The organism is Bacillus sp. F9_6S_D1_P_5 (assembly GCF_054823925.1).
This window is the reverse complement of record NZ_JBTREW010000001.1, coordinates 288,357-403,699: the sequence shown is the minus strand read 5'-3', so window position 1 is coordinate 403,699 and position 115,343 is coordinate 288,357. Positions and strand designations below refer to the sequence as shown.

The following is a 115,343-nucleotide window of genomic DNA, read 5'->3' as shown; positions in this document are numbered from 1 at the left end:
TGAAAGCATTAAAGAAATAAACCACTTCATCTTACTCATGTTGTCTCTCACCTTTCATATTAAAAATTAGGAGCAAATAATTGCTCCTAATTTTTGTTAAGCTGCTTTACGTCTCCATAATACATATGCAGAAGCGATACATAATACACCCATACCTACTTCTGTAGCTGCACTATGAGAAGATGCTCCTGTTTTCGGTAGTGTGCTACCGTTTCCGGATTTTTTGCTTTTAACCGGTTCGTTATCGACAACAACTTTTAAATTGTCATCTTTCGTTTCTTGTTGTACTTGTTTTTGTTCTTCTGGTTGTTCAGTAACTTCTTTTTCTACTACAACATTTTCTGAATCCACATTTGGTTTTTTATCGATTTCAGGAACAGATACATTTGACAAGTCATAAATCGATTTTCCAAGATCTTTAAACTGAAGTAAAGCTAAAAACGCTTGTTCTGTAGCCATTCCGCTACCGTTTTGATCACTTGGTAACCATTTAAATTCACCATTTGGAAGTTGATATGACAGTAGATTTTGCACTGCCTTATGTAGAAGGTTTTGATCTACATCTTTCACAAGTGATAATCCAATAATTGCTTGCGCAACACTATTAGAATTTTCTTGTCCATCAGCAGAAAAACCACCATTGTCTAGCTGTTCTTTATATAAATAAGCAACAGCTTTCTCTACAGCTGGCTTCACATCTGGTCGATCTTGATAAGGAGCTAATGCTGATAAAACCATACCTGTTACATCAACGCTACTAGCACTGTCCTTACTGCTTGCGCTATCGTACGTCCAGCCGCCATCTGTATGCTGTGCGTTTAATAGCGCATCTACTAAAGCAACTCGATTCCATTTTGAATTCACTGGCACTTCATATTTCTTCGTATCAAATGCAAGTAAAGCAAATGTATAACCTGTAACAGAATTTACTTTATCTGATTCGTACAATTTTTGAACTAAATTATGTTCGCCAACCTTTGTAGGGTCTGCTTGCATTGCATTCATCATAATAACCGTTCTAGCTAAATCTGTCGCTGAAAAACGGTTAATGCGCTTTTCTACTTTTTCAGTTACTGACTTAACGTAGTTTAATTTCGCCTCAATTGGTATGTTCTTTCCAGAACGAGAAAGGCCTAAAGCTACCCAATCACTTTCAATTCCATCTTGTAACATCTTTTCAGATGTCTTAGAGATTGCGTCATTTACTTGCGCTGCTGGAACTTGAATGTTCTCTTGCTTTGGTTGCTCTACCTTTTCATCATTTGTTTTTGGTTCTTCTGGTTTTTCTTGTTTTAGGTCATCTGTCTTTGGTTCTTCTGGTTTTTCTTGTTTTGGATCATCCGTTTTTGGTTCTTCTGGTTTTTCCGGTTTTGGATCATCCGTTTTTGGTTCTTCTGGTTTTTCTTGTTTTGGGTCATCTGTCTTTGGTTCTTCTACAGTTTTACAAGTACCAAATTTATCTAATGTTTGCTGTAATGTTTCCTGGCTCATATTGCTCCAGTCTGAAACAAAGCGGAAAACAACAACATCACCAGACTCTAATTTATAACTATCTGCCCCAACTTGTGCAGATGTATCATTTACATCGTACGTCCAGCCACTTGTAGCCCCGGCCATTAAACCATCGATACCTTTTACATATGTTCCAAACGACATCGTTTCAGATTCTACTTTGTCCCCCATGACCTTTTGCAGCAAACTTAAAGCTGTTTCCCCATCTTTAATTTGCTCTTCTTTCGGACATAACATAATGCCCTTTTGTGATTCCCCAATAATTGCAAGTTTTGCTGTATTTCCTTCAGCAAACGTAATATGTACTGTATTCGCAAAAGAAACAAATACGAGTGTAACTGCCATTAACGACGTAAGCAGCCATTTTTTCCACATTGCCATCCCAAAATTTCCTCCCTTACTACTATTTACACAAAAAAAGGCCCTTCAAGGGCGTGCAATTGACACTCTTTTTTTGTAAGTGTCGTACAAACTGTGCAACACCTCCGACCCGCATCATTCGCGGCTATATTTGTATAGGAAAAATAATTTTGTTTATGAACGTATCATTGTGATAACATTCACTTTTCTAGGCAAAACTGACTTTCATTCAATTTATCGTAAAACGATAAACCTATACATTCTGTTAATTTTAAATTTCTGTATTATTTTACTATTGACAAAGAATTTTGTCCATGCTTTATCGGATTTATTTTCTAAGAATAGTAACTTACTAGCCTTTAACGATGCAAACTCTTTTCACTAATAATGACGCCATCTTCATCCGCATATACATATTCATTTGGGTTCCATTCTACTTGACCAAATTGCAATGAAATATTCTTCTCGCCTTTCCCTTCTTTTACACTTCTATTTGGCATCGTTCCTAACGCTAAAATACCAATATTAATCTTCTTTAGTTCACTAGAATCACGAACATATCCATTCACAATAATCCCTGCTAGCTTTCTTTCCTCCGCAATAGCTGCCAAATTATCACCAAGTAACGCACAATTCGTAGACGCTCCACCATCAACAACTAATACCGTTCCTTCAGGTAGTGTTTGCAATCCTTCTTTCACTAGTACATTATCATCCTTCACTTTCACCGTTGCAATTTTCCCGTAAAATTGTTCTTTCTTCCCAAAAGATCGAAAAGACTGGCGACATATTTGTAATTCCTTTTCAAACTCATCACATAAATCCGTAGTTTTCCACATCTTTTTCCCTCTTTTCCTTATTCGTTCTATATAACATATTCTTGGATTCTTTTCGTTTCCCTGTCTAATGTTGCAACAATTTGTATTGCGGGAAAAGGATAGAAAAACTATTGCCTTAGGAAGCTGCCTTTATTATAATCTATTTCACAGATAAATTTCAGAATATTAAAAATTAACTAAGTGAAAAAGGAGGTTTTTTATGCAATTACATACCGAGGTAAAAAAGCAGCCAAGTAAACGAAAGTTTAAAATGCCTGACGCGTACGTACTATTATTTTTTATTGCCTTACTTTGTGCCATTGCTACCTACTTCGTTCCTGCTGGAGAATTTAAAAGAGTTACAAACGGTACTGTTACAACGACAATACCAGGAAGTTATCATTCTGTTCCACAATCGCCGGTAGGGTTTGTTTCTTTTTTTACCGCTATTGAAAAAGGAATGACACTTGCTGCTCCTATCATCTTCTTAATTTTATTTACAGGTGGAGCCATTGCCATTCTTGAAAAAACAGGCGCTCTTGACGGTTTAATCTATCATGTTATTAACAAATTTCGTAATCAGCAATTACTTTTCATTTGTATTGTCGCCGCACTCTTTTCTATTCTCGGAACAACTGGCATTATCGTTAACTCAGTTATCGGCTTTATCCCCATCGGCATCATCGTTGCACGCACATTAAAATGGGACGCTATCGTCGGCGTAGCAATTATTTATTTAGGCACTTATGCTGGTTTTAATGCTACTATATTATCTCCCTCACCTTTAGGCATTTCACAAAAAATCGCCGAACTTCCGATGTTTTCAGGAATTGGTTTACGCACAGCAATCTATATTTCTTTTTTAATTGCCACCATTCTTTATATTAATTGGTATATACAACGCTTAAAAAAATCGAATAAAGGAAGCATACTCGGAGATAACTGGTTTCCAAGTAATGCTCTTTCAAGCGGAAAAGAGGCGCAGAAAACAGAAGTTCCTTGGACAATGCGTCATAAATTAATTTTACTCGTTTCAGCTTTATCATTAATTGTATTTTTAATTGGCGCTTTTCGTCTACATTGGACAGATGCAGAAATGACTGCTACTTTTATTTTCATAGCCATTACAGCGGGAGTAATAGGTGGTATGAAAGCAAACGCTATCGCTTCTACTTTTCTAGCAGGCTGCCAAAATCTCATATACGGTGCTTTGATTGTTGGAATGGCTCGCTGTATTTCAGTCATTTTAGAACAAGGCAAATTACTTGATACAATTGTTAATCAGCTAGTACAGTCTCTTGAAGGACATAGCCCTGTATTTGGCGTTCTCGGTATGTATGTAAGTAGTGCGGCATTACATTTCCTCATTTCATCCGGGACAGGTGAATCTGTTATTTTCATTCCGATATTAGCCCCATTAGCTGATTTCATGCATATTACACGCCAAGTTACTGTACAAGCTGTTATGCTTGGAGAAGGTGTAGTGAACTGCCTCAATCCAACTTCCGGTGTTTTAATGGGCGTTCTCGCAGCGAGCGGCATTTCTTACGGAAAATGGATCCGATTTATGGCACCACTTGCATTCATTTGGTTTATCATCGGACTTATTTTTCTTATTGTAGGTGTGAATATTGAGTGGGGACCGTATTAAAAGACTCATATTATACTTAACTTGATCAAATATATATTCTATTCTCCAATCCAACCCTATAAACATCATTTATTCTAGTATAGATATAAACAGGGATTGACCATAGTGATCAATCCCTTCTCTCAAAGTAAAATACCTTTAAGTTTTTTAGTTCCAAATTTTATTTATCCATTCCGGATGATCAATAAAAGGATTACGATTATGTTGATATTTCGTAAAAATCACTTCATTACGCTTTCGCTCTAAATCATCTACCGGATCTTGTTCATTCCATTTTAGTAAAACGGATAGTTTTCCCATGTATGGATCTTTATTGTTATTCACCTTTTCATTTAATTCTAAGTCTATTTCGCCGTTGTCTCCTTCATAACGAACAGCCATGTAAAATAGCATTCTAGCGATATCTCCTTTTACACTATCACGAGGTTCCCAAGAATCACTATCGTATTTACATTCTGTCGCTTCCGAATGATTCACACCACCATTATCAAAATCCAGATTTCCACGTGAACTATTTACAGATACATCCGTCGCTCTTAAATGATGCAAATCTGTTCCAGCTCCTGCAGTCGTTCCAAAATCACCGTGAGATTTTGCCCAAACATGCTCTCGGTTCCAATTATCAACTCCTGAACCATTCGTAAGTTTCCCTTGCGAACGCCCAGTATATAAGAGTATCACATTGTTTTTATTATTTGGATCTTCATCCGTATCTCTTAGTGCTTCCCAAACCGCACTGTATGATAACTTTGTATGATCATCAATAATATTATGAAGTTCCTTCTTTAATTCTAAACCCGTTTTTCCTATTGCATTATTATAATATGTATCGTCATAGCTTTTTGCAGTAACCTCTTGTGGTGATGCAGAAGCTACTTCACCGTGTATGATATCTGTGAATGATAGAGATGCAGTACCTAAAATAAAAAATGAAGATAGTGTAACCATAGCAAGCTTTGTATTTCGAAACTTCATATACCCATTTCCCCTTTAAAATATAATTTGAAGCTATTAACTAATAAGTGCTTTCTAATCCCCAAAAAATTTTAGAAAGCCATACCCACCCTTTTCTTTTTATTTAATACAAAACTCTATTGAGTCTGTATCATTTCCACACTTTTGGTTTATCTACTTCTCAAGGAATATCCTTCTCTAGTAAAGATTATTAAAATATTCTTTACAATTTAAAGGTAGTTTAATGTTAACTTAGAAATTTCAATTTTTTTATGCAATTATGCATATTTGATTAATTGTTCAGAAAACATTTTGAATAAAAATTAAGATGATAGCTCGACTTTTCCTTTTTCTATAATTGTCTTTATTTTTTTGTGTAAAACCCATCTTCCTCTGAAGAATAAGTACAAAAATAGATTGGATACCATGTAAGGCACCAATCTATTTTAATGAAAGAAACTTTAGTAATTCTGAGTTCACAACACATTGCGCAGTAATGATAACATTTTTATATTGGGACAAAACTACTACTATTTATTTGGTATCGAATCTATATACTTTTTAACTACTTCATATACATATTCTTGATTTGCTGCCGCTGTATTTGGGTTGTATTTTCCGCCGTTTGTTTTATTGTTAGATAATACTCGGATCCCTAAAAATGGTACGTCATAAGCTTTTGCGATTTGCGCTGCTGCAGCACCTTCCATTTCTTCTACAGATGTACCGTATTTTGTATGGAACCACTTAATTCTATCCACTTCATTATTCCAAAGATCTGCTGAACCTATAGTCCCTTCCACCACTTTACCTTTTGTATATTTATCTTTCACCGCATTAGCTGCTGCAAGTAAATCCTTATCTCCCTCGTAGTATCGGATTTTCTCAGCATTTGGATCTTCTCCTGCACTTCCTTCCGAAGCCATTAAGTCCATTGAAATCCATTTTGTCGGTTCAATCCCTTGATTCTCATCCATATTTGTTGTTTTTAATGAACCTATATTCGCGACTTTTTTTCCTAAAACAATATCAAATACATTTAAATTAGGATCATGTCCACCTGATGTTCCTTGGTTAATAATCGCTATAGGCTTATATTTTTCAATAGCCACTGCTGTAGCGGCTGCTGTATTTTCCATTCCTTTACCTGTTTTCGCAACAATTACAGGATAATTGTCGACAGTTCCTTTATAAAATACGAAAGTTCCAGACTTTTCTTCTTTCACATTTTTCAACCTTTTTGCAAACTTTTCAGCTTCTATCGGCATTGGCCCTTGAATTAAGATTGGTTTTTGATTGTTTTTTGCCTCAACTTGTTTCGGACTCGCATTACATCCCGCAAGTATCGAGAATGACAATGCAACAGTAGTTACTAGGGCAGCACATTTTTTCAACGTATTCTTCTTCATAAATAATCTCCTCTTTCTCTTGTTGTTTTCTATACTCGATACTTTTGGTCCAAACAAAAAAGTTCTAGAAATTGTAGAAGAATCTCTACTTTCTAGAACTACGATAGTCAAAGTTAATTAAGCATAAGGTAAAACAAATGCAAAATTATAGATCGATAGCGCTCATTGAACATCACGGCCGAACACTTTAACCCGTAGTCCAGTTCTTTCATTGGGAACTAGGTAGAAACGCTCGGACCATATTACCGAGTATATACGAGTGATGATGTGTAAAATTATTATATTGGTAATATATCAAACTTTTAGTGTGCACGCAATCTAAATGTGAACATTTTAATTAAAAAAATTTTTAATGTTCGTTTTTTAAATGGTAAATTAATTTTTTTATCCATTTTTAAGTAAAAAATACCGTTAAAAACTTATATCCTGAATACTGAACTAAATCCACCTACAACAACCGAGCTTTTACAAACAATTAAGCTTTCTTACTTCCGCCTTATATCGATCTGGAAGTCTTTTTCCCCTCGTATTGCGAGATACAATGCGCCTCTATCCACTTCACAATTATTTCTTCCAGCGAGCTGAATCTTTTACGCGCCTTGCTAATACTCGTTGCGATTTTACTAATCTGTCTAACATCTGACGATAAAAGCAAGGATAATTGGCTTTCTCATCTTCGCTACTCACGTACAATTCAGCCATTGCGAAGTCTAACCCAACAGCATTTTTATCCTTCAAATAGTCTCTTTCATTCTAATTTCTGCATTTCTTTCAGCCGTTCTATATCCTTTTCTGAAGCTTTTTCTATTTTATACAATTCATAGCTACCCTTTATCTCATTTATCACTACAAATTCGATTTCATTCCGAACATAACTTTTCGTTTTTCCTTTTTTATAACCAATAACATTATCTAATATAGTTTCCCCACTATCTTTTTTATATAAATTATAGCTAACAGGTGGACGACCAATTACATACTTATTATCAGAAAATCCGACTATATCATCCCTCCCTAATCCTGTCGAAACACTCCAGACAAACATAATCTGAAATATAGAATAAACAACAATACCGCATAAGAAAAAAAATAGAATTGATTTAAAAAATAACTTTACAGGTCTACTTCCCAAAAGACATTCCCTCCCATTTCACCTCAGGATAACAAGAACAGTACGTGAATTTTGTATGCTAAGACACCGAAGTTTTCATAATGTTCCAAAACTAGTTCAAATAGAGCATCCTTATCTCCAAAACTATCGTACAGAGTAGATTAGCTTATACCCTTCTTTTCATTAAGATCTAATATATATGTAGCATCATGACCTTTCTCCCAAAATAAATACATAGCTTTATTTAAAGCTTGCTCTTTATTAAAACTAATCTTTCTACCCATTAACCACACCCCCGTATTATATATTTTAGTATAAATATTTTGGAACGATAAGCCCGCAAAATATTTTGAAATTAAATCTTCCGTTAGAGGGCGCTTTAAAGGTTTATATAAATGTATTAATAATAATTAAAAACACTTGAAGTTGACGTTGGGTCATTTTATATACTGTTAAGTAGCTACTATTTCGCAATTTCATAAAAGAAATTAGAAAAATAGGAGGTTTTTAGATGAAACAAGGCGATATTATTATTTATGGATGTGTCATTATAGGTGCAGGGATCGGACTGACATTGGATCATGCATTTCCTGGTGTATTAATTGGATTAGGATTAGGTTACTTACTTAAAAATCTTTTTAGTAAAGAAGAATAGATGTGGTATGAAGAAAATAATCGTTAACGATAAAATCTTAACGTTCAGAAAGGTAGGTTTATTAGTTGATACACATTAATAAAGTTGGCGAACTGACAGGCGTTACAGTAAGGACACTGCGTTATTACGATAAAATCGGATTATTAAAACCAGCATCAAAAACAGAAGGTGGCCATCGTTTATATACAAATGAAGAAATAAAAAAACTACAGCAAGTTCAATTTTAAAAAAAAGTGGGATTTCCGTTACAAGAGATTAAAAATATGCTCGACTTTAATGAGTGGGATTGGTCGGATAGTTTACAAAGTCAATTATCTTACGTAATAAAAGAGCAGGAAAATTTAAAGAAAATAGAATTATCCTTACGGGAATTGATAAATGGAATTGCGATAGAAGGAGAAGAAAGCTGGATTGCGATTCAGAAGATTATGCAATTATCCAGCAAAAATGAAGATATACAACAGTATTATCGCGAATCAGTATTTAAAGAAAAAGAAATAAAACTATTGGAAAAGGTTCCTAAAATGGCAAGTGACTGTTCTGATTCACTTGAATGGATTGCTCTCATCGGCCAGTTAAAGCGTTATATGAAGGATGGCCCAAAAGCAACGAAAGTTCAAAATATCATTAGAAGAATGGATGAAAAACGCTTAGAAGAATTTGAAGGTGAGGAGGAATTTTTAGATAAGCTTTGGGAGATAAGAATGTCTCCAAAACAATCAGAGAAACTCAGTTTATATCCAATCGACCAAGATGTGCTTCAGTTTATGAACGAGGCATATGTCATTTTTATGACTGAAAAAAATAATTTTGAGCCGAAATAAGGGGGAATGAGCGATGGATACAGAACAACTTCTCCTAATAGGCGGATTGGCTATATTGGACACGCTAAGCCCTACTACAATAGGAGTAACAATATATCTACTTTTAACAGATAATGAGAGTCTTACGAAACGTTTATTCGTTTATTTATTGACGGTAGCTGGATGTTATTTTGCTGTTGGAGTTTCGCTCATGTTAGGATTTGATTTTTTGTTTGAGATTATTTCTGGCGTATTTCAAAACCAAATCGTAAGCTGGACGTTATTTATTATTGGAGCCCTATTATTCATCGCAAGCTTTTATATTCCACCAAAGAAAAATTCAAAGCTCCCTTCACCAAAATCAAATAGCATTCTTTCAATGATTGCGCTCGGATTCACTACTACGTTAATTGAAGCGGGAACTGCATTTCCTTATTTTGCAGCAATTGGTATACTGACTACTTCTAACCTATCATGGGTAGAATGGTCTTCCATTTTAGCTGGATACAACTTTATTATGGTATTGCCCTCTCTCGTGCTGTTTCTCTTCTATCTCCTGTTTGGTCGGTGGATGCAAAAACCTCTCGAGAGGCTCCGAATGAAAATCGCTAATCATTCGGGATCGGCTCTTTCATGGATTATGTGTATAGTTGGCCTCCTCCTAATAATAAATAGCCTAGATTATTTATAGGGTGTTGTATAATTGTTCTAACTTTATTGTAAGCCTACACCTATATTAATTTAGATAAGAGTTTTGAAGCGGAATATGAATCTATACTTCGAATTTTATACAAACACCCCTCTACAGAATTTAGTACCATATCGGATTGAATAAGAGGATTCGCTATAGCAATCTAATGATAAAAGTTTATTATCTTACTACAGAATGTACAATCAGGGAGATATGCTTGAAACTACTAAAGAACTTATACCTATTATTAATCTAAACCAATCCTTCTTTTACAGACAGTTACTCTCTTTCCCATCTCCCTCATATTCACTTAATGTTGATGAAGGGATCTTATGCGAGATAAAGTTCGAACTTATCCAATTCACAATTATTTCTTCCAGCATCGGGTGGAGTGGCTTTCCCGCTCCTTCTTTATAGTTCTTTTGAAGCTCTAATACTTTAAATTCCCCTTCAAAATTTTTTAAACTATGATCCATATTTTTGATTACATGTACTTCTGAATCACCTTTCACATACTGATCAATTCGTTTCGCCTTTTCTGGATCAGCCTGAATGTCTTTATCACCAGCAACTGCTAGTACTGGACATGTTACTTGCTGTAAATCTTTATAAATATTATGCTGAAAATGCTCTCTAAACCATTTTGCGTTCATCGGTTTAAAACCAACTTTAATCGTATCTTTTTCTGTGTTCATCATTTTCTCTTTTATTTTTTCCATCTGCTTCTCTCCACGTTTCTCCACATTAAGAAGACGCATTAGTTTTCCCTTTATTCCCTTTTGTTCTTTTAATTCTTTATAAGCAATTTCTCTTTGTCTTTTCGTAGCTTCTTCTAATGATTCCGCAGCTCCTGTAAGAAGTATGAGTCCATTAACTGGTGTTCTTGCGTTTACTACTGTCGCTAACATACACCCTTCACTATGGCCAGCTAAAATGATATTTTCCGGATCAACAAATGGTTGTTCTTTTAAATACGTAATCGTAGCCTCTATGTCACTAACTAAATCCCACATTCCAGTCTTCAGAAATTCCCCTTCACTCTTTCCTACTCCGCGCTTATCAAAGCGGAGCGTCACTACTCCAAGTCTCGCCATTACATGCGCTAAACCTTTATAAATATTCGATTCAAGTTTTAACGGTACAATCATTCCATCACGATCAATTTCTCCAGATCCAGCAATAATGACAACCGCAGCATACTTCCCGTCAGCTTTCGGTTTAGTAATCGTACCTTGCAAAGTAAATTCACTATTTATCGCTACTTCATATTCATCAAAGGCCATCATTTTTTCCCCCTCTATTCTTTTATATCCAATTTAAATTTCAAACTCGCTATTATATTTTTGTACTCTCTTACATCTTTCATCGGATCGAAAACTGAATTCTCTGCAATACTTTGTAACATGCTTCGCTTTATAATTTCTTCATTTCTAACCGTTTTAGCACCGAGCGGAAATTCTGCAAACCATTCATCAATCGCATCAAAATAGGAATCGCCGTGTAAATGCAGACTATTTACTGTGAAACTAGCTGCACAAACTGTTGCGTATTTCTGCAACATTTCTAATGCTCTTTCAAAATTTCCTTGCATACAATATACTTGTGCAGCAGCATAGTAAACTTTTAAAGTCATATTAGGATGTAGTTTTTCTATTTCATATATATCAATTAACATGAAAGCTCTATTTAAGATTATCTCTACCTTTTCAGAGTTTGAAGCATTTACTACTACATAATTCGGTATTGTCGCAACGAGTTGTATTAAATGTTGGTACATACTAATTTGCATCATTTCATTCGCCTTCTCAGCATTTCCAAGCATTTGATACGCTTGTGCGATTAAACCCTCTTCCGGAACGTTAGGACGTATCGTTCCACCAAGCAATTGAAGCACCTCATTTGGTCTATTGAGTATAAGATAGCAAGTTGCTTGAAACGATACCGCCTCTTTCACAAGAGCAACATCATCACTTTCTTCCTGCACCCTGCTAAAGAGAGACATTGCCTCTTCTAAAATTTCAATTCTTTTATCCGTATCCTCTGTTAGCATGTGGTGATTAATAAAAAGTAGTCCCATTTGAAGTAATAATGGAAAACAAGAATAATATTTTTTAATTATTTCTCTGCACTCCTTCATTACTTCATGAAACGGTTCTTCACTAAAAGCTTCTGCTAGTCTATGATATAAATATCCAATATCTCCCTGTTTCATTTGTGGTGTATAACAGATTAGTTCATCTATACTTATATTAAAGTACGATGCTAACAGTGGTAAAAATGTAATATCCGGATAACTCTGCCCTGTCTCCCATTTGGAAACAGATGCCTTCGTAATACCGATATACGCCGCTAACTCTTCCTGTGTAATTCCCTTTTCTTTTCTTTTATCCGCAATGATTTTATGAATATGAATCTCTCTCACTGTATCACCTCATACTTTTATTATATGTACTATATTCTATACAAAATATGGATTTAAAGTCGACTTTCATTAACAAAATCAACTGTTAGGAAACCTCTCTCTAAAATTAAAGGCAGGAACATATTTGATATGTTCCTGCCTTTTTATTGTCAGGTACCGATACATAGCCATCTAGCTAAGATTTTGTATCATCACAGTTTTCTATGAGAATCCAGTGAACAGCTTATTTACATAATTATCGATTAGGGGTACCGCCAACGTACTAACATAAAACCCACGCTAAGGAAAATAAAACCTCTTATATCAAGGTTTATAGCGTAACGAAATTGGCTAAATACAGGTTAACGCTTCTTGAAATCAATGTTGTAACAAAAACGCTCAATTTAGTTACAATCCTTAGCTTACAAAATCAAGTCTTTCACTTTAAAAACAATATCTTAACGTGGGTTTTATGTCATTTTGTTGGCAAGACCCCATGCCCATCAACTTAAGAAAACAAATTAGCCCCAAAACGAAAAAATGGGCTTTTTTATTACAAATTAGCATAAAATCTCGTTCTGGGGGTACTATAAAATTTTAGCTTGATAGCGATGTGACAGGCCAAAAAAATACTAAAAACTAATACCATTCTTTTTAATAAGTTTATAAAAAAAATAAATCGTAATGATTATTATTTATTGTGAATTTCAAAAAGATGTATTATACTAGGTTCGCAAACTAAAACGTAATTATTCCGTTTTGTATCGGAACGATATTTTCTTCATAGAATTGGAGGAAATAAACTTGTAAAAAAGAAAAGAGGAGAATTTCATGCCAAAAAAATTAACTATGTTTTCATTCCTACTTATTTTCACCTTAATTTTAGCTGGATGTTCTAATAAAAAAGAAAGTGCAGTAAAAAAAGAGGAGAAACTTTCTGTTTATACAACTATTTTCCCTCTTGCTGATTTTGCAAAAAAAATTGGTGGAAACTATGTAAATGTCGAAGCAATTTACCCTCCTGGTGCAGATTCTCATACATTTGAACCAAGCCAAAAACAAACAGTGAAAGTTGCAAAAGCTGATTTATTCATTTATAACGGTGCAGAATTAGAACCGTTTGCTGAAAAAATGGAAAAAACCTTACAAAAAGAAAATATTAAAATTGTAAATGCATCAAAAGGAATCGAACTGCGTGCCGCAACCGAAGATGAACATCATGATCATGGAGATGGACATAAACATAAAGAAGATGAACATCATCACGATAAAGACCCACACGTGTGGTTAAATCCTATACTAGCGATGAAACAAGCTGAAAAAATCAAAAATGCTCTTGTAGAATTACAGCCTGATCATAAACAAGAATTCGAAAAGAATTTTGCAGCACTTCAAACTAAATTTACAGATTTAGACGATCGATTTAAAGCTGCTGTAGCAAATGCAAAAACGAAAGAAATTTTAGTTTCCCATGCAGCCTATGGCTACTGGGAACAACGCTATGGTTTAAAACAAATTCCTATTGCTGGGATTTCAGCTTCTGATGAACCATCTCAAAAAAAGCTTGCTGAAATTACAAAAACAGTTAAAGAATATGGTCTAAAATACATTTTATTTGAAACGTTTTCTACTCCAAAAGTAGCATCAGTTATTCAGAAAGAAACTGGTACAAAAATTTTACGCTTAAATCATCTTGCTACTATTTCTGAAGACGATGCGAAGAATAATAAAGATTACTTCACTTTAATGGAAGAAAACGTGAATACTTTAAAAGAAGCAACACAATTCGCATCAGTTGCAGAAAAGCCTTCTGAAAAGCAAGAGCAAACAACTGAAAGTCATACACATGAAAATGAACACGATCACAGTCATAATCATAGTCATGCTCATGACAAAGCAACAGAAAGAATTTATGAAGGATATTTTGAAGACAACCAAGTGAAGGATCGACCACTCTCCGATTGGACAGGAGACTGGCAATCAGTATATCCATATTTACAAGATGGAACACTTGATGAGGTATTTGCATACAAAGCGAAACATAAAGGTAAAATGTCAGCCAAAGAATATAAGGAGTATTATAATGAAGGATATCAAACAGATGTGAACCGTATCGTGATTCAAGGAGATACTGTAACATTCTACAAAAACAAAGAAGAATATTCTGGTAAGTATATCTATGATGGATACAAAATTTTGACATATGATGCAGGGAATAGAGGTGTAAGATACATATTTAAACTAGCAGAAAAAACAGAAGGAGTTCCTCAGTATATTCAATTTAGTGATCATGGTATTTATCCGAATAAAGCTGATCACTACCACTTGTATTGGGGTGACAATCGTGAAGCTTTATTGGATGAAGTCATACACTGGCCTACCTACTACCCATCGAATAAGAATGGACATGATATTGCGCACGAGATGATGGTACATTAAATTAGAAGTCACGATAATTATTTGTTTAAACAATATATAAAATTCAAAGGTTATCAATCTAGAATTATATTGTTTAATACTTAATAAGTTTATTATAAATAATATTTTTTATAGTAACAAATGATTTAATGAGATTAGGAATACAAAATAACTAAATATTTAACGATAGTAAGAGCGTGTTTTAATAAAAATTTTTAAAACACGCTTTTTTTATTTACTCTGTTATTAAGTTTATTCCAGACGTATCATTTACGCTTGAAATGCTGCAAATTCTTTTTTTATATTCAATCACTTTAGCAATTGTAGAGTAATTTGAATCTAACTAATAGCATCTATTATAAATGATATAACAGAACATTTGTTTATTTCGAATTCCTATAGAAAGTAACTTTTTGTTTTTTAACAAAAATCACCTATTAAGAGAGTGATTTTTCACGAGGTAATTTTTATCAAATTTTATTACACAGCTATAGGGTCCCGCCCCACATCCATCAACTTAAAAATCCAGAATTACCCCAAAACGAAAAAATGAACTTTTTGTTACAAGTTAACACAAAATTTCGTTCTGGAGGTACTATAAAATTTTAGCTGGATAGTGATGGGATCCTGACAGAAAACTAAGCCGAGTTGTCCTCATGCTAAGCTAAGGACGGCTCGGCTTTAATTTTTGGATTTAAAATTATATATTGCTTTATGTAGTCTGGTCACACCTTCTTTAATTTCTTCATTTTTTAGATGCCCATAACCTAAAATAATGCGATTATGATGTTTTCCTTTTTCTATAGTATGATCTTCTACAGGATATACTTTAACTCCAAACCGTTCGATCCATTCGAGTAATTCTTTTGAAAAATGGGATTCATTTAATTCAACAATTAGGTGTAAGCCTGTTGAATAACCGAAAACATTAACCCTATTCGAAAATGTTGTTTTTAAGCAATGAATAAGGAAGTTTCTTCGTTTTTTGTACATTTTCTTCATCTTCATAATATGTCGTTCCAAATAGCCTTCATCAATAAAACGGGCAAGGATAAGCTGTTCTAAAGAAGGGGTATGTAAATCCGAAAACCATTTTAGCTTGCGACATTTTTCAATAAGTTGTGAAGGAAGAATTAAATATCCCATTCTAAGGGCTGGTGATAAGATTTTACTAAACGAACCAATATATAATACACGATCTGAATCCAATCCCTGTAATGAACTTACAGGTGGTCCTTCATATCTAAATTCACTGTCATAATCATCCTCAACAAGATAACAATTTGTTCTTCTAGAATAGTTAATCAATTGAATCCTTCGTTGAATTGGTAACGTTCCTCCTAACGGAAACTGGTGGGACGGAGTAACAAAGATAAACTTTGGATAATTATTTAATGGCAGCAACGATGTCTTCATTCCATATTCATCAACAGGTATAGGGTAAAGAAGAGCACCTGAAGTTTTAAATATAGTTTGAATATCTTTGGTGATTGGATCTTCCATTATCACTGTATCATCGTGCGATAAAAGTAATTTAGAAACAAGTGTCATAGCTTGGGTTGCACCAGATGTAATCACAATTTGTTCTGGATGACAATCAACACCTCTTGTTTTCAGTAAATAGCGTGATAAAACCTGTCGTAATTCCGGACGTCCTTCGGGAATATCGTATCCAAAAGTAGAAGGTGCAATGTCATTCCATATGGTATGAGACAATTTTGCCCATGTCTTACGCGGAAATAAATCCAGTGCTGGTATACCTGAACGAAAGTTGATGATGTTATCATCTTTATTTTTATCTTCACTCCAATTCACAGAATGAAATGAAGGTGTTTTATTCTGTTGTTCTAAAAAAGTTCCTTCAGCAACAAATGTTCCAGCACCCCTTTTTGCAACTAAAAATCCTTCAGCCAATAATTGATCATACGCTTCCAAAATCACATTCCTGGATACATTCAACTCAGAAGATAGTTCACGTGTCGACGGTAGTTTTTCTCCTGATTGTAAGTCCCCGTTTAAAATTTGTTCTCGTATTTGCTGATAAATTTGTCTAATTAATGGTATATCTAACGACCGGTCAATGGGTATCCAAAGCATATTGAAATTTACTCCTTATCTAAAATTGGTACTTTGAAAATTCATTATAAATGGTACTAATATAAACCATTTTACCATGATAAAGTTTATGTAAATATGAAAAAGGAGATGTAAGTTATGACTAATCCAAAGGTTCAAGTCACCCAAGCACTTAAATCGGTTGCACGAAATGAACATATTAAATCTTATATTCAGCAGTCCAATGAAATCTATCCTTTATTATTGCAAGCCGCCAAACGGTTTGTAACCGGAGAGCATAGGCAAGATGGGCTTGCAACAGCAAAAGAACTGATTTCAAGAGGTTATTCTATTTCATTGGAATACATTGGTGAAAATACAACAGATTTAGAAGAATGCCGAAACGCCAAAAACGAGTTTTTGAATCTTATTGAAGAAATGGGTTTGTTCTCCATGAAGTCGACTGTGTCGTTTGATTTATCACATATTGGATTATCTGTGGATCCAGAAACAGCTTATATTCATTTACTTGAGTTAGCCAAGAAAGCAAATCTGTACGGCGTTACACTTATGATAAGTATGGAAGAAACATCAAAAACTGACGATATTCTTGATATTTATAAAAAAACAACTACGCAATATCCTAATGTAGGGATCACTATACAGGCACATTTATATAGGTCCAACAATGATGTTCAGGAATTAGTTCATTATCCTGGGAAAATACGAGTTGTCAAAGGGGCTTATCAAGAAACAGCTGATGTTGCTATGTCTAGATCAAAGGAATTAAATAATCGTTATCTTAAACTTGTAGAACAAATAATAGAATCTAACCACCCAGTATCCATAGCCACACATGATGAAATGCTTATTCAAGAAATGGAAAACCGTCAATACCTTAATCGACCCAACGTAGAAATGGAAATGCTCTACGGAATCCGTCCGGATTTGTTAATGGATTTAAAAAGTAAGGGGTACAACTGTAAAGTATATTTAACTTACGGAAAAGAGTGGTACTTGTATTTATGTCATCGAATAGCTGAATATCCGGAAAATCTATATCGTGCAGTAACGGATATGATCAATCCATCTTTAACAGACAGAAGTAGATTATATTGAGCGAACATTAAATTCCAAATATGGGGTAGCACCAGATCGCTATCAAGCTAACAAAAATAAACTTCCTCAAAATGCAAAGATACGCTATTCTTTTTTGTAGAAACATACAGAAAGGATGGCGTTTTTAGTATGGATTTATGGATTTCTGATGAATTAGAATTGTTTACTGAAGAATTACAGCGACATATGTCGCCACATGCTTTGGAACAGTTAGCTAGAAAGATAGGGTTTGTGAGTAAATATCGTGCACAAGACTTAGTGGCTCTTTGTGTTTGGTTAAGCAAACACATAGCTCATACTTCATTAACACAATTATGTAGTCAATTAGAAGCTAACACCTGTATTTTACAATTGCACCATGTCTGATAATCAAGCGGCTTAAATTAAAAAAATGAAACCCTTTAGGGTTTATTTCGTATGCAACTCTTTAATTTCCCTTACATGTAGCCATTAGAAAAAAATAACGTCAACTATAATTGACGTTGTATGAGCTTAACTTGATAGCGATGTGGCAAGACCCCTTATTTGAGATTATTATTTGCTTTTCATTTTTAGACAAAATCCAGTCTGCAACCAATCGCTGCTGCTTTTTTCACCCCATATTGTCCCATCTTCATATCAGTCTATGAACGGGGCGGGTGCCATAAAGAATGGACGGAAGCCGCGTTTTCCGCGCAGCTTCCGTCCCGATCTTCCGGACAACTAACTCAAATACCGATTTCGGATGACCCCCATGTGATGAATCTCGTGTCCTGCAATGCCGTACGCGAGGGCGCGCGGCGTAATACTTGCTTTGTTGGCTGTGCCTTTGCGGGACCATGCCTCCGCCGGTAACCCGCGCAGCAGTGTAATCGTCGATTGCCGTACGGCCCGGTAGTCTTCGGCCAATTGTGCGGTTGTCCAGTTTCCGAAAGGAGGCATGAACAATTCCTGGTCGAAACCGGACAGAGGCGTCTGGTCCCCTCTTGCGAACCGGAGCAGGCGGTAGGCCATGACGCGTTCTCCGTCTGCAATGTGGCCCACGACTTCTTTCAACGTCCATTTTCCTTCGGCATACCGATACGCGCCATCGCTTTCGGTCAACGATGCCAGCAGCTCGGTCATTTGCTTTTCCTGAGCGAGCAGAATGTCGATGATGTTGCCTTCCGGCACCAACCTGATATACTCTCCCAAGTTGCTGGCATATTCTTCTTCAGACGGTCTTTGATTCATGCGTAATCACCTCTCTATGGAGTTATAGAAAATTAAAATGCTCTTTCCAATGCTCTACCGCGATTTTTTTGCGAATTTCGTAATTTCGGCATGTATAATGAATTCGCGAAAGGATAAAACTTTCCTTTCAATAATTGAGAGTAAGCAACCACTTTGTTGGTTGGTGGTCACGATAAATTACCCTTTAACATAATAATACAATTTTATTATATAGCGTTCCTTATTTTGAAAATAGTTTGTTCCACCAACTTTTCTTCTCTTTTGATACCTTCTATAGTAAAACCTAATCTTTCAGGAATAGCTATACTCTTATGAGTATTAACAGCACATTGAATCTCCACTCTATTGATATTCATGGTTCCTTGTGCAAATTTGAATGGATAGGATATTCATATAAAGTTAACATAACGTATCATTATCAATAGCAAGGAAAAAGAAGAACCCTGCACTCACAAAGGAACCTTCTTTTTTAGTTCTATGAATCTATACATCCTTTACACATTCTATCCTGACGCGGTTTTATTGTTATTGTTATTATTGTTGTTTGTTACTGAATTAGCCAAAAAATTGTATAAAAAAGGATAATCAGCCCCCATAATGGACTAATTATCCTATAAACCTAGAACTTCTTTTCCTATGTATCATTATTTCGTTACCTCACCAAACTGCGCTCTCGTCACTTTCGCTAAGTCATCCACTTTCAGCTCAATTTGTATACCAATCTTCCCGCCGCTCACTATGATCGTTTCAAGCGATTGCGCACTCTCATCAATGCATGTTGAAAATAGCTTTTTCATCCCAACTGGTGAACAACCACCGCGAATATATCCTGACACTTTCGTAATATCTTTTACAGGAATCATTTCAATCTTCTTTTCACTAACCGCTTTTGCGGCAGCTTTCAAGTTCAGTTCCTCATCTACTGGAATGATAAACACATGATAATTTTTACTATTCCCTTGAGCGATTAACGTTTTATATACTTCTCTCACTTCTCGTCCAATTTTCTCAGCTACTGATACGCCATCAATTTTTCCATCGTCTGGGTCATATGACATCATCGAATATTCGATCTTTTCTTTATCTAATATTCGCATCGCATTTGTTTTATCTTTTTTCATAACGGTCTCCTTAAAAGGTTATTTCATATTATTAAGTTTTATTATACACCCTTTTCCATTTCACCTGCATAACTTCACATTTTTGTAGATATATTTATGCATCATCATACAAAGATTTCATTTCCCATTACATTCAAAATTACATAAAGAAGATCGGCATTGAGCCTTAAAATGGAAGGCTCAATGCCGATTTTACATTTAACGTCCAAATTCTTTATTAAATATTTTATCCCTGCCTGTAATGACTTCTGGACCTACTGCATTAATAGCAGTTACTAAAATATGTTCTCCTCCAATAGGTCCACCGACCCTTGTTTCAAATCCAAAAGTCCCACCAGCATGTCCCCAATACGATTGCCCGTCTGGTGTTTTCTCTTCATAAACTCCCAGTCCAACCTTACCTATAGGTGAATCTACCGTTGTTAACATCTGATTCATTAGTTCTTGATTTAAGAGCTTCCCACCTAACAGTGCACTGAAGAATGTAGTCAAATCTTCCACTGTTGAAACCATATCTCCAGCTGCATTTGCCCATGACTGATTAATTTCTGTCAAATCATATAAACGACCTGATCTATCCATGTTATAACCATTAGCATGCTTACCCGGTATGTGCGAACTTGCTTCCATTACGAATGTTTCTTTTAACCCGAGCGGTTCAATAAATCTTTTTCTAATTTGCTCCGCATACGTATCTCCTGTTACCTTCCGAATAATTTCCCCGGCTATAACAGTATTTGTGTTCGAATAGTCCCAGCCCTCCCCTGGTGCAAATACAGGCGGCTTTGCAAGTGCTAAACTTATGAGCTCATCGGTACTATAATAACGAAATGGGTTTTGAGGCAATGTAATATCTCGCATATCTAAATCAGTATATGCTGCAATCCCACTTGTATGGTTTAATAACTGACGAATTGTAATTTTACTCCCATCATATCCGTTACCCTGCACAACTCCCGGCAACCATTTTTCAACTGTATCATCAAGGTTTAATTGTTTCTCTTCAGCCAATTGCAGTACAACAGAAGCAGTGAATGTCTTCGTTATGCTTCCGATACGGAACGAAAAATTCGGTTCTACAGGGCTTGGCATCTCGTAACTAGCTGTTCCGGTAGCATACGACCAACGCTTTCCATCCTTTAATCCGCCAGCTATAACACTAGGAATTTTTTTATTCGTTACTACTTGATCCATTACATTTTGTACTTCTTCTCGATGTTTGCTTTTCTTTTCCTTATTAGTGGGTTCCTTTTTTGATTTTGCCGCAAATTCCGAAGCTAAAATATTATTAATCTGTTTCTCTGCGCCTAATACATTAATATTTATCGAGATAACATGTTGACCATCTTTCGTTCCACCAGCAAAGTTAGTAAAACCAGGGATACCACCACCATGTCCCCATACTTCAGTACCATCTGGTAATTTTGTTGCGTGAATACCAAGTCCATACTTTCCTAATGGGGTATCTACTGTGTGAGTCACCATCTCCTTCTGCATTTCCGGTGTAAGTAATTTACCACCTAATAAGGCACGGAAGAACGTTGTCATATCTTCTCCTGTCGAAATCATTTCACCACTAGCATTAGCAAACGATGGATTAAACAAAGTAATATCTACTAATTTATCTCCCGTATTTAAATAGCCACGGGCATTTTTTTTCGGAATATCCATTGAGCTTCCAGGAAGAACTGTTTCTTTTAAACTAAGAGGATTAATAATTCGTTTTTGTATCTGCTCAGCATATGATTCCCCTGTTACTTTCTGAATAATTAATCCAATAATAACCATATTCGTATTCGAGTATGACCATCCTTTTACTGGTTCCAATTGTAAAGCACGAGAAATTAATTGTTCCGCTGTATAATTCTCACTTGGATTCTCTATTAATTTCTCTTTAAGATCTGGAGTCAAGTAATCAGCAATTCCACTTGTATGATTTAATAGTTGGCGAATCGTAATTTTGCTGCCATCATAGCCTTTCCCTTTAATAAGTCCTGGCAACCATTTCTCTACCGTATCATCAAGACTTAACTTCTTTTCACCCGCAAGCTGCAATACTACTGTAGCTACAAAGGTCTTTGTTGTGCTCCCAATTCTAAAAGCAGAATCAGCGTCTACTTTATGATTTCTCTCAATATTACCTTCACCAGAAGCATATGCCCAACTTGTCTCTCCATTTTTCACAGTAACAATAACTCCTGGAATATTCTTTGCATCGGCAGCTTTATCAATAACTTGTTCAATTGATGTCCTTTTGTTTACCGCATGTACGTTTTCAAAAGAAGGTATCGCTAACGCTCCAACCAATATTGCTCCTGTTAAAGTAAGGGCTGTTCCTTTTTTTAAGATAAATGACTTCATTATGCATCGCTCCTATTATTTTAAATTTTTCTGTTGCCTCACTCCCTCACCTTACCTTCAATATTGTTAAATCACATAGTGACAAAACGTTTTAATTTATTTATGACGCTTTATGCAACTATGTCATATAAAACATGTGACAAACTGTCAACTGCTTCATATGACATAGTTTGTTGACTGTTTTTCTATTGACGATTTCAAAGATATGTTACATGATGAATCTGAATCATTAATGATTAATCTTAAAATACAAGTAGGTGCTTAATTTATGTTCTCATTCACAAAAGAATGGATTTGGTATGACTGGATATTTGTGCTCATACGAACATTTTGGCTAATTGTTATTATCAGCGCTAATTTTATGTTCCCAACATCCATTCATACATCAAGTATGATTGTACTTTCTCTCACTTTTGTCGTTTACCTTGTACCATTAATTATTCGATATAAGAAGCCAGAATGGTACCCTGCATTCGATATTATCACTGCGGGTTGTTTTTATCTTTACTTAGCATCCGTAGCTCCAAATTTACTTTGGTCTTTCATTTTAGTCGTAATCATTATTGGACTATGTAGTAATCGAAATAATTATATATGGAGCGGTATTTTTTGTGGATTTGCATTTCCACTATTGAATGCTTGGATTGCCAACCGACCGCCATATGAACTAATCGTTAGTTGTAGTCTCGGTTTTGCCATTGGTATTTCTTTTAATATATTAATTCAGTATCATAAGCAATCTCGAATTATTGAAGAGCAAAAATTACTATTAGAGCAACATATTAATAGGATTGAAGAGCTTACTTTAATAGAAGAACGTAATCGACTGTCACATGAACTACATGACACAATTGGTCATACACTTACTTCTCTCATCGCTGGCGTCACATCACTAAGATCATCAGTACCGGATTCACAGTTTGAACGAATTGATTCCCTTATCAGTATTGCTCAGCATAGTCTAAATGATATTCGAAAGCATCTACATGAGCTATCTCATAATCCACTTAGTAATTCATTAAGTGAATTCTTGCAACAATTAACAGATGAATTTATGAAATCTACAGGTACAGCCGTTACATTTCGTATGATCGGAAACGAAACCCTTGTAATGCAAAAAGTGAATTTTTGCCTATACCGTTGTCTTCAAGAGTCGTTAACAAATGCTGTTCGACACGGTAAAGCGAGCAACATATCCGTTCAACTACATTTCGACGACCAACAACTTCGATTGCAAATTGAAGATAACGGGATTGGAATGAAAGAAATTCAATGTGGCTTTGGACTCAGTGGAATGAAAGAGCGACTTGAACAAGTTCAGGGGACATTATCGGTTCAGTCTAATGTTGAACAGGGAACATTAATTATTTGTAATATTCCATTACAAACAAAACCTGTACATGACATCATTCGCTTATTGGTCGTTGATGATCAGGCACTTATTACAAATAGTTTAGAGCAAATTTTAGAGAACCAAACTGATTTTATTGTTGCTGGGAAGGCATACGATGGATCTGAGGCATTAATATTATGTGAACAATTACAACCTGACATTGTACTGATGGACATTCAGATGCCAGAAATGAATGGTATTGAGGCTTTACTAGAAATGAAGCGACGTTGGCCTAATATGAAGATTGTACTTATGACAACATTTGAAGATTCCTTACAAGCAGCAACTGCACTCGAGCATGGAGCTGAAGGTTACATGTTGAAATCTATTCATCCACAAGAAATGAAGGAGGCCTTGAAACTTATTTATAACGGTGGAACTTGGATTGACCAATCAGTTGCTACACGTATTTTTGAGGAAATGAAACTTCAACGTGAGCAATTAGCGAAAATCAAATCAACTAAACAAACTTTTCCATACGGACTTACAAAACGGGAAATGGAAATTTTAGAACATCTATCCAACGGATTACGCTATAAATCTATTGCTGCTAAGCTATTTTTATCTGAAGGAACAATCCGTAATTACTGCTCAAATCTCTATTCAAAGCTAGGTGTTAGCAATCGGGAAGAAGCGATAAAAATGGCACGAACAGAAAATATCTTGTAGGCAATGTGAAATGAATACATTTCGCTTCACAACTAAAAATATTGATAATTCAAAAATCATCTGATATAATTTTGAAAAACTTACGTTAAGGAGAGATTCGTAATGCGAAATGTTAATACTTCTTTCCAACTTCATCATCATACGTAACGCCGTGTATCCGAAGAAAAATTTTTCTTCGTGGGTACAGGGCTTTTCCTGTTGACCCACGAAGCGTTCATAAAGCTATGTGGGTATTTTTATACCTGCATAGCTTTTTTTAATTTAAAAAGGAGTGATTATAATGGAAATGAAAAATGTAAAAGGAACGAAAGACTATTTACCAGAGGAACAAGTGTTACGAAATAAAATTAAAAGAGCTTGTGAAGATACATTTGAACGATACGGATGTAAACCGTTAGAAACACCAACGTTAAATATGTATGAGCTTATGTCTTACAAGTACGGTGGTGGTGATGAAATTTTAAAAGAAATATATACGCTTCAGGATCAAGGAAAACGTGACCTTGCCTTACGCTATGATTTAACAATTCCATTCGCAAAAGTCGTTGCAATGAATCCGAACATCCGCCTTCCTTTTAAACGGTATGAAATTGGAAAAGTCTTTCGAGATGGACCAATTAAACAAGGAAGATTTCGTGAGTTCATTCAATGTGACGTTGATATAGTTGGTGTAGAATCAGTCATGGCAGAAGCGGAACTTATGAGTATGGCGTTTGAACTGTTCCGAACGTTAAACTTAGAAGTAACGATCCAATATAATAACAGAAAATTGTTAAACGGTATTCTGGAGTCCATAAACATTCCTACTGAACGAACGAGTGACGTCATTTTATCATTAGATAAAATCGAAAAGATTGGGATTGATGGTGTACGAAAAGATGTACTTGAGCGCGGAATTTCTGAAGAAATGGCTGATACGATATGTAATACCGTTTTATCTTGTCTAAAGCTTTCAATTGCTGACTTTAAAGAAGCTTTCAATAATCCACTCGTTGCCGATGGAGTAAACGAATTACAACAATTACAGCAATATTTAATCGCTCTCGGAATAAATGAAAATGCTATATTCAATCCATTTTTAGCACGAGGACTCACAATGTACACAGGTACCGTATATGAAATCTTTCTAAAAGATGGCTCGATTACATCCAGCATCGGTAGCGGTGGTCGATACGATAATATTATTGGGGCATTCCGTGGCGATAATATGAGCTATCCAACAGTCGGTATTTCATTCGGTTTAGACGTTATTTACACAGCACTGTCGCAGAAAGAAACGATATCATCTACAGCGGATGTATTTATCATCCCACTCGGGACAGAATTACACTGTTTACAAATTGCCCAGCAATTACGTGCTACCACTTCCTTAAAAATTGAACTTGAACTAGCAGGACGCAAATTAAAACGTGCCCTTAATTATGCCAATAAAGAAAACATCCCTTATGTGCTTATTATTGGGGAAGAAGAACTTAGTACAGACACCGTTATGCTGCGGAATATGAAGGAAGGTAGTGAGGTGAAAGTCTCCCTTTCTTCTTTAAGTAGTTATTTATAATACGAACCACCCTCGTTTGGGTGGTTTTTCTATTTTAAAGATAACGAAACCATTAGTTAACATAAAATAATTATATTCCACTAAAAACCATAAGTATTTAATATCCAATCACCTATTAATTTTGGTAATATATAGATATGAATGATTTTAGGAGGATTTACTTTGAAAACCTACATACAAGCACTAAAGTGGACTACAGGGATCTATCACCTTTTATTACTTCCTTGTTATTATGTATTTCCAAGTCTTGTTAACCTAAATGGGATACCTTTGCTACTATTAATTGCTTTACATATCACTACTATTTTATTAGCTAAAAAAGCAGGCATGAATGCGTACCCTCATTATATCGGTATTATCGTTACCCTAGTTGCCTTCTTTCCTTATATAGAAATGGTTCTACATTTTATAGCAGCCTTTTTCCTTTTATTAGATGCTGCTTCTACGAATGCAAAAGAAGTGTATGATTCATAGCTGGATAAAATGAAACTTTAATCAGTAGAGTTTTGAAGTCGGTTAGCAAATTGCAAAATTTACACAATAACTTTATTGTTAACACCCAAAAAGGATTTACTTTTTAAGTAAATCCTTTTTTAATTTCAAATTACTTTCCCTACTCCAGACTAATAAAAGAATATTCTGTTTTATTTTTATAAAATTCTAAACATTTACAATACAACTTAATTATCATACATTTTAGTTATGTAAAAAATCTAAGTTTAAAGGAGATGAATTCATGCTTAAAAAGTTAGTAGTAGGTGCATTATTAACTGTTTCATCGTTAACTGGAGGACTAGGATCAGTATCAGCTAGTACCGAAAAAGATTATACGATTTCCTCTTTCGAATATGTAACTGTAGATGAAAAGACTGTTGATTCGTTTAACAAATTGAGTGCTCCATCAAAGGAAGACGTAAAAATAACGCTAGTTCTACCGAAACAAAATCAAAATGGAGACTGGTTATCTTATGGATTTTCGAGCAAAGAAAGTTTAGAGGCTTTTATTGAAAAAGATAAACAAAGGTTGAATAATACAATCACTCCCCTTGGTGTTGAAGGAAGCGGACCTGGTAGTACAGACTTCTATAAACGTACAAATCAAGGTAGCGAGTATTTTTCTCTAAGTAGCGGTTATAAAAACTTGTCTCCTAGTTGGCAAAATCAAATTTCTTCTGTAAGTACAGCATCCCCTACTGCTAGCTATTCAACAACGCTATGGGAACGTACTTCAACTGAAGGATATGGAAAAGGTGTTGTTTTTAAACATGCTGATTGGTATGGTAAAACTGCAAACTTGGCTGCCATTCCAACTTCAGCAGTTGAAGTTAAAAAGTAAAAATACAGAAATAAAAGGTGTCTTCACGTATGGAAAACACCTTTTATTTCTACAACTCTTAACTATTATTTTTCGTATTTCTACTCTCCAAAACTTTCTCCATATTATGAGTTGCCCATTCCATCATTAATAGAATTACTGGACGAAGTGATTCACCAAGCTCGGTTAACGAATATTCTACTTTCGGAGGCACTTCTCGGTATACTTCACGATGTATAATGCCATCTGCTTCGAGTTCTCTCAGCTGCAGTGTTAACATTCTTTGCGTGATATTTGGTTTTAATCTTTTTAATTCATTAAACCGCTTTGTACCATCTAATAAATGATACAAAATAACCCCTTTCCATTTCCCTCCAATGACCTCAACCATCGCTTCAACTGGACAAGAATATTTATTTAAAAATGGGTAATTTATATTATTTTCGTTTGAACAATCCATCATAAGTCCCTTCCCTTACCAATAGTATATTTTTTGATACTATACCACATAAATGTGCGTACTTGTATCTATGTTACTTTAAAAATATAATTTACTTACAAAATACATTAATGAAAAGAGGAACTTTTATGACAAATACAAAAGAAATTACAAAAGAGAAAATTATGGAGGCATTTCATTTCAGACATGCATGTAAAGAGTTCGATCCTATGCACAAAATTTCAGAAGAGGATTTTCATTTCATTTTAGAAACAGGAAGATTATCTCCTTCTTCTTTTGGATATGAACCTTGGAAATTTATTGTCGTACAAAATAAAGAATTAAGAGAAAAACTACAACCGCATTCATGGGGCGCTGGTGGGCAACTTGCAACAGCTAGTCACTTTGTCATTGTTCTTTCAAGAAACATTAAAGATATGCATTATGATGCAGAGTATATTAAACATATGATGAACGATATTATTGGATTACCTGAAGATACTCAAAAAATTAGATATGAATTCTTCAAAAAGTTCCAGGAAACAGATTTTAACTTATTACAATCCGATCGTGCTGTATTTGATTGGGCATCAAAACAAACCTATATTGCTTTAGGTAATATGATGACGAGCGCAGCTCAAATCGGTATTGATTCTTGTCCAATAGAAGGATTTGATAAAGAGAAAGTAGATTCTTTACTTCGACAAGAAGGCATAATCAATGGCGATAACTTTGAAGTATCTGTTATGGTTGCCTTTGGTTACCGTAAAGAAGAGCCAAAACGTGATAAAACAAGACAGACTATGGATACAATTGTTGAATGGATTTAGTAAGATAACACGCGCTCCTTATAGCTGTATACGCATACTAAAGAAGTAGAATTTGATTTTTCCTATGTATGAAATTGATTTTTCATGGAAAACTATATTAGTATGTATGCAGTTTAAACACTCTATTTATTAGAGTTGGACAGGAGGAGAATGAATATGTCTGATATTGAAGTTGGCGAAGTGTTTACTCTTAGTGATGAGAATAACGAAGAGCAAGAAGTAGAAGTACTTGGAGCGATGGATGTCGAAGGCGCAGAATATATTGCCGTTGCCTTTGTGGAGGATATCCAAACAGAAACTGAGGAAGACATTGATATTTTCTTTTTAAAAGTAGAAGAAGATAGTGAATTCTCATACATTGAGAATGATGAAGAGTTCGAAAAAGTATCTGCTGCGTTTGAAAAGATTTTGGATGAGCAAGAGCAAGAAGAATAGGAATGAAACACAAGAGGACGGATGCATATCCGCCCTCTTTTTATTTATCCCGCTATTCGCTGGGCAGTAAGACTCCCACCTCAAAATTCGGCGAATGCAGAGGAGTTAGGTGGGAGGTCAACCGCCCGTAAAAGCCCGATTGGTGAGGACTGATAATCAGTGGGGGATGGACACCCCCCACTGATTAAAGTTTCACTTTATCACGCATCCAAAGACTTATGTAGCAATTTCAGTACATCTTTCATCACAAAAGGACCGTCTTTTTTCACATGTTCTGCAAATTCAGAAACAAGACGTAATGTTTTTACACTTTCAATTGGATGCTCGCCTGACGCACTTTCAGCAGAAAGCATAACAGCGTTCGTTCCGTCCAGTACAGCTTGGAACACATCAGTTACCTCAGCCCTTGTTGGAATAGAATGATCTACCATAGATTGAAGCATTTGTGTCGCTGTAATAACATATGTATTCGTTCGATTACATTCTTGAATCATCATTTTCTGCAAGAGCGGAATAAATTGATACGGCAACTCTACTCCTAAATCGCCCCTTGCAATCATAATTCCGTCTGCTTCTTTACATATATCTTGAAAATTCTCGATTGCTTCCATCGTTTCTATTTTAGCGATTAAATTTGGCGAAGTTTCTTTATGCTGCTGAATAAAATCTCGTATTTCTTTTATATGACTAGGTTTTCGTACGAAAGAACATGCGATAAAATCAACATTTTCTTCTAAAAGAAATTGAATATCTTTTTTATCTTTCTCTGTAATAGCTGGCAAACTAACGATTGCCCCCGGTAAGTTCACCCCTTTATGAGATGAAATATTACCACCTGTTTTCACCTTTGTTTCTATTTTGTCCATACTTATCTTCTCAACGATTAACTCAACTTCGCCATCATTAATTAAAATTCTACTGCCAACTTTCACATCATTCGCGATTCCTTCATAATCAACACTTGCTTCTCTATCGCTCCCTGTAACTGGTTGTGTATGTAAAAGAAATGAATCTCCCGCCTGAAGTGTAATTTGTTCTCCTTTTATTTCACCTAACCTTATTTTAGGACCTTGTACATCGCCTAAAATTTTAATAGAATCATCTAGCGATTTGACTAGACGAATAATATCTTTATGACTTTCATGCGTGCCATGTGATAAATTCAACCGCACTATTTTCATACCATTTCTTATTAATTGCGCTAACGTTTCTTTATTATTACTTGCTGGGCCAATTGTACAAACTCGATCAATTGTCATATTTATTACCCTCCTTTTTCGTTAGAATTCCCATAAACTTTCATTACACTCTCAACATAAAAAAGCCTACTCACAAGTAGGCTTTTAAAACTACGAAAGTTTCGTTAATAACTGAGTTAAATCTTTTTTCGTTTTCATCGTTAATGACTTCATTTTAGCAATATCTATCTTTTCTTTCTCCGCTCCTACAATTAACGGGTACATACTTTGCCCAATTGTTTTATATTCAGCTGGGTGTGATGCTTCTAGCTCTTTCTCAATCACATCCCACTTTTCATTAATTTGTTTTCCAAGTTTATTTACTGTTTCTAATTTCGGATTGGCAGCTAATTGCTTGTCTAAGCTATCAACTAATGCAGCAACTTCTTTGACACTTGTTTTCACAGCTACACTTTTCTTCGGATCTTTCGTTGTTTTTCCGTCTGAGTTTGTACTTGTACTTTGATCTGTCGTTTTTCCGCTAGTCGTTTGATCATTCGTTTTTCCTGTCGTTTCTTTTTCTTTTGTTTTCACATTCTCATTTTGAGTTGACGTTTTACCGTTACTTTCTGTTCCTGATGATTCTTTCGTATTTTTTGCATCTTTATCTGTTTTTTCATTTGAAGTAGTATTTGTTTCTTTTTCAGTATCTTTCGTTGTTTTTGACGCTTCATCTGCACTTGTCGTTTTTGCTTCTCCTTCATTTTGCGCTGTTACTTGCTCTTTCTTTTCTGTCTCTTTATCTGCTGAAGGACTACAAGCTGCCATAGTAAGCATTGTACCAATTGTTATCGATGCGATAGCGACCTTTTTCATTTTCATATAAATCCCCCTATGTTTACTTTATTTATCCTCCCCTTTACGATTCGATTTCCCCTTAAAAAATCCCTTTTCATACGAATTACCATCTTTCCGACAGTAATCTTCATAATAATACGTACAAAAACCGATAAACCAATTTGAATATTCGAGTTTCTTCTACTGCATTTTTCTTCTCTTTGGCAAAAGAAAAAGAGTATATTGTCACATGAAGAATTACGATCTTCATATGACGATATACTCTCCTATCAATTTTTTATCTTTCTTGACATTTTATTTAAACAAAAAAATATTATTTTCTTTCATTTTTTTGTTTTTCAACATTTGTTAACATAATATATTTATGAGTAACCACCATTCGAATGAATAACCTGCCCCGTAATCCATTTTGCTTCTTCACTTACTAAAAAAGAAATTAAGCGTGCTGCGTCCGCCGGTTCCCCTACTTTACTTTGCGGAAACTTCCATACTAAATGATGCTTCAGCTCCTCTGTAATCCATCCCGTATTCGTCGGTCCAGGGTCAACAGCATTCACTGTAATCCCCTTCTCCATCGCAACTGGTGCTACTGATTTTGTAAATGCTTCAATTGCTCCTTTCGTCGCTACATATGCTAGTTCATCAGGCATTGGCCCTAGCGACTGCCCTGAAGTAAGATTAATAATACTTCCACTCGCCTTGCTTGCATAATGTTTTATAAATAATGAACTTAATAACATAGTAGCGCGAACATTCACTGTATAATGTTTATCTAACTGTTCTACGTTTAATTCCTCAATTCTCGTATGAGTAGAATACGCTGCATTATTAATTAAAATAGATGGATCACCTAAACGTTCTGAGACCATATAAAACAAACGATTTGGCGAATACGACTGCGATAAATTGATTTCTGCCATTTCACATCGAACACCGTAACTTTCAATCTCCTCTTTCAACAAAAAGGGCTCTTTGTCATGCATTCCCCACGGCATCGCTTTATCATACTGAGACCAGTACGTGAAAAAAATGTCTATCCCTTTTTGAGCAAGCACCTTGCATACAGCTGCACCAATTCCATTCAAACGAGTTGCCCCTGTTACAATTGCTATTTTCTTCACCTTTTCTCCTCCATCTATGGATAAATCCTCTGCACGCGAATACAGAGGATCTATCTATTTATTCAATATTTGACAATATACGTTCTGCACCTAATTTTAAAATTTTAATGAAAATATAATTTACAATCGTAAACATTACAAATAAAACGATAAACATAACCCACAGTCCTACTTGAAGGAAGAAGTATAATAAACTTACTCCCGCTACAATAACTAAAGCTATAAAGATATTAGCTAAAAAATTCCACAATGTTGTATAGCGGCTCTTAAATAATTTCTGTTCTGTATCCCAATGTATATCTGCAGTTTGTGCATCCCAGCGTGTACCGATTAAATTAATTAACAATAACCCGTTCGCACTTAGTAAAAACCACAGTAACATGAATACAGGAGAAATCCCAGCTACAACCGCCATCGTAATGCCGAATACTGCTAAAATGATCACATTAATTAACCAAGCCGTGATTGCTTTCGCAAAAAAGATATCCGAAGCTTTTACAGGTAAATAACGATTCACAAACCAAGAGCTTCCATCACGTGAAAATGATGTTGTCGCGATAACGTTACTTCCCATTAAAAATAGCGATGCACAAAGACCAACACCAATTGCAAGGCCTGCCGATTTTGGGTTATCAATATACCCTGTAATCCACTTTAAATTCCCGTCTTGCACGAATAAAACAAAGAATAACATAATCGGCATAACGAAAGTTTGTACGATACAATTTAAGAAAAATTGTGGTGTACGGAATAACGTTTTAAATTCTTTTTTCACATATGCTTTCAAATGTGAACTTTGTACCGTTGATTTCTGTAAGCCTTCTGCTGAAATGACCTCTTTTTTTGCTGTACTCGTTGAAAGCCCAATAACCCCTTTTAAATATGTACGCTCTGCAATGTAATAAAACAACACAAAGAATACAAATGAAATAAGTGCAAAGATGATTACGTATAAAGGACCCTTCCAATTTGCATTTTCTACTAATGCCACTGCTCCGAAATATGTAGTTGGAAAATAGTTTGTCATTTGTACTAGAAGAGAAGATTCGTTGTTCGCTAGGTAATTCGTAATTGCATCTTCAGAAAACGAACTTTTATTTTTCCACTGTAAAAACACATTAATTCCTACAATAAATAGTATACTTACGATTCCAATAAATATATTTCCTCGGTCTTTATTTTTCGCTATATTTGTATACCTCATAATAACTGTCATCAGTAACGACGCTAATATTAACGGCACAATCGGGAAGAGTAAGTAAATAAAAATCATGTATATGTAATATGTAATAAATGCGCCACTTTTTAACCCGTACGTAATAAAGATTGGTAATAAAATGAATGAACTCATTACGTATTGTGTAATTAATACTGTTAAAAATTTCGCCGAAATAATTTGTGCTGGTTTTAATGGTAATGGCAACAACATTTCAATGTCATTACTATAGTAAAATACAGTTAAAATGTTCGTAATACTCATTAAAAATACCCAAATACTCGCAATCGCAAGTCCCATTGCGATAATCATTCCCGGATTTTGCCCTAAATGTATCATTCCCTCATACATTGCGTGTGTGATAGAACCAAACAGTAAAAAGCCGACAAATAAAATAGCTGCAAATGAAAATAAATACGCCCATCGCTTCTTCTTATCTGTTATAAAATCCGCATAATTTAATTTTAATAATACTTTCGTTAACGTCCAAATTTTACTCATTGCCCGTCATCTCCAAGAACATTTTTTCAAGTGATTCATTGGATTTAAAATGATCTCTCATTTCATCTAAATTTCCTTTAAACTGCAAATTTCCCCTATTAATAATCGCAACGCGGTCACATATTTTTTCAGCTACTTCTAATACGTGAGTAGAGAAAAATACAATCTTCCCTTTATCCGCATGTTCTCTCATCATTTCTTTTAAAATATATGCAGATTTAGGATCAAGCCCCGTTAACGGTTCGTCTAAAATCCATACATCTGGCTCATGCACGAGCACACCAATAATAACGATTTTTTGTCTCATACCATGTGAATAACTTTGAATTTGATCCGATAAAGCATTGTAAAGATCAAACTTCTTCGCTAAAGACTCGATTCGTTCTTGGCGTACTTCTTTCGGCACTTCATACATATCTGCCATAAAGTTTAAATATTCAATTCCCTTTAATCGTAAAAACATATCTGGGCTATCTGGGACATAACCAAACGTCTTTTTCGCTTCCATTGGATTTTTCATAATATCTATACCGTTAATCGTAATCGTCCCTTTGTCCACCCCATGAATGCCAGTAATCATCTTAATTGTCGTTGATTTACCCGCACCGTTCGGTCCTAAAAATCCAAAAATTTCTCCGCTAGGCACAGATAAACTTAAATCTTTTACTGCATAGGTAGACCCATTATAACTTTTTGACACATTCGTAATTTCAATCATTCCATCCAATCCTTTCCTTAATTACCAAATAACTATATTAACATTATAGCATACTTATATTTTTAGATTTTTGTATTTTTCAGTTTTTAACCTTTAAAATAAATATACAGACCTAACCCAACGATTAAAACAACAGCTAGTATAATATAAATCATCGTAAGCCTTCTAATATTCCCCTTTGTCGCTTTACTATAATTTGCATCACCATTCCGCCCAATTAACACCGTTGCCACTACAGTAATCACTACAAGTAATACAACGACCATAATCCAAGTTAGCATGCCTTCCTCCCCCTCCTTACAACCATTTTACAATATTATCCTCTTTATTTCGCAGTATATTTCCTCTTTTTACTATTATTATGAAAAGAATTGGAAAACTATTATTACTATACATTTTTACATGTGATATATTTATAACATAACATGATTTATTTCTAACATCGAAAGGAGAATCTATCGTGAAAACAACTTGGATAAAATATTTAGGATTTCTTGGTTTCTTCGGTTTTCTTGGCTTTTTTTATGAAAAAGGATTGTTTACTATGTTTTGTTTCTTCTCCTTTTTCACAACGTATAGAACGGTTCAACACGATGAACTATTGGAACAAATCGTCAATAAATCGTGCCGCAATGCCTTTATCGTTACATTACTAACTACCGCTATCATTCTGTTTATTGAAATGTTATTTCCAAATCCGGCGCTACAAGAGATTGATATCGCTCTTATTTTCGGCACACTCATTCTTACGTTCGGCTTCTCTATGTTCTTTTACGATAAACCAGTTGATGAAATGGAAGATGCGCCATGGCGTTCGTAACGAAAATAAAAGAATACCGCGCCAAATTGAATATGACACAAGAAGATTTAGCGAAAACTGTTGGCGTGCGCCGTGAAACAATTAGCCACCTCGAAAAAGGAAAATATAACCCTTCCTTACAACTCGCACATGATATAGCGAAGGCACTTCATAGTACGATTGATGAGATTTTTATTTTTGAGGATAAATAAAAAATACCGGCATTCTTTTCACAAAGAATACCGGTATTTTTCATTTATCACCCATACAAAACCGCATGAAATACGCCTAACAGTAAGTATTGATCCTGTATATAATTTTCATCATATACATTCATCTCAATGTAATACATGTCTTCCTCAAGACGAATATTCCAATCTGCAATTACATAGCCTTTTCGTAATAACTTTCCCATCCCAAAAGTAGTTTTATGAACAACATATTCTTCTCTCTTATATGTAAAGGTAAATAAGAAATTTGCATCCAATAACTTTCCGTCACATACAAGTATTTCATGCTCTGCATCATTATGATTGATGTACGTTACTAAAATCCTTCTTTGGCGCTGCCTACTTACATCCTTTGCGATGACGCGAATATTGTCCTTACTATCCTTTATTTCATAAATGATATTACTACCGACTTTCGGAATAAAGTCTAGCACTTTCATCAACGTATTTTTATAATAACCCCGTACTGCGCCTACTCTTTCACTTTCATTGTAAACCTCTATCGACGTCGTATCCGCTTTACTATCACACAGTCTTTTGTAAGAAAGCTGCATCATTCGCTCTCCTCTTAAGTACTGATCAAATGTCACGGGATATTCTATCGCGCGCAGTTCCTTATTTAGCTCATATAAATAACGCCGAACGCTCTCTACTAATGCTGTAGTGGATATACGCTCTTGCAGTTCAAATTGCTGCCAACTGGAAGCAACTCTCCACTGATCTTCCTCTTCGTATAAGAATCCAAGAATTACTTCCTCACGATTACTCGTTTCATAATTCAACTGTTCGTTCTGCCCATGTTGCACTTGTTCCATCCACTGTCCTAAATAAATACCAAGCTCTGCAACCTTCATACATGACTTCTGAAAAAGTACGCTGTCACCGACAAGAATCGTTACATCCCCTTCAATAAAGCCATTTACATAAGCGGCATACCGTGGCTCATCCTTCTGCGGAATACTTTTGTCTAACTCAAATAAAAACGTTAACATTCTTTACTCACCTCTAGTTGTTACACCGATTATCGATATAAATTGAATGCAACTCAAATTATATCGACGATTTTTCCAATATATCTACCGTAACTCAAAATATATCAACGATTTTTTCGATATATCGATGATTCGACAAAGAATATCGACTTATCGACAAATATCAACACGATTAAAATGAGGCTACCTTTTCTTCCGCCACTTCTACAATTTCTAAAATTTGTAGCATACTCTCCACTTCATAAGTCGGCTTAACATCTGTCCTATTTTCTTTCAAACTCGGATTATACCAACACGTATCAATGCCGTAATCTTCTCCGCCTCTCATATCAGAAGTAAGCGAATCTCCAACGATTAATACACTTGATTTATCAGTAATTCCAAACTTTTCAAACGCATAATCAAAAATCTCACGTGCTGGTTTTTGATGACCAACCTCTTCTGAAATAATAATATGATCAAAGAAATTACATAAAGGCGAATTTCCAATTCTAGATTGTTGCACCTTCGTATATCCATTCGTAATAATACCTAACTTGCAATCTTGTAGACTCTCACATAATTGCACTGCACCTTCTATAAGATGTACTTCTTTCCCTAAGTTTTCAAGATATGCATCACTAAATTGCTGTGCATCTACTTTTATATTATGAAGGGCAAATAATTGTCTAAATCGATCTACCGCTAATTCACTTAGCGTAATCATTTTATTTTCTAAATCTCTCCATAATCCATTACTAATCTCTTTATAACTTGCAAGATAATCATTATACCCTGTAGGCATCCCGAACTGTACAAACGCGTTATGCAAAGCATTTCTTTCCGTTTCAGGGAAATCTAATAATGTATCGTCTACGTCGAATAATATAACTTTATATTTCATTATGCTCTCCTCAACTAGTACGTTATTTACAACTTGTATTTTCTCATTAATCAACTCTTAAGTCGAATTTTTTCTTTTACAAACAGCTACTATCCAGAGATCTTACAGTTGTTTAAAACACACGAGTCATGTTATTCAAAAATAATTAATTGTGAAAACACTATAAATTTGAGATAATTTGGATAATGGATTCAAATTTTAAACTGGCAATCCAGGAACTGTATTACTCTAGTTTTTATAGGAAGGGAGCGGGAAAATATAGTAAATTCATGGGAAAGACCTAAAATAAAAATCCCAAAAACAAAAAGCGAATGGGTTGGAGATATAATTGGATATTCATTGTTCTTTGGATCAATCATTTTTTTGATTATCATTTGGGGAAGATTACCTGAGGAAGTACCCACACATTATAACGCATATGGGGCTGTAGATCGCTGGGGATCAAAGTGGGAGCTTTTACTTCTACCAGGAATAGGAGCATTCATACTCCTTCTCATGCAGACTTTAGAAAAGTTTCCAGAAGTTCATAACTATCCACAAAGACTGAATGAATCAAATGCTAAGCAATTTTATTTAAATAGTAGAAAAATGCTAAATCAATTAAAAAATGTCTGTTTACTTATTTTTGCTTTCATCCAATTTGAAACAATTTCAATCGCTCTAGATTGGAGCGGCGGTTTCGGAAAATTATTTTTACCGATATTGTTAATTGGGACAGTTATTCCAATTGTGATAGGAATTATAAGGCAACGAAAAATTTCATAATAGAAACAGGAGGCTAACCCAATCAGCCTCCCTCCTCATTATTAATCCTCTAGCAATAACTCTTTCATTTCCTCTAACGACTCTTTCGTAAAGCCAAGTGCTTTTTCAGCATACGCTTCAACTGAACCGTATTGCTTTTTCACTTCATCAATCGCAGCTTGTAAATACTCAGCGCGCGCTTCAAACATCGCACCTAATATCTCTCTGCTTTCGTCGTTTTGTAGTTTTGCACCTAAAAAGGCCATCATTTTTTCATTTAACTTTTCACGGAAACCGTTACTTAGTAAATAATCTTCCATTACTGTTTTTTCCGGTACACCTAGTAAAAGTAATAATAGTGCTGATCCAAATCCTGTACGATCTTTTCCAGCTGTACAGTGGTTTACTAACGGTAAGTTTTCTGGATTTTGTGCTAAGTTTAAGAAACTTACGAATGCTTCATTACCACTTACGAAATCTTGATTCATTTTCACAAGATACTCGCCTGGTTTCCCTAACATAGAAAGGTCACCAACTTGGAAAAATTCATTTATATTCAAGTCTTTCGCTAAATCTTGCATAACTGGTAAGCACACTTGACGAGCACCTGTAATCTCAGGGTTCGGCTTATGCTTCACTTCAAAGTCTGTACGGTAATCACAAATTAACTTTAAGCCAGACTTTTGTAAATAGTCGATATCCCACTCTGTTAGTCCTGCTAATTCTTCAGAACGGTACAACTTGCCCCATTTTACTTTACGGCCTTCAGTCGTTTCATAGCCTCCCATATCACGGAAGTTAAACGCCCCTTGTAATGGCAATCTACGCTCAGCTACTGTCACTGCTTGTCCATTACTTCCTACTAGTCTAAAATATGGACGCTCATTTTCACTCGGGTTTTCAATTGTACATGATGATTCTCCATTTACCGTTGCAAGTAATTCTCCAATTTCTTCAATATGCTCTGGTGAAGTACTCCAGTAAATACGAACTTCTTCTATATTATTTTGCCACTTTATATGTAACGTATTGTCTTCATTTCTTTCTACAGTCGCTTGTAACCAATTTCTTTGCTGCTCCATTCTTCCACCAACACTTTCTCGTATAATCGAATCTTTCTCTATTGTATTATAGGAATATCTATTTTGTCGTTCTCATTTTTCTTTTTATCTTACAAATAGGCAAAAAGTTCTTTCACTTGTTCAAAATTTGTACACGGATTCCCGTTAAACAAGTTCAAGAAACTTTTTCATCCTCCTAAACTTTCCTCACATATCGCTCAGTACAACTTAGCACCTGACATCCGTTCTTTTCAAAAACATCCTTCATCCACTCATTTTGTACATTTGTCTCACCAATATAATAAGATGCACCTATTTCCTTTAAGACAAACATTGCCCCTGTAAAGAATGCTTCTTCGTATCCTTTATTTCGTATATTTGGAGCAACTGCGAAATACATGAGTTTTCCTTCTTCTAACGTACCTCTCTCAATATGCGGGATTACAATTCCTATCGGCTCTCCATTGATACTCGCGGTTAAACAATGTTCTTTCCATTGCTCCCCAATTTCTTGTAGCATCATATTTACAAATTGATCATAAGTGACTTGTTCTTCCGTCATTTCGTTCCAAAGAGAATAAAATGTATCTTCTCCTACTTCTTCAATCAGCTTAAAATCAATTTCACTTTCTACATCTTCTACTTCATATATATCCTTACATACAATCATGTTTTCAGTAACATATTCAAATGAATACGTTTCGAAACATTTTTTATACACATCGTAATTTGGACTTTTTGAAGAAATCTCAAAATGTAAGTTTTCTATTCCCTCTTTTTCAGCCTCAGCAACGCAATACTGCATGATTTCTTCTAATTGCGCTTCTGTAAAAGGCTCTGCATTATTTTCTTTTATCATGATAGAAGAAGCATTTCTTCTTATTTTAAAATGTGTTTCTAACTGTTCTATAGTCGTCATATACTTCCCTCATCTATGTCATACTCGAATTTCTACTTGTTCTCCTTGCATGAGCAGGATTGTCCTTGAATATATAGAATACTAGAAAACATCGCATCTTTAAAGTGCGGAGGAGGTTCTCCATTGGATATTACAACGTTACAACAACAGTTAGAGCTTATACAACAAAATGACTATACGCAACTGCAACATATCGATATTAATGAGTTAACGCTCAATATGCTTCAATATGTTGGAACGACTGATAGTTACGTTCGTTACCAACTTATATATAAATGTTTTGCACATTTCATTCATCATGAATTCCTTATGGATGATCAGCTAAAATTACTTTTGCAAACTTGTTTAAGCGATGAGTATTTATATTGTGACATTTACTCCCCACATACAGATGGGGTTTTCACACGTTCTTATACTGTTTCGTTAATTGCGTTAATACTCCAATTCGCTAACTCGCACTACTTTTTTACAGAGGAGGATATCGAAGAAATAAAAAACAAACTCATTACATACACAAACTTAGAAACAGATTTCCGAGGCTATATCGAAAATAAAGGATGGGCTCATTGTCTTGCCCACGTATCTGATGCCTTTACTGAAATTGTTCACAATTCCTATACAACCTTTGAGTGGTACGAAGAATTAATTCATTGTTTATTAAATAAAATTTTTATCCCATCTGACCTTTTTCATAATAATGAAGATGAACGAATTGTTACGCCGTTACTATCGATGCTATATCATGACTTCCCGCAAGATGAGTTAATTTCAATTATTCATAAAAAAATAAAAAGGCTTCCTCAAATTAGAAAACGCCTTTCGCTAAATGAATATTGTATTTTATGTGCCAACATTAAAACCTTCTTACGCACATTATTTTTTAGAACGAAAGATGATCATAACTTAGCCTTTACTGCACGTAAAACAGAAAGAATGTTAAAAGAACTTCCTAACTATTATTAACATATAAGGAGAAGAAATATGGGTTATATTGAAGACATGAGAAATTTAGTAGGAAATCATCCACTTATTTTAATAGGTTCACACGCCATTATATTAAATAAAAAAAATGAAATATTACTGCAGCTCCGTACAGATTTCAACCACTGGGGCATAATTGGCGGCGCCTTAGAGTATAACGAAACGTTAGAAGACGCTTTAAAGCGAGAAGTATATGAGGAAACTGGACTTATTATTAAAAATCAAAAACTATTCCGTACATACTCAGGACGAGATTTCTTTCAAATCTATCCAAACGGCGATCAAGTACACGGTGTACTCGTTATTTATATTTGCCGTGAATTCCATGGTGAGCTTGTATGCAACCAAACAGAATCGAAAGAGCTACGCTTCTTTCCGCTTGATGAGTTACCTAGTAATCTTCCTCCTGTTATTGAGAGAATTATTAAGGAGTTTCAGCACTCCAATTAAAAAACATTACATATTTCTATAGAAATAAAACAAGCTCATTTCCCGTCATGATAACGTGAAATGAGCTTGTTTATGTTAAATTGTTATCTCAATCTGATTTCCTTCAGGGTCGCTTACTACACTTTCATAGTAACCATCCCCTGTAGTACGTGGGCCGTTTAATACAGGGTATCCTGCTTCTCTTAATGTATTAGTTAATTCATTCACCTTTTCTTTGCTACCTACAGAAAAAGCAATATGCGCGTATCCTATTGTTTGTGTTTGCGTATTATCGTCTATCCCTATCTGTCTCATAAGTTCAAGACGCGCTCCACCTTCAAAAGTTATAAAATAAGATTCAAACTGCTTTTTCGGATTGTGATATAAGCTATTTTCTTCACCACCGAAGTACTGTTTATAAAAATCACGCATACCTTCTAAATCATTTACCCAAATTGCTACATGTTCAATTTTCATAATCGACACCTTTTCTTTTACAGTATTCAACCAACAATTTGATATTTAATTTTCTTTGCTTGTTCTTGTAATCATAAGATCAAGTCCAAGACTTTTTAATCCATATAAGTAATCTTCTTTCCAATCGCTCACTGTTATGTTCGGAATATGTTCCGCCGGAATGTACTGCGGACAAGTTTTTACAATTTGCTCTATTACAAATTGATTCACTTCATCGTCACAGAAGATAAAGCCGTGAGGGTTAATAATAGCTATACATGTAGTTATTAAACGAGTAATAGCATCTATATTATATTCCTCTGGATTATTCGAATCCCCACTTCTCAAAGCTTGTAAGAAATTTTTATTATCGTACTGCGGAACGAAAGATATCTCTCCTGAGAAAAAGGTACTTCCTCTTACTACATCTCCATTTATCATAATCCCTGCCCCCGGGCCATTTTGACCTGAATACAAATACACAAGAGATGAATTGTCGTTATTTCCAGTGTTTTTATAATAGCCAAGCACGGCGGCATTCATATCGTTTTCTATTACTACAGGTATTGAAAACAGTTCCTCTAAGTGACTTTTCAAATGGAAATTTTGGAACTTTTCATAACCAGGAATATAGAAAATACGCCCATTATCGACCGCACCAGGGACACCAATTGATATAGAGCTTATTTTCGGAAATGTAGCTATAAAACCTTCTATATGTTCTGTTAATACATGTAAGCCCGTATCCATTAATACACTTGAAGTACTTCCTTGTTCTTTTACTTCCCCTAAACAGTTAAAAATGGTATAGTTTGTTTCATTTTTCTCTAAAAATATCGCTAATCCTAACATATATTCCGGATTATACGCATATCGTTTCGCTCTTCTTCCGCCACTTGAATCATCTAAACCGACTAAAGTGACTTCACCGTCTTGTTTCATATTTTCTATAAATTTACTTATCGTTGGAAAACTAATTTCTAATGTATTACTAAGTTCAACTTTCGTCGCACTACCTTGCTCTAAAAGAGCTGTACGAATGCCGCGAAGGATCGTTTCTTTAATCGATTTTTGAGTAACAAATTGTTCACTCAAATCGCTCACCACCTTAATCAACATACTTATTAAACACTTTTAATAAGTTGCGTTGACAATATATCATACATCATTTTCTAAAGCAATAGAGATGATATATTTCCGCTGCATGTAATCCTTATTTAGCTCGATGTATTCTCTCTCGTAACAGATGATACAATTCCAGACAAAAGAACAAATAGTAAAACAGCTAGCAAGGCATTACGTATTCCGAATGCTTCTCCAAGTATCCCTAAAAAAGGTGGTCCGACTAAGAAGGCTGTATAACCAATGATAGAAACTGCCGCAACATTAGAAGTCGCATTCTCAAGGTCATCTCCAGCAGCTGACAAACCAATTGGGAAACCTAGCGCTGCACCACTCCCCCACAGTACTACACCAAATGCTAGAAAATACGAATTACTCCCAAATATTACGATTGAAATTCCTATAATCGCCATCATAATAGTAGCACGTACGACAGCGACACGGCCGAATCGATCAAGGAAATAACTACTACACATACGAGCTAACGTCATTGCCATTACAAAAACTGTGTACATAATAGAACCTGTCACTACACTTTGCTGATGTCCATCTACCATTACGATAGGTAGCCAATCATTTGCACTTCCTTCTGCAAATGCCATCCCGAGTACAAAAAGACCAATTAAAAGCACCTTGTTTTCCATTCGTAAGTACGTACGCTTCGCTTTCTTTTTGATCCGCGATTTCTCCTTCTTTCCTGTTCCATGCGGAAGAAAGCGATACAACATACATACCAGTAATACAAACACAACCGAAATCGCAAGAAACTGATACAAAATCGGGATATGAAGCGACACTGCAACAGAACCACTGAGCGCACCTACTAAAGTTCCTACACTAAAAAATCCATGGAATTTCGGAAGAAGAGTCGTTCCTAATTTCTGCTCAATAGAAGAACCTTCTACATTCAATGCGACTTCCGCCAATCCGTACCCTACTCCAAATACTAGTAAGCTACTAAAAGCACCAATGCTAGAAATAAAATAAATATTTATACCTAAACAAATCAATCCAACAATCATAAAAAACATACTGCCTATAATAACGTCTCTAGCTCCCTTACAGTCAATAAAGCGGCTTGCACTCAGTAAACCAATTATTGAACCGACAGATAGTCCGAACAAAATCCAACCCATTTCTGCATTTGACACTGCTAAAATATCTCGAGTAGCTGCTGTTCTTGAAATCCATGTAGCAAACGCGACACCTGGCAAAGCAAATAAGAGAAAAAGAGCATTTCGAGAAGCAAGTAATGTCTTTGTATAATTGTCCGTACTATATTTCTCCATATGAAACACCTTTCACATTGTCTATACGATAATTTACGAACTGTTGAAAATGCCCTTTATTCTTCTATCGTTTTAATCACTTTAGCTGGATTACCACCAACTACTACATTATGAGGTACATCTTTTGTCACAACTGCCCCTGAAGCAATTACGACATTATCCCCAATTGAAATACCAGGGTTAATAATAGCGCCCCCGCCAACCCAAACATTGTTACCAATCTTTACAGGCTTCCCATATTCTTTGCCAGAATTCCGCTCTACCGGATGTAGCGGATGCGTAGCAGTATAAATGTGAACTCCAGGTGCAAACATACAATTATCACCGATTTGCACTTCACAAACATCCAAAATAACACAATTAAAATTTGCGAAAAAACTCTTTCCAACGTGGATATTGTAGCCGTAATCACAACGAAAGTCAGGATTAATTTGGGCTTTCCCGTCAGCTGAAGAACCTAAAAGCTGATTTAATAACGTAAAACGTTTTTCATCTCCTATCTCCATCGCCTCGTTATAAAGGCGTGTTAAACGTTTTGCCTCCACCCTATCAGCTACTAATTCTTCGTCATCCGCAATATACATTTCTCCCGCCAACATCTTTTCTTTTTCCGTTTTCATAGAATCATCTCCTTTTTATAGAATGAGCTCACTTATTAAACATCTTTAATAAGCGACTTAAATTATACTTATTAAACACGTTTAATAAGTAACCCTATATTAGCATACTTTTTAACATATGCAACTAATAAGTTTTGAACGAAAATGTGAATTCCTTACTTCACCTAATGATATTACTTGGTAACATTTAACTAATATAATGGTCAATCCATTGTTTTTCATTAAAACTGTTGAGACTCATCGTCACATGAAATCCTCTCCTTTAGGTGCTATACTATATGTTTATTAATAAGCATAACAATACGCAAATCAATTGTTAATAAAAAAGAGATTGACCCAAAAGTAGCTGAATAACTACTTGGGTTAACCTCTTTCATTTATTATCCTTATTTAACTCTTGTACAATATCCCTTTTTCCTATTCTATTAGCAAAAGGTATAAAAATAATAAGGACTATTCCGAACATCCCCGCTATTACCGTTACAATAAGTTTGAAATCAAAAAATACAGGTGTACGATCTATTATACTTACCATATAGGTTAATAATATTCCTATAACAGCCCCTAGTATGATTCCAATAAGTACATATAAATTAACTTGCGTCAAAATAACTTGTACAATCCCCTTTTTCTTAACTGTTATTGCTCGTAAAATAGCAAACTCTTTTCTTTTAGATTGAATATTATTTATAAGTGTATTACATACCCCTAATGTTACACTAAACAAAATTACTACAATAACAACGATGAAGATGGACCACCTTTGCTGAAACATTAAATTAGATTGCTTTAACGATTGATTATAACTACTTATTTTTAATTGTGGATATTGGCCTTTCAATTTCTTTAATTGCTCCAACGTCTCTCTCTCATTATTTGAACTAATAAATGCACGCTCAAAAACTGTATAATCTTGTTTATATGTTACATTACTCCAATCCATGAGTACCGCAGGCGAATTCGGTAGCTCATTAACAATTAATCCAATTTCCACCTTACTAGTCGGTCTAACTTTTTGTTCCTGTTCTGAAAATAGACCTAATTGAACGATATTCCCTACATGAAGTTTATACCGCTCCGCTAACTCTTTTGTAACAATTATACTATTCTCCAAATTTGCAGGTACTTCTGGCAGTAATCCTTGCTTTTCCATTTCCTTTAAATCACCTAAATTATAGTCAAAAGTACTATAATTTTCAGCTTGTTTTAATTCTGCCAGTGAGTTCGTACTAATTGTACTAGCTCCTTTTACACTACTTATTTCTTTAAATATATTTTGTATATGAGGTAAGGTAATGGTTGAATCATTAGTCAAACGATTTTCCACAACAATATGTGTTGGAAATTCTCGTTTTAAATATCTTTCATTATTTTTTTGCATCGTTTTAAATATGGTGGAGCCAAAGACAACTATCACCATCATTGTACTTATCATTAAGATAACAAATGTATTTTTCCTTACTTGTGGAATTACATTTTTAATAGCAACAAATGTATTCCTTCCAAATATTTTTTTCATCATAGGTAGACATACTATTAATATCGAAGAAAGATAAGTCGGAAATAATATATATACCCCTAAAACGAGAAATATAGCTCCTATTACTATCACTATTGCCTGCGTATCTCCCGTATTTGCTACAAAGCCACCTAAAACGGTTAAAAATATGCTACTAATTAAAAGGAATTTCCCCATCATACTGCGTGTTTTTTTATTAGAAAAATCAGATTCTTCATTTTCACGCATAAGCTTTACTGGCAATATTTTCGAACTTCTGTATGAGGGATATAACATAAACAGTTCAATAAAAAAGATACTACAAATCATTGTTACAATTGCTATTTTATAGTCGAAACTCATTGAATTCATTTGAAAAGCAAATACATGCTCTAGCCAACTTTGTAAAAAACGGTTACTTATTACAGCTAGTAACAAACCAAATATTACACCAAAAAAATTAATTACACTACATTGAATAAATATAACTTTAAACATTTGTTTCGTTGTTGCTCCCATTGATCGCATAATAGCAAATTGACTTTTATATTTATATAAAAACACTTCAAAATTAGATATCAATAATAATGCAGTAATAATAAGTATTAATATAGATAAAACGATTATAAAAATATGTAATGATGCTAAGTTACTTTTTAAAAACTCGTCTTCCTCCGCAATATCGATTCTTAATTCTTTGTCTATTTTATGAATTTGACTAGATAATGCTAGTACATCTGCATTCGCATTCGCTTTTATCAACACATAAGTAGCCTCATTGTGTTTGCCTGTTTTTTCATATACGTGCTGTTTCACTGCACCTTCCGATAAAATGAGTATATCTAGAGCTGAACCTCCAGCTTCTATATCAGGTAACACTTCTTTTACTACATATGATTTATTTTCTATTTCAATCTTTCCCCCAACTTTTACTTGTAAAGTTTCCGCTAATCCATCATTTAATGTTACTTCTTCATTTGATAGATTTTTAGTGAAGTGATATCGGCTTTTAGATAGCGAATCATTTTGAACACCTACTGTATAAATAGCTGTATTCAATTTATTCACTTGCAAATGATTTACTAATACTTTTGACATGTATTCAACATTTTCTTGTTTCTTAATATTTTGTAGTAAGGATTTATCCATCAATTTATTTTGATCAAGGTTATATCCAACTGATAAATCCATATCTCCATATACATTTTTCACTTCATTTATAACAGACTGTTTCGCATGACTCGAAAATATAATCATCGTAACAATTAGAGAAACAGCCAACATAACGCTAACTATAGAGGAAATAGCAGTGAATTTATTCGTCTTAAAAAAGCGTAAACTTAATCCTCGTACTGATTTTATCATTTTGATTTCTCCAGTAATTTTTTAAATTTATCTAAAATGATATTCATATCATTTACTCCATGAGTACACGTATAATCATCAACATTTTCTCCATCATGAAAGAAGAGAACCCGATCTGCATACGTAGCAATGTGAGGATCATGAGTAACAAGAATCATACTTTGATTGAATCTTTGTTTCATATCGACTAGTACTCGTAAAATATCATTAGACGTATTGAAATCCAAATTTCCAGTAGGTTCATCTGCAAGAACAATTGGAGGAGATGTTATTAACGCCCTACCAATTGCAACACGTTGTTGTTGTCCCCCAGAAAGCTGAACTGGTCGATGATTTCTCCAATTTACTAAACCAAGAACATCTAATATTTTATTTGTTTTTTCTCGTATCTCTTCTTCTGAATCGACTGATAATATGAGAGGTAACGCAATATTTTCTTCTACAGATAAATCCTTTAATAAATGAAATGACTGAAATATAAATCCTATGTTATCCCGCCTGTACTCCGTCGCGTATGGTTCAACAAACATATTTTTAGGGACTTCACCATTTACATATACGACTCCCTCATCAGGCTTGTCTAAAGCACCAAGTATGTTTAGTAATGTACTCTTCCCAGACCCACTCGTCCCCATTACGGCAAGGAGTTCTCCTTTATTTAACTCCAAAGATACATTTTGTAAAGCTCTAACATTTGTATCTACACTCTCATAAGTCTTACTTAACCCTTGAACCGCTAACACAATTTCACTCATCTTTATTCACCTCAACATGATTAAATGTTATTTCCTCCATCAGATTAACTTGAATTAAAATTTTTTCTTTTAAATTACTAGGTGGTACAATTTCTATTCCTATTTGAACTAGCAACATTTTTAATTCGAGAATTGTGACCATTTCTATCCCTCCTCACTCTATATTGGTAACAAATTGAAATTCCGTTCGGTTTTTTTGTAAAAAAATAAGGGAACGCTTAACGTTCCCTCTCAAATCCAATCCGTTTTTTAATTTCAGCTAAATTTACCTTCGCGATTTCTCTTGCCCGCTCAGCACCTTTTTCTAACGCTTCGTATAATAAATTTGGCTCATTCATATACATAGCGTATTTCTCACGAGGTCCGGCTAATTCGCGGTCTACAACGTGAAACAACTCTTTTTTCACATCACCCCATCCAATGCCAGTTTCATACTTTTCACGCATCAACAGTATTTCATCTTCCGTCGCAAATTCTTTATATATCGTAAATAACGTTTCTAGTTCTTTCGGTTCATTTGGAAGTGAAGAGTCTGTTTTAATTTTAAAGATTAACTTTCGTAGTTTTTCTTGTTCTGCAAATAACGGGATCACATTTCCGTAACTTTTACTCATCTTCCTTCCATCAAGACCAGGTAAAATGGCACCTTCTTCTTGTATGACATACTGCGGAAGTGTAAATGTCGTGCCGAATGTATGATTAAAATACGTCGCAATATCACGCGCAATTTCAATATGCTGAATTTGGTCTTTTCCAACTGGTACATGCGTAGCTTGAAATAATAATATGTCAGCTGCCATTAAAATCGGGTACGTATATAATCCCATATTCACTCCCGCATCTACCTCTAAACCCACTTCTTTATTTTGCTCCACCCTCGCTTTATACGCATGGGCACGGTTCATAAGCCCTTTCGGAGTTAGGCAAGCTAATATCCAAGCTAATTCTAAAATCTCCGGCACTTCTGTTTGCCTGTAGAAAATAACATCTTCTCCAAGTCCGAGTGATAACCAAGTAGCTGCTACCTCTTTCGTATAACTACTAAACTGACTTGGGTCATGTACAGCATTTAACGCATGATAATCAGCTATAAAATACAGTGCTTTTCCTTCATTCTTCTTTGACATTTGTAATGCAGGTTTAATCGCCCCAATATAATTCCCTAAATGCGGATAACCTGTCGGCTTAATTCCTGTTAACATTATTTTTTCGCTCAACCTAACTCCTCCTCTCCAAAAATAAAAAGAGCCCTCATCCTATAAAAAGGACGAGAGACTCCCGCTGTACCACCTTCATTAGCTATCATCATAGCTCACTTTAACTTCTTAACGTGAAGTAACCGTCTTTGCTTACTCATTTCAGCAAGAAGCTCCAGAGCCCATTCCACATTCATCCCTTACTGATTTCCACCACACATCAGCTCTCTGAAAAGTTTCGAATATGTACTCTTCTCTTTCATTGCTTTTCGTTATTTTTTACAGTTTATCACATTTGACTTTCAAATAAACCTAAATTTCTCGTTTTATATAGCAGGAATTTCCACTTTAATTGTCCAATACTATATAGGTTTGCAGAAATACTCGAAACAACTTTGGAGGTTTTTTCATGGTAAAGTATATATCTATTTTAGGTTCAACAGGATCCATTGGCACATCTGCATTAGCTGTCGTTTCAGCCCATCCTGAACATTTTAAAATCGTCGGTTTAACCACAAATTATAATATTGATCTTCTTGAACAACAAATCGAAACGTTTCAACCTCACATTGTAAGCGTTGCGACAAAAGAATTAGCGGACACGCTTCGTACGCGTATTTCAACCAACACAAAAATTACATATGGAACTGACGGTTTAATTGCGGTAGCTACTCACCCTGATTCAAATCTTGTATTAAGTTCCGTCGTTGGTGTTTCGGGATTACTCCCAACAATTGAAGCATTAAAAGCGAAGAAAGATATCGCCATTGCTAATAAAGAAACTTTGGTTGCAGCTGGACATATCGTAACTGAACTTGCGAAACAAAACGGATGTCGTTTAATTCCAGTTGATAGCGAACATTCAGCTATTTTCCAATGTTTAAACGGAGAAAATAATAAGGAAATTGAAAAATTAATTGTTACAGCTTCTGGCGGTGCTTTTCGTGATAAAACACGTGAAGAAATGAAAACATTACAAGCGAAGGATGCTTTAAAACACCCAAACTGGCTAATGGGTGCAAAACTAACGATTGATTCTGCTACGTTAATGAATAAAGGTTTTGAAGTAATGGAAGCTAGATGGCTATTCGATATTCCTTATGAAAAAATTGATGTTATGATTCATAAAGAAAGTATCATTCACTCTTTAGTGGAGTTTATTGATGGATCAGTTATGGCACAGCTCGGTGCCCCTGATATGAGAATGCCGATTCAATATGCGTTTCATTACCCTACTCGGCTACCTTCTTCCTATGAAAAATTAAATTTATTAGAAATCGGTAGTTTACACTTTGAAAAACCAGATTTAGCGACGTTTCCTTGCCTACAATACGCATATGAATGTGGCAAAATCGGTGGTACTACTCCCGCTGTATTAAATGCAGCAAATGAAATTGCAAATGCACTGTTCCTTAAAAACGAAATTGCCTTTTTCGATATTGAAAAAACAATTTACAAAACAATTGAAGCTCATCATAACGTAAAAGAGCCTTCATTAGATGCTATTTTAGAAGTAGATCAATGGGCACGCCAATATGCACATCAATTGTTAATAAAAAAGAGCTAAAACAGAGCGTTATTATCAAGACCTAAATTGTAAAAGTCTTAAATAATAAAGGGTGATACATATTATATATATGTGACTAATATGTATCACCCTTTAACGGAACAACTATGATTGTTGCTTTTAAATAAAGTCGCGTTGTTTTGAATAAAGCGCGACTTTATTTAAAAGTTACGATGTTTGGCCTTTGTTAATTAAAGAATTCTAAGTGAATTTTAATCAAACATTTTTATAAAAAAAGAATTTTTATTTGAATAGAAAATAATCCATTTTTATTAATCTTTCTTTCAAAACGGAACTCAAAACCCTTATTTACCGTAAAGTAAGGGTTTTGAGTTCCGTTTATTACAATCCAATAATGGGTGCAGTAGAGATATGTGAAAACAGGTTATATCTTTACTTGTATTTCTAATCTGTATTTAAATCATGCTGTTACCTTTTACTAGAATTAAAATAACGTTTTAAATTACATAAAAGGAGTGGGATCTAGTTATAGCACTAAAGCTTACTCCTTTTATTATTTAAAACCATGCCTTTTTAAGTAATTTTACTCCTAAAGTAATTTCTTTGTGAGATAAACCTCCAAAAGCTAATTTAATAATTGGTCTATCAATATAATTATTAACAAAATATCTGGATGTCGGGCCTATCTCTACACCATTTTTATACGCCTGTTTTATTAACCAATCCTCTGATTTTTGCAAATGCACCTTTATGAGTAGATACAATCCTGAATTGTGACCGATAATAGTTATATCGTTACCGAAATGTTCGTTTAAGGTAGAAATTAAATGTTCCATTTTTTTTCTATAAATATTACGCATTCGTTTTATATGTCTATACCATTCATTCTCCTTCATAAATTTTGCCATGGCAATTTGATGTATCGTTGATGCTGTATTCTCAAAACCTTTAAAGTGTTCTTTATACTTTATTAATAGTTCTTTTGGCAAGACCATATAGCTTAATCGTAGACCTGGCAAAAATGCTTTTGAAAAATTACCGATATAAATTACCCTATTTTGATCAATAGATGCTAATGAAGGAAATGGGCGTTGTGTATATCGAAATTCACTATCATAATCGTCCTCTATTATATACCCCTTCTTTTTTTTAGCCCATTGAATAAGTTGTTGTCGTTGTTGAATAGACATGCTTACTCCATAAGGGCTGTGATGAGATGGGGTTACATAAATTAGTCTAGCTTTTAAATTACTTAACTCAGATAATTCAACTCCATTTTCATATACTGGGAGAAATTCAAAAGAAAAATGATGTAGTTTAAAAACTTCTCTAGCGCCCCAAAAACCTGGGTCTTCTAAAATAATGCTCGAGAAATCACTTTTTAATACATGACCAATATAAGTTAACATTTGTTGTGTACTACTACCTATAATGATAGATCCTTGATCCGTACTCAATCCTCTAGACTCTAATAAATATTTTGCGACTTGATCTCTAAGAATTGCTTCTCCAAATGGGTCACCATATGTATATAAAAGGTTTTCTTCCATGGAATGATTCACAAACCTTTTCCATGTATTTTTTGGAAACATTTCTTTTTCCACTGTATCTACTTTGAAGTTAATGGTAATTTCTTTACTGATTTGTTTCTCATCTTTTTGTTTAACTTTTTTTCTTCTTTGATATAAATTTGGTTCTAATTCATTAACAAAAAACCCCCTTCGATTTTCGCCACGGATATATCCTTCAGCTGCAAGCTGATCATATGCTAATAGTGTCGTATTTCTACTGACATTGAGTGAATCTGCAAGCTGACGTATCGAAGGTAACGATTCATCTTTTTTTAATACCCCCTTTTAAATGAGTAATTTGACATTTGTATAAATTTGTTTATATTTAGGGATACTTTTTTCAAAAGTAAACAAGAAGTTTTTCATATAGCCCTCATCTGACATGTGATTTTTTATAAAACTGTACCTTTATATATGTCAGTCAACATCTTATAATATTATTAATCAATTCACAAATTAATCAATTCACAAATTAATTAATTCTTTTAAAAAGGAGAAACAAATGCGCTTACATTTTATTATTCATGAAATATTTGAAGGACCAGGGGCTTTTCTAGCATGGGCAGAGATGAATGGACATGTGGTCAGTTATTCAAGAGTTTACGAACAAGAACCACTTCCTTATAATATCGAAGACATAGATTTACTCATAGTATTAGGTGGACCACAAAGTCCTAGTACAACGAAAGAAATGTGCCCGCATTTTGATGCAGTCGCAGAAATATCAGTCATCAAAAAATGTATAGAGGCTAATAAAGCTGTTATAGGAGTTTGTTTGGGTGCCCAGTTAATTGGTGAAGCCTTAGGTGCATCTCATGAACATAGTCCGGAAAAAGAGGTAGGAGCCTTCCCTATTACTTTAACTGAAGAAGGAAAAACGAATGAACTTTTCTCTCATTTCGCTACTACAAGTACGGTTGGCCACTGGCACAACGATATGCCTGGTTTAACTAAAAACAGTAAAATATTAGCGTTTAGTGAGGGGTGTCCACAGCAAATTGTGGAATATAGTGAACTCGTTTATGGTTTCCAATGCCATATGGAGTTTACTCCTGAATTAATAGAATTATTAATTCAACATTCTGAACAAGAACTAGAAAAGTATAAGGAAAATCGTTTCGTTCAGTCTCCAGAGCAATTAAAAAATAATAATTATACACCAATGAATAATCAGCTATATACTTTTTTAGATAAACTTACTAGCCTTTATCAGCTAAAATAAAATATTAATTATTTCACTAACTAAAAAACAGTTATATTAATCACTTACTCTATGGAAAATATAACACTTCTTTCAACTTACTTATGATATTGCAAAGGTTTTAAAAGCGCCTATCGAGACTCTGTTTTGGTTTGAAGAATAGATTAATTCTAGTACAAGTATTTGAAATTTTGTAATTGATATGTTCATGAGTTTTAATCAATCTGTTTTATAAAATCAACATTCAAACTTTTAACATGGGAATCCATTTTGATTAATTGTTTTCAAAATGGATTCTTTTTAGTGCTCATTCAAAAAGGATTTTCAAATCATTTCTAATCAAACCTTATTTCATCTCAACAGTTCTTTAATACCGATCATTGTTACTGTTTAAATCATAATTTTTTAATCTCCGACAAAGATTTTTTTGGAATAAACAGACAAAAAACTCTAGTTCTTGGATTGGGCAGTCTTCTTAAATTTCTAAATATGTCTTAAATAATTCAGTTGTTTTCATTTTCCATCTTACTACTTCTTTTCCTTGATAGTTAACCTTTATCCAATCCATGATTTCCTTCATTGCTGGCATCACTGGAAATCCCTCTTGATTCAGTAATATATATCTTTTGTTGTTATTCTCTATAAGAACCTCTTTTACCCTCATAGCACTTCATTCCTAAAAAATATTAACGGCTTGGTCTAAAGACAGCTCTACACCTCCCACTATGACCTACGTCCGCCAACTAGATTGCGCTTATTTTATGAATAATTCATATATATTAAACTATATTTTTAATAACTGTATAACTAACCTAATATGTATAAGAAAAGAGGATATATGCTCATATATTGAACATAATATCCTCTTACTAGTTTAGTCTATTTAAATAATACTGTTTTAGCCATTTTTTCACGTATTCAACTTAACAAATCTATAACTATGCGTTACTAACACTTTTAATATCGCATACCCTGGAATTGCTAAAATAATCCCCATAATCCCAAATAAATTTCCGGCAGTTAAAATAATAAAAATGATAGTAATCGGGTGAATGTCTAATTTTTTCCCCATAACTTGCGGAGAAATAAATTTCCCTTCTGCTAATTGTACGACCATCATAACGATAATTACTTTTAGAACCATTGCTGGCGAGTCAATAAATGCAATAATTAATGCTGGTGTAATTGCGATGATTGGCCCAACGTACGGAACGATATTTACAATCATCGCTAAAATAGCAAGTAGTACCGCATATTTAATACCGATAATAAGGTAACCAATTAATAGCATAATACCGATAAATAAGCTAACAATAATTTGTCCTCTAATATACGAACTAATCGCATAATGCATATCATCTAGTATTCTCATTGCTGCTGGTTGTCTTTGCTCTGAAATAAACTTTAAGAAATGATTCGGTAATTGCTCACCATCTTTTAAAAGATAGAACAATATAAACGGAACCATTACAAACGTTAAAACGACCTCTGTCACAGTGCTTAAAAATCCAGTTACATTTCCTGTTACTGATGATAACGACTTCGTAAAATCAACTGTATAGTCTTTTACCATACTCGCTACATCAATATTTAAATTCTCCTGAATTTTTCCTAGTAAATTACTTTCCCCAAATCTACGTACTGCTCGTTCAATTTCATGACCGAAATACGGTAAGTTATCTATTAATGCATCAATTTGATCTTTAATAATTGGAATAACCGTTAAAACTAAAAACACAAATAATCCAATTACGATTAAGTATATCGAGGCTATCGATACAATTCTTGAAACACCTTTCTTTTCTAAAAGTGAAACGAATGGATGCAAAATGTAAAATAGTACGCCCGCTAATAATACCGGGAAGAAAATTGTTTTTAAAAAGACGATAAACGGTGTAAAAACAAATGATATTTTTGTTAGTAATAAAATATTAATGAACAATAGTGCAAACCCAAGTAACACTGCTAAATAATTGTGTTCTCTAAAAAACTTTTTCAGCTTATCTCTTTTTCTTATATTTATTTTCTCCAACGAAACCACCTCTTCGAATGATGAAAAGCCCTTATTCAGGGCTTTTCATCATAATCTATATATCTATTTCTTTGCAGCTTTCACTACAAATGATACAATAAAAATTAACACGATTGCTCCTAATAATGCTGGCACGACATGAATCCCACCAAATGATGGCCCAAAGGATCCAAATAATTTACCGCCTAACGAAGCACCTAATAAACCTGCAATTATATTGCCGAACATACCACCTGGGAAATTTTTACCCGTTATAGAACTAGCAATTGCACCTATAATAGCACCAACTATTAATGTGATAATCCATCCCATCTTTAGTCCTCCATTTCTATTATAGTGTAATTATTTTTCATACTAAATTATTATGTAACTATTATAATTATTATATCCAATAAAGAAAAATGTTGTCAAATATATGAAAAGAAAGTCTAAAAGGAGGTTTTACCCTATGATTCAAAAATTAGTAACAACTTCTCACAACACTGCTACTTCTATTTTAAACATTCAAATACCCGCTTATGAAATTGAAGCAAAATATATAAATAGTACGGCCATCCCTCGTCTTTATGATACTGTAGCCGATATTCAATTATGTGATGAAATTTTTTACGGCTATTTTTATGAAGATACACTTGCCGGGTTTATTTCTTTTAAAATGGATGAAGAGGAAGTTGATATTCATCGTTTAGTAGTATCCCCTGATCATTTTCATAAAGGGATTGCAACTAAACTACTACTATATGTATTTGACATGTTCTCCCCTTCCAAAACATATATTGTACAAACAGGGAAAGAAAATACCCCTGCTCTGTCTTTATATAAAAAACATGGATTTATTGAAGTAAAGGATATCATATTACCTGATGGAGTGATTTTAACCTCACTAAAAAAGACAGAAAACAATAAATAGTTTGACTAACCTGATTATTTATGTTATCTTTTACTTTATAAAACCTTTTGCTGAGTCCAAATTTTGGAGCGGGGGAACCACTTTCGTAGCTATGCTACTTGGGGCGAATCTTTTTTAAGTAGGGAACTCTCACTTCCCGAGTCCGACAGCTAACCTCGTAAGCGTAATGGGAGGGGAAGGTGCTTTTTGCCTATGCTACACATTTTGCCTCCTTAGTTATAAATATGGGATCGATACCAAATAGTCACCTATATTTATAGAAAAGGAGAAATGTATTATGTTACGTTTATCTGATCACGCAATCAAAATGATGGAGCAAAGACTTCGACTTGAACAACACCGCACATATCAAGCAAATAAAATTGTAGATAACTTACATCACAAATACTTCTTTCAACATATTTTTCAACCGAAAAGATAAGTACTAACCTTTAATAAAATACAGCGTACACTGAAAAAAGCGTACGCTGTATTTTTCATTTTCTCGCCTTAATAATAAAAGTAGTCGGCACCATCCTAGCTTTATATAAAGAATAATACTTCGTAGAAGGTTCTGCTGTTTCTTCAGCAAATGAGCTAGCTGGTTCAGGCTCTTCAATCCTCTCAATTGTAAAACCAACTCTATTTAACTCATTTATGTATGTACTCATTTTTCGTTTATATAATGTCGCTTGTACATCCTCCCCTTTAAATGTTTCAAACGTAATAGGTGTTTCCACATGGTACGAAGACTTTAAAACAATTTCTTCTGTACCATACTGCAAATTTGAATATACTGGATGCTCCCAACTAAAAATAAAACTTCCTCCTGGCTTTACATATGAATAAATTAGCTCTAACGTTTTCCCTAAATCTGAAGTCCAACCTAATGCATAAATGGAGTACACAATATCAAAATATCCTTTCGGAATATCCGATTCCTCTTCCATTGCTCCGCATACTAACTTTGGATTCCAATGCTTTAACGTTTCATTCGCTGTTTTAATTTGTTCACTTGAAAGATCAAGACCCCATACTTCCTCTGCCCCATGCTCTGCCATATATTGCAACGAATGCCCACTTCCACACCCAATATCAAGAACCTTTTTATTTCTAATTGAATCGAACAAATGAATCTCATCTTCAGATGCTGTATACGGGCCGTATTTTGGTAAACAATCTACTTTAAAGAAATAAGGCGCAACTGTATCCCAACACTTTTTATTTAACGCTAACATTTGTGTACCCTTCATATTCTACATTCCCCCAACTCATTTTCTTCCCCTAATTTAAATTACACATTATAACCCGATTTTCCTTTTCTCTTCGCTCGGTAATTTTTCACTTTCGCTATCGTACCGCACGCTCTTCCTCCTTCTTCTCCAGCGTACATACCGCACCATCTTTTACTTCCATTTCGCGAATGATCATAAAATACCCAGCGACAATCTGGACATGCTTTTAACCTTCCCCAAAAATTTTCTTGAATTGACACTAAAACAATACTTAATAATTTTGTATATACATTCTCTTCATGCACAGGCCCATATGTAATAACTTTCATATCTTCCTTTACCTGTACATGAAATGGGTATTTCTCTAACCACTTTTGCAATGATCCTTCGCCTTCAATTGTCATCCGAATGTCTTCTCGAAAACTTTTTAATTCCTCTATCGTATGAAACGGAAACTCTTCATGAAAATGTTTGTTCATAAATTGCTTTATATCATCTTCGGTCTGCAACAAATCAATTGCTTCTCTCGTATCATTTGGTATTTTCCATGTATTTAAAAATTCCTGAATATATTCTAGTTCATTTGGTGCATTTTGATTCAATTCCATCCACCTTCTTCTTAAAATTTACTTTTTTCTGACTTTATGTATAATTATAATATAAAATAGTTAACCATCAAATAATTTTACTGGTTACAATATTAGGAGGAGTTCTATGAAAAGTTTCTCAATACCGATACGTTTCATGCTTATTTCTTCATTTTTTATGTCTTTTGGGTATTTTGCTGTATACGCATTTTTAGCTATTTATCTATTAACCTTTCTTCATTTTTCTGCTATCCAAGTAGGAACAGTGTTGACGGTTATGACAATCACATCACGAGTTGTTCCTTTATTCTCAGGATTAATCGCTGACAAAATAGGCTATATCATTATGATGATAGCCGGATTATCTTTAAGAGGAATTGGATTTATCACTTTAGGAATATGCTCTGATTTCTATACCATATCTATTTCTTCTGCACTTATCGGCTTCGGAACTGCATTTTATGAACCTGCTGCGCGCGCCATATTCGGCTCACAACCAGCTCATACAAGAAAAAATTTATTTACATATTTAAACCTTAGTTTTAATTGCGGTGCAATAATTGGACCAATTGCCGGGGGGTTCTTACTTTTACTCGATCCAATCTATGCTTTTTCTCTAACAGGATCTCTTATGCTGTTATTCGCTTTTATCTTTTACTTACTTAAAAATCACTTCCAAGTCACTACTGATAACACTTCTATCACATTAGGTATACGGGCTATCTTACAAAACAAGTCATTCCTTCTGTTTTCATTTGTCATGATTTTCTTCTATATTATGTTTACTCAGCTTACTGTCGCACTTCCACTTCATATGAAAAACATTAGTAATAGCAATCAGTTTGCTACACTCGTTATTACGATAAATGCAATAACAGGCGTCATATTTATGGTGTTATTCCGAAAACTATTTCATAAATACAACACACTTTCAATTATTAAATACGGTGTTTTATTAATGAGTATTTCCTTTTTACTCATTCCTTTATTTCAACACCCGTATTGGCTATTTATTTGTGTAATTTTATTTACAATCGGTGAAACACTCGTATTACCTAACGCTGATATCGCTATTGCAAATTACAGTAACGAATCCTATACAGCTACTTACTTCGGATTTTATCAACTATCACTCGCATTTGGTTTTATCATCGGTAATTATACCGGTACATCTTTTACAGCCAACTTAAGCGGAATGTATACACCATGGCTTATTTTCGGCGGAATAGGACTTATTGGTTTTATTTCATTACATATTTTAAATATTAAAAAAGGATTTCCTAAAGAAGATATATACTTATGTAATGATACGAAACACCTTTAACACATTACAATTGAAATAGTACCTTTAAACAAACGACCTATAATAAAAAATTCGACCGTCATATGTGACAGCCGAATTTTTTTATTCTTTATATTCAAGATGATTATGTCTTTTACAGCCAAATAAATAGCAACCCCCTACATAATCCGTTTCAAATTCTAATCCTGGAACATATCCAGATTTGATACGTTCTATCATTGTTTTATAACAATTATTCTCTTCTGTATATTCCTCAATTAACTCTTTCTTATCTTCTTCTGTCCAGTTTTCTTCTACTTCTTCATTCTGAACATCTTCTATTTCTGCTGTTTTCGCTTCGATCGATTCCCGTATAACTTCATTTATACGTGTGAAATTATTAGCTTTATATAAAGCATACACAAACCTACTAATCCAATTAGGGCTTTTCCAAACTTCTTTGTATCCCTTTTCGAACCATTCAATTGCTTCGTTATAGCAATTCAACTCAACATATAAATCTGCTACTTTAACTTCTCCTAAAAAATCATCAGATTTCCTGTTAAAAGCATCTAACTTCTCTTTCGCTTCTGTCGTTCGCCCTAAATCAATTAAACATTTTACATAGCAATACATGATATAGTCCGAATCCCCTGCAACTCGCAAGAAAAATTTCGAAGCTTCTTCCAGCTCTCCAAGGTTATAATGCGCTACAGCTACATTATGATATGCTTCATCCGATGGTTGAATCGAAATAGACTTTTGTAATACTTCTTTCGCTTCTGTCCACTTTTCTTGTTTTATGTAAATGTCCCCTAAAATGTTATAAGGGAAGTAAGAAGAAGGATTCAACTTAACAACTTCTTTTATCAATTCAAGAGCTTTAGCATCATTCTCTTCCTCATAAAAGTACATCCAAGCAAGATTATTGAGGGATTGTACACCTCTAGATTCATGTACTGCTCGGTGAAACAGTTCCATTGCTTTCTCATATTCATTTTGTTCAAACATTTCAATTGCCTTCTCGTTAATATTCAAATAACTACCTCCGAAGTGAATGAATTCATCTATTCCATATTCTTATTTTAATATGCAAAAATTGTAATTTCTATAAAAAATAAGTTATTTCGCCTATCTACATTTCATCATATATTTGGACATCCAATTTATAATACCTTTAGCAACACCGCTTTCTAACGAAAATATATACTTACTGTAAAAGTACTGATTCTCGGTTATAAGTAAACTTTCCTATTATCCACAAATTGGATATATAACCCTTTTCACTTTACATATTATGGTACAATTAAAAAGAGTGTTAGCTAAACATTTACATAAAACACTACCAGTCTAGCAATGCCAACATCAAAAATCAATTGAAATTGGGGGATGTTATGAAACAGAAAGTAGCTATACTTCTATTCACCGCAATCATATTATCCGGGTGTTCGACTATAGTAGAACATTCTTTAGAAACCGGAAACGGCAGTATTGAATTATTAACACCAACGATTACAACAAAAGATAATGTATTAGAAATTAAGACCGAGGGCATTGATGAAAATAAAGTCACTTTTATTTATGTTGCCAATACAAAAGTATTCGAACAAAAAATAAAGAATGGTGAATCCTACAAACTTGATATTACAGATATTAAGGATGCTCATAGGACAGACTACAAGCCACGAGTTCAACTTTTACAGAATGAAGATGATGATAAAGATGGAGAAATGGTAACCTTTAAACAAGTTAGATATACAGTTAATAAAAACTAATTTTATAGTCATTTCATTATAAATGTAACGAACGAAAATATACTTTTAACAGAGGAGAAATGTAAGGGGTGTTAACATGAAAAAACGATGGATTTCTTGGTGGATCGGTAACATATTTTGGATTATCATTTTTGGAATATGGGCCGCTATTATTTGGTTACGTGACGTTGATGGTGCTGGTGTTATCCAAACACCCGAAATTAAATCCATTTCACTTATCGTTTTATTAATCGCGTTTATCATACCGGTATTTTTTCAAGTTATATGGCTAATCATTAATTTGAGAATGAGTAGAAAAAATAATTATACGATTTAGTTTTTCAATTAACAGATAATTTTTTTCATAAAAAAGAGAGGAATCTACATCAAAATAGATTCCTCTCTTTTACATATGGGCTTATACTGCACTTTTAATGCAGCACTACTCCCCTTTTTTACGATGCATGTTCATCTTTCTTCTTCATTAACGCTCTTTTCTTCATCGCCTTCGTTAAATATCCGCCTTTAAATGAACGAATTTCATAAGAAGACATAAACGCTTTCGGTGCAATTTCATTAATAATTTCTAACAGTTCTTTTTCTCTAGAACGCTTTGCAACGATATCTAAGCGATAACGGATTGAATTAATACCTTCACCTTCAAATACTGTAACGCCAAATCCAGAGTGACGTAATTCATCTACTAACTCATTACAACGGTCTAGTAAACTAACTTGATACGTAATATAACCAATTGCTAATTTATTCTCTATATAACCGCCTAATAATAGTCCCGCACTAAAGCCAATGACATAGGCAACGATGTTCATCCAATTTGATAAATCTTGAAACACAATACCTAAACTGACAATGTAAATAGCTCCTTCTAACAATCCAACACCAGCAGCGGATCTTGTTTGATTCTTTACAAGCAAAATCGTACGGATTGTTAAAATGGGAACGTAAATAATTTGAAGCACAAAAATAAGTAACGCTTGTAACATTGGTATCCACCTCTTTCAAAAAGTCTTTTGTCATAATAACATACATAACCTTTAGAAATCGATGGGTTTTTTAAAAATTTTTTATTATTTTTTATACTATTGAAAAACGAAAAAAAGAAGCGTATTATATTTGTCGTTAATTTGATTCCTTTCATATTATCGCTAAACTAAAAAAGGAACCCCGATTAGGTCCCTTTCATCATAGCTCTATGTTTTTCGAAGCCTGTTCCCTTTGCTTCTCTTCTTCTTTCACTAACTGCATATTTGCATAAGCTAAATTCGCAATCATTAAAAAGTGACCACCTAAAATGCCTGTACCGAATGCCCACATTTCCATTTCATGCTCAATTTCATACATAATAATAGCTCCTAAAATGGCTGCTGCAAATCGATTTAAAATTCCTAATCCAGGAGCCTTTTCTTTCATTACGATACTTTTCCCAAGTTTCTCCACTCTGCGAGCTAATAACCAAAGGCAATATGCACTTACAGCTAATCCGATACCAAACCCTGTTACTTGTTTTCCAAACGGAGTAATCGTCCACATAAGTAGTAAACCACTAAAGATCACATACAATTGTAATCGATATACACGTAAGGCTGCTTGAATCAAAATATCCGCTCCTAATTTTGCATTTTTTATACTTTAGAAGAAAAGCAGCAACTTACACAGTTGCTGCTTTCTCTTCTTCTTGCTCCTCTTCCATCTTACGAATTTCAACACGTTTAATTTGGTAAGCGTCTTTTTCTAACACTTTAAATGCATAACCTTCCGCCTCAACGTGTTGTCCTTCTTCAATTTCATGATTTTGCATCATGATCCATCCACCAATTGTATCCACATCATCTTCTTCAATGTGTAATCCAAACAAATCTTTTACTTCTGAGATAAGCACTTTTCCATCAACAATTTTATGGTGCTCATTCACATGCTGAATTGGTGGTGCTTCATCTTCATCATATTCGTCACGAATTTCGCCGACGATTTCCTCCAAGATGTCCTCAAGCGTTACAATTCCAGCTGTTCCCCCGTACTCATCATATAAAACAGCCATTGGAATTCGCTTCTTCTGCATTTGAAGTAATAAATCGTGAATTGGAGTCGTTTCCATCACTTCAATAATCGGACGCATATACGTGCGAATCGATGATAAATCTTCTTTATCGTTGTTCATATATCGAATAAAGAAATCTTTTACATTGACCATACCGATAATATCATCTTTATCTTCTCCAAAAATCGGATAACGTGTATATCGTTCATTTTGGATTACTTTCATGTGTTCTTCTACTGAATCTTCCAGGTAGAAACCAATGATTTCTGTTCGCGGTACCATAATCTCTTTTGCAATACGATTATCAAATTCAAAAATGTTATTTACATACTTGTATTCAGCCTGATTAATTTCGCCACTTTCATAGCTATCTGAAAGGATAAGGCGTAATTCTTCCTCTGTATGAGCTACTTCATGTTCTGAAGCTGGTTTTAAACCGAATAAGCCAGTTACAACACGAGCTGAACCGTTTAATACCCAAATAAATGGATACATCACTTTATAGAACATCATTAACGGACCTGCCAATAACAACGTTACTTGTTCAGCCTTTTGAATTGCCATCGTTTTCGGAGCTAATTCCCCTACTACAACGTGTAAATACGTCATTAGCATAAAAGCAAGACCAAATGTTAATACTGATGAGATAGAAGGATTTATGTTCCATTTCTCAAATAACGGGTGTAATAACTTTTCAATTGTCGGTTCACCTAACCAACCTAATCCCATAGCTGTAACTGTAATACCTAATTGACAAGCAGATAAATATTCATCTAAATTTGTTGTTACCTTTTTCGCTGCTAAAGCACCGCGTTTCCCTTCCGCAACAAGCTGATCAATACGACTTGAACGTACTTTTACAATCGCAAACTCTGCTGCTACGAAAAATCCAGTAAATGCGATTAAAATCGCAACCATGACTAAATTAAATATTTCCAATGAATCCCCTTAGTTTAAAAAACTAAGGTGTCCACCTCCTGTATACTATAATGTTTTCTTATTTGTTTCTTAGAAAACATAGCCCGATACAAAAATTAAAGAGGTCGGATTTCACTTTTTCTATAATAATAGAGCAAGTGTCTGTATTAAAGCTGTCGTTTGACCTGATAAAGATTTCGATATTTTTTCACGTTGTGAATCAGTCAATCCATCTAAAAGCGGCTTTAACTCCGTTAACTCTGCTTCTAATCGATGAATATGGTCTGTCACTTCATTCACTTGTTTCGAAACGTGTTCATTGATACCGAGCAGCTTCTTCTTCTCCTCGATTTTCTCTTTAATCTCACAAAGCGGCATATGCATTTCTTTGCACTTCTCAATAAATTGTAATGTCTCAAATGCTGTTTCGTCGTAATAGCGATAATTAGATTGAGATCGCTCCGCTTTTAAGATTCCTAGATTCGTATAATAATCAATCGTTCGTTTCGACACGTGAGCCATGAGAGCCAACTGTCCGATTCGATACACCTTCCCAACGATCTTCCCCCCTTGTTTATATTACTACCATCATACAATACATAAACTGTACAGTCAAACGTGACGGTTTATTGTTCATAATTTACACAAAATTCCAAGATTCACCCTATTATTCCATACAAGTAATCTACTCTTATACAATATAATTACTAAATTATTACTTAATCACTACATTGTCTGTACCTTTTAACCTTTCTTATTTAAAAACATATCCTACTAATAATGATTGCTTGTATAGGAGATGATTAACATGAGAAAGACACTCATTTCTCATTTTTACAATGAAGAATACCTACTTCCATGGTGGCTTATGCATCACACAAAAATATTCGATCACGGCATTTTAATTAATAGAGGTTCTACAGATCGGTCAGTTGAAATTTGCAAATTATTTGCTCCCCACTGGGAAGTACGAGATTCAAGATTCCTTGAATTCGACCCCACTAATACTGACATTGAAGTAATGGAAATTGAAAGAGAAGTTTCAGGTTGGAAGATTGTATTAAATACTACAGAATTTCTTTGTTGTAATAATGTAGAAGAATTTTTCTCATCACTTCATACGTTAGGCCAAAATATGTATGCGATTAGAATGATTGTCATGATTGATAAGCATGATTACAATTATTCAAAACTAAGATATTCCATTCCTTTAGTAGAACAACGATATCACGGGCTCTTTCCTTATAAACCAGAAATCGGCTGCGCCTGGAGATTTATACACAACCATCTTGATGGCGCATATTTACCAGGCAGACATTTTACGCGGCACCAACCTATCGTTTATAACTCCCCTTCATTCATTTTTAAATTTTATTTTAGCCCTTGGAACGAACATACAAAGGCAAGAAAATTACAAATTACACCCACCCTCTCAAAAAAGGGCGTTCGATTGGGACTTCAAAAACAATATGGTCGGTCCTCTGAAGAACTCGAAGCTCGATTTTTAATGTTAACTAATTCAACACAGGATCTACGTAATCACCCTGAGTATCAACAATTATTCCCTAAATTCAAACCTTAATATTTCTCATCCTATCATGCTTCACACATTTTTACGCACTTAGTCAAAACGAAAACCATTTGCATACAATATGAATACTGTATATATTATATTTTTTATTTTAGGAGGAAAAAATGAAAGCTGTTATTCTTGCAGGTGGATACGGAACAAGGATTGGGGAAGAAACACATTTAAAACCAAAACCTATGATTGAAATTGGAACAAAGCCTATTTTATGGCACATTATGAGTTTGTATAGCCATTACGGCATTACAGAGTTTATTATTTGCTTAGGGTATAAAGGATATGCAATTAAAGAGTTCTTTCTAAATTACAACCTACACATGTCAGATTTCACGATACATTTAAAGGATAATACAATTACTAGCCATTCTCATCGTGTAGAACCGTGGAAAGTTACACTAATCGATACTGGTGTAAATACCGAAACAGGAGGACGAGTGAAAAAGATTCAAAATTTTGTTGGAGACGAACCTTTCTGTCTCACTTATGGCGATGGATTAAGTAATGTAAATATAAAAGAACTCATTGCATTTCACAAAAAACATGAAAAAATGGCGACTGTTACAGCCGTACAACCTCCTGGTAGATTCGGTTCTCTCATATTAGATAAACAGTCTGTCACATCCTTTCAAGAGAAGCCATTAGGTGATGGTGGATGGGTTAACGGTGGATTTTTCGTTTTAAACCCTGATGTTTTCAATTACATTAGCGGAGATAAATCTGTTTTTGAAACAGACACTTTAGTTCAGTTAGTAAACAAAAATGAACTAGCCGCATATCAACATACTGGTTTTTGGCATCCGATGGATACATTGCGCGATAAAAATAAATTAGTCGAGCTATGGGAAAGTAATAACGCTCCTTGGAAGGTTTGGTAATATGGCTTCATCATCTTTTTGGAATAAGAAAAAAGTATTTATTACAGGACATACTGGCTTTAAAGGCTCATGGCTCACCCTTTTTTTAACTTCTTTAGGCGCAGAAGTAATCGGATACTCCTCTCAACTCCCCTCCAATCCTAGCCTTTTTGAACAAGGTAACGTAGCAAAAGAGTGCACATCAATTCATGGCGACATTACAGATTACGATTCTTTATTCCATGCCCTAAAACATCATAACCCTGACATACTATTTCATTTAGCAGCCCAGCCGATCGTTACCACTTCCTATAAAAATCCTATCGAAACATTTAAAACGAATGTTTTAGGTACGGTTCACGTATTAGAAGCAGCAAAACAGATAGAAAGTATACGTGGCATCATTAATGTTACAAGTGATAAATGTTATGAAAATGATGGGAGCGGTAACCGTGCATTCGTGGAAAGCGACCGATTAGGAGGTTTCGACCCTTATAGTGCCAGTAAAGCTTGCGCTGAACTAGTGGCAACATCCTATCAAAAATCATTCTTCCGCACTAACACTCCGAATCTTGCCTCAGTAAGAGCAGGTAACGTTATCGGCGGCGGTGATTGGGCAAATGACCGATTATTCCCAGATGTCATTCGTGCATATTTACAAGATGCTACGTTAAATATTAGAAACAAACACGCTATTCGCCCGTGGCAACACGTATTAGATCCTTTACACGGCTATATCCTTTTAGCTGAAAAACTTTGGCAAGACGCCGAATATGCAGAAGCGTGGAATTTTGGCCCGATGAATGAACCTAACAGAACAGTTCATGATGTCATTCAATGTATCATGAAATTATGGAATCAACCATTAACAGTCCTTTCTCCCCATACAACTACGCCTTATGAAGCGCCAATTTTAACACTTGATAGTACAAAAGCAGTAAATAAACTCGGTTGGACTCCTAAGTTATCAACAGATTATTCTATCACTTGGACTGTTGATTGGTACAAAAAATATGCATCTGGTGAAAATATGGAATCTTTCACGCGACAACAAATCGATGCATTCAAAAATTTATAAGGGGGCTATAAAATGGAACAGAAAAAATGCCGTTTTTGCCACTCATTATTAACAAATACTTTTTTAGATTTAGGAGTTTCCCCTCTCGCAAACTCATTTGTCGCTCCAGAACACTCATATAAAATGGAACCATTTTATCCGCTGCACACGTTTGTCTGTCCCTCTTGTTTACTTGTACAATTAGATGAATTTGAATCTCCTCACAATATTTTTCATGACTATTTATACTTCAGTTCTTACTCATCAAGCTGGCTACTACACGCTAAGCAATATGTAGAAATGGCAATTAAGCGTTTTAACTTAACAAACCATTCAAAAGTAATTGAAATCGCGAGTAACGACGGGTACTTATTACAATACTTTCAAAAAGAACATATCGAAACGTTAGGAATTGAACCAGCAAAAAATGTAGCAGAAATCGCTATCAAAAAAGGAATTCCTACTGAAGTGAACTTTTTCAGCAATGACTTAGCAAAAAAATTACCACAAGCTGATTTAATCATCGCAAATAACGTATTGGCACACGTCCCGAACTTACATGATTTTGTCGCTGGTTTAAAAACGTTATTAAAACAAGACGGAACAATAACAATTGAATTCCCGCACTTATTAAATCTCATATCCTTTAAACAGTTTGATACGATCTACCATGAGCACTTCTCCTATTTCTCACTTATAAGTCTTCAAAAAGTTTTAGCTCATCATCATTTACAAATTGTCGATGTAGAAGAGCTTGCAACGCACGGTGGTTCCTTACGTATTTTTGTAAAACATCATAGTGAAACATCCACTATCCATTCCAGTGTTACAAAATTAATCCAAAAAGAAGTAGATAACGGGCTAAATACATTAGATTGCTATCTCCTTTTTTCTAAACGCATTGAACAATTGAAAATAAATATTTTACAGTTTTTTATCGAAGCAAAAGCTTTAAACAAACAAATTATCGGTTACGGTGCTCCAGCAAAAGGAAACACCCTTTTAAACTATTGCGGGATAGGAAAAGAGTTTCTAGCTTATACCGTAGATAAAAACCCTCACAAACAAAATCTCCTATTGCCAGGAACACGCATTCCAATAAAATCTCCAGAAGAAATAAAGCACACAAAACCTGATTACATTCTCATACTCCCTTGGAATTTGAAAGATGAAATTATGAAAGAATGCTCTTTCATTCGTGAATGGGGCGGCAAATTTTTAGTAACAATTCCAGAAGTTGAGGTCATTGAGCCATGAAAAAAATTCTTGTAACAGGCGGTAGCGGATGGATTGGTAAATATGTTGTAAATTCTCTTATACAAAAGGGTTATGAAGTGCACGCCACTTACAATACAAATAAGCCTTCTCACATCTCTTGTCACTGGCATAAAGTAAACTTACTTTGCGATGAAGAAGTAAAGAAACTCATTTACGACATGAAGCCTAGTCATCTCATTCATTTAGCTTGGGAAGCAGTGCCGCCAGCTTGTTATGTATCTATTAATAATTACTATTGGCTTACATCCAGCATCTCATTAATTCAACACTTCACAACGTGCGGCGGAAAGCGAGTCGTTGTTGCCGGTACTGGCGCAGAGTATGAATGGTTTAACGGTGTATTATTTGAAGATTCACCGCTTCTTTCTTATAAAACACCGTATTCATTATGTAAAAATGCACTACACTCTTGGCTACAAACGTACGTACAACAAACAGGCCTCAGCATGTGTTGGGGCCGCATTTTTCATATGTATGGCCCTCACGAACAAGGGAATCGGCTCGTTTCTAACATTATCACTTCCTTATTACAAAATAAGGAAGCACTATGTACACACGGAAAACAATCAAGAGATTTCCTCCATGTGAGCGACGTCGCTCATGCTCTCGTAACAGTATTAGAACACGACGTTACAGGCACAATCAATATCGCTTCTGGTCAATCTGTACAAATTAAAGAATTAGCTTCTATCATCGCTAAAAAGATAGGAAAAGAACATCTAATTAAATTAGGTGCGATCCCTTTCTCTAAAGATGAACCTTTATTCGTCGGCGTTAATGTAGAACGTTTGAAATTTGAAGTAAACTGGAAACCAACATATGATCTAAATACAGGAATCGAAGAAACAATTTTATGGTGGGAATCATTTATAAAAAAGCATAACGATACGCATCACTAAAACGTAAATCCTTCGTCCCTCTTGCTAAATCTTTATACCATTCTTCTAATCTTTCCGGCGTAATAATATGATGCGTACCCATTCCCCCATGCTTACTAGCTTCAGAAAGAGTCGGACCAATTTGTAACTTTCTCTTTCTCATCGCATCGTTCCACGGGCTGAAACCAAACCATGCAATACACGCTAGTGGCGGGTAAATCATAGATTCATGTGCAGATAAATGTCTTCCAACCGTATAACTTCCATGTTCATGATTATGAATAAATCTACCTCTTCTCCACAACGGCCAATCTTCTGGTAAATAACCGTGAAATCGCTGTTTCATTAAAGGTAGTCCAAAGTTAAGGTCCGGATAATTGTAGGTAGGATCATCAACCATAATAAGGCCTTCCAGCCAATACATCCTCCCTCCTAATTCATTCAGTGATTTCCAAAACTGATTTTTATCTTGCACACAAAGAAACTCGGTCGTATTTAAAATCATTTTCCATCCTTGTACTTCTTGTTCTACCCTCATTACTTCATGATCTGTCGCATATGCATCAAACTCTGGATTTATAGAATCTCGCACTTCCCAATGCGGTGCGAATTTTTTACAAATCTCAACCGAACGATCTGTTGAACCTTTATTAATTAAAATGCCATGATCAAACAGTTTCGTATGATGAGCAAGCCACCACGGTAATAAATACTCTTCGTTATAAAAATGAGAAATAACGGTTGTAGTAATGTAAATCTCCTCCTCATTCTCTATCAATCTATTTTTTCATCCTACACTTACTATACTTATCAGTTATGTAATTGGTTTCTTTTATTTTAAAAATATGTTTTTCTACCATATACTATGCTTTCTTAAACAAGCAGCATTTTCTAAAGAAACATCCCAATAAACTGAAAATTAAGTTATAATATCATTATAAAATATGAAGGAGGAATGCACTCATGTACTACAACACTTCATTCGAAAACGATCAACCTGTAGGCCGTCTATAAAAAACTAAGGCGGGCATTCATATAACACATAACACTATGCCTCGTCTTAGGGAACTCATCATACCCTAAAAATAGACGGAGGTACTTTACATGAAACAAACAATTTTAGGAGCTATATGTTTATCATTAGCAGCTAGTATATGGGGCGGTATGTATGTTGTTAGCAAATATGTACTCGACTTTATCCCACCGCTGACACTCGTTTGGCTACGCTTTATCATTGCTTTTGTTGTTTTATATGCAATTTTGAAAATAGCTGAGAAAGAGCAAAAGAAAAAAGTAACTATTCGTAAAAAAGATTGGCTATTATTCGCTTGGATTGGATTTATCGGCTATTTCATTTCAATTACATGTCAATTTATCGGTACAAAACTATCTGACGCTCATACAGGATCGTTAGTAACATCTGCTACACCTGCATTTATGGTTATATTTGCAGCGATCATTTTAAAAGAAAAGCTAACCGCTCGTAGACTGCTATCTACTATCATAGCGACAGTCGGTGTCATTATCGTCATTGGATGGGATATTGAAATTGGCTCCTATTTTATCGGTACGATTATATTAGGCGGGGCCGCTATTACGTGGGCTTTACTATCTATTTATGTGAAGATTGCTTCAGCTCGATTTTCATCTTTAGTGATTACAACGTATGCCATATTCTTTTCACTCTTTTTCATTACACCTTTTATGCTATGGGAACTACAATCAACCTCTATCGAAACAGTAAATACGTACGTAATATTAGGCGTAGTATATTTAGGAGTGGTCTCAACAGCAGGTGCCTTTTTCCTTTGGAATAAAGGATTAGAATTAATGGACGCAAGCATCGGATCGTTATTTTTCTTCTTCCAACCTATCGTTGGATCATTGCTCGGTTGGTTGCTCTTAAATGAAATATTAAGCAGTAACTTTTTTATTGGTGGTATTCTTATTATATGTAGTGTTTTTATTACTACTTTTGAAAAGAAATGAAAAAACAGGCAGAGATTAATTTATAGAGATAATAATGTCATTAAAAGACGCTAACCATGTTCTGGAATAAAGAAGGAAATTGAAAAATACACCTTAAACTTTAAAAATATTGCAGAAAAGAGAAGGATTACAGAATCAGTAATTATAGGGAGGCTAAGCAATGAGAGTAGGAATTATAGGAGGTGGCTTTGGTTTAACCGTTCAAGCACCTATAATAAATACTCATCCTAGGATGAAGGTTTCTGCTGTGAGCACAATGATGCGTCATCAATTGCCAAAAGAGTTATCTACCGGAGACAATTCTCCAGTTCATTACACAGACTGGACTAAAATGTTAGATTTAGAAATGTTGGACCTTGTATTTGTTAGTTCTCTTCCGATTTATCATTTTGAAATGGTCAAATACGCATTAAACAGAAATATAAATATAGTATGTGAGAAACCTTTTACAATGAATAGTGGGGAATCAGAAGAGTTGCTAAGGTTGTCTAAGGAAACTAACGCAAAGGTATTTATTGATTTTGAATGGCGATATCATCCTGCTCGCCAAAAGGTCAAAGAACTTATAAAAGAAGTTGGTGACATCCTTCATTTTGAATATCATATTTCTTCCTCTCAATATCAAAACCTTCAAACTAAAAACAAGGGTTGGATGGGAGAAAAACAGAAGTTTGGCGGAATGTTAGGAGCACTAGGAACACATATGATTGATTGTCTTAGATGGCTCATTCAGGACAAAATTATAACCATCAACAGTTTAATACACACTCACGTCCCAGAAGGGCCAGAAGAACTTAGAGATTCTGATGATGCCTTTTTTATTCATGGAAAAATGGAAGGGAATTGTACCTTTTCAATTCAACTTGTCTCAGGAATTCATCACGGATTTGGTTCAAACTTAAAAGTATTTGGAAGTCTTGGAACCATTAACTTAATTGATGATAAAACACTGTTTTTTGGCAAAGCAGGTGAAAGCCTAGAAGAAATAAAAGTTGAAACATATGGCCAAACCATTCCAACTTTATCGTTAGAGGCAAAAGCTTATTATCCAGCATTTTATCCTTTTTTAGATAAAGTTTACGAGAATATTATTTTTAATAAATTAGACAAGGATTTACCAACCATTGTAGATGGGTATGAAAATCAAATAATTATAGATAACGTACTATCAAATTAAATTTATTATCAATAAAATGAATCAACTAATATAAGCTAAAAATATCTTATATCAAAAATTCAATAACATTATTTTAACCCCGTTCCAGATATAGGACGGGGTTATTCTTGTATTAGGTTTTAAAATTTCCGTAGTCTTTTACAATTAAATATCTCTGCCCATTCGCATAATAGGCTCCTGATCATGAAAACCAATACAAATCAGTATACTACTTTGCACATCACTACATGCACTTATAAAACTACATACTGTTCTAGCAATTAAATATAAAGTTATCCCAATTGCCTTTTCATTTGTATCAAAACCATTTTCAACATACACATCTGCTAATCCGATAGACTTCGGTCCCTCAACATCATATGTCCATTCAGAAGCCCAATCATCATCCTCTTCTTCTAGCGGAACATAATCCTCACAAATATAAAACTGACTATTCCACTCGTTATCAAGATCATACTCAAAATAAATCGCTTTTGCTTCTTCATCAGTAGCCATTTCTACAGCTGCATCCAAACCTACTCGAATACTTTCCTTATATGACTCTAAATCAATTGCTTTAATTCGTTCTGCATATTCTGTAGACGATAACATGCTACAAATTTCAAAATACTTCAATTCTATTTTCTCTACTGATAACGAAAACATATCTTCTTGCATTTCTTCTAAATACTGAAACATATCCAAACTATTTCACTCCACATTTTTTACGCACTCCAATGCGATGGACGGGACAACACTTTCGGCAATTTCGTATGTGCATCCCCTTTCGCCGCGTTAATTTGAACTTGCGTCAGAAAAATACTATTTGTAAAATCAGCCCCGCGAATATCTGCATCTCGTAAATCTGCTCCGATGAGATCTGCTCCTCTTAAGTTTGCTCCATTTAAGTTAGCCGCAATTAAATAAGCTCCCCTTAAATTCGCTCCTTGCAAATCTTTCTTTTTCAAATTTGCTCCCATAAGGTCTGCTCCGCGGTGACTCATTCGTTTCTTACGCGCGACATTCATTTCCTTCCAAACTAGCTCACTCGTTTCTAAAAGTAACACATTTACTTCTGCACGGTGTAATGGAATATTTACTTTCATTAACTCGTCCGCATTTAAATTTGAAAGGCGCTCCGTCTCTTCAATTGCTTTACTTAGTTCTTTATGAATCGATTGTGTCGCCTTTAACAGAATAGCCTCATTCAAATACCAAAGCATTTCATGCAGCTGATGCATAACTGGAAAAGCATCGTACATTTTTCTCGCATGCTTAGCATCTTTCCGCCAATCAATCCCGTTAAATGTAACTTGCGAAATCTTCTGCCCAGCGCCGAAACACTCAAATACTGTACAACCTTTATAACCTTTTCCTCTAAGATTTTTATGTATGCTACATTTAAAATCTGATTGTAAGTTAGAACATGGTTTCCCGCCATCTTTATTCACCGCAAAATCTACCGATGCTGCGAACGGTAATGCTACACAACATAAACCGAAGCATTTTTCGCAGTTTGCTTTTAAATGTTCATTATGATTAGTCAAAATGTATACCCCCTGTTGTCTTTTGACTATTTCATAATATTCTAACTGCATAAAATAATCAATTTAAAAATAAATGAGCATCTTTCATTTCAAATCATAACTTTATCATTCGATTTCCTTTCAATTGAAAAAGACAGTTTCTACTTAATGAATTATAATTAAATTATAAATTTTCTAACTAAAAGGAGACTTACTATGGCACTCGAAATGAAAACAAACTGTCAAATTTGCAATCAATCTCTCGAACCAAACTCTGAAGCTTACATTTGCGTGTATGAATGTACGTTTTGTGCACCGTGTACAGAAGAAAGACACAATGTTTGCCCAAACTGTGGCGGCGAATTAGTACGTAGACCGAAAAAGAAACAATAAAAAGCAAAGCGATATCGCTTTGCTTTTTATTGTTTTTTGGGGATTTGAAATTATATCAACGATTTTTCAAATATATCGAACACAACTTCAAATATATCAACGATTTTTTTAATATATCGACGTTTCGACAAAGAATATCGACTTACCGACAAATAACGACATTTCTATATGCATTGAAACTCCAATTAAACGTTCAAAAACTTCACACAAACAGGTTCTGGTACAACAACATCAGATTGTAACAATGTTAACTTACCTGTCGTTTCATTTCTTGAAAATAGCACAAGATTATGTGACTTTTCATTTGTAGCAATCAAAAACTTTTCAGTCGGATCTAATACGAAATCCCTCGGCCAATTTCCTTCTGTAGATGTATGTGCAACAAATGTAAGCTGACCTGAATTTTGATCCACACTGAAAACAGCGATACTATTATGACCACGATTACCTGCATATACAAAACGGCCGTCAGCAGAAATATGAATCGCACTTCCTTGACTATTGTCATCAAATTCTTTCGGAATAGTAGAAATATACTGCAACTCTGTAAAGGACCCTTCTTTCGGATTGTATGATAATGCAATAACTTCCGAACTCAGTTCAGTCATGACATAAGCGTGCTTTCCGTTCGGATGAAAAGCAATATGTCTCGGACCACTTCCTGGTTTTACAGACAAGCTATTTACTTCTTTTAACTTACTATCTTTTATTTCATACGTAATGATTTTATCAATCCCTAAATCAACACCTACCACATACTTTTCATCTGGAGTATATCCTGCGTAATGTGCATGTGGTTTCTCTTGTCTTTCTTTATTTGGACCAGAACCTTCGTGCGTAATAATAGATGTAGCAGCATTAACAGTTCCACCTTCTTCATTTACTACAAAAGACTCAATCGTTCCTTTATGGTAATTTGCTGTAACTACCGTACGATTTCCACTATCCACACTAATATGACAAGGAGAGGCCCCTTCTACTGCTTGTCTGTTTTGTTCCGTTAGCTCTCCAGTATGACTAATCGAATAAGCAGCTATACCACCAGATTCGCCTTCCTTAACAACAGAATAGAGATATTCATTATTTTTGCTAATCGTTACATATGTAGGGTTATCCAGCTTAGCCGCAAGTGTTACATTACTAATTTTCTTTGCTTCCGTATCTAAAGTAAACTTATATATTCCTTCACTATTTTCTTTCGTGTACGTTCCAACATATCCAATAAACTCTTTGTTTTCCTTCATTTTCATAACCCTCTCTCCCTATATTTTTCATTCACCATACTTCTTAAAATATTTTATGTTGAAAGAGTATCCTAAAAAATCGGAGTACCTCTTTATACGTTACCATATTTTTCTCCTAAATAGCCTTTAAACCCACTTTTTTTGATACGCTGCAATACTTTCATATTCTTCTTCCAAGTGACGTGCCAAACGAATATAGATCGGTATTAAACCTTTATATTTCTCCACACTTTCCATGTTAGGCTCATGATAAAAATTGGCACCTACCATATGAGAAACTACATGTAATGTATCTACTTCACCTATGCTATATAATCCGAGGATAGCTGCTCCTAGGCATGAACTTTCGAAACTTTCCGGAACGTATACGTCTTGATGAAAAATATCCGCCATCATCTGTCTCCAAAGTTCCGATCTTGCAAAGCCACCTGTCGCTTGAATTTTTTTCGGTTCACCAATTAGCTCTTTTAAAGCAAGAAGAACTGTATACAAGTTATAAATGATTCCCTCTAAAACAGCACGGATAAGATGCTCTTTCTTATGATGTAGACCAAGCCCAAAGAAAGATCCCCGTGCATTCGCATTCCATAAAGGAGCTCTTTCCCCTGCTAAATATGGATGAAATAATAAACCGTCAGATCCAGGATTCACTTTTGCTGCTATTTCCGTAAGCAATTCATAAGGATCTTTTCCTAAGCGCTTCCCATGCTCAACTTCTAACGTACATAATTGGTCGCGAACCCACCTAAAAATCATACCACCATTATTAACCGGTCCACCAATTACCCAAAGATCCTCAGTTAAAGCGTAACAAAAAGTCCTCCCTTTCGGATCCGTTACAGGCTGATTTGTTACAACTCGCACCGCGCCGCTCGTACCAATTGTAATAGCAACAACCCCAGGTTCTATTGCATTTACACCTAAATTCGATAGTACTCCATCACTCGCACCGACTATAAAAGGAGTCGTAACAAGTACATTCATCTCTCTTGCAAGTTCCTCGTTTATCCCTATTAAACTGTGCGTCGTTGGAACAACTGTAGATAGCTTTTCATCTGTAATTCCAGCAACACGCAAGGCCTCTTCATCCCAATTTAAAGATTTCAAATTGAACAGTCCTGTTGCTGATGCTATGGAATAATCAATTACATATTCTTTAAATAACTTATAAAAAACATACTCTTTAATTGAGATGAATTTATAGCTTTTCGCAAACAACTCAGCATGTTCATTTTTAAGCCAAACTAATTTCGAAAGTGGTGACATAGGATGGATTGGAGTTCCAGTACGAAGGTAAATTTCATGACCATTCATACCATTTTTTATTTTCTCTGCCCAGCTCGCGCTTCTATTATCTGCCCAAGTGATACATCTCGTTAACGGCTTCCCTGCTTCGTCTACAGCAATGACACTATGCATTGCCGAACTAAAAGAAACACAAAGAATATTAACTGGCTGCACATTACTTGTTTGTATAGTTTCTTTAATCGTATGTATGACCGCTTGAAAAATCTCTTCTGGATCTTGTTCTGCTGTTTCTGGCGCAGGTGAATACAAAGGATATTCAATCCCATGACTTGCAATAACAGATCCATCGATCGAAAACAAAACTGCTTTTGTACTAGTTGTTCCAATATCTACACCAATCATATATTTTGAGTCCACCATGTAACCCCTTTCAAAACATTCATATAACAAAATAGCACCATTGTTTATACAAAAAAGACGCTCCCTTATGAGAGCTACGTTTTCATAAACTTCACTCTCATAAGGAGGTCCTTTTTCTAACTATAGTGCTATTTTGAAAAATGAAGTCCTCACTTCATTATAACTTAGGCGCTTTAGCCCAATCCGCAGCAAACTTTTCAATACCTTGATCAGTTAATGGGTGCATAGCAAGTTGTTCAATGACTTTATAAGGAATTGTTGCAATGTGAGCCCCTGCCATCGCTACACGAGTTACATGATCTGGGTGTCTAACAGAAGCCGCAATAATTTGTGTATCTAATTGATGAACATCGAATAATTCAGCAATTTTAGCAACTAATAATACGCCATCTTCAGAAATATCATCTAAGCGTCCTAAAAATGGAGAAACGTACGTTGCACCTGCTCGAGCTGCTAATAGAGCTTGGTTCACAGTGAAAATAAGTGTAACGTTCGTTTTCACACCTTTTTCAGTAAGATAACGACAAGCTTCTAATCCTGCTAGCGTCATCGGAAGTTTTATTGTAACTTTTTCATCGCCACCGTTAATTTTAATCAGTTCTTCTGCTTGAGAAATCATTTCTTCAGCTGTAACAGCATCTGGCGTTACCTCTGCTGAAACAGATTCAACTTTAGGTACTGCCTGACAAATTTCTGCAATACGGTCTTCAAACTTAATGCCCTCTTTTGCTACTAAAGACGGATTCGTTGTAACGCCAGCTAAAACTCCTAGTTTATATGCCTTTTTTATGTCCTCAAGATTTGCAGTATCAATAAAAAACTTCATGATTTATTCCCTCCATTTTTTTAACGTTAGCAATTAATACTTTTAAAATGTTTATTTCTTTTCTACCGCATGTCCGCCAAATTCATTGCGCAGTGCTGCTACAACTTTTCCTGTAAACGTATCATTATCTAATGAGCGGTAGCGCATTAATAGAGACATTGCGATAACTGGAGTTGCTGTTTGCAGGTCTAATGCTGTTTCTACTGTCCATTTCCCTTCACCAGAAGAATGCATAACTCCCTTAATTTCATCCAGTTTCGCATCTTTAGAAAATGCATTTTCAGTTAATTCCATTAACCAAGAGCGAATAACTGAACCGTTGTTCCATACTCTTGATACTTTTTCGTAATCGTAGTCAAATTCACTTTTCTCTAGAATTTCAAATCCTTCACCGATAGCAGCCATCATACCGTATTCAATTCCGTTATGAACCATTTTTAAAAAGTGACCACTACCAGCTTTTCCAGCATATAAGAATCCATTTTCTACAGCTGTATCACGGAAAATAGGTTCAACGATATCCCAAGCTTCTTGATCGCCTCCGATCATGTAACAAGCACCATTACGAGCACCTTCCATTCCGCCAGAAGTTCCTGCATCCATAAAGTGAATGCCATCTTTCTTTAGTTGCTCATATCGGCGAATAGACTCTTTATAATGTGAATTCCCAGCTTCAATTAAAATATCTCCTTTTGATAACAGCGGTGTAATCTCATTAATAACAGAATCAACAACAGCGTGCGGAACCATTATCCAAAGAATTCTTGGTGATTGTAATGATTGAACAAGTTCGCTTAAACTAGATACACCTGTAGCACCATACGCTTTCATTTCTTCCACTGCACTCGTATTTAAATCAAATGCTGCTACTTCATGTTTATGATCCATTAAATTCTTCCCTAAATTTAATCCCATTTTACCTAAACCAATTAATCCTACTCTCATAATATAATTCCTCCTTGAATTACCTTTCATCATAAATACATGTTAATAAAATGATGAATATCTTTTTGTCATATTGCTTTACTTATAAGAATGTACTTACTTTTTCCATTCCTCATCTAACCACCATTTAAATTCACTTTCTTGTAATAGAGCATGAGCAGCATCCGGACCATACGAGCCAGACTCATATTCATGAAGAGGTAACAAGTTCTCTTCGAACGCTTCAAGGATTGGCTGCACCCATTCCCATGACAATTCAACTTCTCTCCAGTGAGCAAAGAATGTAGAATCTCCGCATATAGCATCATAAATAAGTCTTTCGTAAGCTTCCGGTACTCCCACTCCTGTTTGCTCACAAGTAAAATGAATACGGATCGGTTCAAGCTCTCCATTATTCAATGGATTTTTACTATTTAATTGGAGTGAAACATTTTCATTTGGGCTAATTTCAATGATTAACAAATTAGGCGCTGCATTTGGATTACTATCTTGATACTGCTGTTTTAATGTATTTTTAAACTCAATTACAATACGAGTAGACTTTTCTTTCATTCTTTTCCCTGTTCGTATGTAAAAAGGAACATCAGTCCAAAATGGGTTATCAATCCATAAGCGAGCTGCGATAAATGTGTCTGTTTGAGAAGAAGGATTTACTCCTGGCTCCTCTTTATACGCTACAACTTGTTGTCCTTTTATCTCACCTGAAGCATATTGCCCGCGAATGATATGGTTTTGAACGTCTTCTTTTTTCACTTTACGAAGAGTCTCCATTACCTTTCGTTTTTCCTCACGAATTTCACATGCATTAATTTTTTCCGGCAGATTCATTGCAGTCATCATTAATATTTGCAGCATATGATTTTGAACCATATCGCGAATGGCTCCTGCATGATCATAATATCCTGCCCTTTCTTCTACCCCAACCGTTTCACTAGCTGTTATTTGTACATTCGCAATATGTTCTTTATTCCAAATCGATTGGAGAACAGGGTTTGCAAATTCAAGTGCTTCAATGTTTTGAATCATCGGTTTACCTAAATAATGATCAATACGGTATATTTCGTCTTCTTCAAACGTTCGGCTAAGCTTATCATTCAGCTCTCGAGCAGATGGAAGATCATGACCAAACGGTTTCTCAATCATTAGGCGCTTCCATCCATCCGTTTTATCCAGTCCACTTTCTTTAATATTTAAAGCAATGGTCTCAAAGAAATCAGGAGTAACTGAAAGGTAGAACATTCTATTCCCTTGTATATTTTGTTCTTCTTCCCTTTCAACAACTACTTGTAATAACCTTTTATAATCTTCTGGCTTATTCACATCTAACGGATAATAACGAAAATACTCTAAAAAATCTTCTATGTTCGGAGTACCTTCTTCCCTGCGACGAGAAAAAGTTTCTATGGATTCTTTTACTCTTTTTTGAAAATCTAAATGAGATACTTCACGTCTTCCAAGCCCAATAACGGATATTTGCTTTGGAAGCTTTTGATCTCTATATAAGTTATATAGCGCGGGGTAAATTTTTCTTTTAGCTAAATCCCCTGTTGCTCCAAATAAAACAAAGGTCATTGATTCCAATTTCAGTCCCCCTCGTGATGTATAGTCATTTTCACTATAGTAAAAATGCATTGTACAGAAGCTACTATTATTGTTGATCTAATCTTACTTCTTAACTGCTAATTCTTTATATTTGTCGCTTTCTAATTGTCCCCAATATTAATAGTGGCAATTCAAAGCATTTTCACCACATACTACTTACCTGTAACTTATATAAAATAACTTAATTATTAAAAGTAATTAAGTTATTTTATGTCTATCATATTAACTACATAGATTATTATCGTCAAGAAAAGTGTCTCGAATTAAAGGTTTCCCGTCCGTAATATTTTTTGCGTGCTTGTCTATTTATTAGAAACAGGTTCATAACATGAATAATAAAAAGGCAAGACCGAACATATTCTTGTTCGATTTTGCCTTTTTATTATTGCTTCAAATGATTTTTAACTGACCTTATAACTAATTCATGATCCTCTTCTGGTGGTAATCCTGAAACTGTTATCATCCCAATAACCCCTACATCTTTTATTTGGACTGGAAAACATCCACCAAACGCAGCATAATCCGACCTATCTAAAAGATATTTTTCATTATATGGAACGCCCGTTATTTCACTTTGTATTTGCATATAATACGAGCTATGATTATGCAAAGAAACAACTCGTTTTTTACGCTCAATCCATTGCGTATTTTCCGCAGTTGTCCCTGTCATCTTGAAATGAAATAGTTGCACACCATTTTTCGCTATATCAACAGCGATCAATTTCCCTTCCTTTTTCGCTGTTTCAACGATAAATAAACCTATTTGCAGTGCATCTTCATTTGTAAAAGAGGTAAATTGAAGCGTTTCCTCCTCTATTAAAATTTGTTTACTGATTTCATTCAAATTTGAAGTACTCATATGTTTATCCCCCTTACTCACTTTATGCCACATTGATATTTTTGAATTTCTGTGATTCTATCGTACGAGCTTTCTACTGTAAAGCGTATTCCCTTCTTCCTGGTGCTATTATGAATTATATTTAACGCACTAAAAATGTATGTCCTCTAATGCTAAACATTTCGTATAGAAGTTTTCTTCCGGATACTACTTGCAAACATAAAAAAACCAGTTGCTTAAGCAACTGGTTCACTAAAAGTTTTATATGGGATATCCATTCAACCAAAGGAATGCTTGTTCATAATCATCAAAAAATTTTACAGATTCTTTCGTATTGGACTGTTGTAAATAATTCAGTATCTCCCCTTCTTCAAGGAGAAAAGCAATTGCCTTACTGTGATTCAAAATCGTTTCATTGAAAAACTTCTCTTTCCATGCTTTTTGAACAGAAAAATGATCTGGTATGTATCCTTTTCTATCGACCAGCAATTTGTATTTCCGTCCCTCGGAAATGAATTGCTGACAAACTTTCTCGAAACCATTAAACCATTCATACACATCATCTGTTTTAATCTTGCCGATAAGACGAGTAACAATTATATCTCCCGAAACCGTTGTACTAATATTCAGTTTACTCAACCTAAAATCATCTCCCTTAGCTACAATTATGCAGAAATATCTCATAAAATCAATCAGATAAAATTGTAACGTATTAAAGCAACCTTATGTACGAAAAGAGCCTATGTAAAAGATGACCTTTTGTCACTCATTAAAAAAGGAACAGACTCTCTAAAAGGAGAAGCCTGTCCCAAAATCGTTCTATTTTATTTTGCATTAAAACTAACAATCGTGAATTAGAATAATGATTTAATACTTGCTAAAACAGTAAGTACCCCTACAATAATAACAAATACGTTACTCATTTTCCCTTTGTATTTAGCTAGTACTGGTACTTTTTGAATCGCATACATCGGTAATAGACATAAGATAGCAGCAACTAATGGACCACTTAGAGAATCAATAAGTCCAAGAATACTTGGATTTGTATAAGCAACAAACCAGCATGATAATACAACAAAAGTAAGAACGATTGTCTTAATTGTTTTTTCTTCAATTACTTTTCCACGTGATTTACCGAACTTAATAATCATGTCACGCATTACTTCAAATGCTCCGATATAATGACCAAGGAATGATTTTGTAATAGCCACAAAAGCAATGATTGGAGCTGCAATCGTAATTACAGGTGAATTCAGTTCATTCGCAAGATATGAAAGAATTGATAAGTTTTGCTCTTTTGCCATTTTTAAATCCTCTGGAGTCAAGCTTAGTGCACTACTCCAAACGAAGAACATAACTACAACGAATGTCATGATATAACAAACTTTTTGTATTTGCGCACATTTAGCATCAGTAGCTTCTATTCCATACGTAGCTCTCTGTTTCACAACAAATGATGAAATCATAGGTGAATGATTAAATGAGAATACGATGATTGGTAGAATCATTAATATCGTTCCTAAATATCCTGTTCCTGTTGAAGCAGTAGAAACAGCTGAGAAGCTAAGCATTGACGTATTCCACTGTGGAATTAAAGATATTGCGATAAACAGTAGAGAAGCTATGAAAGGATACACTAGCATACTCATGATCTTTACAGTAATATCTTGACCAAAATTCAATATAGCGATAAGACCAAGAACTAATACAAGTGATAAAATAGCCCTTGGAGGCTCTGGCATATGCAATTGATGCACGATAAAACTACTTGCAGTATTTGTAAGCGCAACCGAATACATTAGTACGATTGTATAAATTGAACCGAAATATACGATGTTAAAAATGATACTCGCTTTATTTCCGAAATACTCTCTAATTGTACCTGTGATCCCCTCATCAGCAGAATTAGAAGCGTATATCATTTTAGCAAGTGCCCTATGTGAGTAGTACATAACTGGATATGCAAGCAATGTAATTAGTAGTAAAGATAATAGACCACCTGAACCTGCATTAATCGGTAAAAAGAGCACCCCTGCTCCAATTGCAGTTCCAAATAGGCTCAATGCCCATGTAGTATCCTGCTTATGCCACTTTTTCGGATCTGCATATTGCTCATTTTTTAGTGCGGTATTTTCAGCTTGAACTTCTATTTTCTTTGCAGTATTCCCGTTCATATAATAACTCCCCCTTGTATCTATTCCTGTGTCTCCCTTTATAGCTAACGAATATTTTTTTCGGAAAATGAATTCCTTACAAGTTGCCCCACATTGCAAGTCCTTCATCATAATGAATCCAAATTAACACAGTCGCTAGTTAGCGCCCTAATATAATTGTTAGCGTTCACAAAAAAGTTTACTCGTAATATCCGCCCCTTATATAAAGACCACTTAAGAGAACAATATTGAATAGGTTTCATAAATACGTTGCAACATTTCTAATAACAGTGTATTACTTTAATGGTTTCTCTACATTACTTGTAACAGTAATTTCAGTTAAACCAGCCTCTCTTCATTTATGAGGCATTTCTTTCTCAATTCTATACATCACTTTAATAGCTTCGGCAGCATTTATGGTATTGATTACACAAGCCACTGAAGCACTTTACATACATTTCGCCTCTAACCACACACCTTTCTTACTAGTCATCGCATTTTTTATATTTTCTCCAGAGATAATAAAATTTCTCTCGACGCACTCATTATAACGTGTATATTTATAAAATTAATATTTTTATATTTTCAGAAATATTAATTGGATATAATTTTACATTGATAATATTTTACAGTTAACATGTAACCCTTGTTCCTATCACTTATAACGGAATTAATTAGCATAAAATACAGTAAAATATTGTTTATTTAAGCTACTTATTTTAAAAATATTTATATCCTTCTTCGCCGAAAATTTTATTTTGATTTAAAAAAGATATTCTAATAAATAATTAACGTGGTTAAAAAGAAATAACTCTTTAAATGTACAAACCAATTTTTAGGATATATATTATAGGCATTGCATTCATATACATTATTTAACTTTATGGTAACGAGAGAATCACTAACGTTTTGCTACACGAAAAAATAAAATAAGCTGCCCATATGGGCAGCTTATTTACATCATTATCATTATTAGGAGGGAGCAAACGAATCACTTCAATGTCATCTTAATTGTAGTTTTTTCAACTCTTCTTCAGAGATATTTCTATGTTTGTAATGAATGGATTTTATTTCATCTCCTTTTATACGAAAAGTAATTGTGTCCTCTCCATAAGGCGGATTGTGTGCCCCTTCAAAAGTTTGAATTTGCACAGTTACATAGAAAATATAATTTGCTTCGTCTTTTGTTATTTCAACTATTTTTTCAGAACCTCGGTCCCAAAGTTTCGGTTCCTTATAATATTTTTCAACTTCTTTGCTTATCGGTTCTATTAAAAGATTCATTACTACTTCTTTTAAAAATTTTTTTGGTACAGGTATTCTGTTAATCCTTTTTTTATTTACATTTATAATTTTCCAAAAACCACTTTTCTGTTCAACGGTATAAAGAACATTCGTACCATCCTCTTTCCAAAGATGAAAATAACCTTTATTCCCCTTAATATATAGTCGTGGCTCATCAATCCATTCACCTTCTGTTTGAACTATACCTAAAAACAGTTGCGTAAGCGGCGTTATCTTATAGCCTATTTGATTAAAGTCACCAAACGAATAAAGTTCATAACCAGTTAAATCTATATCTAAATATTCATTGATTTCATTTTTATGTTTTACAATTGCTTGTGCAGATATACAGGGTAATAAAAAACTCAGAAGACATACGATGCTAATTATTTTTATTTTCATACCATCAATCACCTCTTTTATTAAAATGCAACAAAAGAGATGATATTATTGATTATTGCACGATTCAACCTATTAAAAACGAATAATATAATCTTTAATACCCCTCATTAACTAGCTCTTTTATCGATTTTAATTTTGCTGAGAGCTCAATAAACCATTCTTCATCCCCTGTTAATAATGCAAGGTCTATAAGATAAAGGATTTGCTCTTTATTTATTACCTTTGATTCAGGGAGTTTGTTAACATGTTTACTAAAAAGTAAAATCGCTTCGTTCATTGTGTACTTGTCGTCACGTTTCACAATGCTAACTGTAACTACATCTTCTACTTCATCAAGTGATACAATGTAACCAACTATGAATTCACCCTCATTTGATATTCCACGAACCCAATCTCCCTCTTTTAAAACATGATTATTATTTGACATCATACTTTTTCACCTTCTTATAAAGATTTTTTGTAACGATAAAAAGATATATAAACTAACCTATACTGTAATATTTTACATTACAGTTTCCCCAAAGAACTCACAGCTACATAATAATTAAGCCGCTTAACGTTCTTGATTAATAAGGTCAACAACTTCTTTCATTGTATAATTCTTTAAATATTCACCTAGATGTTCTTCCGCACCTAAGAAAATAGCAAACAGAACTTTCCGCATGTTCGAACCTACAATACACTGATCATTTGATTCTGGACACTTCGGCTGCAATGCACCTTCAGAGGTTATTTGATACATATTCCAAAGATTAATTTCACTTAAATCACGGGCAAAAATAAAACCTCCACCAGTTCCCTCTTTTGATTGTATAAACTTATGTTTTTTTAACAAACTTAGCACTTTACGAATGCGTACTGGATGAACACCTGCACTTTCGGAAATAGCATTACTTGTTGACATCCGATCTGGCTGTAAAGCTAAATAAGTTAAACTGTGTATGGCCAAGGTAAAGTCGCTGTTCATTGTTGTCCTCCTACGATAAAAAATATGATTTCTCGCTTAGTAACTTACTGTAGCCATAAATATTACAGATAGGTTAGTCAAACGTTAAAATATATAAGAAGCATGCTTAGCATGAAAAAATAAATCTCTTTATATTCTATCAAAACTCCCCTATATCTCCTAACTTCATATAGCTTTTTAATTTGCAAATAAATTTAAACAGTCCACTGTCTCTTAACTTGTTCTTCTGCCAATTGTTTAATTTGTGTCCAAATCGTATCTTTACTCACAATAACATTTGTGTGATAGTTTCTATCTTTATAATTAACTGTAACACATACTTCAATCACTTCTGTCTCCTCCTTTCAAAATATTACTTATTAATTAGCCATTTTTTGCAATTCAATATTCAAAAATGTTCGAACGCTACGCGGTAAAAATTTGCGAATTTCGTCCTCATTAAAACCAACCTGTAATCTTTTTTCATCCAGCATAATTGGACGACGTAACATTTGAGGATACTCAATTATTAATTGATAAAACTCATTAAGCGAAAGCGCCTCAATATTTATATTTAATTCCTGAAAAGTTTTAGATCTAGTTGAAATAATTTCAGTAGCACCATCTTCAGTTAAACGAAGAATGGATTTCAGTTCATCGACTGTAAGCGAATTTGATACGATATTTTTTTCGGTATAATCAATTTGATGTTCTTCAAGCCACGCTTTTGCTTTTCGGCATGAACTACAGCTTGCTGTCGTATATAAAATCACCATATTTTACACACACTCCTTTACTTTTAAAATCATTATATAGATTATTGAAATGTATTAAAAAAAATTACAGTTTAGAATGAAATACACGTTATATTATTTATCCGAGAATATTTAATTAATCTGTTTTTCACAAAAAATAACAACTCACTTCTAAAAACTATACTGTAATTTTAAACTTTACAGTTCAATTAATCAACTGTTAAGTCTTGGATGCATTCCATTAGTGCAGCAAATTATATTCCACTTTATTCATTTCTTCTCTACATGTTTAGTATAATAAAAGCTACTGCAATGAACACAGCAACATTGTAGGAGGAAATACGCAAGCAAAAAAGCAAAGCGCGCACACTTTGCTTCTTACAAAATTCCTTTTAACTTTTTACCAATTAACTCCGCTACATACTCATAACCTTGTCGGCCAAAATGCAAACCGTCTTTTTCATCATTTTCTACTAATCTTTTATAATGAGGCTCTTGAATCATTTCAGCATACAAATTTAGAAAATAACTTCCTGTTTCTTTCGCCACTTCCTCTACTACGTCTGCATACTGACCAAGTACTTTATTGGTTCTATTATGCTGACGTTCTTCATCAACCGGCGCAGGACTAATAAGTAATACCTTTTCTGGTGAAATCATACTTACAATCTTCTCTAAATTGTCTTTGTATACTTGTAATGGTACTGGATCAAATAATACCGAATCATTCGTACCAAGAAAAACTGTTACAAAGTCTGGTTTATGCGATAGTACATCATCTTCAACCCTATGTAACGCATCGAACGTATTATCACCCGGAACCCCCGCATTTACCACCTTCCAATTTGGAAACATCACTTTTAGACGTGGTGTTAACCTTGGCGTTCCATCAAAAAACATTTCATCAGCTGTAATACTATCACCGAAGCATACTAATGTTTTCATAGAGCTAATTCTCCTTTTACGTATGAAATAACTTTCCTTCTACTGCCTTAATATATCTTTCAGCAGAACGTTCCACTGCCTCATTCGCATTCTCTTTCACTACTCGGTGAAAAGCATTATATAAACGATTAAATTGTAACGACTTCACTCGATTCGCCATTTCTTCCACTTTTCTTGCCGGTAATGGAATTAAATTTGGATAGCTGTACATGAAACTCACCCACTGCTGATCCGCTACAACTTGAATAATATCACCTGTTAATAAAATACCTTTCCCATCATTTCCTTCTTCCCAATGTAATACAGAACCGCCGCTAAAATGTCCTCCGAGACGATGAATAGTAATTCCGTCCGCTAATTGTAAAGACTCACCAGACCAATAAATAATACGGCTACTCGGACGTACTACCCACTCTTTATCGTCTTCATGTATATAAATTGGTACATCAAACGTTTCTGCCCATTCTACTTGCGTTGAATAGTAATGAGGATGAGATAGTGCTATCGCATCTAACCCGCCCAACTCCTTTATCTTCTCAATTGTCGTTTCATCTAAATACGTAATACAATCCCATAGTAAACGATACGCTTCCGTTTTTACTACATATCCCGTTTGACCAATCGCAAATTCCGGTTTTGTCGTAATACTATAAAGCCCATTTTCTTCTTCTATCATTTCATTTTTATATGTATCACTCGTTCGCAAGTTTTCTAAAGTCGTCCAAGACTGCCCTTTCGGATTTACATATTGTCTCTCCTCATCACAAATAACACAACTTACCGGTTCTTCCACACTCGCCGCATACTGTACGCCGCACGTTGTACAAACGAAATTTTTCATAATAATTCCCCTATCCCTATATTTTTATTAAGCTGATTTTTGTTGATATTGATCTACTTTTTTATTTTCGATTAATAAACCGATTAGAGTCAGTAAGTAGACAACTGTAACTGACAATGGAATGACAGTAAATCCATCGTCTGCAAAAAGAATCCCGCAAACTGACGTTACGAATACAGTCCCTACTGACAATACACCATAACTTTTACTTTCATAAATCCATACGTACGGTACAAAATGAACCCCTATTAACATTGCTACTACAAAAGGTAACCACTCTGGAAATTGAAAATAGGCAAGCAATACAAACGGAATATTTAATACATTTATCCCGCCAATTAATCCAGCTAAAGTCCCTAGCGAATTTCCTTTCGCAAACATATCAATTTTCAATATAGCAGCTATCATTAGACCGCAAGGAAACACACAGCCCATACCAATTAAATATACCCACACAACTTGCTTTTCTGAAAGAAGGACACCCGTTACACTCGCTACAACCCAAAACAAAATACCAGCTATTATAACTGGAAATCCTCTTTTCGTTCTTTGTGCTAAATCTCTTTTTGCTTCTGCTATGTTCATTTCACTACCTCCCCCAAACTATTTGTACTATAAAGCCGGCTTAATTTCGCCCATCCAATAACGCCAAGCTATTAAATAATCTTCTAAATCTTTCGGGTGGTGTCTTAAACATGTATCTATACGCAAATATAATCCTATGACTATTTCCTCGTACAAATCTCGTTCTTGTTTATGAAATACACATTGTTTCATCACATAATTAATCGTTTCTTTCGTTAAATCTTCAGGAGTTGAACAGAACGCATAAATTAAGTCATGCAAAGGATCTCCAAGGACTGGTAACGGATCAATTACTCCATGTAACTTATTCTGCCGGAATATAAAATTATGAAATCCGCAATCACCATGTAATAAAAATGGCTGATTTACTCCGGCATCCCTATTTGCTAGTTTAAGAACTTTTCTATACTCTTCCTCACTTATGTAACGTTTTACATTTTCATAAGCTGTCTTCACATTTCCCGTTAAAAATTCATTCCAAGATTGAACCGGGTTTTCTTTCCATCCCCAGCCATCTGCCTCTGGGACAATTTTATACTTATTGATCACTTCTTTTACAAGTGTACGAAGCGTACTTCTTTTATATCCTTGTTCGCACGAAGTATTACCTTCAAGGAAAGAATATACGAAATATGTATGTAAAGGTTCCTTATACAAAAGCTTTGAAAATAAAGTATTCCCCCCATAAAACGAGAGAAAATTAGCTTCTTCACGTATTACGTCCGGTTCATTCAGCTTTACTACATATTTTTCATCCAACAAATACACAGTACTTGTCGTTCCTCCGTTCAACACTTTTATGCTATTTGGATCATGTGAAATAACTTTCTCCTTAACGAGTTGTGCAGTAATGATTGAAATGTCCATTCTCTCACCCTTTAACTCCAAAGATTCCCTCAATTAAAAAGACAACTTTACTATTATTTGACAAGTAAATAGGAAACCCCTTCCAAAATCTTAATATAACAAAAATTCATTTACTTTTATATTTCAAAAATAAGGAAATAATAACAACAACGTAACATACATATAGGAGGTCACTATGAAACCTGAATTTTTAAAAGCGGTACATGATGCTATTGGAAATGTCGAGCACATTCATATAGAAGAAAGCGGTGCGGACAGCTTACTTATTCATCATGATGATGCACAACAGTTACAACAAGTCGCTAAAACGTTAGAAAACAACAATTTCCACTCTGCTTTAAGAACAACTGGAGATGCTTCGTATATTGAAGTGTTGAACAGATAATGAAAGTCCGGATGTATTCCGGGCTTTCTTTTTTTATATCAAAACTTTAAATTCTTTCACATACACCGCTGTTCCCGCAATATCTATTTGTAACTTTTCATTCTCTATATCTTTCGTTACATATACCGTTACACGACCATCTTTATTCATTTCCTGTCCTTGTTCAACGACTAATTCCATTTCATGATCAAAATCTTTCTCCAAATACGTCGCATAGTACGCTCCCATTACACCTGAAGCTGTTCCTGTCACTGGATCTTCTATTGTTCCAGAGTAAGGTGATGAAAAATGACGACCGTGCATTTGTGCTTCTGCATTATATGTTTCTATGCAAAGCGGATGAATAGAGGCCTTTGGTATTTCTTTTAGCACAAATGGAAATTCATTATTATTAGGTTTCATTTTCTCACATGCTTCTAGATTTTTAACAGGTACAATTACAGTCCAAATACCAGTACTTCCATATACAATTGGTAATTTTCCATCTAAATCATTTACTTCAAGACCAATACTGTGTGCTAATGCCTCTTGAGAACCTGTAAAATCTTGAAACTGTGGTGTTGCTTGTCTCATTTTAATAAAAGTTTCTCCACTTTCATTCGCACCTATATGTATCGGCAAAATCCCTGCCTTCGTTTCAATTGTTAAATTATGATTCCCTTCTAATAACCCCCTTTCATAAAGTGCATATATAGTTCCTACTGTCGCATGACCACATAAATCATTTTCATGACCAGGAGTAAAATAGCGAATTCTTACATCTGCTACTTCTGAAGAAAGAACAAAGGCTGTTTCGTTAAACCCAACTTTTTCAGCAATACGCTGCATTTCCCCTTCCGTTAATCCATCCGCCTCTAATACAACACCTGCGGGATTCCCCATATTCGGTTTATTCGTGAATGCGTCATAATGAAATACGTTTATAGTCTTCATTTTCTTTTCTCCTAACTTTCTTTAAAAATTTTATAATAAAGCTCTATCTCCGTTTTCACCGAACAATGATTTCTCCAAAATACCTTCTGCATCTTTTCATTTAAAGTATGTGTGCTTCCGATGTAATAAGTAGCGCCCATTTCTTTTAACATATGTAAAGATTGAAGATGCAGTTGAGAAGAGATTCCTTTCCCTCGATAACGAGGCATTACCCCAAAGTAAAATAATCGTCCTTCACTTTCTGTTCCATGCTCTATATGCGGTATGGACAAACCAATTGGCTCATTTTCATCATAAAAAACAATACATGACTTCTCCCAGCCTTTACCTAACTCTGTTTGCACTGAATAAAAATGCTCATCAATAGTTAAATTGGAAGTTTGATTTCCTGAATTCAACATACACTGCTCCCAAATGCGTTTAAATTCTTTTTCTGATAATCTTTCTTCTATTGAACGGTATGTAAATTGTTTTTCAAGTGCATCTACATTGTCTAACTCTCTACACACTTCTATCTTTGCTGCAGGTAAAGAAAAATCCGCATCAAGTAACACTCTCGCACTTGAGTTATAACTACTAAACCTCTTATTTAATACAATACTCGCTCTTTTTAACTCCCAGTTAAAACAAATTTCTTCAAATCTACTTATCTTCTCTTTATAAGTTTGTACGTTATAAAAGGCATCTTCTTCTATCTCTTCAATCGTCAATGCATTTGGTAAGCCATTTAATACTTTTTTCGAGGGACCAAATAAATTCTGAATAATTGTAAGATCGTATATCACCACTTTAATTCCCCCAAACCAGGCTCAATAAACTTCCCTGAAACATCCTCATTTGAATCGATTACCCAATCATATATATTTTGCGCTCCTTCAGCCGGAGTCATATTCGCATCAAAGGCACCAATGTCAGTCTTTAATTTTCCAGGATGAATTGCCGTTACACCAATTCCTTTATTCTCAAACTCTTGTTGTAAGCAGAGCGTTAACATATTTTGTGCAGCTTTAGCAATTCGATAGGAATAGGAAAACTGACCTTGCTGAAACTCTTTGTGCGCCATTTTATGTAATGATCCTAAGCGAGAGGACACATTTATTATTCTCGGATGATCCGATTTCTCTAAAGCTACATATGTACCTTTTACAGCTCGAATTACACCTAAGCAATGAATATTAAATAAGTCCGTTAACTCTTCTGAATTCGTATGTAAAACTTCAGTCTCCTTTCCAGTAATTCCAGCGTTATTTATAACTACATCCAAACACTCTGTATATTCCGCAAGTTGTTTCTTAATTTGTTCCGTACTCTCATCAGTCGATAAGTCTGCCAATATAGGAAAACATCTACAACTAAACATTTGCTTCAATTGTGTTACCGCAACCTCAGTTCTAACTAACGGGTAAACAATATGCCCATTTTCATGAAATACTTTCACTAACTGTAACCCTAATCCGCGATTTCCACCTGTAATAAACACTCTCATATATCCATCTCCTTATTTTTAAAATAAATAAGAAAATCCATCCACTTCCCATTCTCTAAAGAAAACGCCTTTCTCTTGCATTCAAAAGAAAAACCCGCTCTTTCCGCGAGACGAACGGATGGCTCATTATCAACATGTATATGTAATTCAATTCTATGAAAATGAAGACTATTAAAAAATAATGATAACGCAGCTTTCACACTTTCCATGCCATACCCATTTTTCCAGTATTGATTATGTATGGAATACCCCATCATCGCCCATTGATAGTCCATACGTAAAATTTTTATAAGCTCTAGTTTTCCAATGTTAGCCCCGTCTTCTTTACGAAAAATGCCTAATACATACATTTCATCTCGATGTGCTGCTTCATCAAACCCTCTTATCCATTCCGTGAACCATTCTTTCGTTGATGATGCCATAACTTGATAGCCATCGTCATATTTGTACTGCGATGGTAACCTCTTATGAAATCCATCGAACCAACTTTCATAATCATCATTTTGGAACGGACGAATTATAAGTCTCTCTGTCTCTATTTGTAATGGCGGCAGCTTCATTTATATCTCTTCCCTTAATTGATTTTCGAATATTCTTTATTATCTTACACAAAATGCAAAATCTAGTAAATTATTATGTTTTTGATAAACAAGGGTCTGTTAAACTTACAATGTTGATTTTTGAGAAATACAAAAAGGAAACCCTGTTCTGAAGGGTTTCCTTTTGTCATCATACTACCAATCTTATCTGTAATTTAAAACCTTGTATTCTGTCTTTAATATTCCATAAACATCAACATCTTCATATGTATTTAATAAAAGCCTATTCTGTCTCAATGTGCCTTCTTTACGTAAACCCGCCTTCTCTAACACCTTAATCGATGATCTATTTCTAGAAATAGCAGATGCCCAAATTTTGTTTAGACCTAATTCAATAAAACCAAAATGAATCATTCTATTTACAGCCTCGGTTGCAAAACCCTTTCCCCAATAATTCTTACCTATCCAATAACCAAGCTCACCTCTATTGTTACCTTTGTCAATTCTTAGTGTAATTGTACCTACAATTTCTCTTGATTCTTTAGAAATGATTCCTAAAGGATATTCGATTCCTTGCCTTATAAGTTCTGGTTGCATATTAACCCAATCTTGCGCGAACTCCAATTTATATGGGTGTGGGAGCCCAAGAATATTGGCTAATTCCTTGTCATTAGCCAATTCTTTAATTCTACATACATCATCACTGGTAAAAGGTTGTATACATAAATGCTCAGTTTCTAATTTTATAGCCATATTTTCTCCCCCTTGTACTGAAATGAATGAACTTCCTTTATTTTCAATATTACACTAAAAATAAACAAAAAGTTTCAAATATTAACAATACCCACTAACAAAACCATAAACAAAAAATCCAGTCATGCACACCGCATAACTGGATTCTTCACCATCTAATAACTTTTTATTTTACAAGTACACCCTCTCTTAATTCCCTCTTCAACACTTTCCCTAAAGCATTTTTCGGTAATTCTTCCATAAATATAACTTCTGGTATTTTATAACTTGCTAATTTTTCTTTACAGTGTTGTATAATTTCTTCTTCTGTTAAGGACGTTTGCATATCTTTTACAATATACGCTGTCGGAACCTCACCCCAAAAGTCATCCGGAACCCCAACTACTGCAACTTCTAAAACACCATGTATTTCATGAATAACATCTTCTACTTGATCTGGATATACGTTGTCACCACCGCGTATGATAACGTCTTTATATCTTCCCATAATATGCAGGAATCCTTCATCATCTATCATGCCAGCATCACCCATGTTAAACCAATTATCTTTTACGACCTTCTGTGTCGCCTTTTCATTATTCCAATACCCTTTAAACATGTATGGACTTCTTACATGAATCTCTCCAACTTCATTTGTTTTGAGTTCATCACCTGTTTCTGGATGAACAATTTTCACCTCTACATTTTTCAAGGCTTTTCCTACAGAAGACATCTTTTCTTTTCCCATCATTGGATGCCATGAAGTTACAACCCAACCTTCTGTACTCCCATATCCTTGCACCATATATATTCCTTTTTCCATATATTTTTGAATAAGTGTTTCTGGCACTTTTGTACCACCGCTTTGCGCTACTTTAAAAGTTGAAATGTTTCGTTCCTTTTTATTTAGCTCATCAAGCATGTAGCTATAAACAGCTGGAAACGCAAGCATCGTCGTAATTTTCTCTTCTTCAATCTTATCCCAAATGAGAGTAGGATTCGAATTAGCTAAGAAAATCATCGTAACGCCATGATAAATGCAATTTAAAATAGAAAGCACGCCACTCATATGGAACAATGGATGCACGGATAAAAAGCGTTCACCTGCTGGAATTTCTCTTTGGCCCGCAATTTCAGCAAAATAATGATGTAAGTTTTTATGTCCAATGACACATGCCTTCGCCTGTCCAGTCGTTCCTGAAGTAAATAAGTAAATCGCATCATCATCTTCATGAACTTCTACGTTCGGCTCTGTACTTGGCTGTTCTTGTAATGTTAATTCAAATGAACCAAAGCCTTCTTTTGTCGTTTTCATTACATAAGGAATTTCTTTAACAGCATCAATCTTTAAAGCTTCATGAAATTCTTCATCAATAACTAACACTTTTAATTTCGCTTCTTTTACAATCGTTTCTAATTCATAAGCAGTAAGCTGATGATTTAGTGGAATACATACCGCTCCAATTTTTAAACTTGCCATCATAACGCTTGGAAACGGATGATTATTTTTGCATAGTATTCCAATACGATCTCCTCTTTGTACACCGCTTTGTAACAAATAGTGTGCAAGCTGATTTACTCGTTCATTGTACTGCTGAAACGAATACCTTTTCTCTCCCCCTACAAGGGCTTCTAAATTTGGTGATTGCATTGCTCTTTTTTGTAATAATTTTTGCATCGTTCTCAAGTAAAACTCCCCTTTATATATGTTAGGTTTTTTATTTTACCAGATTAACTATTAATTTACTAAAGATTACACTTAGTGAATATAAATTTAATAAAAATAGCCATCTACTTAACAAGTAAATGGCTATTCCCTCTTATATATTAGAATACTCCTTATTCATCACATATCGTACATACTCCGGTGCGCTTTTATCAATCTCTTCATCACTTAATTTATATTCAGCACCGTATAAATAAAACGAAGGTATAAATTTCATATCTGTATATAAGCACGTAGCTTGAAATGGTTTCGTTAATTCATCCATTGTGATTCCGCTATTTTCATAGTCTTTTTCTAATCCACCTATAGAAATAGCTACCCCAAACTCTTTCCCCTTCACTTTATCTCCTTTTGATCCGTAAGCAAATCCATATGTTAATACATCGTCAAACCATTTTTTTAATAATGGTGGTGAGCTGTACCAGTATAGCGGAAATTGAAATATATATCGGTCGTGTTCTACTAACAGCTTTTGCTCTTCTTCAATATTAAACTCCCAATTTGGTGCCACTTTATATAATTCATGCACCGTAATTTCATCCGAATATTTCTCAAGTTCTTCAATCCATCTTTTATTAATTTTTGATTTTTCAATATCAGGATGTGCTACAATTACAAGTGTTTTCATCATCTTCCATCCCCTTTATAAATTATTCAAACCTTTACGTATTAGTATGAATGAGTCACATATAATTGAAAAGTACGTACTTTAAAGTGCTATAGGAACCTTAAAGTACCTGTGGAGGTGTTATATGAATCAAAATGATGACTGCCCAATTGCAACGACACTTGATGTAATCGGCGGAAAATGGAAAGTTCATATTTTATGTGTGTTAATGGATGGAAAAATGCGAACAAGTGAAATCCGACGAGAAATCCCAAACATTACGCAAAAAGTTCTGACTCAACAACTTCGGCAACTTGAAGCTGATGGGATTATCCATCGTACTGTATATCAAGAAGTACCACCAAAGGTTGAGTACACAATAAGCGAATATGGGAAATCTTTAATGCAAATTATGGATGAACTATGTGAATGGGGAAAAGATCATCAAATGAAAAGGTTACATGACTAAAAGAACATTACCGTCTTTATTAAATCTGATACATTCATATTAGTAGTTTAATATTTCTACTGAAATGTTATATTAGAGAGACTCCAACAACTCGTAATTTAGAACCCCAAATCTTTCAGAAGTAAAAACCAATAACATTCATCTATAAATACTCTTTATAACAAAAATATCTTATACTTTTCACCTTATATTTAACTCGGACACTTTTTATTAATTGAACCGCATCCTAGTTGTTAGACATATAGTCAACAATTTGAGATGTGGTTTTATTAGTCGATTAACAGCTCTCATCAACTTTAATAATCATGACTGCAGACAAAATACTTTGCAAAGAGTTCCTGTACAAGGTGTTTTTTCACATAGACTTACCAAATAGCATTTTTATAAAAAACTTCTCACATTTAAATTGGACAAGCATATTTTATTATATGGGGACTCCCTACTCATAGAAAACTACCTTTCTATTCTAAGAGCACGCATATTTGTGTGCTCTTAAATTATTTACAATAAAATAAAGAGTTTATTAATTTTCTTAATTCACTATTGGAAAAGTACCCATAATAATAATATCTTTATATTTATCTATTGTTTTTTGATTTTTATAAAACTATATTATTTTGGAGTTGGTTAATACGTTACAAAAAACTGACCGTGTAATCATTATGGTCCCTCCATTTTCACAAGTGTTTGTTACATTTTACTCATCATCAGGAGAACTTCTTTCATCACAAGTCTTATCTAATACCTCTCCACATCCTGTATCAATGTATGCACTTAATGAAATTGAAAGCGAATTATTTGAAGTCGAGTTAAAACCACTACTACTTCATTAAAACTACGAATAGCGGAAAGACCTTTACAACTCCCACATGGAACTATAGCAGTAGCATTTTTAGCAAAAATAGCACAAGCAGAAGAAGCTGCAGCCTTTAATGCAAACGCCATTACATATCAATGCTACCCAATGGCTACTGCTGCAGACACGCTATATAGCTTTAACTACACACTTACTATGTAGACTTCTCCTAGGAACTTCATTTTAGTTTCCAAGGAAACTAAAATGAAGTATAATTATATATGTACAATAGATAGCATTTATAAATCTATTTACAATTTTTCACATTAGCTCTTAAACAATTAAATAAATGGAGGGCATGATATGGACAATTATTATGATGTAGCGGTAGTTGGTGGTGGTCCAGTTGGGCTTATGGCAGCATGTGAATTAGCTATCCAAGGCGTAAAAGTTGTTGTTTTAGAGAGAAGATTAGACCGGGTACGAAATTCTAGAGCACTCACACTACACCCCCGTTCCTTAGAATTGATGGCTATGAGAGGTATTGCAGATCGATTTTTAGCTAGAGGAAAGAAATTAAATACAAGTCATTTTGCTGCCTTAGATACAAGATTAAACTTTAAAAATTTAAATACTGATTTTCCGTATACACTTTTTATTCCCCAATCTATTACAGAAGAAATATTAGAAGAACATGCATTAGAATTAGGTGTAGTCATTAAACGCGGGCATACTCTGAAAGACTTAAAACAATATGAAACATTCGTACAACTAGAAATAGAACAAAGAGAAACAATATATAAAATAGAAGTTCCATATGTAATAGGAGCTGATGGAGCAAGAAGTATAGTTCGTGAATTATCAAATATACCGTTTAATGGAACAAACACAACAACTACTGCTATATTAGGTGATGTTATTTTAGAAGATATACCAGATACTCCATTTTTATCTACTTCTAATATAAATGGGATATTAATGATGGTACCTATTACACCTGATGTATTTCGTTTTGCAATTGTTGATCCTAAGAATCAGACAATACCCGTTCATGTTGCTGTTACAGAAAAAGAGTTTATAGACAGTATTTATAGTATTACAGGTGAATATCTTCAAATTAAGAACGCAATATGGCTTTCTCGCTTTGGTAATGCAACCAAACTAGCAAATACTTATCAACATAAGCGTGTATTCTTAGCTGGGGATGCAGCACATATTCATTTCCCTGCTGGAGGACAAGGTTTGAATGTAGGTCTACAAGATGCTTTTAATATAGGCTGGAAATTAGGACTCGCAATAAAACAAAAAAAATATGAAAGTCTATTAGAAAGTTATCATATTGAAAGACATGCTGTGGGAAAACAATTTTTCAAGGAAGTACAAGCGCAAGAACAATTAATGATAAACTTTTCAAACGCAGGAATGGAATTAAGGGATTTATTTTCGCACTTACTTACATATCCCGAGATAAATCACGATTTATCTGAAAGAGTAAGTGGGTTAGGGGTAATGTATTCATCGATGCACGATACAGAAAGACATCCATTGATAGGAAAAAGATGTACAAATCTCACTATTTCTTCTCTAAATAAGAAAAGTTATAAACTCTTTGAATTAATGAAAGATGGTAACTTTATTTTATTAATACACCCTTCTTATATAGATAAGATAAATAAAATGAATATTGATTCGCACATAAAGGTAGTTGTAGGAGAAATACAAGATTCCGAGTTAAAAAATATAGATACCATTTTGATTCGACCAGATGGTCACATTGCCGACATTGAGTATACCAAGATAGATAACTGGGAATATTCCTGAAAAACGATTATCAATCGTATTAGTGATACAATATAAATTCACTTTTATAAAACGAAAAGAATCCTATTTATTTAAGATTCTTTTCGTTTTGCCCATCTCACTATTTATAAAAACATGTCCACAAGGGAAAAATATTAAACTTACAGTTAACTATAAAATTCCGCTCTGATGTACTACAAAAAACTCCCACCTACATACTCTCATAATCAAAAATATTTTTCTCTATTTCATATAAAGTATGATAAGCATCCATAAAGATAAAGCACAAAGGATAGCAAGCACTATACGAGTAGATAGTACCCTTACTTCGAAATCGGTTTTCTTGGATGGTTCAGGATATGCAATTACATAAATCCCTTTTAATAGTGCGAGCCATGCAATAAGTGTAATGAGCCCCTGCCAATTAAGTGTCCAAACATTATGTAGGATAACAGTACCTAACCCGAGGAAAATTGATAGAAAGCCATATATAATTCCAAATCCTCTGTCTTCTACCACTAATTTTTTCAGTTCACGTAGTATAGATGGTCGCACAAAAAGTATTCCTGAGATGATAACCGTTATCCACCCCCAAAAAAACCCTAAAAAAAAGCTTGCCTCCATTGTTACTCCACTCCTTTCAATTACATTTATATTTCAGTTATTTTCCCTTTAGTATTAGATCTATAGATAAAAAACTAAAAATGTAACTTTGGAGCAAAGTCGTACTCTTTATAAAATATTTCATGTGTACATTAATAATCCTTCACCTTACTAATTTTTAATAAAATAATATTAAATTTAACAAGGTGAAGATCATACAATAGTATTAAATAAAATAATCTAGAAGTATAACAAATTAATAACCAGTCTACTACATACAACTTATGTTAATAAGAAAATCACATACACTTATACATATTACTTTTGTATAGAATCTTAAAAATTGTAGTCACAGAATTACTTTAGCATCCTCTTCTTAATGTCTAAACAATCAGCTTTTAAACTAAACATGCTAATATTGATTTTGTACGCTTATCAGTTACCTCATAATAAATTTCTAACCCTTTCCGAGTACCTGTAACAACTTTAGTAGCTTTTAGTTTTGATAAATGTTGACTAATTGTACTTTGAGGCATTTGTAACATTTCATACATTGTCGTTACGTTAATAGGACCTTTTGCAAGCATTATTTTTACTAATGATAAACGGACAGGATGTGCTAATACCTTTAATACCTCAGTGATTTCTTCATACATTTCTTTCATATTTTTCTCCCCTTTTATATAAATATTATTGATATCCATATATATAATTCGAAAGGAGATATGATTTTGTGTCCGTCATTTTAAAAAAATATAAAAAAATTTTTTCCGAAACTAAAGGAGTATCTTCACATAATGTCTCACTATTAGAACTCTTATAGATACAGATGTATGTACTCTACACTCAGCTCACTAAAATCAATAAAAAAGAGAGCAGATAACCCGCTCTCTTAAGATGCCTCCTTATGTTCCGTAGAATGTTCTACACTTCCCATTCTCTTTAGCTTATTCCAACCTACCGCTACGCCTCGAATAGATGAGAATATAGATTTAATGACAACATAAGTCATAAATTGACGATAAATAAAGCGTTGTAAAATTAACCACACTAACGGTTTAGGGTCCTCTTTCTCTAATTTAAATGCAAACAGAGATGCAAAAAGGTCTAATAAAAAGAATACAAGATAAAACCCTAACACTTTTAGCGGATTGCTACCAAACAGCCCCATAATCATTAAAATATCTGCAAAAGGAGCAATGAATTGCAGAACATATTGGAATAACCACATGTTAGGCAATGCAATAAATCCTAACGTTTTATGTTTTGTATGAAACACTGCTTTTCGATGTTTCCAAAGACATTGGAGTGTACCATATGACCAACGATATCGCTGTTTAATGAGACTTTTCACATCTTCAGGTGATTCCGTAAAAGCATAGGCCTTTTCTTCATATACAATTTTATATCCTTGACGTAAAAATGTAATAGTAAGATCCGTATCTTCTGCTAACGTATCCTCACTTAAATATCCAGATTCAACTACATTTTTTTTACGCCATGCTCCAATAGCTCCTGGAACTACTGTAATACAATTTAACTCATCAAAAGCTCTACGTTCTAAATTAAACCCGGTAATATACTCAACATGTTGCCAAGTAGTTAACAAGTTTCGTCTATTTCCCACTTTGACATTACCTGAAACTGCCGCTACATTCTGATTTTCAAAGTGTCTAATCATGAGAGAAATAGCGTCTTGCGCAATAATAGTATCCGCATCTAAAGTGACAATAATCTCTCCTCGAGATTGTTGAAACCCTAGGTTCATTGCCGATGATTTCCCGCCGTTTTCTTTCTGAATGAAACGAACTTTAGGGTGTTTATAAAATGTTTCTTGCATTACTTTTGACGTACCATCTGTCGATCCGTCATCCACAACAATAACTTCAAATTCTCCATACTTACTATCCAAAATTGAGCGAATTGTCTTAGCTATCACCTTTTCTTCATTATATGCTGCTATGACAACACTAACAAAAGGTTGGTAGGACGAATTAATAGAGCGAGATAACGTTTTTCTTTTTTGCTTCCATGCAAAATAAATTAAGAATAAGAATCGAAAAATCCCTAATCCAATAGCAATATAAAAAATAGTTGTTAATATATGTTTAAAGTATCCCGCCCCTGAAAAGACAGCTTTATTGTAAAGTAAATATTGCTCACCCTCAGAAGAAACTGGGGGCATAATTTCATCTCGTTCTTTATTCATTAAATCTGAAATTGTTACAAAACTATATCCATGCTTTTTAAGCTCTTTAATAATGATCGGCAACGCCTCTACCGTATGGGTACGATTCCCTCCCGCATCATGGAGAAGAATAATATTTCCCTCTCCCTTATAAACGGGATTAAGAGCACGCTTTACTAATTCATTAGTTGATGGTGTTGCCCAGTCCTCAGGATCCACTTTTTCTGCTACCATTGTATAGTTCATATTTTGTGCCCGTAAAATAGGCAATATTTCATTTGAGGAATCCGGGTTAGCATCCGCTTCGTATGGTGGCCTAAACAAAACTGTAGAATGCCCAGTTATTTCCTGGATCAGACGTTGCGTCGTATTAAGTTCTACTTTTGTTCGTAGTAAAGACGTATCAGCTACGTTAGGATGCTTGAAAGTATGATTGCCAATTTCATGCCCTTCATCGTATATTCTTTTTACAATACTAGGATTTAGTTGCGCGTTTTCACCAAGGACAAAAAAAGCAGCTTTTATTTTATTCTCTTTTAATATATCTAAAATTTCCGGCGTATATTTCGGGTCTGGTCCATCATCAAATGTTAATACTACTTGTTTCCCTTTCGGTTTTCCATATCGTTGCACTTCGTATGCAGATGGTAAAGATTGATATACTTCATCTGTAAGATAACCATCTTTGCCTACTTTAAAATCTCTCAATCCATTTTGCTTTTCATTCTCAATCTGTAAAATTTCACCTTGTCCAGAATAATTCACTTCATCTAAACTAGTGATTTTATGTAATACATCAGGATTTTTTTGTGCCTCAATCGGATTTTTTAAAACTTTCCATATTGTAGGATCTTCTGCTCCTAATCTCCATAACGCAAACCCCTTTGCATTGTTGTCCATTGCGATTTTCACTTGATTATAGAGAGTAACACTGTCTAAGAACCAAGCAGTATGTTCTTTCTCTCCTGTTTTATATCTAAAATAAGGATTTCCACTCATGTTATCCCATTGAATTTTCATATTGGAATCATTCGCCATTGTCATAACTTCTGAAAAAGTTAAAGACTTCGCAGGTTTTTTACTATTTACTTCCCAATCATATCCGTAGTTACCGAAAGCAACTATAAGTTTATTAGACGGAATATTCAGTTCATTCAATGTATGTTGGAACCACTTATTTGAAGCAATTGGTCCTGGTTCCCCCGCTCCATAGTGCTCATCGTACATCATTACAATCATACGATCTATTATTTTTGCTAATGCACCATAATCAAAAGCCTTATCATTAGCTGGAACATCTTGTGTAACGAGCAAATCATGTTTATGAAAGACCGTAGTAAGTTCTTTCATAAAATTTGTTAAGTTTTCTCTATCACTTTCAGGTACGGCCTCAAAGTCAATATTAATACCTGAAAACTGATTCTTTTCAACTTGTTTTACTAAATCATTAATAAATTTCGTCTTCACATCATTCGGCGAATTCAATAACTTATGAATAAGCTCACTATCAGGTCCAGAAGCTTTTTCTGTATAGTTAGTAAGTAACGGCATAATTTTCACACGATTTTTTTGCGCTAGTTTTACAATCTCTGGTTTTATCTCACTTCTAATCGTTAAATCTTCTTTTAAATGATACCATTCTGGTACTAACGTGGTTAATGAATCAATATTTTCTTTTAAAGACGCTGTACTATTTTCATCCCAATTTACATAAAAACCATACACTTCTTTAGGTTGTTTACTATCGTTCGTCGGATTTACCAAATTTTTATTATCCTTCATTTCGGTACTTGGTTTGACTTCTTCCTTCTTTAACTGCTCGTCACTAAGCTTTTGATTAATTGGTACAAGTTTCGTATCTTGTTTTACAGTAGGATTCATATTTGGAATTTCTGGTGTTGTAAAAATACTTTGAAAGAAAAAATAAAATACAATACTTACGCTAACTATTGAGATACATAGAAACGAGATAAAAGCTATGTTTCTCCTTCCTTTCGGATCATAAAAAATAGGTTTTGATTTATCTTTCTCTTGTTGAATGTTTTTCTCCATTATATTCCTCACATACTCCTTCTTAATAGAACTATAGAATAATAAAGTGCAACTTTAAGCAGCCCAACTCCCACCTAACTTCTTTGCCCCAGCCAAATTTTGAGATGGGAGTTTTACTGCCCGCAATAGCGAGATAACTCCTTTTCGCTTTAAAATGAATCTCCCACTTCCATATTTCTATTAATTCTTCTTTTCATTCCCTTGCTGGTGCCCTCTATTCTCTTGTTGAGACCCCCTACCATTGTTCCCTTGCCCGTTTCCAACATTCTCTTTCTGGGATCCTCTTCCGTTGTTACCTTGCTCATTCCCATTATTCCCCTGTTGGGATCCTCTTCCATTGTTACCTTGCTCATTCCCATTATTCCCTTGTTGGGATCCTCTTCCATTGTCCCCTTGCTGATTTCCATTATTCCCTTGTTGGGATCCTCTTCCGTTGTTACCTTGCTCATTCCCATTATTCCCCTGTTGGGATCCTCTTCCATTGTTACCTTGCTGATTTCCATTATTCCCTTGTTGGAATCCTCTTCCATTGTTACCTTGCTGATTTCCATTATTCCCTTGTTGGGATCCTCTTCCATTGTTACCTTGCTCATTCTCATTATTTCCTTGTTGGGATCCTCTATTTTCTTGCTGAGATCCTCTTCCGTTATTTCCTTGCTGTTGTCCATTATTTTCTTTTATTTGCCTAGATGGCTGTTCCTCTGTTTTCTTTTGTTCTTGATGTTCTGGCTTCTCATATTTTTTGTCTTTTACAGAAGACAAATCTGGTGATACATAAGGAGATGACTCCGGCTGTGATTGCACTTCTTCTTCGTTTTCCACCGGATTAGACGGCGTGGCAGGAGGCGTAAGCGGTTTATTCTTCTCATTCTCTTGCTTTATATAAACCCCTGTCCCAATTCCTGCTTTCTTGGCATTCTCGCGTACTTGCATCGTACTGGTTTGATATACGACTGTAACATGTTTTATCGCATACTCTTTCTTTAATTCCTGCATAGCCTTTTCCAACTGTGGTTCAAGCAACTTGTCCTTTGCAACAGCTGTTAACATAACTTCCTTATCATTCGTTAAGTACTTATCTTCTTGACTCAGCTTTATAATAGTACGTATTACGTCTTGCACATGTTTATTTTCCCATTGCTTCATTTCTTTTAAAATACGCCTTCCATCATCATTACAAGCTCGCAAATCTATAACACGAAGATCCTTCGTTACGCTCGCCTCTAAACTTGGATTTATATCAACTGAAACATAAGCAAAAGCTTTTTCTTCCGGTTGGTTGTAGAAAAACAGAAACACACATAGACAACAAGTAACAAGTATTGATGCAGGCTTTAAAAAAGGAGGCATTGTAAAACGCGGTGACCTTTGTTCTTCTTCATCAAACGAGATTTCCTCCCCAACCATGTAAGAGTGCGCTTTTCTTTTAAACGTAATAAACTCTCCATTTGGAGTTAATACAACTACGTTATGTTTTTTTATATCCATTACAATTCCTTTATTCATCATTCTTCCCCCCTCTTATGTAATCAAGAATATATGTATAGTTGTTTGCAAAGATAATACACATTGCAATAATGTATTTTCTATGTCGCTCCAACGTTTTACGACTTACCCTAACACGCGGTTCAATATGTTTAAGCGGTAATTTTTTCTTTCGGAACAGCTCTTCCATCATTTCCTCTTCTTTTATAATAATCTTCACAATCTCTATTAAGTGTTCACGCGTATCACGATGCTTAGGAGATTCTTTAGCAAGCTCTGAAAATGTGATTTTAAACTCAGCTAACACAGTTTGAAAATGAAGAATTTCCTCCTTACGGTTACTATTTTCCATCTCTTTCATATACTCCGTAAGTGATACTTGCATTTCTAACATTTCCTCTTGCTCATCTTCTTTTAAAAAGACAAGGTTATGCTTTGACTCCTTGCGTATATAGTCAATTACATCTCTTTTTATAAGAAGATCAGCAAACGCTAGAAAAGATTTCCCCTTTTTATATGAATACTTTTCTATTGCTTCATTAAATGCAAACAATCCAATACTATATTCATCATCCTGTTCTGTAATATATCGGCGGCAGACAGACGAGATTGATTTTCTAATAAACGGCTGATACTGCACGATAAAAGCTTCTTTATCTTCTTCGTTATTTTGTATGTTACATACGATATCTTCTATTTTTGGTTTTCTTAAGATCTTCATTACTAAACTCAACACTTGTAATCTCCCAGCCTCCTTCACATAGCAAAATGGTCACTAAACAAGTGACCATTCAACCACATTTTGTTAGTACTTTTCTTTGAGCTTGTCTTCTTGCTCATATTTTTCAAAAACGACTTTCCTCATCGTTTTCTTAATGATTATTCTGTTCTGTTTATATAAAAGTTAAATCTGCATTTTCATTTCTTATATTTTTTGCTTGCCCTTTTTCTATTTTATCTGCAATCTTTAAATAACTCTTCTCTATATTCCTGGTAATTTCAGCCTTTTCTTTCGGCTTCCTCAATTAATCTAGCAATTTTATTAACACTTCAATATTCTCTCATAATCATTTTTCTTCTCTATACATATTCGGAGGAATACAAAGTTTTATGGGGGTCAAAAAATATTTTTATAAAAAAATAAAAACCATTGATTTGAAAAAAGGCTAATCAATGGTTTTCTTATAATATCTATTAAATTAAGTTGGACTTTCATTATATGTAAGAATATCTACTGTTCTCACTATTTCCTACCGATTTTCTCTATTGTTATCTTTCTTGATTATCATAATATGTCTTATGTGCATATTTTTGATTATTTCCTTTTAGATAAGCTAATATTACTTTTGGATTTTTAAGTAAGTCCCAGTCTCCATATGTATCAAATTTTCTTCACGAAGTGCGTTTTTTCGACGTACAAAAGGAATTACATAACTCATTAGTTGACTATCTAATGAGTTATCAATATCCGTTTCTAGTTTTTTAACTCTGTAACAGATGCAAGGCTAACTTCTTACAATATGAAACTAAGGCAATTGTTTAACATATGTATCGCTATGACATATGCAAGGGATCTTTTAGAAATCAGATAAGCCATCGTAAGTATCACCGCGCCTGGTAAATAAATGGCATAATCCGAAAGCTGGTTCGTATGAAGGAATGTAAAGATTAGAATCGAAATGATAGATGCAATAGCAGTACCAATATAATGCGAAAAGCGATTTATTAAAATATAACGAAATACAATTTCTTCAAGTATTGGACCCAGAATACCAAATACAAGCAATGTAAATATAAGAGGTACCTCCCCACCCCTTTCAAGGAGCTGTTCTTGATTCTCTGGCTGACCAGTTGCTAGAAAATGCATAATAGAATTTTCAATAATCATCATAAGTAAAACCACCATAGGAATACTCACTATTTTCAAAATTGTTTTCTCTTTAAAATAAGTAAAACTTTGAATGATTTCTTTCCTAATGAAAATTATTCCTACAATAGCAGATACAGTAAAACCGATGGCACTAAGAAGAAATTCTGATTCAACTAAATTGACATTAGTTAAAAGTGATATGCCAAATAATATGAACAAGCCAATTTGAAATGGTACAAACAGTGTAAAGATTACTAACATAATAAGTTCTTTTTTATTCATTTTTATAAAGTTCATTTTATTATCCTCCTAATTAAATTACCTACAATCTTTGATTTTTCTTTCTGCATAAAGTTCTCCTTCCAAAATATATTCATATAAGTTAACAGACCGAACGGTCCGGTCCGGAATATAATGATACTATAAGTTTCTAGTTTTTTAAACCCTTTTTACAAATGATTAACAAAATAGAAAAAAGCAAATATATTTATAACTCTGTTTCTTATTTACAATCAAACTCCAGTACTCATTAATTATTTCTTTTATAGAATGAAGTGATCAGGCTTTTATCCACAAGAACTGCGTGAGATATTATTATATAAGAAGTGAAAGTGGGAGTAGTTCAAACACTTTAGCTAAACATATTGATGAAGATTATATATAATACTCATATGTCTATGCACTCAAATTAACTATATATTTTTACATCTTCTACGATTTTAGGTAAAATTAGTTGTCTAACATGACTAAATTAAACAATTGATCATTTTATTTTTGACAGAAAATTCATTTAAAAAATATAAATAATACAATTTGATTAACCTCTGTTCAAACTGTACTATTTGAGGTTTCCATAAGATAGGGATTGATACTATATTTTTACTTCACACTTATTTATACTTACAAAAAAATAGAGGATAAACATTACCTGGAATATTAAGCTCGGTTTTATTAGGAGGACTACAAAGCATGACTAAAGTTGATACGGTAAAGGAAAAAATTATTGAAACATCTTTATATTTATTTAATACTAATGGGATAACTCGCACATCCATCCAGGATATAATGACAGCTACTGAACTACCTAAAGGGTCTATTTATCGTAGATTCAAAAATAAAGAAGAAATTGTCCTTGCTGCCTACGACAAAAGTGGTGAGATTATGTGGGGGCATTTTCATAAAGCAATGGAAAATAAAAAGACAGCAATCGATAAAATCCTTGCAATTTTCCTTGTATATCAAGATGCAGCTAATAATCCTCCTATTGCTGGAGGCTGTCCATTGCTTAATAGCGCAATTGAAAGTACTGGAGTATTCCCAGAATTACAAACAGCAGCAGCAAAAGGTTATGATGATACAGTAATGTTAATGGCTTCTCTCATAAAAGAAGGAATAGAGAAACAAGAGCTTAAAGAAGATATAGACATTATATCGCTCGCTTCTTTTCTTGCATCTTCAATGGAGGGCGCTATTATGGCAAGTCGAGTATCTAACGATAATATACACCACCAGTATTTTATTGAACAAATAAAACATCACCTTTTCTCTTATTCTAAATAAGTGAGAACTTGCATTGCTTGCATTCAATTTTTATAGACTTAAACTGAATAAACCCCTCTCATAAAAAGTATTTACTGCTTATAAGAGGGGGATTAGTTTTTAGCAAATGTAGCTTTTTGGATGCTGTATATTATGCATACTACCAATCTCTTTTTCACATACCTCTCCTTTTTATTTAAAAGAATATCCACTTTGGTTTCTCCGTTTAAAGAATTACCTAGTTCCCTTTTCCTATAGATAGACAAAATATTGGGCACTAAATGAACTGTCCCTGAAGTAAGGTTCTAAAAATATCCTATCCATAGAGCTACTACAGCAACTACTAACAAAGCAAAACAAATTGTTATATTTCGGACCCACTTTTGTATATCATCAAAATACCGTTCTATAAATATAGCGTTGATATAAACGATAAGAAATAGAACAACGAAAGTAAAGGAACCGAATTTATCGTTAGATTTTTCATTGGTATATGTGCTTACATGAAGGAATAGAAAAACAAACACTACTATGAATAACTCAAATATCCTTTTTTTATTCACCCCGCCACCGCCTTACAATAATTCCCTTTTATTCCGTTTTACCAGAACATCATGTGTAGCTGCATATGAATAATTTATTTATGTCAAAAAGGCCAACAATTCAATATTGTTAGCCTCTACTTCCCATATTCGTACCTTTTATCACTTTACTTGCTAACAACTGGAATCCACATTTCACCAAATACTACGCCGTCTCTCTGCCCCATCTCAACTGTTGTATTTGGCCCACCAACATAAGCAAAATCTGTTGCTTCTCGTAAAGCTTGACCGAAGGCGATACCAGTCAGCTTATTGCTTAGCTCTTCAGCCGTTTTATCTTCCCCTTTCACTACTAAGTATTCTCCCTTCGGAAACTGTATCACTCTAGATTCTTCTTCTATTTGTGCCTCTGTCATAACACCAGCATAATACATCATCTTGTTATTCACCGCTTCACTCACAGAAAAAATGTATTCGTTTGTAGCTAAAGCTTTTAAAGCGTCCAATCTTCCATCTTGTTTAACAGCTGACCAAAAGTCTTCCTTTTCTTTATTTATTCCAGCAAAGTCTGTATAGTCACTCTCAATTTCAGTTCCAATACCTAACACAATAAAGCTATCTTTTTCTTCAATCGTATAATTTTTCACATTCAAAACCTTCCTTCTTTTAAATTGAATCAAATGATTTATCTTTTCATTTGATAAGTTTATAATATCTTTAAATCATGTCAAAAAATGATACTGTTTAGGAGACTCCAATGAAAAAAGTTGAACGGATTAATACAATTATGCGGTATATCAATAATCGCTCCCACTTTACAATTACTGAAATCATACGAGAATTTAACATATCACGATCGACAGCTATTAGAGACATAAGAGAAATTGAAGCTATGGGCATGCCACTTGTCGCTGAAGTTGGAAGAACTGGTGGATATTTTGTTATGCATAACTCTATCCTGCCCGTTGTTCGCTTTACTGATAATGAAGTCAAAGCTCTTTTTATTGCCTTTATGGCTACAAGAAATCAACAACTTCCCTATCTAAAGAGTCGCCAATCTTTAGCCGAAAAACTACTAGGACTCATTTCTGAAACTCAACAAGATGACCTTGTTCTTTTAAATCAACTCTTACTTTTTGAAGGGACTAACCCCCATAATCCCGATCTACTTGAGCTTTCTGACCTCCCCCATCCGATGTTAGAAAAACTCATTCAAATCCTTCTATTGGATAGACATTTATTGATTACTGTCAAAGAAGAAAAAATCAAGTCTTATCCAATTTACCTATTACACCTTTATCAAGAAAAAAGTCATTGGATTATTGAAGGATTTGACTTAAAAGAAGAAAAAAAGATGATGTTTCCTGTCGATGACCTCATCAATATCGAACCGTACACAACGAAAAAGAGGTTAAATAAGAAAAAGATTTTAGAAAAACTCAGTAAGAAGGACGAAGCAATTAACCTTGTACTTGAACTTGGTCCAAAAGCGATTGCCCAGTACAAAAAATACCATCCTTTCAAAGTTTCTATATCTTATACAAATCCTTACCAATCTACAGCTATTTTAAAAACATTTATCGATGTTCACAATTCCGATGAAGTGACAGAGATGACAAATTGGCTACTTTTCTTAGGGAAAGATATTACAATCAAGGAAATGCCTGAAGAAGTATTAAACGATTTCCAAGTGAGGTTATGTTTATATTCACCATAAGCAGCGATCGGTTACACCTGAAAATATTGAATTTAATTCGTTACCAGTTGTCCATATTTTTAAGTTCCTAGGGAAAACATTGTATTTGCTATCAAAGCTAAACGAAGCTTCTAAGAATAATACAATAAAAAGGTGTGAACTAGCTTTTAGTTCACACCTTTTTATATTAGAGTTTACTATACATACATTAAATTGCTTGTTTAAGATTTAAATGTGGATTTGGTCCATACTTATTCTCACCTTCGTCACTTTCAATGATACAAAACACAAGCAGAATCGCTCCTCCAAATGGTACCAAATTTAATAGCTGCCACCATCCTGTTTTTCCACTATCATGTAATCGACGAGCTTCCACTGCCAGAGTAGGAACGATAAAAATTGCTATATATAGCAAAGTAATATTGGCTCTTAAATAGAAGACAGACGGAGAATATGAGGCAAAATATATTAATGACCAAAACGTAACCTTATTAACTAAAGTAAAAATCCAGTACTCTTTTCTCGTTGCTCTCCCACTAAATTTGGCATAGTTTTTGAGAGCATATAAATACCATTTCATTTGAATCTCTCCCTTTTCCATCCCCTAAACAATTAATTTATACATTATATACCTTATAAGTATAAATATAACACATCACAACTATGACCTCTATATTTATATAGAATATTCTGTTTATTTTCAAGTTATTTTAGTTAAACTTTACATACCATATTTCATGGCATTTGTATTCAATTCATTATTCTCCTATTTACTTTAAAACTACTACAATTAAGCGAAGTATGAATGTATTATTAAAGGACGGAAAATCTTCCCGTGCTTTTTCTAAAACGTATATAATTTCGGATGATTTAATTCACTTACCCTAACTGACGTTTAAATGCTTTACTAGCAAAAAAGTACGAAATGATCATGATCCCTACGCACCAAGCAAGTGCAATCCAAATATCGTTACCAACAGTCCCTTCATATAAAAGGGCACGAATTGCATTCACGATTGAAGTTACAGGCTGATTCTCTGCAAATGCACGAACAATTTTTGGCATCGTTTCGGTAGGTACGAAGGCTGAACTAATAAATGGTAGAAAAATTAGTGGGTACGAGTACGCTGTCGCTCCCTCCATTGACTTCGCTTTCAACCCTGGAATGATAGCTAGCCATGTGAGCGCTAGCGTAAACGTTCCTAGTATTCCAATTACTGCAAGCCATTCTAGCATACTAGCACTGGAACGGAAGCCCATTAAGAGCGCAACAAGAATAACCACTACGATAGTAAGAACATTCGCAACAAGAGAGGTTAAAACGTGAGCCCACAATATCGATGAGCGCTTAATTGGCATCGTAATAAAACGTGCCATTAGCCCACTCTTTACATCCGTAAATAATCGCACAGAAGTGTAAGCCACACCGGATGCGATAGCCATGAGCAAAATTCCCGGCAATAAATAATTGACATAGTTATCCGTTCCTGTCTTTATAGCCCCGCCAAATACGTAGACAAACAATAGCATCATCATAATTGGTGTAATCGCTACTGTAATAATTGTATCTGGACTACGCATAATATTACGCATTAAGCGCCCTAGTAATACCCCTGTTTTACTTTTCATTTACATCTCCCCCTTTTTACCGATAATCGCAAGGAAAATTTCTTCCAATGTAGGCTGCTTCTCGATATACTCTACTTTTGCTGGCGGGAACATCTCTTTCAGTTCAGTAAGAGTACCTGTCGTAATAATTTTTCCACCATGCAAAATAGCGATACGGTCAGCCAGTTGTTCTGCTTCCTCCAAGTATTGCGTTGTGAGCAAGATCGTTGTGCCGCTGCCGGCAAGTTCCTTGACTGTATCCCACACTTCGATCCGCGCTTCAGGATCAAGTCCAGTCGTTGGTTCGTCAAGAAAAATAACTGCTGGCGCCCCAATCAAACTCATCGCGATATCAAGCCGGCGCTTCATCCCGCCTGAATACTGATCTGC

Annotated in this window: 113 protein-coding genes, 10 pseudogenes, 2 riboswitches and 1 other annotated feature (2 of these 126 cut by a window edge); of the genes and pseudogenes, 40 read left to right on the top strand and 83 right to left on the bottom strand. The window is 34.4% G+C overall.

Annotation, left to right across the window (positions count from 1 at the left end; genetic code table 11):
• The 3 genes from ACUXEY_RS01985 to rraA form a co-directional block, all read right to left on the bottom strand.
• Positions 1-39 carry the beginning of a DUF4430 domain-containing protein gene (locus tag ACUXEY_RS01985; protein WP_461299956.1) on the bottom strand. It extends 795 nt beyond the left edge of the window, so the window shows 39 of its 834 coding nt (coding positions 1-39); its start codon is at positions 37-39; the stop codon falls past the left edge of the window.
• 57 nt (positions 40-96) lie between these two features.
• On the bottom strand, positions 97-1,893 hold the full coding sequence (locus ACUXEY_RS01980) for a DUF4430 domain-containing protein (protein ID WP_461299955.1): 1,797 nt from the start codon (positions 1,891-1,893) through the stop codon (positions 97-99).
• Positions 1,894-2,231: 338 nt separating this feature from the next.
• Positions 2,232-2,711 (bottom strand): ribonuclease E activity regulator RraA, encoded by a 480-nt coding sequence (rraA, locus tag ACUXEY_RS01975; protein ID WP_461299954.1) that lies wholly within the window; start codon positions 2,709-2,711, stop codon positions 2,232-2,234.
• A gap of 199 nt (positions 2,712-2,910) precedes the next feature.
• On the opposite strand from rraA, the gene ACUXEY_RS01970 reads away from it, so the two are divergent.
• A complete protein-coding gene (locus ACUXEY_RS01970; protein ID WP_461299953.1) occupies positions 2,911-4,341 on the top strand; it encodes a YfcC family protein in 1,431 nt (476 codons plus the stop codon).
• A gap of 147 nt (positions 4,342-4,488) precedes the next feature.
• On the opposite strand, the gene ACUXEY_RS01965 is transcribed toward ACUXEY_RS01970, so the two are convergent.
• From ACUXEY_RS01965 to ACUXEY_RS01945, 5 genes and pseudogenes are all read right to left on the bottom strand, one after another.
• Complete coding sequence (locus ACUXEY_RS01965) at positions 4,489-5,316, bottom strand: endonuclease I family protein (RefSeq protein ID WP_461299952.1); 828 nt, start codon at positions 5,314-5,316, stop codon at positions 4,489-4,491.
• Between the two features lie 509 nt (positions 5,317-5,825).
• Positions 5,826-6,704, bottom strand: a complete 879-nt coding sequence (locus ACUXEY_RS01960) for a 5'-methylthioadenosine/S-adenosylhomocysteine nucleosidase (RefSeq protein ID WP_000742454.1) — start codon at positions 6,702-6,704, stop codon at positions 5,826-5,828.
• Between the two features lie 175 nt (positions 6,705-6,879).
• A riboswitch (purine riboswitch) is annotated at positions 6,880-6,983 on the bottom strand.
• Between the two features lie 288 nt (positions 6,984-7,271).
• Positions 7,272-7,433, bottom strand: a pseudogene (locus ACUXEY_RS01955) (RNA-guided endonuclease TnpB family protein); the annotation flags it as partial.
• A 19-nt stretch (positions 7,434-7,452) separates the two neighbouring features.
• Positions 7,453-7,836: a hypothetical protein gene (locus ACUXEY_RS01950; RefSeq protein WP_002096432.1), complete on the bottom strand. Its 384-nt coding sequence runs from the start codon at positions 7,834-7,836 to the stop codon at positions 7,453-7,455.
• Between the two features lie 35 nt (positions 7,837-7,871).
• Positions 7,872-8,099: pseudogene (locus tag ACUXEY_RS01945) on the bottom strand (TetR/AcrR family transcriptional regulator); the annotation flags it as partial.
• A 227-nt stretch (positions 8,100-8,326) separates the two neighbouring features.
• On the opposite strand from ACUXEY_RS01945, the gene ACUXEY_RS01940 reads away from it, so the two are divergent.
• The 3 genes and pseudogenes from ACUXEY_RS01940 to ACUXEY_RS01930 all read left to right on the top strand — a co-directional run bounded on the left by ACUXEY_RS01940 (position 8,327) and on the right by ACUXEY_RS01930 (position 9,964).
• A complete protein-coding gene (locus tag ACUXEY_RS01940) occupies positions 8,327-8,470 on the top strand; it encodes a hypothetical protein (protein ID WP_461299951.1) in 144 nt (47 codons plus the stop codon).
• A gap of 65 nt (positions 8,471-8,535) precedes the next feature.
• Positions 8,536-9,294: pseudogene (locus ACUXEY_RS01935) on the top strand (MerR family transcriptional regulator).
• Positions 9,295-9,307: 13 nt separating this feature from the next.
• Positions 9,308-9,964 carry a GAP family protein gene (locus tag ACUXEY_RS01930; protein ID WP_461299950.1) on the top strand — a complete coding sequence of 219 codons (657 nt, stop codon included), beginning with the start codon at positions 9,308-9,310 and terminating at the stop codon, positions 9,962-9,964.
• Positions 9,965-10,233: 269 nt separating this feature from the next.
• On the opposite strand, the gene ACUXEY_RS01925 is transcribed toward ACUXEY_RS01930, so the two are convergent.
• A complete protein-coding gene (locus ACUXEY_RS01925; protein ID WP_461299949.1) occupies positions 10,234-11,250 on the bottom strand; it encodes an alpha/beta hydrolase family protein in 1,017 nt (338 codons plus the stop codon).
• A gap of 11 nt (positions 11,251-11,261) precedes the next feature.
• Complete coding sequence (locus tag ACUXEY_RS01920) at positions 11,262-12,386, bottom strand: helix-turn-helix domain-containing protein (RefSeq protein ID WP_461299948.1); 1,125 nt, start codon at positions 12,384-12,386, stop codon at positions 11,262-11,264.
• Positions 12,387-13,196: 810 nt separating this feature from the next.
• Here ACUXEY_RS01920 and ACUXEY_RS01915 point away from each other — a divergent pair.
• Positions 13,197-14,150, top strand: a pseudogene (locus tag ACUXEY_RS01915) (metal ABC transporter substrate-binding protein); the annotation flags it as partial.
• 24 nt (positions 14,151-14,174) lie between these two features.
• A pseudogene (locus tag ACUXEY_RS01910) lies at positions 14,175-14,804 on the top strand (ZinT family metal-binding protein); the annotation flags it as partial.
• A 660-nt stretch (positions 14,805-15,464) separates the two neighbouring features.
• On the opposite strand, the gene pdxR (ACUXEY_RS01905) reads toward ACUXEY_RS01910, so the two are convergent.
• A complete protein-coding gene (gene pdxR / locus ACUXEY_RS01905) occupies positions 15,465-16,880 on the bottom strand; it encodes a MocR-like pyridoxine biosynthesis transcription factor PdxR (RefSeq protein ID WP_461299947.1) in 1,416 nt (471 codons plus the stop codon).
• 117 nt (positions 16,881-16,997) lie between these two features.
• On the opposite strand from pdxR (ACUXEY_RS01905), the gene ACUXEY_RS01900 reads away from it, so the two are divergent.
• The gene (locus ACUXEY_RS01900) at positions 16,998-17,957 is read left to right on the top strand and encodes a proline dehydrogenase family protein (RefSeq protein WP_166703319.1); all 960 of its coding nucleotides are present in this window, start codon (positions 16,998-17,000) and stop codon (positions 17,955-17,957) included.
• Positions 17,958-18,086: 129 nt separating this feature from the next.
• Positions 18,087-18,302 (top strand): annotated as a pseudogene (locus ACUXEY_RS01895) (IS4 family transposase); the annotation flags it as partial.
• Positions 18,303-18,659: 357 nt separating this feature from the next.
• Here the strand turns inward: ACUXEY_RS01895 and ACUXEY_RS01890 are convergent.
• The 3 genes from ACUXEY_RS01890 to ACUXEY_RS01880 all read right to left on the bottom strand — a co-directional run bounded on the left by ACUXEY_RS01890 (position 18,660) and on the right by ACUXEY_RS01880 (position 22,651).
• On the bottom strand, positions 18,660-19,169 hold the full coding sequence (locus ACUXEY_RS01890) for a DinB family protein (RefSeq protein WP_166703318.1): 510 nt from the start codon (positions 19,167-19,169) through the stop codon (positions 18,660-18,662).
• 644 nt (positions 19,170-19,813) lie between these two features.
• Entirely contained in the window at positions 19,814-20,290 is a 477-nt protein-coding gene (ybaK, locus tag ACUXEY_RS01885) for a Cys-tRNA(Pro) deacylase (protein ID WP_098313891.1), read from the bottom strand.
• A gap of 198 nt (positions 20,291-20,488) precedes the next feature.
• Positions 20,489-22,651, bottom strand: coding sequence for a serine hydrolase domain-containing protein (locus ACUXEY_RS01880; RefSeq protein ID WP_461299946.1), 2,163 nt, complete (start codon positions 22,649-22,651; stop codon positions 20,489-20,491).
• 268 nt (positions 22,652-22,919) lie between these two features.
• Between ACUXEY_RS01880 and ACUXEY_RS01875 the strand changes: the two genes are divergently transcribed.
• The 4 genes from ACUXEY_RS01875 (at position 22,920) to ACUXEY_RS01860 (ending at position 27,607) form a co-directional block, all read left to right on the top strand.
• A complete protein-coding gene (locus ACUXEY_RS01875) occupies positions 22,920-24,713 on the top strand; it encodes a response regulator (protein ID WP_461299945.1) in 1,794 nt (597 codons plus the stop codon).
• A gap of 280 nt (positions 24,714-24,993) precedes the next feature.
• A complete protein-coding gene (locus tag ACUXEY_RS01870; protein WP_461299944.1) occupies positions 24,994-26,271 on the top strand; it encodes a histidine--tRNA ligase in 1,278 nt (425 codons plus the stop codon).
• 162 nt (positions 26,272-26,433) lie between these two features.
• A complete protein-coding gene (locus tag ACUXEY_RS01865) occupies positions 26,434-26,745 on the top strand; it encodes a hypothetical protein (RefSeq protein WP_087984159.1) in 312 nt (103 codons plus the stop codon).
• A gap of 262 nt (positions 26,746-27,007) precedes the next feature.
• Positions 27,008-27,607: a hypothetical protein gene (locus tag ACUXEY_RS01860; RefSeq protein ID WP_087984158.1), complete on the top strand. Its 600-nt coding sequence runs from the start codon at positions 27,008-27,010 to the stop codon at positions 27,605-27,607.
• A gap of 58 nt (positions 27,608-27,665) precedes the next feature.
• On the opposite strand, the gene ACUXEY_RS01855 is transcribed toward ACUXEY_RS01860, so the two are convergent.
• On the bottom strand, positions 27,666-28,046 hold the full coding sequence (locus ACUXEY_RS01855; protein ID WP_016080914.1) for a winged helix-turn-helix transcriptional regulator: 381 nt from the start codon (positions 28,044-28,046) through the stop codon (positions 27,666-27,668).
• A gap of 128 nt (positions 28,047-28,174) precedes the next feature.
• Between ACUXEY_RS01855 and ACUXEY_RS01850 the strand changes: the two genes are divergently transcribed.
• Both ACUXEY_RS01850 and ACUXEY_RS01845 read left to right on the top strand, forming a co-directional pair.
• Complete coding sequence (locus ACUXEY_RS01850; protein ID WP_127813362.1) at positions 28,175-28,855, top strand: NAD(P)H-dependent oxidoreductase; 681 nt, start codon at positions 28,175-28,177, stop codon at positions 28,853-28,855.
• 150 nt (positions 28,856-29,005) lie between these two features.
• Positions 29,006-29,290, top strand: a complete 285-nt coding sequence (locus ACUXEY_RS01845) for a DUF1292 domain-containing protein (protein ID WP_074567512.1) — start codon at positions 29,006-29,008, stop codon at positions 29,288-29,290.
• A gap of 200 nt (positions 29,291-29,490) precedes the next feature.
• On the opposite strand, the gene ACUXEY_RS01840 is transcribed toward ACUXEY_RS01845, so the two are convergent.
• The 6 genes from ACUXEY_RS01840 to ACUXEY_RS01815 form a co-directional block, all read right to left on the bottom strand.
• Positions 29,491-30,549, bottom strand: coding sequence for a pyruvate kinase (locus ACUXEY_RS01840; RefSeq protein ID WP_461299943.1), 1,059 nt, complete (start codon positions 30,547-30,549; stop codon positions 29,491-29,493).
• 90 nt (positions 30,550-30,639) lie between these two features.
• Complete coding sequence (locus ACUXEY_RS01835; RefSeq protein WP_429602592.1) at positions 30,640-31,350, bottom strand: hypothetical protein; 711 nt, start codon at positions 31,348-31,350, stop codon at positions 30,640-30,642.
• 338 nt (positions 31,351-31,688) lie between these two features.
• Positions 31,689-32,447 carry an SDR family oxidoreductase gene (locus tag ACUXEY_RS01830; protein ID WP_461299942.1) on the bottom strand — a complete coding sequence of 253 codons (759 nt, stop codon included), beginning with the start codon at positions 32,445-32,447 and terminating at the stop codon, positions 31,689-31,691.
• Positions 32,448-32,505: 58 nt separating this feature from the next.
• Complete coding sequence (locus ACUXEY_RS01825; RefSeq protein ID WP_087984152.1) at positions 32,506-34,164, bottom strand: putative ABC transporter permease subunit; 1,659 nt, start codon at positions 34,162-34,164, stop codon at positions 32,506-32,508.
• Positions 34,157-34,882, bottom strand: a complete 726-nt coding sequence (locus tag ACUXEY_RS01820) for an ABC transporter ATP-binding protein (protein ID WP_087984151.1) — start codon at positions 34,880-34,882, stop codon at positions 34,157-34,159. Before ACUXEY_RS01820 ends, ACUXEY_RS01825 begins: the two co-directional genes overlap by 8 nt.
• An 86-nt stretch (positions 34,883-34,968) precedes the next feature.
• Entirely contained in the window at positions 34,969-35,163 is a 195-nt protein-coding gene (locus ACUXEY_RS01815) for a hypothetical protein (protein ID WP_000958870.1), read from the bottom strand.
• A 179-nt stretch (positions 35,164-35,342) separates the two neighbouring features.
• Here ACUXEY_RS01815 and ACUXEY_RS01810 point away from each other — a divergent pair, with 179 nt between their 5' ends.
• Both ACUXEY_RS01810 and ACUXEY_RS01805 read left to right on the top strand, forming a co-directional pair.
• Complete coding sequence (locus ACUXEY_RS01810; protein ID WP_144612029.1) at positions 35,343-35,702, top strand: DUF3796 domain-containing protein; 360 nt, start codon at positions 35,343-35,345, stop codon at positions 35,700-35,702.
• Entirely contained in the window at positions 35,690-35,893 is a 204-nt protein-coding gene (locus tag ACUXEY_RS01805; protein WP_087958945.1) for a helix-turn-helix transcriptional regulator, read from the top strand. The genes ACUXEY_RS01810 and ACUXEY_RS01805 overlap by 13 nt, the downstream gene beginning before the upstream one ends.
• A gap of 47 nt (positions 35,894-35,940) precedes the next feature.
• Here ACUXEY_RS01805 and ACUXEY_RS01800 read toward each other — a convergent pair whose 3' ends face one another.
• Positions 35,941-36,903, bottom strand: a complete 963-nt coding sequence (locus ACUXEY_RS01800; protein ID WP_461299941.1) for a tubby C-terminal domain-like protein — start codon at positions 36,901-36,903, stop codon at positions 35,941-35,943.
• 172 nt (positions 36,904-37,075) lie between these two features.
• Positions 37,076-37,786, bottom strand: a complete 711-nt coding sequence (locus tag ACUXEY_RS01795; RefSeq protein WP_376904127.1) for a YjjG family noncanonical pyrimidine nucleotidase — start codon at positions 37,784-37,786, stop codon at positions 37,076-37,078.
• Between the two features lie 339 nt (positions 37,787-38,125).
• Between ACUXEY_RS01795 and ACUXEY_RS01790 the strand changes: the two genes are divergently transcribed.
• Positions 38,126-38,551: a DUF1648 domain-containing protein gene (locus ACUXEY_RS01790; protein WP_075309376.1), complete on the top strand. Its 426-nt coding sequence runs from the start codon at positions 38,126-38,128 to the stop codon at positions 38,549-38,551.
• A 41-nt stretch (positions 38,552-38,592) separates the two neighbouring features.
• Here ACUXEY_RS01790 and ACUXEY_RS01785 read toward each other — a convergent pair whose 3' ends face one another.
• The gene (locus tag ACUXEY_RS01785; RefSeq protein ID WP_461299940.1) at positions 38,593-39,612 is read right to left on the bottom strand and encodes a tyrosine-protein phosphatase; all 1,020 of its coding nucleotides are present in this window, start codon (positions 39,610-39,612) and stop codon (positions 38,593-38,595) included.
• Between the two features lie 175 nt (positions 39,613-39,787).
• Entirely contained in the window at positions 39,788-40,510 is a 723-nt protein-coding gene (locus ACUXEY_RS01780) for a GNAT family N-acetyltransferase (RefSeq protein WP_461299939.1), read from the bottom strand.
• 123 nt (positions 40,511-40,633) lie between these two features.
• Between ACUXEY_RS01780 and ACUXEY_RS01775 the strand changes: the two genes are divergently transcribed.
• Both ACUXEY_RS01775 and ACUXEY_RS01770 read left to right on the top strand, forming a co-directional pair.
• Entirely contained in the window at positions 40,634-41,473 is an 840-nt protein-coding gene (locus ACUXEY_RS01775) for a DUF2785 domain-containing protein (protein WP_075309382.1), read from the top strand.
• 18 nt (positions 41,474-41,491) lie between these two features.
• Positions 41,492-41,941, top strand: coding sequence for an NUDIX hydrolase (locus tag ACUXEY_RS01770; RefSeq protein WP_461299938.1), 450 nt, complete (start codon positions 41,492-41,494; stop codon positions 41,939-41,941).
• Positions 41,942-42,016: 75 nt separating this feature from the next.
• On the opposite strand, the gene ACUXEY_RS01765 is transcribed toward ACUXEY_RS01770, so the two are convergent.
• From ACUXEY_RS01765 to ACUXEY_RS01730, 8 genes are all read right to left on the bottom strand, one after another.
• Positions 42,017-42,397 carry a VOC family protein gene (locus ACUXEY_RS01765; RefSeq protein ID WP_461299937.1) on the bottom strand — a complete coding sequence of 127 codons (381 nt, stop codon included), beginning with the start codon at positions 42,395-42,397 and terminating at the stop codon, positions 42,017-42,019.
• 45 nt (positions 42,398-42,442) lie between these two features.
• Positions 42,443-43,471, bottom strand: coding sequence for an ROK family transcriptional regulator (locus tag ACUXEY_RS01760; protein ID WP_461299936.1), 1,029 nt, complete (start codon positions 43,469-43,471; stop codon positions 42,443-42,445).
• Positions 43,472-43,593: 122 nt separating this feature from the next.
• Positions 43,594-44,787 carry an MFS transporter gene (locus ACUXEY_RS01755; protein WP_461299935.1) on the bottom strand — a complete coding sequence of 398 codons (1,194 nt, stop codon included), beginning with the start codon at positions 44,785-44,787 and terminating at the stop codon, positions 43,594-43,596.
• Positions 44,788-44,843: 56 nt separating this feature from the next.
• On the bottom strand, positions 44,844-45,407 hold the full coding sequence (locus tag ACUXEY_RS01750; protein WP_376904141.1) for a maltose O-acetyltransferase: 564 nt from the start codon (positions 45,405-45,407) through the stop codon (positions 44,844-44,846).
• 373 nt (positions 45,408-45,780) lie between these two features.
• The gene (locus tag ACUXEY_RS01745) at positions 45,781-48,270 is read right to left on the bottom strand and encodes an FtsX-like permease family protein (protein ID WP_461299934.1); all 2,490 of its coding nucleotides are present in this window, start codon (positions 48,268-48,270) and stop codon (positions 45,781-45,783) included.
• The gene (locus tag ACUXEY_RS01740) at positions 48,267-49,025 is read right to left on the bottom strand and encodes an ABC transporter ATP-binding protein (RefSeq protein WP_461299933.1); all 759 of its coding nucleotides are present in this window, start codon (positions 49,023-49,025) and stop codon (positions 48,267-48,269) included. The genes ACUXEY_RS01745 and ACUXEY_RS01740 overlap by 4 nt, the downstream gene beginning before the upstream one ends.
• Complete coding sequence (locus tag ACUXEY_RS01735) at positions 49,018-49,167, bottom strand: hypothetical protein (protein ID WP_000256357.1); 150 nt, start codon at positions 49,165-49,167, stop codon at positions 49,018-49,020. Before ACUXEY_RS01735 ends, ACUXEY_RS01740 begins: the two co-directional genes overlap by 8 nt.
• 76 nt (positions 49,168-49,243) lie before the next feature.
• Positions 49,244-50,242 (bottom strand): tryptophan--tRNA ligase, encoded by a 999-nt coding sequence (locus ACUXEY_RS01730; RefSeq protein WP_461299932.1) that lies wholly within the window; start codon positions 50,240-50,242, stop codon positions 49,244-49,246.
• Between the two features lie 43 nt (positions 50,243-50,285).
• Positions 50,286-50,493 (bottom strand) — a binding site (T-box leader).
• Between the two features lie 137 nt (positions 50,494-50,630).
• Between ACUXEY_RS01730 and ACUXEY_RS01725 the strand changes: the two genes are divergently transcribed.
• A complete protein-coding gene (locus ACUXEY_RS01725) occupies positions 50,631-51,788 on the top strand; it encodes a 1-deoxy-D-xylulose-5-phosphate reductoisomerase (protein ID WP_461299931.1) in 1,158 nt (385 codons plus the stop codon).
• 518 nt (positions 51,789-52,306) lie between these two features.
• Here ACUXEY_RS01725 and pdxR (ACUXEY_RS01720) read toward each other — a convergent pair.
• Positions 52,307-53,686 (bottom strand): annotated as a pseudogene (pdxR, locus tag ACUXEY_RS01720) (MocR-like pyridoxine biosynthesis transcription factor PdxR).
• Positions 53,687-53,822: 136 nt separating this feature from the next.
• On the opposite strand from pdxR (ACUXEY_RS01720), the gene ACUXEY_RS01715 reads away from it, so the two are divergent.
• Both ACUXEY_RS01715 and ACUXEY_RS01710 read left to right on the top strand, forming a co-directional pair.
• A complete protein-coding gene (locus tag ACUXEY_RS01715; protein ID WP_210627670.1) occupies positions 53,823-54,542 on the top strand; it encodes a type 1 glutamine amidotransferase in 720 nt (239 codons plus the stop codon).
• Between the two features lie 44 nt (positions 54,543-54,586).
• Positions 54,587-54,684: pseudogene (locus tag ACUXEY_RS01710) on the top strand (helix-turn-helix transcriptional regulator); the annotation flags it as partial.
• A gap of 315 nt (positions 54,685-54,999) precedes the next feature.
• Here the strand turns inward: ACUXEY_RS01710 and ACUXEY_RS01705 are convergent.
• The 3 genes and pseudogenes from ACUXEY_RS01705 to ACUXEY_RS01695 all read right to left on the bottom strand — a co-directional run.
• Positions 55,000-55,089, bottom strand: a pseudogene (locus ACUXEY_RS01705) (tubby C-terminal domain-like protein); the annotation flags it as partial.
• A gap of 342 nt (positions 55,090-55,431) precedes the next feature.
• Positions 55,432-56,553: an AI-2E family transporter gene (locus ACUXEY_RS01700; protein ID WP_461299930.1), complete on the bottom strand. Its 1,122-nt coding sequence runs from the start codon at positions 56,551-56,553 to the stop codon at positions 55,432-55,434.
• Positions 56,554-56,616: 63 nt separating this feature from the next.
• Positions 56,617-56,865 carry a GlsB/YeaQ/YmgE family stress response membrane protein gene (locus tag ACUXEY_RS01695; protein WP_000539725.1) on the bottom strand — a complete coding sequence of 83 codons (249 nt, stop codon included), beginning with the start codon at positions 56,863-56,865 and terminating at the stop codon, positions 56,617-56,619.
• 136 nt (positions 56,866-57,001) lie between these two features.
• Between ACUXEY_RS01695 and ACUXEY_RS01690 the strand changes: the two genes are divergently transcribed.
• Both ACUXEY_RS01690 and ACUXEY_RS01685 read left to right on the top strand, forming a co-directional pair.
• The gene (locus ACUXEY_RS01690; protein WP_461299929.1) at positions 57,002-57,463 is read left to right on the top strand and encodes a GNAT family N-acetyltransferase; all 462 of its coding nucleotides are present in this window, start codon (positions 57,002-57,004) and stop codon (positions 57,461-57,463) included.
• Positions 57,464-57,501: 38 nt separating this feature from the next.
• Positions 57,502-57,641, top strand: a riboswitch (cyclic di-AMP (ydaO/yuaA leader).
• A 99-nt stretch (positions 57,642-57,740) separates the two neighbouring features.
• Positions 57,741-57,884 carry a hypothetical protein gene (locus tag ACUXEY_RS01685; RefSeq protein ID WP_000945244.1) on the top strand — a complete coding sequence of 48 codons (144 nt, stop codon included), beginning with the start codon at positions 57,741-57,743 and terminating at the stop codon, positions 57,882-57,884.
• Positions 57,885-57,939: 55 nt separating this feature from the next.
• Here ACUXEY_RS01685 and ACUXEY_RS01680 read toward each other — a convergent pair whose 3' ends face one another.
• Positions 57,940-58,695 (bottom strand): class I SAM-dependent methyltransferase, encoded by a 756-nt coding sequence (locus tag ACUXEY_RS01680; RefSeq protein WP_461299928.1) that lies wholly within the window; start codon positions 58,693-58,695, stop codon positions 57,940-57,942.
• A gap of 41 nt (positions 58,696-58,736) precedes the next feature.
• Complete coding sequence (locus tag ACUXEY_RS01675; protein ID WP_461299927.1) at positions 58,737-59,279, bottom strand: CGNR zinc finger domain-containing protein; 543 nt, start codon at positions 59,277-59,279, stop codon at positions 58,737-58,739.
• 112 nt (positions 59,280-59,391) lie between these two features.
• Here ACUXEY_RS01675 and ACUXEY_RS01670 point away from each other — a divergent pair, with 112 nt between their 5' ends.
• Positions 59,392-60,588, top strand: a complete 1,197-nt coding sequence (locus ACUXEY_RS01670) for an MDR family MFS transporter (protein WP_461299926.1) — start codon at positions 59,392-59,394, stop codon at positions 60,586-60,588.
• An 81-nt stretch (positions 60,589-60,669) separates the two neighbouring features.
• Here ACUXEY_RS01670 and ACUXEY_RS01665 read toward each other — a convergent pair whose 3' ends face one another.
• Positions 60,670-61,584, bottom strand: a complete 915-nt coding sequence (locus ACUXEY_RS01665) for a tetratricopeptide repeat protein (protein ID WP_461299925.1) — start codon at positions 61,582-61,584, stop codon at positions 60,670-60,672.
• A 356-nt stretch (positions 61,585-61,940) separates the two neighbouring features.
• Between ACUXEY_RS01665 and ACUXEY_RS01660 the strand changes: the two genes are divergently transcribed.
• Positions 61,941-62,321, top strand: a complete 381-nt coding sequence (locus ACUXEY_RS01660) for a hypothetical protein (RefSeq protein ID WP_461299924.1) — start codon at positions 61,941-61,943, stop codon at positions 62,319-62,321.
• Positions 62,322-62,397: 76 nt separating this feature from the next.
• On the top strand, positions 62,398-62,637 hold the full coding sequence (locus ACUXEY_RS01655) for a DUF3923 family protein (protein ID WP_087958920.1): 240 nt from the start codon (positions 62,398-62,400) through the stop codon (positions 62,635-62,637).
• A gap of 118 nt (positions 62,638-62,755) precedes the next feature.
• Here ACUXEY_RS01655 and ACUXEY_RS01650 read toward each other — a convergent pair whose 3' ends face one another.
• From ACUXEY_RS01650 to ACUXEY_RS01635, 4 genes are all read right to left on the bottom strand, one after another.
• Positions 62,756-63,304, bottom strand: coding sequence for a DUF2179 domain-containing protein (locus ACUXEY_RS01650; protein WP_000938438.1), 549 nt, complete (start codon positions 63,302-63,304; stop codon positions 62,756-62,758).
• A gap of 199 nt (positions 63,305-63,503) precedes the next feature.
• Complete coding sequence (locus ACUXEY_RS01645; RefSeq protein ID WP_166703293.1) at positions 63,504-63,917, bottom strand: ATP synthase subunit I; 414 nt, start codon at positions 63,915-63,917, stop codon at positions 63,504-63,506.
• Positions 63,918-63,969: 52 nt separating this feature from the next.
• The gene (locus ACUXEY_RS01640) at positions 63,970-65,298 is read right to left on the bottom strand and encodes a hemolysin family protein (protein ID WP_166703292.1); all 1,329 of its coding nucleotides are present in this window, start codon (positions 65,296-65,298) and stop codon (positions 63,970-63,972) included.
• 120 nt (positions 65,299-65,418) lie between these two features.
• Entirely contained in the window at positions 65,419-65,826 is a 408-nt protein-coding gene (locus tag ACUXEY_RS01635; RefSeq protein ID WP_000285637.1) for a MerR family transcriptional regulator, read from the bottom strand.
• Between the two features lie 259 nt (positions 65,827-66,085).
• Here ACUXEY_RS01635 and ACUXEY_RS01630 point away from each other — a divergent pair, with 259 nt between their 5' ends.
• From ACUXEY_RS01630 to ACUXEY_RS01610, 5 genes are all read left to right on the top strand, one after another.
• Positions 66,086-66,859, top strand: coding sequence for a glycosyltransferase family 2 protein (locus ACUXEY_RS01630; protein ID WP_166703291.1), 774 nt, complete (start codon positions 66,086-66,088; stop codon positions 66,857-66,859).
• Between the two features lie 113 nt (positions 66,860-66,972).
• Positions 66,973-67,740: a glucose-1-phosphate cytidylyltransferase gene (rfbF, locus tag ACUXEY_RS01625; protein WP_166703290.1), complete on the top strand. Its 768-nt coding sequence runs from the start codon at positions 66,973-66,975 to the stop codon at positions 67,738-67,740.
• 1 nt (position 67,741) lies between these two features.
• Positions 67,742-68,797 carry a CDP-glucose 4,6-dehydratase gene (rfbG, locus tag ACUXEY_RS01620; RefSeq protein WP_461299923.1) on the top strand — a complete coding sequence of 352 codons (1,056 nt, stop codon included), beginning with the start codon at positions 67,742-67,744 and terminating at the stop codon, positions 68,795-68,797.
• Between the two features lie 12 nt (positions 68,798-68,809).
• Positions 68,810-70,033: a methyltransferase domain-containing protein gene (locus ACUXEY_RS01615; RefSeq protein ID WP_461299922.1), complete on the top strand. Its 1,224-nt coding sequence runs from the start codon at positions 68,810-68,812 to the stop codon at positions 70,031-70,033.
• Positions 70,030-70,953: an NAD-dependent epimerase/dehydratase family protein gene (locus tag ACUXEY_RS01610; protein ID WP_166703287.1), complete on the top strand. Its 924-nt coding sequence runs from the start codon at positions 70,030-70,032 to the stop codon at positions 70,951-70,953. The genes ACUXEY_RS01615 and ACUXEY_RS01610 overlap by 4 nt, the downstream gene beginning before the upstream one ends.
• On the opposite strand, the gene ACUXEY_RS01605 is transcribed toward ACUXEY_RS01610, so the two are convergent.
• Positions 70,922-71,710 (bottom strand): glycosyltransferase family 2 protein, encoded by a 789-nt coding sequence (locus tag ACUXEY_RS01605; RefSeq protein ID WP_461299921.1) that lies wholly within the window; start codon positions 71,708-71,710, stop codon positions 70,922-70,924. The genes ACUXEY_RS01610 and ACUXEY_RS01605 overlap by 32 nt on opposite strands.
• Before the next feature lie 326 nt (positions 71,711-72,036).
• On the opposite strand from ACUXEY_RS01605, the gene ACUXEY_RS01600 reads away from it, so the two are divergent.
• Positions 72,037-72,921, top strand: a complete 885-nt coding sequence (locus ACUXEY_RS01600) for a DMT family transporter (RefSeq protein WP_461299920.1) — start codon at positions 72,037-72,039, stop codon at positions 72,919-72,921.
• A gap of 160 nt (positions 72,922-73,081) precedes the next feature.
• On the top strand, positions 73,082-74,098 hold the full coding sequence (locus ACUXEY_RS01595) for a Gfo/Idh/MocA family protein (protein WP_461299919.1): 1,017 nt from the start codon (positions 73,082-73,084) through the stop codon (positions 74,096-74,098).
• Between the two features lie 144 nt (positions 74,099-74,242).
• Here the strand turns inward: ACUXEY_RS01595 and ACUXEY_RS01590 are convergent, their stop codons facing one another.
• Positions 74,243-74,782, bottom strand: coding sequence for a hypothetical protein (locus tag ACUXEY_RS01590; protein WP_461299918.1), 540 nt, complete (start codon positions 74,780-74,782; stop codon positions 74,243-74,245).
• A gap of 20 nt (positions 74,783-74,802) precedes the next feature.
• Positions 74,803-75,624 (bottom strand): pentapeptide repeat-containing protein, encoded by an 822-nt coding sequence (locus tag ACUXEY_RS01585; RefSeq protein WP_461299917.1) that lies wholly within the window; start codon positions 75,622-75,624, stop codon positions 74,803-74,805.
• A 195-nt stretch (positions 75,625-75,819) separates the two neighbouring features.
• Between ACUXEY_RS01585 and ACUXEY_RS01580 the strand changes: the two genes are divergently transcribed.
• Complete coding sequence (locus ACUXEY_RS01580; protein WP_075309468.1) at positions 75,820-75,996, top strand: DUF1272 domain-containing protein; 177 nt, start codon at positions 75,820-75,822, stop codon at positions 75,994-75,996.
• A gap of 185 nt (positions 75,997-76,181) precedes the next feature.
• On the opposite strand, the gene ACUXEY_RS01575 is transcribed toward ACUXEY_RS01580, so the two are convergent.
• The 17 genes from ACUXEY_RS01575 to ACUXEY_RS01495 all read right to left on the bottom strand — a co-directional run bounded on the left by ACUXEY_RS01575 (position 76,182) and on the right by ACUXEY_RS01495 (position 91,897).
• On the bottom strand, positions 76,182-77,246 hold the full coding sequence (locus ACUXEY_RS01575) for a lactonase family protein (protein ID WP_461299916.1): 1,065 nt from the start codon (positions 77,244-77,246) through the stop codon (positions 76,182-76,184).
• Positions 77,247-77,366: 120 nt separating this feature from the next.
• Entirely contained in the window at positions 77,367-78,908 is a 1,542-nt protein-coding gene (gene gntK / locus ACUXEY_RS01570) for a gluconokinase (protein WP_461299915.1), read from the bottom strand.
• A 157-nt stretch (positions 78,909-79,065) separates the two neighbouring features.
• A complete protein-coding gene (gene fsa / locus ACUXEY_RS01565; RefSeq protein ID WP_166703282.1) occupies positions 79,066-79,734 on the bottom strand; it encodes a fructose-6-phosphate aldolase in 669 nt (222 codons plus the stop codon).
• Positions 79,735-79,785: 51 nt separating this feature from the next.
• The gene (gnd, locus tag ACUXEY_RS01560) at positions 79,786-80,679 is read right to left on the bottom strand and encodes a phosphogluconate dehydrogenase (NAD(+)-dependent, decarboxylating) (RefSeq protein WP_461299914.1); all 894 of its coding nucleotides are present in this window, start codon (positions 80,677-80,679) and stop codon (positions 79,786-79,788) included.
• 96 nt (positions 80,680-80,775) lie between these two features.
• Positions 80,776-82,260 carry a glucose-6-phosphate dehydrogenase gene (zwf, locus tag ACUXEY_RS01555; RefSeq protein ID WP_461299913.1) on the bottom strand — a complete coding sequence of 495 codons (1,485 nt, stop codon included), beginning with the start codon at positions 82,258-82,260 and terminating at the stop codon, positions 80,776-80,778.
• Between the two features lie 403 nt (positions 82,261-82,663).
• On the bottom strand, positions 82,664-83,140 hold the full coding sequence (locus tag ACUXEY_RS01550; protein WP_461299912.1) for a heme-degrading domain-containing protein: 477 nt from the start codon (positions 83,138-83,140) through the stop codon (positions 82,664-82,666).
• 240 nt (positions 83,141-83,380) lie between these two features.
• Positions 83,381-83,803 carry an STAS/SEC14 domain-containing protein gene (locus ACUXEY_RS01545; protein WP_429602625.1) on the bottom strand — a complete coding sequence of 141 codons (423 nt, stop codon included), beginning with the start codon at positions 83,801-83,803 and terminating at the stop codon, positions 83,381-83,383.
• Between the two features lie 170 nt (positions 83,804-83,973).
• Positions 83,974-85,293 (bottom strand): aromatic amino acid transport family protein, encoded by a 1,320-nt coding sequence (locus ACUXEY_RS01540; protein ID WP_144613953.1) that lies wholly within the window; start codon positions 85,291-85,293, stop codon positions 83,974-83,976.
• 981 nt (positions 85,294-86,274) lie between these two features.
• Positions 86,275-86,958, bottom strand: coding sequence for a DUF3888 domain-containing protein (locus tag ACUXEY_RS01535; protein WP_461299911.1), 684 nt, complete (start codon positions 86,956-86,958; stop codon positions 86,275-86,277).
• 94 nt (positions 86,959-87,052) lie between these two features.
• Entirely contained in the window at positions 87,053-87,388 is a 336-nt protein-coding gene (locus tag ACUXEY_RS01530) for an IDEAL domain-containing protein (RefSeq protein WP_429602628.1), read from the bottom strand.
• Between the two features lie 123 nt (positions 87,389-87,511).
• Positions 87,512-87,925: an Rrf2-family transcriptional regulator SaiR gene (saiR, locus tag ACUXEY_RS01525; RefSeq protein ID WP_001083471.1), complete on the bottom strand. Its 414-nt coding sequence runs from the start codon at positions 87,923-87,925 to the stop codon at positions 87,512-87,514.
• 194 nt (positions 87,926-88,119) lie between these two features.
• Positions 88,120-88,254 carry a BA3454 family stress response protein gene (locus ACUXEY_RS01520; protein WP_144613957.1) on the bottom strand — a complete coding sequence of 45 codons (135 nt, stop codon included), beginning with the start codon at positions 88,252-88,254 and terminating at the stop codon, positions 88,120-88,122.
• A gap of 30 nt (positions 88,255-88,284) precedes the next feature.
• Positions 88,285-88,680 carry a transcriptional regulator SpxA gene (spxA, locus tag ACUXEY_RS01515; RefSeq protein WP_144613959.1) on the bottom strand — a complete coding sequence of 132 codons (396 nt, stop codon included), beginning with the start codon at positions 88,678-88,680 and terminating at the stop codon, positions 88,285-88,287.
• A 357-nt stretch (positions 88,681-89,037) separates the two neighbouring features.
• The gene (locus ACUXEY_RS01510) at positions 89,038-89,604 is read right to left on the bottom strand and encodes an SGNH/GDSL hydrolase family protein (RefSeq protein ID WP_166703274.1); all 567 of its coding nucleotides are present in this window, start codon (positions 89,602-89,604) and stop codon (positions 89,038-89,040) included.
• A 16-nt stretch (positions 89,605-89,620) separates the two neighbouring features.
• The gene (locus ACUXEY_RS01505; RefSeq protein WP_461299910.1) at positions 89,621-90,445 is read right to left on the bottom strand and encodes an MBL fold metallo-hydrolase; all 825 of its coding nucleotides are present in this window, start codon (positions 90,443-90,445) and stop codon (positions 89,621-89,623) included.
• A 27-nt stretch (positions 90,446-90,472) separates the two neighbouring features.
• Positions 90,473-91,030, bottom strand: coding sequence for a DUF7010 family protein (locus ACUXEY_RS01500; protein WP_461299909.1), 558 nt, complete (start codon positions 91,028-91,030; stop codon positions 90,473-90,475).
• A gap of 27 nt (positions 91,031-91,057) precedes the next feature.
• Positions 91,058-91,897: a phosphotransferase gene (locus ACUXEY_RS01495; RefSeq protein WP_461299908.1), complete on the bottom strand. Its 840-nt coding sequence runs from the start codon at positions 91,895-91,897 to the stop codon at positions 91,058-91,060.
• 175 nt (positions 91,898-92,072) lie between these two features.
• Here ACUXEY_RS01495 and ACUXEY_RS01490 point away from each other — a divergent pair, with 175 nt between their 5' ends.
• Positions 92,073-92,282: a hypothetical protein gene (locus ACUXEY_RS01490; RefSeq protein ID WP_461299907.1), complete on the top strand. Its 210-nt coding sequence runs from the start codon at positions 92,073-92,075 to the stop codon at positions 92,280-92,282.
• Positions 92,283-92,315: 33 nt separating this feature from the next.
• Here ACUXEY_RS01490 and ACUXEY_RS01485 read toward each other — a convergent pair whose 3' ends face one another.
• The 7 genes from ACUXEY_RS01485 to ACUXEY_RS01455 form a co-directional block, all read right to left on the bottom strand.
• The gene (locus ACUXEY_RS01485; protein WP_461299906.1) at positions 92,316-93,215 is read right to left on the bottom strand and encodes a PhzF family phenazine biosynthesis isomerase; all 900 of its coding nucleotides are present in this window, start codon (positions 93,213-93,215) and stop codon (positions 92,316-92,318) included.
• An 11-nt stretch (positions 93,216-93,226) separates the two neighbouring features.
• Positions 93,227-94,000 (bottom strand): GNAT family N-acetyltransferase, encoded by a 774-nt coding sequence (locus ACUXEY_RS01480; protein ID WP_461300041.1) that lies wholly within the window; start codon positions 93,998-94,000, stop codon positions 93,227-93,229.
• The gene (locus tag ACUXEY_RS01475) at positions 93,997-94,701 is read right to left on the bottom strand and encodes an SDR family NAD(P)-dependent oxidoreductase (RefSeq protein ID WP_461299905.1); all 705 of its coding nucleotides are present in this window, start codon (positions 94,699-94,701) and stop codon (positions 93,997-93,999) included. Before ACUXEY_RS01475 ends, ACUXEY_RS01480 begins: the two co-directional genes overlap by 4 nt.
• Positions 94,698-95,261: a GNAT family N-acetyltransferase gene (locus ACUXEY_RS01470; protein WP_461299904.1), complete on the bottom strand. Its 564-nt coding sequence runs from the start codon at positions 95,259-95,261 to the stop codon at positions 94,698-94,700. The genes ACUXEY_RS01475 and ACUXEY_RS01470 overlap by 4 nt, the downstream gene beginning before the upstream one ends.
• A gap of 183 nt (positions 95,262-95,444) precedes the next feature.
• The gene (locus ACUXEY_RS01465; protein WP_461299903.1) at positions 95,445-95,993 is read right to left on the bottom strand and encodes a GNAT family N-acetyltransferase; all 549 of its coding nucleotides are present in this window, start codon (positions 95,991-95,993) and stop codon (positions 95,445-95,447) included.
• A 166-nt stretch (positions 95,994-96,159) separates the two neighbouring features.
• Entirely contained in the window at positions 96,160-97,650 is a 1,491-nt protein-coding gene (locus ACUXEY_RS01460; RefSeq protein WP_461300040.1) for a class I adenylate-forming enzyme family protein, read from the bottom strand.
• 142 nt (positions 97,651-97,792) lie between these two features.
• Positions 97,793-98,326 carry an NAD(P)H-dependent oxidoreductase gene (locus ACUXEY_RS01455; RefSeq protein WP_120451104.1) on the bottom strand — a complete coding sequence of 178 codons (534 nt, stop codon included), beginning with the start codon at positions 98,324-98,326 and terminating at the stop codon, positions 97,793-97,795.
• A gap of 124 nt (positions 98,327-98,450) precedes the next feature.
• On the opposite strand from ACUXEY_RS01455, the gene ACUXEY_RS01450 reads away from it, so the two are divergent.
• Positions 98,451-98,774: a winged helix-turn-helix transcriptional regulator gene (locus tag ACUXEY_RS01450; RefSeq protein ID WP_001072966.1), complete on the top strand. Its 324-nt coding sequence runs from the start codon at positions 98,451-98,453 to the stop codon at positions 98,772-98,774.
• A gap of 1,159 nt (positions 98,775-99,933) precedes the next feature.
• Complete coding sequence (locus ACUXEY_RS01445; protein WP_376904173.1) at positions 99,934-101,391, top strand: FAD-dependent oxidoreductase; 1,458 nt, start codon at positions 99,934-99,936, stop codon at positions 101,389-101,391.
• A gap of 222 nt (positions 101,392-101,613) precedes the next feature.
• Here ACUXEY_RS01445 and ACUXEY_RS01440 read toward each other — a convergent pair whose 3' ends face one another.
• From ACUXEY_RS01440 to ACUXEY_RS01410, 7 genes and pseudogenes are all read right to left on the bottom strand, one after another.
• Positions 101,614-101,994 (bottom strand): hypothetical protein, encoded by a 381-nt coding sequence (locus ACUXEY_RS01440; RefSeq protein ID WP_461299902.1) that lies wholly within the window; start codon positions 101,992-101,994, stop codon positions 101,614-101,616.
• A 377-nt stretch (positions 101,995-102,371) separates the two neighbouring features.
• A complete protein-coding gene (locus ACUXEY_RS01435) occupies positions 102,372-102,638 on the bottom strand; it encodes an ArsR/SmtB family transcription factor (RefSeq protein ID WP_075309502.1) in 267 nt (88 codons plus the stop codon).
• Between the two features lie 227 nt (positions 102,639-102,865).
• A complete protein-coding gene (locus ACUXEY_RS01430; RefSeq protein WP_461299901.1) occupies positions 102,866-106,213 on the bottom strand; it encodes a glycosyltransferase in 3,348 nt (1,115 codons plus the stop codon).
• A gap of 180 nt (positions 106,214-106,393) precedes the next feature.
• Complete coding sequence (locus tag ACUXEY_RS01425; RefSeq protein ID WP_461299900.1) at positions 106,394-107,722, bottom strand: anti-sigma factor domain-containing protein; 1,329 nt, start codon at positions 107,720-107,722, stop codon at positions 106,394-106,396.
• Positions 107,712-108,434 (bottom strand): RNA polymerase sigma factor SigI, encoded by a 723-nt coding sequence (gene sigI / locus ACUXEY_RS01420; RefSeq protein WP_461299899.1) that lies wholly within the window; start codon positions 108,432-108,434, stop codon positions 107,712-107,714. Before sigI ends, ACUXEY_RS01425 begins: the two co-directional genes overlap by 11 nt.
• Before the next feature lie 533 nt (positions 108,435-108,967).
• Positions 108,968-109,090, bottom strand: a pseudogene (locus tag ACUXEY_RS01415) (glycosyl transferase family 2); the annotation flags it as partial.
• A 121-nt stretch (positions 109,091-109,211) separates the two neighbouring features.
• On the bottom strand, positions 109,212-109,865 hold the full coding sequence (locus ACUXEY_RS01410; protein ID WP_461299898.1) for a lysostaphin resistance A-like protein: 654 nt from the start codon (positions 109,863-109,865) through the stop codon (positions 109,212-109,214).
• A 672-nt stretch (positions 109,866-110,537) separates the two neighbouring features.
• Here ACUXEY_RS01410 and ACUXEY_RS01405 point away from each other — a divergent pair.
• Positions 110,538-111,128 carry a TetR/AcrR family transcriptional regulator gene (locus ACUXEY_RS01405; protein ID WP_461299897.1) on the top strand — a complete coding sequence of 197 codons (591 nt, stop codon included), beginning with the start codon at positions 110,538-110,540 and terminating at the stop codon, positions 111,126-111,128.
• A 284-nt stretch (positions 111,129-111,412) separates the two neighbouring features.
• Here the strand turns inward: ACUXEY_RS01405 and ACUXEY_RS01400 are convergent, their stop codons facing one another.
• Positions 111,413-111,670, bottom strand: a complete 258-nt coding sequence (locus ACUXEY_RS01400) for a DUF3963 domain-containing protein (protein WP_461299896.1) — start codon at positions 111,668-111,670, stop codon at positions 111,413-111,415.
• Between the two features lie 146 nt (positions 111,671-111,816).
• Positions 111,817-112,296, bottom strand: coding sequence for a GyrI-like domain-containing protein (locus tag ACUXEY_RS01395; RefSeq protein WP_461299895.1), 480 nt, complete (start codon positions 112,294-112,296; stop codon positions 111,817-111,819).
• Between the two features lie 110 nt (positions 112,297-112,406).
• Between ACUXEY_RS01395 and ACUXEY_RS01390 the strand changes: the two genes are divergently transcribed.
• Complete coding sequence (locus ACUXEY_RS01390) at positions 112,407-113,366, top strand: helix-turn-helix transcriptional regulator (protein WP_429603536.1); 960 nt, start codon at positions 112,407-112,409, stop codon at positions 113,364-113,366.
• A 187-nt stretch (positions 113,367-113,553) separates the two neighbouring features.
• Here the strand turns inward: ACUXEY_RS01390 and ACUXEY_RS01385 are convergent, their stop codons facing one another.
• The 3 genes from ACUXEY_RS01385 to ACUXEY_RS01375 all read right to left on the bottom strand — a co-directional run.
• Entirely contained in the window at positions 113,554-113,925 is a 372-nt protein-coding gene (locus ACUXEY_RS01385) for a DUF805 domain-containing protein (RefSeq protein WP_429603535.1), read from the bottom strand.
• A 299-nt stretch (positions 113,926-114,224) separates the two neighbouring features.
• Positions 114,225-114,974, bottom strand: coding sequence for an ABC transporter permease (locus ACUXEY_RS01380; protein WP_144614001.1), 750 nt, complete (start codon positions 114,972-114,974; stop codon positions 114,225-114,227).
• Positions 114,975-115,343 carry the 3' end of an ABC transporter ATP-binding protein gene (locus ACUXEY_RS01375; protein WP_429603534.1) on the bottom strand. It continues 393 nt past the right edge of the window, so the window shows 369 of its 762 coding nt (coding positions 394-762); its start codon lies off the right edge, out of view — the gene reads right to left on this strand; it ends in the stop codon at positions 114,975-114,977.

Coding starts and splice junctions, on each gene's coding strand:
- ACUXEY_RS01735 (WP_000256357.1), bottom strand. CDS start 49,167: ATGGTCACAATTCTCGAATTAAAAATGTTGCTAGTTCAAATAGGAATA.
- ACUXEY_RS01430 (WP_461299901.1), bottom strand. CDS start 106,213: ATGGAGAAAAACATTCAACAAGAGAAAGATAAATCAAAACCTATTTTT.
- ACUXEY_RS01615 (WP_461299922.1), top strand. CDS start 68,810: ATGGAACAGAAAAAATGCCGTTTTTGCCACTCATTATTAACAAATACT.
- ACUXEY_RS01510 (WP_166703274.1), bottom strand. CDS start 89,604: ATGAAAACATTAGTATGCTTCGGTGATAGTATTACAGCTGATGAAATG.
- ACUXEY_RS01600 (WP_461299920.1), top strand. CDS start 72,037: ATGAAACAAACAATTTTAGGAGCTATATGTTTATCATTAGCAGCTAGT.
- ACUXEY_RS01930 (WP_461299950.1), top strand. CDS start 9,308: ATGGATACAGAACAACTTCTCCTAATAGGCGGATTGGCTATATTGGAC.
- ACUXEY_RS01725 (WP_461299931.1), top strand. CDS start 50,631: ATGGTAAAGTATATATCTATTTTAGGTTCAACAGGATCCATTGGCACA.
- ACUXEY_RS01870 (WP_461299944.1), top strand. CDS start 24,994: ATGGAAATGAAAAATGTAAAAGGAACGAAAGACTATTTACCAGAGGAA.
- ACUXEY_RS01595 (WP_461299919.1), top strand. CDS start 73,082: ATGAGAGTAGGAATTATAGGAGGTGGCTTTGGTTTAACCGTTCAAGCA.
- ACUXEY_RS01390 (WP_429603536.1), top strand. CDS start 112,407: ATGAAAAAAGTTGAACGGATTAATACAATTATGCGGTATATCAATAAT.
- ACUXEY_RS01835 (WP_429602592.1), bottom strand. CDS start 31,350: ATGAAAATGAAAAAGGTCGCTATCGCATCGATAACAATTGGTACAATG.
- ACUXEY_RS01740 (WP_461299933.1), bottom strand. CDS start 49,025: ATGAGTGAAATTGTGTTAGCGGTTCAAGGGTTAAGTAAGACTTATGAG.
- saiR (WP_001083471.1), bottom strand. CDS start 87,925: ATGAACAGCGACTTTACCTTGGCCATACACAGTTTAACTTATTTAGCT.
- ACUXEY_RS01770 (WP_461299938.1), top strand. CDS start 41,492: ATGGGTTATATTGAAGACATGAGAAATTTAGTAGGAAATCATCCACTT.
- ACUXEY_RS01715 (WP_210627670.1), top strand. CDS start 53,823: ATGCGCTTACATTTTATTATTCATGAAATATTTGAAGGACCAGGGGCT.
- ACUXEY_RS01545 (WP_429602625.1), bottom strand. CDS start 83,803: ATGAGATATTTCTGCATAATTGTAGCTAAGGGAGATGATTTTAGGTTG.
- gntK (WP_461299915.1), bottom strand. CDS start 78,908: ATGGTGGACTCAAAATATATGATTGGTGTAGATATTGGAACAACTAGT.
- ACUXEY_RS01575 (WP_461299916.1), bottom strand. CDS start 77,246: ATGAAAATGAAGGAAAACAAAGAGTTTATTGGATATGTTGGAACGTAC.
- ACUXEY_RS01650 (WP_000938438.1), bottom strand. CDS start 63,304: ATGTTACAAGCGTTACTTATTTTTGTGCTTCAAATTATTTACGTTCCC.
- ACUXEY_RS01670 (WP_461299926.1), top strand. CDS start 59,392: ATGAAAAGTTTCTCAATACCGATACGTTTCATGCTTATTTCTTCATTT.
- ACUXEY_RS01490 (WP_461299907.1), top strand. CDS start 92,073: ATGAAACCTGAATTTTTAAAAGCGGTACATGATGCTATTGGAAATGTC.
- ACUXEY_RS01550 (WP_461299912.1), bottom strand. CDS start 83,140: ATGAGTACTTCAAATTTGAATGAAATCAGTAAACAAATTTTAATAGAG.
- ACUXEY_RS01925 (WP_461299949.1), bottom strand. CDS start 11,250: ATGATGGCCTTTGATGAATATGAAGTAGCGATAAATAGTGAATTTACT.
- ACUXEY_RS01530 (WP_429602628.1), bottom strand. CDS start 87,388: ATGATGTCAAATAATAATCATGTTTTAAAAGAGGGAGATTGGGTTCGT.
- ACUXEY_RS01815 (WP_000958870.1), bottom strand. CDS start 35,163: ATGCTAACTTGGATTATGGTCGTTGTATTACTTGTAGTGATTACTGTA.
- ACUXEY_RS01385 (WP_429603535.1), bottom strand. CDS start 113,925: ATGAAATGGTATTTATATGCTCTCAAAAACTATGCCAAATTTAGTGGG.
- ACUXEY_RS01745 (WP_461299934.1), bottom strand. CDS start 48,270: ATGATAAAATCAGTACGAGGATTAAGTTTACGCTTTTTTAAGACGAAT.
- ACUXEY_RS01680 (WP_461299928.1), bottom strand. CDS start 58,695: ATGAAGGGTACACAAATGTTAGCGTTAAATAAAAAGTGTTGGGATACA.
- ACUXEY_RS01445 (WP_376904173.1), top strand. CDS start 99,934: ATGGACAATTATTATGATGTAGCGGTAGTTGGTGGTGGTCCAGTTGGG.
- ACUXEY_RS01535 (WP_461299911.1), bottom strand. CDS start 86,958: ATGAAAATAAAAATAATTAGCATCGTATGTCTTCTGAGTTTTTTATTA.
- ACUXEY_RS01505 (WP_461299910.1), bottom strand. CDS start 90,445: ATGAAAAATTTCGTTTGTACAACGTGCGGCGTACAGTATGCGGCGAGT.
- ACUXEY_RS01785 (WP_461299940.1), bottom strand. CDS start 39,612: ATGGAGCAGCAAAGAAATTGGTTACAAGCGACTGTAGAAAGAAATGAA.
- ACUXEY_RS01475 (WP_461299905.1), bottom strand. CDS start 94,701: ATGAGAGTGTTTATTACAGGTGGAAATCGCGGATTAGGGTTACAGTTA.
- fsa (WP_166703282.1), bottom strand. CDS start 79,734: ATGAAGTTTTTTATTGATACTGCAAATCTTGAGGACATAAAAAAGGCA.
- ACUXEY_RS01900 (WP_166703319.1), top strand. CDS start 16,998: ATGACTAATCCAAAGGTTCAAGTCACCCAAGCACTTAAATCGGTTGCA.
- rfbG (WP_461299923.1), top strand. CDS start 67,742: ATGGCTTCATCATCTTTTTGGAATAAGAAAAAAGTATTTATTACAGGA.
- ACUXEY_RS01750 (WP_376904141.1), bottom strand. CDS start 45,407: ATGAAAACGGAAAAAGAAAAGATGTTGGCGGGAGAAATGTATATTGCG.
- ACUXEY_RS01580 (WP_075309468.1), top strand. CDS start 75,820: ATGGCACTCGAAATGAAAACAAACTGTCAAATTTGCAATCAATCTCTC.
- ACUXEY_RS01410 (WP_461299898.1), bottom strand. CDS start 109,865: ATGAACTTTATAAAAATGAATAAAAAAGAACTTATTATGTTAGTAATC.
- ACUXEY_RS01425 (WP_461299900.1), bottom strand. CDS start 107,722: ATGATGAATAAAGGAATTGTAATGGATATAAAAAAACATAACGTAGTT.
- ACUXEY_RS01610 (WP_166703287.1), top strand. CDS start 70,030: ATGAAAAAAATTCTTGTAACAGGCGGTAGCGGATGGATTGGTAAATAT.
- ACUXEY_RS01630 (WP_166703291.1), top strand. CDS start 66,086: ATGAGAAAGACACTCATTTCTCATTTTTACAATGAAGAATACCTACTT.
- ACUXEY_RS01800 (WP_461299941.1), bottom strand. CDS start 36,903: ATGTTAACGTTTTTATTTGAGTTAGACAAAAGTATTCCGCAGAAGGAT.
- ACUXEY_RS01850 (WP_127813362.1), top strand. CDS start 28,175: ATGACAAATACAAAAGAAATTACAAAAGAGAAAATTATGGAGGCATTT.
- ACUXEY_RS01690 (WP_461299929.1), top strand. CDS start 57,002: ATGATTCAAAAATTAGTAACAACTTCTCACAACACTGCTACTTCTATT.
- ACUXEY_RS01820 (WP_087984151.1), bottom strand. CDS start 34,882: ATGATTGAAATTACGAATGTGTCAAAAAGTTATAATGGGTCTACCTAT.
- ACUXEY_RS01765 (WP_461299937.1), bottom strand. CDS start 42,397: ATGAAAATTGAACATGTAGCAATTTGGGTAAATGATTTAGAAGGTATG.
- ACUXEY_RS01755 (WP_461299935.1), bottom strand. CDS start 44,787: ATGGAGAAATATAGTACGGACAATTATACAAAGACATTACTTGCTTCT.
- ACUXEY_RS01855 (WP_016080914.1), bottom strand. CDS start 28,046: ATGGATTGTTCAAACGAAAATAATATAAATTACCCATTTTTAAATAAA.
- ACUXEY_RS01540 (WP_144613953.1), bottom strand. CDS start 85,293: ATGAACGGGAATACTGCAAAGAAAATAGAAGTTCAAGCTGAAAATACC.
- ACUXEY_RS01795 (WP_376904127.1), bottom strand. CDS start 37,786: ATGAAATATAAAGTTATATTATTCGACGTAGACGATACATTATTAGAT.
- ACUXEY_RS01495 (WP_461299908.1), bottom strand. CDS start 91,897: ATGGACATTTCAATCATTACTGCACAACTCGTTAAGGAGAAAGTTATT.
- ACUXEY_RS01965 (WP_461299952.1), bottom strand. CDS start 5,316: ATGAAGTTTCGAAATACAAAGCTTGCTATGGTTACACTATCTTCATTT.
- ACUXEY_RS01380 (WP_144614001.1), bottom strand. CDS start 114,974: ATGAAAAGTAAAACAGGGGTATTACTAGGGCGCTTAATGCGTAATATT.
- ACUXEY_RS01405 (WP_461299897.1), top strand. CDS start 110,538: ATGACTAAAGTTGATACGGTAAAGGAAAAAATTATTGAAACATCTTTA.
- ACUXEY_RS01970 (WP_461299953.1), top strand. CDS start 2,911: ATGCAATTACATACCGAGGTAAAAAAGCAGCCAAGTAAACGAAAGTTT.
- pdxR (WP_461299947.1), bottom strand. CDS start 16,880: ATGCTTTGGATACCCATTGACCGGTCGTTAGATATACCATTAATTAGA.
- ACUXEY_RS01470 (WP_461299904.1), bottom strand. CDS start 95,261: ATGAAGCTGCCGCCATTACAAATAGAGACAGAGAGACTTATAATTCGT.
- ACUXEY_RS01500 (WP_461299909.1), bottom strand. CDS start 91,030: ATGAACATAGCAGAAGCAAAAAGAGATTTAGCACAAAGAACGAAAAGA.
- ACUXEY_RS01465 (WP_461299903.1), bottom strand. CDS start 95,993: ATGGCTATAAAATTAGAAACTGAGCATTTATGTATACAACCTTTTACC.
- rfbF (WP_166703290.1), top strand. CDS start 66,973: ATGAAAGCTGTTATTCTTGCAGGTGGATACGGAACAAGGATTGGGGAA.
- ACUXEY_RS01960 (WP_000742454.1), bottom strand. CDS start 6,704: ATGAAGAAGAATACGTTGAAAAAATGTGCTGCCCTAGTAACTACTGTT.
- ACUXEY_RS01780 (WP_461299939.1), bottom strand. CDS start 40,510: ATGACGACTATAGAACAGTTAGAAACACATTTTAAAATAAGAAGAAAT.
- ybaK (WP_098313891.1), bottom strand. CDS start 20,290: ATGAAAAAAGATAAAACAAATGCGATGCGAATATTAGATAAAGAAAAG.
- ACUXEY_RS01880 (WP_461299946.1), bottom strand. CDS start 22,651: ATGAAGTCATTTATCTTAAAAAAAGGAACAGCCCTTACTTTAACAGGA.
- ACUXEY_RS01825 (WP_087984152.1), bottom strand. CDS start 34,164: ATGAGTAAAATTTGGACGTTAACGAAAGTATTATTAAAATTAAATTAT.
- ACUXEY_RS01860 (WP_087984158.1), top strand. CDS start 27,008: ATGCTTAAAAAGTTAGTAGTAGGTGCATTATTAACTGTTTCATCGTTA.
- ACUXEY_RS01875 (WP_461299945.1), top strand. CDS start 22,920: ATGTTCTCATTCACAAAAGAATGGATTTGGTATGACTGGATATTTGTG.
- spxA (WP_144613959.1), bottom strand. CDS start 88,680: ATGGTGATTTTATATACGACAGCAAGCTGTAGTTCATGCCGAAAAGCA.
- ACUXEY_RS01440 (WP_461299902.1), bottom strand. CDS start 101,994: ATGGAGGCAAGCTTTTTTTTAGGGTTTTTTTGGGGGTGGATAACGGTT.
- ACUXEY_RS01695 (WP_000539725.1), bottom strand. CDS start 56,865: ATGGGATGGATTATCACATTAATAGTTGGTGCTATTATAGGTGCAATT.
- ACUXEY_RS01805 (WP_087958945.1), top strand. CDS start 35,690: ATGGCGTTCGTAACGAAAATAAAAGAATACCGCGCCAAATTGAATATG.
- ACUXEY_RS01685 (WP_000945244.1), top strand. CDS start 57,741: ATGTTACGTTTATCTGATCACGCAATCAAAATGATGGAGCAAAGACTT.
- ACUXEY_RS01845 (WP_074567512.1), top strand. CDS start 29,006: ATGAATATGTCTGATATTGAAGTTGGCGAAGTGTTTACTCTTAGTGAT.
- ACUXEY_RS01460 (WP_461300040.1), bottom strand. CDS start 97,650: ATGCAAAAATTATTACAAAAAAGAGCAATGCAATCACCAAATTTAGAA.
- ACUXEY_RS01450 (WP_001072966.1), top strand. CDS start 98,451: ATGAATCAAAATGATGACTGCCCAATTGCAACGACACTTGATGTAATC.
- ACUXEY_RS01980 (WP_461299955.1), bottom strand. CDS start 1,893: ATGGCAATGTGGAAAAAATGGCTGCTTACGTCGTTAATGGCAGTTACA.
- ACUXEY_RS01890 (WP_166703318.1), bottom strand. CDS start 19,169: ATGAATCAAAGACCGTCTGAAGAAGAATATGCCAGCAACTTGGGAGAG.
- ACUXEY_RS01485 (WP_461299906.1), bottom strand. CDS start 93,215: ATGAAGACTATAAACGTATTTCATTATGACGCATTCACGAATAAACCG.
- ACUXEY_RS01940 (WP_461299951.1), top strand. CDS start 8,327: ATGAAACAAGGCGATATTATTATTTATGGATGTGTCATTATAGGTGCA.
- ACUXEY_RS01435 (WP_075309502.1), bottom strand. CDS start 102,638: ATGAAAGAAATGTATGAAGAAATCACTGAGGTATTAAAGGTATTAGCA.
- ACUXEY_RS01655 (WP_087958920.1), top strand. CDS start 62,398: ATGAAAAAACGATGGATTTCTTGGTGGATCGGTAACATATTTTGGATT.
- ACUXEY_RS01455 (WP_120451104.1), bottom strand. CDS start 98,326: ATGAAAACACTTGTAATTGTAGCACATCCTGATATTGAAAAATCAAAA.
- ACUXEY_RS01840 (WP_461299943.1), bottom strand. CDS start 30,549: ATGACAATTGATCGAGTTTGTACAATTGGCCCAGCAAGTAATAATAAA.
- gnd (WP_461299914.1), bottom strand. CDS start 80,679: ATGAGAGTAGGATTAATTGGTTTAGGTAAAATGGGATTAAATTTAGGG.
- ACUXEY_RS01660 (WP_461299924.1), top strand. CDS start 61,941: ATGAAACAGAAAGTAGCTATACTTCTATTCACCGCAATCATATTATCC.
- rraA (WP_461299954.1), bottom strand. CDS start 2,711: ATGTGGAAAACTACGGATTTATGTGATGAGTTTGAAAAGGAATTACAA.